This window comes from Micromonospora sp. CA-244673 (assembly GCF_050948395.1).
Taxonomy (GTDB): domain Bacteria; phylum Actinomycetota; class Actinomycetes; order Mycobacteriales; family Micromonosporaceae; genus Micromonospora.
The window spans coordinates 1-110806 of the sequence record NZ_CP192019.1 but is presented as its reverse complement, the minus strand read 5'-3'; the positions used below and the strand labels follow the sequence as shown (position 1 = coordinate 110806).

Genomic DNA, 110806 nt, shown 5'->3' with positions numbered 1-110806 from the left:
GATGCGGGAGCCCACGTTCCTGATCCTCACCGCGCTCGCCGGTGGACCCCGGCACGGCTACGGGATCATCCAGGAGGTCACCACTCTCTCCGCCGCGCGCGTCACCCTGCTGCCCGGCACCCTCTACACCGCGTTGGACCGTCTCACGGCGCAGGGCCTGGTCGAGCCCGACCACGAGGAGGTGGTGGACGGCCGGCTGCGCCGCTACTACCGGCTCACCTCCGTCGGCCTCGACGCCCTGAGCGCCGAGACCGCCCGGCTGCGCCAGCTCACCACGGCCGCCGAGACCCGGCTGCGCGCCCTGCGCCCCCGCACCGCCTGACCCGCGTCCCGGGCCGCCACCGGCCCACCACCCGAACGACCTGAAGGGGACGGCCATGCCACCGACGGGGGACCCCCTCGCCCGCCGCTACCGGCGCCTGCTGCTCGCCTATCCGCGTGCCTACCGGCGGGAGCGCGGCGAGGAGATCCTCGGCCTGCTGCTCGACAGCGCGCCCGCCGGGCGGGCCCGGCCCACCCTGCGCGAGGCGGCCGACCTGGTCCGGGCGGGGCTGCGCTGCCGCCTGGGCCGGCCGGCCAGCCGCACAGTCGGCGTCTGGGCGGTCCTCACGGCGCTGATCTGCGGGCTGTTCACCGGCGCGCTGGCCGCCCGGGTGGCGTGGGAGACCTCCCGGCCGCAACCCGACCGGGCCGAGTTCACCGCGGTCTTCACCGAGGCGTTCCCCGGCCACCGGCTCGGCGAGGACGTGTCGAGCGCCCGCGCGCTGTTCGTCATCTACGGCCAGCCGCTGTCCCGGGCATCCCTGCGCGATCTGCTGTTCGGCGACGGCGGCGAATACCAGGAGGGGGCGGCCGGCGGCTCGGCCACCGGCCCGATGCCGACGTCCGAGGCGCAGACGCTGGCGACGGCGCAGCAGCGCCTCCGGGCCGCCGGCTGGCAGGTGCACGAGCCGACCTCCGAGGTGCTCCAGACCTGCGCCGACCCGCGCTGCGACCCGGCCAGCCAGCCGGTCGAGACCGTCCTGGTGGCCCGGCGGGGCGACACCGTGCTCCGAGCCACCTTCGACGATCCCCGGTCCTTCGGCTCGTACCTCGGGGTGGCGCTGCAGCGGGCCGCGCCGCCGGCCGTACTGCCGGCCGCCGTGCTGGCCGGACTGTCCGGGGGCGCGCTGGCCTGGCTGGTCTTCGCCTGGGCGAGCCGGCGCACCGAGGGCCGGCGGCGGGCACCGCTGCTGCTGGGGGTCACCCTGTTCTTCTGGTGGGTGCCCGTGCCGCTCGCCACCTCGTCGCTGGCCCGGCACCACCTCGACGAGCCGCACCCGAGCTGGCACCCGCTCTGGGAGTGGCTGGGTCAGCCGACCCTCTCGCTGTTCTTCCTGATCGGGCTGGCCACCGCGTTGGTGCTGCTGCTCACCGCACTGACGCCCCGCCGGGACCCGCGCCCGCTGACCGTGCGCCTCGGTTGAGCTTCGCCAGCATCCGGCCGAGGTGCGGCTCCACCGTTCCCGGCGCGGCCCCGGCCACCTCGCCCGGCGTCCACCAGCGGACGCCCCGGAACTCGGCCGGGTCGGGGATCAGCTTCTGGTCGCGGCTGCCGGACAGCACGTACCAGAGGCTGACGTCGGTGTGCCGCTCCTCCGGCGGGCCGACCGTCTCGGTCACCGTGAGGAAGGCCGGACGCTCGCCGAGGGCCGGCGCGAAGACGGCCGGCACTCCCAACTCCTCCACCATCTCCCGGCGTACGGTCTGCGCGGGGTGCTCGCCCGGCTCGACGTGACCGCCGCTGGGCAGCCACATTCCGGCCTTGCGGTGGTCGACCAGCAGCACGGCGCCGTCGGTCTCGTCGTGGAGCAGGAAGTAGGCGACCAGGTGCGGCGAGGGCGTGCGCGGCTTCGCCCGGCGGAAGATGTCCTCCGTCGTGGCCAACCAGGCCAGCGTCGTGGCGCGGTGCCGCGCCTCCTGCTCGTCGCCCGGCGTGAGCGCCTCGACCAGCGCCCGGATCTCGTCCCGCACGCCGTCATGCTGCCAGCCGGGTCCGACAGCCTCAGGCCGCCGGGGCGGGGTTGGCGTCGACCGCGGCGCGGACGAACTCGCGTACCCGGGTGGTGGTGTTGCTGGCCAGCCACACCGGACCGCGCCGGATCGGCGGCGCGTCGTGGATCGGCACGTAGGCCAGGTCCGGCCGCGCGTGGTAGTGCCGGGTTTGCTCGCCCACGGGCAGAACGCCGCGCCCCATGGCGACCAGGGCCAGCATCTCGGAGAAGCTGCCGCCGACCGGCCCGCGCGGCACCGGCCGCCCCGACGGGGTCCGGTCCGGGGTGCGGTCCCGTTTGAACGCGGCCGAGGTGACCGCCGGGTACTGCACCACCGGATGGTCGCCCAGCACCTCCAGCGACACCGACTCCGCACCGGCCAGCGGATGGTTCGCGGCCACCGCGAGCACCCGGGCCTCGTGCAGCAGCGCCGGACCGTTCGCCATGCCGTCGAAGGGGTACGAGGCGATCAGCACGTCGAGCGTGCCGTCCCGCAGGCTCGACCGGGTGGTGGCGAGCGGAGCCTCGTGGACGTGCACGACGCAGTCCGGGTGGCGCTCGCCGAACAGCGTGACGGCCCGCAGCAGCACCGGGGCGGTCGACTCACCGACGTACGCCACCCGCAGTTCGCCGGTGAGCCCGCGCCCGGCGTCGACGGCGCGCTGCACGGCGTCCTCGATGCCGGCCACCAGCGGACGCAGGTCGTCGGCGAGGCGGGCGCCGATCGGGGTGAGCCGGACGACCCGGCTGGTGCGCTCGAAGAGCGGCGCGCCGATCCGGCGTTCCAGCTTCCGCACCACGTGGCTGATCCGCCCGGTGGTCACCCGTAGCCGCTCGGCGGTCCGCCCGAAGTGCAGCTCCTCGGCGAGGGTCAGGAACGTCTCGACCTCGTACCGCTCCAGCACCCGCCGCCCCCATCGTTGAATCCTGGTCAACGATCGTAGCCCGATCGCGTCTTGGTCCGGACGGCGGCGAGGACGAGTGTTGACGGTGTTCCCACCGCACACAGGAGGACCACATGGACCCCGTCACCACCTATCTGACCGGCCTCGACGCACCGTTGCGCGAGACCGCCGGGAAGCTGCGTTCCGTCATCGAGGCCGCACTGCCGGAGGCCACCGGCGCCATGTGGCACGGCCACCCGGTGTGGGGGCTGGGCGACCGGCCCGGCCAGACCCCGGTCTGCCTGGTCAAGGCGTACCCGGCGTACGTCACGTTCGGGCTGTGGCGGGGACAGGACGTGGCGGACGGCTCCGGACGGCTCGCCCCGGGCGCGCGCCGGATGGCCTCGGTGAAGCTGCGTACCGTCGACGAGATCGACCCGGAGCTGTTCGCCGGCTGGCTGCGCGACGCGTACGCGCTGGAGATCCGGTGAGCGCCGTGCGGGTGACCGGCTTCGACCACCTGGTCCTCGCCGTCACCGACGTCGAACGGTCCCTGGCGTTCTACTGCGGCACCCTCGGCCTGGCGCCGGTGCGCGTCGACCGCTGGCGGGCCGGCGAGGTGCCCTTCCCCTCGGTACGCGTCAACGCCGACACCATCATCGACCTGGTCCGCGGCGAGCCGGAGGGGTCGAACGTGGACCACTTCTGCCTGGTGGTCGAGCCGCTCGACTGGACGGAGGTGGTCGAGTCCGGGGTCTTCACGGTGCTGACCGGGCCGGTGCCGCGCTTCGGGGCGCGGGGCACGGCCACCTCCATCTACGTCCGCGACCCGGACGGCAACACCGTCGAGCTGCGCTGGTATCCAGGGTCTTGACTTCGAGCCCGCTCGAAGCCGGAGAGTGGCAACCGGCGGAACCACGACGCGGGACGGGGAGCGGATCATGAAGCGCACGTTGGGGCGGAGCGGCATCGAGGTCAGCGCGCTGGGCATGGGCTGCTGGGCCATCGGCGGCCCGTACGCCGGTGGCGCCAACCAGTACGGCTGGGGCCGGGTCGACGACGCCGAGTCGACCCGGGCCGTCCAGCGGGCCCTCGAACTCGGCGTCACCTTCTTCGACACGGCGAGCAGCTACGGCGCCGGGCACAGCGAGGTGGTGCTCGGCAAGGCGCTCGGCGCCGACCGGGACCGGGTGGTGATCGCCACGAAGTGGGGGTTCACCTTCGACGAGCGGACCAGGGAGGCGCTCGGCACGGACAGCAGCGTCGCGTACCTGCGCAGTTGCCTGGACGGCTCGCTGCGGCGGCTGGGCACCGACCACGTCGACCTCTACCAGCTCCACCTCGGCGACCTACCGGTCGCGGAGGCCCTGGACCTCGTCGCCCCGCTGGAGGACCTGGTCACCGCCGGCAAGATCCGGGCGTACGGCTGGAGCACCGACGACCCGGAACGCGCCGCGGCGTTCGCCGCCGCCGGCCCGCACTGCGCGGCCGTGCAGCACGACATGTCGGTGCTGGCCGACCGGCCGGCGATGATCGAGCTGTGCGAGCGGGCCGGGCTCGCCAGCATCAACCGGGGGCCGCTCGCCATGGGCCTGCTCAGCGGCAAGTACGCCGACGGGCGCACGGTGGCCCGGGACGACGTGCGGTCGCAGAGCTACGAGTGGATGACGTACTTCCGCGGCGGCGCCGGGGCACCCGAGTGGCTGGCCCGGGTGGAGGCCCTGCGGGAGGTGTTCGCCACCGGTGGCCGCACGCCGACGCAGGGCGCGCTGGCCTGGCTCTGGGCGCGCAGCGGAGCCACCGTCCCGATCCCCGGGTTCCGCACCGTCGCCCAGGTCGAGCAGAACGCCGGCGCGCTCGCCCAGGGTCCGCTGCGGCCGGACGAGTTCGCCGCCGTGGAGGATCTGCTGGCCGACCTGCGGGTTGCTAGCGTCGCCTGATGCCCGAACTCGAACGGCTCGCCCTCCGGCACGCTCCGGCGTTGCTCCGCTTCGAGCAGGTGAACCGGGCGTACTTCGCCCGGTTCGTGCCGGACCGGGGCGACGACTACTTCGACAAGTTCGCCGACCGGCTCGCGGGCCTGCTGGCCGAGCAGGACAGCGGACTGTGCCACTTCCACGTCCTCGTCGACGACGAGGACGGCACCGTGCTGGGCCGGTTCAACCTGGTCGACGTCGCCGACGGCAGCGCCGAGCTGGGCTACCGGGTGGCCGAGCTGGCCACCGGGCGCGGCCTGGCCCGCGAGGGTGTCCGCCGGGTCTGCAAGCTGGCCCGCGACGAGTACGGGCTGCGCCAACTGGTCGCCTCGGCCGCGCTGGCGAACCCGGCCTCGCTGGCGGTGCTCCGGCGGACCGGATTCGCGCCGGTCGAGGAGGTGCAGCTCAGCGGCCAGCCCTGCCTGCGCCACGTCCTCGACCTCACCGGGCACTCCTGATTTCCGGTCGACCGATGAAAATCGCCGGCCGGACAGGTCCATACCGGTGACCGACTCGGACGCCGCGAAGGAGACCGCCCCGATGGCAACCCCCACGTTCCGCGCTGCCCTGCCGCCGATCGTCGACCGGGAGACCTGGCTGCGCGAGCGCGACCAGCTGCTGGCCCGGGAGAAGGCGCACACCCGCGAGGGCGACGCGATCGCCGCCGCCCGGCGCCGGCTGCCGATGACGTTGGTGCCGCCCGTCACCGTGCAGGGCCCCGACGGGGAGACGCCGCTGCTGGAGGTCTTCGAGGGCCGCCGCATGCTGATGGCCTACTTCCACATGTGGCACGACGGCAAGCCGTTCGAGGACCAGTGCGAGGGTTGCACCTTCGCGACCTGCCACCTGGAGATGCGGGACTACCTGCACGCCCGCGACGTCACCTACGCCGTGTTCTGCCAGGGCCCCTACGCCGACAGCGCAGCGTTCGCGGAGTTCATGGGCTATTCGTTCCCCTGGTACTCGGCGCGCGACTCCGACCCGGCGCTGGCGGACGGCCGCGACTTCGGGTTCATCGCCTGCTACCTGCGCGACGACGACCGGGTCTACGAGACCTACTGGACCAGAGGGCGCGGCGTGGAGGCGCTGACGACCAGCTACCACGCCCTCGACCTCACGGTCTACGGCCGGCAGGAGAACTGGGAGGACTCACCGGAGGGGTGGCCGACGGTCAGCGGGCACCCGTGGCGTCTCGACGGCCGCCCGGTCGCGCAGTGGAGCCGCCCGGGTGTCACGGTCACGGGGGCGTCCTGCTGCGCGAAGTGATCGCGCCCCGGGTGCTCTGCCGGAGCGGCGGCACAACCTCATGGCGGTCGCCGACGACGCCTGGCGTCGCTTCGGCGGCTGACCCGCCCGCACCGGCCGGGGCACTCCGTCATCGTCCCGCGGGTCAGCGCCGTTGCACGGGCATCCCGTAGATCCCCCCGTCGCCGACCTGTGTGCTGTCGACCAGCATGGGGTTGAGGCTCCACCGGGCCGCCAGCTTGAGCACGTCGTGTTCGTGGGGCGCCGACTCGTACCAGGCGTCCCAGTCCTCCTCCTGCCAGTTCCGCCAGTTGTCCCCCCAGCCCCGGAGGCCCTTGCCGACCTCGCGCTCGGCCGGCGTGACGTCACCGATGAACAGGGGGACGTCGCCGTCGAAGGTGGCGAACGCCCGCACGACGACCCCGTCGATCGCCCGCACCCAGCCGTGGGAGAACCAACCTCGCTCGTTGACGAAGAACTGGACCTCACCCAGGCGCGCGCTCAGGGCTGCGAACCATTCCGGAAAATTCCGATCGGTGGCGCTGTAGTCGAACGTGGCGAGATCGCGCCGGCCATGCGCCAGGGTCCACCCGGCCACGGGACCGGCCACGAACACGCCGGAGACGTACGCCCGGTCGACGCCCTCGTCCCAGGAGAGACGCTCGCGGTCGGTCAACTGCAGCGCGTCGGCGACCTCCTCCGGGCTCCGCTCCCGCACGGCGAGCCAGGTGGTCTTGAAACCAAACCCCATGCGGCTCATCATCGCGTCGACAGCCCACCGGCAACACTCCGCCATCCGGCCGTCTCCGCCGCCATGAACGCGGCCGAGAAGCGCAGCGGCACGCGTCGGCGTGGCGCCCCGGCCACTGCCACTGCGCGAGCTGATCGCCGACACCCTGACCGACGCGCTGCGGTCCTGCCTCGGACGATCGACCTACCGGCAGCGCGCCACCGAACTCGCTCGTCGGGTCCGCGCCGACGACGGCCCCGCCGCTGTGCTCTCGCTCATCACGCGACTCGAAGGGGAGCGCGGACAGCGGTGGTGAGCCGTGCGGTCAACGACGGTTGCGGGACCGGCGAACCGCCCACACCCCGCCCACGACCGCTGCGACCGCCGGCAACAGGCAGCAGATTGACAGGACCGACAGGTGCCACGGCTTGATAGCTCCCATGGCCGAGAGGATAGGCAGCGCCTGCCAACTCCGCTGTCCCCGCTCGAAGGCCGTCAGGGGCGTCGAGGCGCGGGAGTACGGCTGGACGATGCGTCCGTCGGCCAGTTCGCGCGCGGGGCAACCTCCCGAGGCGTCGGTCGGGTAGTAGCCGGTGACCCCGTTCGAAGGAGAGCCGGTGGCACCGAGCGACACGTTCGCTGAGTTCGTGACGGCACGATCACCCCGTCTTCAGCGCACCGCCTATCTGCTCACCCACGACTGGGCGCAGGCAGAGGATCTGCTGCAGACGGCCCTGGTACGCGCATGGAGCGCGTGGGGGCGGATCCACGGGGACCCGGAGCGGTACGTGCGGAGGATCCTCGTGAACGTCTACGCCTCGTGGTGGCGACGCAGATGGCGCCACGTGGAGCAGCCGACGGCGCAGCTGCCGGAGCAGGCGGCCGTCGACCACATGTCTCAGGTGGACAGGCGCGACGAGGTGTGGCAGGCGCTCGGGAGGCTGCCCCGCCGGCAGCGGGCGGTGCTGGTGCTGCGCTACTTCGAAGACATGACCGAGGCGCAGATCGCGGACGCGATGAGCATCTCGGTGGGCACCGTCAAGAGCCAGGCCAAGAAGGCACTGGAGAAGCTGCGGCTCGACAGGTCGCTGACGTTGGAGGCGTTGCACCGGTGATCGACCTCAAGGACCTCATGGATGAGCGCTCCGCTCACGGCATGCCCTCCGATGGACGACTGGTGGAGGTCCAGCGCAAGATCGGCGTACGGCGGCACAGGCGGGTCGTGGCGGGAGCGGTGGCAGCGGCGGCAGCGGTGGTGGCGGTCGGCTCCGCCACCCTCGTTCCCGGTGGGGAGCCGGCTCCGCCCTCGGCCTTCACCGCCGGATCGACGACCCCGTCAGCGGGGCCCGCCAGTGCGTCGGCTTCTCCGAAACCCGTGGCGGGCCGCAAGATCGGGCCCTTCGACGAGTACGCCCGTGGTTATCGGGTGGTCGCCGTCGGCACGGCGCCGGTGAGCGCGAAGAAGGTGCGGCTCAGCTGGACGGTCAACTCGACGGACGTCCAGTTCTTCAGCTACTGCCCCGGCCTGCCCCATCAGCACGCACTCGACGCCGAGATTGCGATCAACGACGAGGCCATCGGGTACTCGGTGAACTGCGATTCGGAGCTGCACCAGGATCCGACGGGATCGGTGCCCCCCGGGTTGGGAGCGAGCGTCGGCGACACGGTGTCGGTGACGTACACGGTCATCGGCGCCCAGGGCGGCGGGCGCCGGTTGTCGACGATCCCGACGCAGGGCACCCTGCACTTCGCCGTGGCCGAGAGGGTGCCCTTCACCCAGTACCCCCTGCCGGCCCGGCCGGCCGCACTGAAGCCGCCGAAGCCGGACGGCATGGCCAGCGAGCCCGGCACCAAGGTCCTCCACAGCGACCCGGCAGATCCCAACCGGCCGGTCAGCACGACGATGGTCTGGCATCGCGGTTACGACTTCACCGTGGTCGCGCAGACGCCGGGCATCTACCGCGTCGCCGTCAACGGCGTGAGTGTGCTCACCGGCGAGGTCTACGACTACGTCGGTAACGGTCCGAACGCCAGCTGCCAGGTCAAGCGGAACGATCAGGGGTGGTGTGTGCCCGAGCTGGCGTCGGTGAAGGACGGCGACATGGTCACGATCACCGTCACGGCACAGCACGCCACCGGCCCCTGGCTGGCCGAGCTCCGCTCGCAGTGGCAGAGCGGATCAGCCGAAGGCTGAGCGCCGCACCGGCGTCTGGGACATCGAAGGCCCTGACCGGGACTCACATCCTGGTCAGGGCCTTCGCGCTGGAGCGGGTGACGGGAATCGAACCCGCACTGTCAGCTTGGGAATCGCACAAGATCGGGCTCTGGTACGGCGATTCTCCTGCTCGGCCTGGTCGCTGGCGGCCTGGTTTGGCCTTCCGTAGCCCGGCCTTGGGGCCCATGGATGGCCCGTCCAACCCGAAGCTGAGGGAGCCAGAAGCGAGCGAGCTAGTCGTCACCGAAGGGCTCGTCGTGCCACCGAAACCCCGCGTGGTCACCTTCGATTCCGAGCATGAACTCGGGGACCTGGCGGCCGTCGGGGTAGGCCATCGTGACTGCGGCGCGGATCGCCTCGTACGCCTGGTCAATCGGCTCCGGACCGCCAGAGTCAACCGCACGGTTCCACTCATCGAAGAGCGGTCGCAACTGCTCGAACGCTGGCTGAGGTCTGAACCTGCCCCGAGTCCACGGCATGTCGTGCTCCTCAACCTCGATCTCGCCGAGCAATTCACCGCCGGCATCGTAGAGCCGCCAGACTTCGCCGAAGTCGCCACCTGCTGCCACAGGGAGGACCCTAACCGGGGCGAGGTGGCCTTGGGATTAGAAGAAGATCGCGGATGGCTGGTCAGGTGGCCTCGTCCCTGGTCAGCCCGTCTGCCGTTGTCGGGCAGCGTCGGCGCCAGCCGGCGGTCTTGGCTGTACGGATGGCTGTACCGGTTGCACGGCGAGCGAGGCCTGTTAGCCGCGGTAGTCCTCAAACTCCCATAAACCAATCCGGCGAGGGCCCTTTTGAGAACGACAGCGCAGCCGACTGGTGCGATGGCCTTCACGATGCCGACCCGTCGGAGCGCCGGGGAATGGTTCGTGGGGCCTTAACAACGGCGGCCCACACCACCGGATACCTCGAATATGACGACGCTGCGGCGGCCATCGCTGCGGCGGCAATCGTTGCGTCTCGGATGCCCGGCGGGTCGCCGATTACCTCCACGTACGCACCCAACTTTTTGCTTGCCGGCGATGCACTTGCGCTGGACGACGACGTGCCAGAACTCGCCGCGGAAGCTCTCGCCCGGGTCCTGGGAGATGACTCAGAGTGGCGGGAGCTACGGAGCGAAGCCGGGACGACGCAGTTCCCGCACCTCGAAGAGCTTGGGCTGTGCTGCCCACGCCAACCGCATTTCCCGGTCAGATCGCCTTGTCCGCACCAGCCGAGCTGCCTGGTCAGATCGGCTTGTTCTAGCTCCTCAGCGTCCTGCAGTCGTCTAGCGGGGTCGCGCTGCCTATGCCGAGCCGCGCCGCTTGGCGGATCTCCTCGTCGGGCAGTCGTAGACCGTCCAGCCTCCCCGGACGGGGACAAGGTGGAGCGCCCTACCGGACGAACGACCTTGGCCCCGTCCGGGGAGGCTGGTAGCCCTTGTGGTGCCCGGCGAGGCGATCCGCCCCCGGCCGACCTCTGAGGAGGGTCGGGGTTCGGGGCGGAGCCCCGAGGTCTTCAATGGTCTGGTAGCCCCGAAGCGTGGCCGGCCGGCCCGGCCGATGCCGGCCGGAGGTCGCCAGCAGGCCGGGGCCGGGCCGGCGGGGCCCGCTTTGCGGGCCGCCTTGATCTAGTACAGGTCAATTCGGCAACAGATCACGGGTAGCGCTCCGAGACGACCATTCCCGGCACGAACACCACACCAGCCCGGCCGTCGCCGTCCGGCTGCGCCTGCCCGAGAACGCCGTGGCTCACCTCCGCGTGACGCTGCTTGCCCCACTGGCTCCCGTGACTGTCCGTCGGGTCCTGCTGGAAGGAAGGGGCCGGCGGTCGCAACTAGCTCGCCCTGGTGTCCCGTCCGATTAAACCTGGCCAATGACCGGGGCGGTGACCAGCGCTAGGACAGGTTGAGGCGGATGCTCGTGGCTCTGATCGTCCGGATCAAGTTGGCCAAATCTCGGAGGTCGCGGTGTCGATGGATTGTCGGTTCTCGCTGAGCTCTTCAGTCACCGGCGCTTGTGATCTGGGCACCACTGTCTCAATCTTCTGTGGTGGGCGCCGGGAGCTGTTCATCTCGGCCCGGTAGTTGCGCCACTGCCGCAGCAGCTCGTCATGGCGTGGCCTGGCCAGCACCCGCGACAGGCCTATCTCCTCACCGGCGCTGAGCTTCAACAGCCACACCCGCGCAGCGGCCTCCGGCGCCACGCCAGGGTCGCTCCTGCAACGGCCAGACCTCGACCACGCCGTGCGCGACGGCGCAGGGCGTACGCGAGACGAGCGGGTACGCGAGTTCGTCCGGGCCGCCGCCGACGCGGCCTAAGCGGGCTGACCGGGGTGCCGTGGGTGCAGGAGCAGATCCGGGCCTACCCGCCGCACCGTAACGCGGCCCGCATCTCCGGCGCTGTCCACAGTGACCCAGTGACGACTTCCCGGGCACAATCCACCAGAAGGGACAGCATGCGTCGCCTGTCTGTCAGTATCGCTGCCGGCGCGTTGGGACTGGGGCTGCTCGCCACCGGTCAACCCGCCGTGGCGGCGACCTCCTACGACCAGCCCCTCGTGACGGTCAACTCCACGCTCGTCAACGTTGGCTTCTCCGACATGGTGAAGAGCGCCGCCACCGGGCGGATCCTCATCTCGAGCGGCAAGGACTACGACGCCCTCCAGGTCGCCGACCTGGACGGCGGGATCGTCGGTACCGTTCCCGGCCAGGCGGGCGCGAGCGGGCTCACGTTGAACAAGGACGGGCGTACGGCGTACGCCGCACTCTTCGACGCCGGTGCCATCAGCGCCATCGACGTGGCCACCGGCACCGAGACGGCGCGATACGTCGTCGGCGCCGACACCTGCCCGTACGACCTCGCCCTGGCCGGCGGCAAGCTCTGGTTCAGCTATGGCTGTTACGGCATCTCACCGGCCCGTCTCGGCTCGGTCGACCTCGGGGATCCGGCCGCCCCGATGACCCTCGACCAGGGTGGCTACCTGACCTTCACCCCCCGGCTGGAGAGCGGGTCGATCGACGACGGGCTGCTCTTCGCCATGGTGGAGGGCGTCTACCCCAACCGTCTGATCAGCTACGACGTGTCGGGCGGAACGGCGGTGCGGCGTACCGCGCTGGAGGACACCCTCCAGAGCGTCTCCGAGTTCGCCGTCACCCCCGACGGCTCCGCAGTCATCGTGGCAACCCCCGGCGAGTACCAGTTCACCACCAAGCTCGCCCGGTACTCCGCCACCGACCTGACCGAGCAGGGCCGGTACGCCGTGCCTGGCTCCGTCGTCTCCCTCGGCGTGGAACCCGACGGGCGGATGGCCACCTACTCCGACGACCTGGGGCTCGCCTACTTCGCCCCAGGGGAGTACGAGCCGCGCTGGATGGTCTACCAGGACTTCGCCCCGGGCCTGGAGCCGGCGCACCGCGGGATCGCGCTCGGCGACCAGAACCGGCTGTACGTGGCCACCCGCTACATCAGCAACTCGACGATGAACCTGACGGCCGTGGACGCGGTGCAGCCGCCGGTCGAGGTCACGCCGCTGGAGACCTCGCTGAGCGTCGACGCTCCCGCCTCGGTGGCCGTACGCAAGCCGGCCACCTTCACCGGACGGCTGGCCACCCTGGGCGACACGGAGGTCGGCGTGCAGACGGTGCACGTGACCCGCGAGGACAAGCGGGGCGCGGTCGCCCTGCCCGACGTGCAGACGGCGGCCGACGGGTCGTTCACCGTCACCGACGTGCCGCGGGTGGCCGGTGAGACCAGCTGGCGATTCGTCTTCGACGGCACCGAGCAGCTGTACGGGTCGAGGTACCTGGTTCAGCTGCGGGCCAGGTAGTCGTCCGGTCGGCGGCGGCCGTCCCCGGACGGCCGCCGCCGACACCACCGAGCCGGTACGCGGGTTCCCCCGCGCGGCCGCACCGACGACATCTTCCGCCGGGTGAAGCCGCGTGCCTCCTCGCCGCAAGCGGAACCCCGGCTCCGTCGTTCGCCCAACCTCCGCGCTCTTGGGCGTTCGTGGCGGGCGGGCCCGCACCCTTCTCCACCGATCAGTGGTCCTGGGGGCCGGCCTCGCCACAATTTGTCTCCCTCCTTCCTCACTTACACCCCGGGGCGCGCCGGCTGGTTGTCCGGATGGGCGAGGAATGCCTCGTACCACTCGTCCTCAATCCGCAACACTTCTGGTGGTGGCGTCCGAGCCTCGGCCATCGGTCCGGCCACCGGCTGCGGTGGACCCCACGCGGCAATGCGCCGCCGCCGGAACTGCTCGTCTACCACCGGCCACGGCACGTGCGGCCCGCTTACTAGTTTTTTTTCGCTCATCGCGATCTCCTCACCTGGGCGCGCTCGTCGCGCCCGCCATTCCATAAATCGGTAGGAGCGCTTGCCAACCCCCGATTGCGCGCACCACGAGATAGCACAGTTGTACGATCACCGGGTGGGCAGGGAGCTGGTGTCGCGCTGGTGGAACGGCACGTGGGGCCGGCTGACCCGGCGTGACGTGTGGATCGCCCGTGAGGTCCGGTGGCACGCCGTCGCCAGGGCAGGCGACTCCGAGACAGGCAAGGTGCTCCGGTGGCAGTTCGACACCGAGGACGAGGCTCGGCAGATGGTTCAGCGCCTCGTGCAAGCGGACGGCGGCAAGTGGCGCGAGATGAATGGCGACGCGGCGACGCAACCGCCGAGATGACCCAGCCTTAACGTCAGTGGCACAGGTCGGCCCGTATATGCACACCGCACCACAGAGGCAGCTCCACGGACCAGACCCGCCAACCGCCGGAGTCCTTCCGTAGCTCCCAGCGCCACGGGTGTTCGGCACTGGCGAGGATCGCGCCGTCGTCCCACCACACCGCCCGGACCTGCTCTACGACCGAGGCCGAGTCGTCGCCCTGATGCTCGATGACCCTCGGTCCCACTGCCTCCAGTTTCGAGGGTGGGTGACCCGAACGCGACATCTCGGCGCGGTACCTGCTCCACTGCTGGCGGAGTTCGTCATGACACGAACGAGCCAGAACCCTCGACAGCTCCAGCTCATCACCAGCGCTGAGCCTCAACAGCCAGACCCTGGCCGCCGCTTCTGGCGTCGCCTCGCCCCGCTCGGCTTCCAACTGCTTCCGCACCGCCCACGAGGCGGGCACCGCAAGTAAGCCGGCGCAGACGACCGCCACGAGTGCGGCGAGCATCCACGGCCATCGCCGCGTCGGCCTATTCGCTTCGCGGGCTCGGTGCGGTCGCCATCCTTAGCATCCGCAAGCGTGACTCTGGCCGGTACCAGGTGCGCTACCCGGGACCGGATGGGCGCCAGCGGACCGCCCCGGACACCTTCACGCGCAAGTCGGACGCGGACCGGTACCTGTCAATGGTGGAAGCGCAGATGACGCGCGGGGAGTGGATCGACCCCGAGCGGGCGCGGACCACCCTCGCTGACTATGCGGAGCGGTGGATCGCGCAACGCCCTGGGCTGCGTCCTCAGACGGTGGCGCTGTACCGGTGGCTGCTCGGCAAGCACATCACGCCGTACCTGGGCGGGGTGGAGCTGAGCCGCTTGGATACGCCGATGATCCGCGAGTGGCGGGCGAGACTGCTCGGCAACGGCGTCTCGGAGACGATGGCCGCCAAGGCGTACCGGCTGCTGCGGGCCGTGCTGATGACGGCGGTCAACGAGGACGAGCTGCTGCGCAAGAACCCGTGCCGGATTCCGGGCGCGGATCAGGAGAAGGCGGCCGAGCGACCCGTTCTCACGCTCGCCCAGGTGCTCAAGCTCGCAAAGCTGATGGACGAGCAGTACCGCGCCCTGGTCCTGGTGACCACGATCGCCTGCCTGCGGTGGGGCGAGGTATCCGCGTTGCAACGGCAGGACGTTGACGCCGACGCCGGGGTGATCCGTGTTCGGCAGACGTTCACAGAGGTGCGCGGCGTCGGGATGGTTCTGGGTCTGCCGAAGTCACGTGCTGGTCGGCGTGGCGTGTCGGTGCCGGCGGCGATCCTGCCAGCCCTGCGTGACCACTTGGCGGCGTTCGTCGACGACAGCCCGGAAGCGCTGGTCTTCACGACGCCTTCCGGCCGGCCGATCTGGCGCGGCAACCTGAACAAGGTCATCGGCTGGTCGACGGCGGTCGGCAAGCTCGGCGTTCCGGGTCTGCACTTCCATGATCTGCGGCATACGGGTAACACGATCGCGGCCAGGCCCGGTGCGAGCACCCGCGACCTGATGGCCCGGATGGGTCACGACTCGGCGCAAGCGGCCATGATCTACCAGCACGCCACCTCGGAGGCGGATCGGGCCATCGCCCAGGCGGTGAGCGACGCGGTGAAGGCCGAGCGCAAGAAAGCCAAGAAGCCGGCGGCCGGCTCCTCCGCCAAGGGCAAGGGCAAGGGCAAAAAGCGTGGCTAGTGGCCCGTGGATGGCCCGCCGGGCGCTGTTGGCCGCAGCAACATCGAAGGCCCTGGCTGGGACTGTCGTCCTGGCCAGGGCCTTTCGTGTGGAGCGGGTGACGGGAATCGAACCCGCACTGTCAGCTTGGGAAGCTGATGTTCTGCCATTGAACTACACCCGCAGGCGGCACCACTGTACAGGAGGTCACCACCTCCGTGCACCCAGGTACCCCGGAGCCGGACCGAGCGCGACGGCCCGCGGACTACCAGCAGAAAGTTTCACCACGGCAACATATGGTTGTTCTCAAATCTTTCGATCGGATGTAACGTCTCGTCCACGTTCTCCGACCGGGCGTGACACACCCCCTGTCACGCCCGCAGAAAGAGGTGGGCCCATGGGACTTCGTCCCAACCTGCTGACCCGGCGTACCGCCGGTGTCGCGTCGACGACCCTCGCGCTGCTGCTCAGCACCGCCGCGGTAGGCGTCGTCCCCGCAGCTTCGGCCTTCTCGGCCGCCCCGTCCGGCTCCTGCGCCGAGCCGGCCGACGTCCACTCGGACGCACGGGTGAAGAAGGGCGGCCACGCCAAGCTCGACCCGAACGAGCTGACGGCCAAGCAGGTCCGCGAGCGTGACGCCGACCTCGCCGCGGCGCTGCGTGAGCGGGCGAGCTTCCGCGCCGGCGCCGGGGCCACCCCGCTGGCCACGGTGACCATCCCCGTCGTCGTCCACGTCATCCAGCGGGACAGCACCCGAGCGGGCGGCAACATCCCGGACTCGATGGTGACCCAGCAGATCTCCGTGCTGAACACGGCGTACAGCGGTGGCACCGGTGGCGCGGCGACCGCCTTCAGCTTCCAGCTGACCAAGGTGCACCACGTCACCAACGCCGCCTGGTACCCGATCGTCCAGGGCTCCTCCGCCGAGCGCTCGATGAAGACCTCGCTGCGCGAGGGCGGCAAGAACACGCTCAACCTCTACCTGGGTGAGTTGAGCGACGACCTGCTCGGCTGGGCCACCTTCCCGCAGCGCAAGCTCAACAGCATGGACGGCGTGGTCGCGCTGAGCGAGTCGCTGCCGGGTGGCACCGCGACGAACTACAACCAGGGCGACACCGGCACCCACGAGGTCGGCCACTGGCTGAACCTCTACCACACCTTCCAGGGTGGCTGCTCGGGCTCGGGTGACAGCGTCTCCGACACCCCGGCCGAGGCCTCGCCGGCCTATCAGTGCCCGACCGGTCGCGACACCTGCACCGCCACCGGCAAGGACCCGATCACCAACTTCATGGACTACACCTACGACTCGTGCATGTACCAGTTCACCGCTGGTCAGGCGAGCCGCATGCTGACCGCGTGGAACGCCTACCGCGCGGCCTGACCGCCACGCACCACACGCCGGCGCCGGTCCCGTCCTCGGACGGGGCCGGCGCCGGCTCTGTTCGGGCCGGAACCCATCGGGTACGGACTCAGGCCGCCGGGCGGCGGGTGTCGAAGCCGTGCCGGCCACGCCGGCCTTCCGCGGCGAGCGGGTCACGCCGGGCCGGGACGCCGGCCCCCGGGTCGAGCCAGACGCGCACCTCCGGCCGGCCGGCGCCGGGGCGGGCCACCTGGTCACGCCGGGTCAGCATCGCCACGTCGACGGTGAACTCGAACAGCCGCCAGTCGCCCTGCGGCGCGGCCCGGCCGATCCGGGCCACCCGGGCGACGGTCGCCGGGTCGGTCACCGGGAGGGCCCGGCCAGCCACGTAGGCCTCGTCGTCGCTCTCCTCCGGCGGGAAGGAGTGCAGCGCGTAGCGGCCGTCGCGTTCGAGGTCGCGACGCTTGGGCGAGTCGATGACGAAGCACCAGAGCCCGTCGTCGGTGATGACCGGGGAGACGGGGTGCACGCGCGGGCCGCCGTCGGCGCGGACCGTGGCGAGGTAGCCGAAACCCGGCCCGTACTGCTGCAACAGGAGGCGGATCTCGTCGGCGAGGCGGGGCTCGTCGGCGGCGAATTCGGACCAGGAAGCCATGCGGACATTCTATCGAACAGGTGTACGAAGATGTAGTCCGACACGCAGGTCACCCGTACCGGTCGCTATGGTGTTCCGATGCTGCTCTCCGACCGGGACCTGGTCTCCGAGATCAAGACGGGCACGCTCGCGCTGGAGCCCTTCGAGCCCACGCTGGTGCAACCGTCCAGCATCGACGTACGTCTGGACCGGTTGTTCCGGGTCTTCAACAACCATCTCTACACGCACATCGACCCGTCCGTGCAGCAGGACGACCTCACCTCGTTGGTGGAGGTGCCCGAGGGCCAGCCGTTCGTGCTGCACCCGGGCGAGTTCGTGCTCGCCTCCACACTGGAGGTGATCTCGCTCGGCGACCAGCTCGCCGGACGACTGGAGGGCAAGAGCTCACTGGGCCGGCTCGGGCTGCTCACCCACTCGACCGCCGGCTTCATCGACCCGGGCTTCTCCGGTCACGTCACGCTGGAGCTGTCCAACGTGGCGAACCTGCCGATCACGCTCTGGCCGGGCATGAAGATCGGCCAGCTCTGCATCTTCCGGCTCTCCTCGCCGGCCGAGCACCCGTACGGCTCTGAGGTGTACGGCTCGCGCTACCAGGGCCAGCGCGGCCCGACCCCGAGCCGCTCCTGGCAGAGCTGGCGCACCTGGCCGACCCGCTGACCGGCCCGCGGCCGGCAAGGGCGCAGGGGCCCCCGCGACGCGGGAGCCCCTGCGGACCGCTCAACCCGTGCGGACCGCTCAGCCCGGGCGGCCGTAGCTGTTGATCTGGCCGTCGTCGACGCGCTTCATCGTGATCGGCTTGCCGGACTGGGAGGCGTGCACCACCCAGCCGTCACCGACGTACATGCCGACGTGGTGCAGGTCGCTGTAGTAGAAGACGAGGTCACCGGCGCGCAACTCGCTCCGGCTCACCCGCCGGGTCACGTCGTGCTGCTGCCGCGCGTTGTGCGGCAGCGAGACGCCGGCCTTGGCCCAGGCAGCCATGGTCAGGCCCGAGCAGTCGTAGTGGTCCGGGCCGGCGGCGCCCCAGACGTAGATCTTGCCGATCTGGGCGCAGGCGAACTTGACCGCGGTGCCGGCCGGGCCGCCGGGGTAGCCGGCGGGGCAGGGCGCCGGGCGCAGCGGGCCGCCGCCGCCGTTGCCGTAGACCTTGAGGCGCAGCTTCTGGAGCTTGACGATCTCGGCGTCGATCTGCTTCTTCTTGGCCGCGAGCTGGGCCTCGGTGCGCGACAGCTCAGTGATCATCTCGTCGAGCGGTTGCTTTTTGGCGGCCAACTGGTCGCGCAGCGCGGCGACGGTCCGCACCTGCTTCTGCTGGCGGTTCGCGAAGCGGTCGAGCAGGGCGAGGCCGTCGACCAGGTCGCTCGGCGACCGGCTGCCCAGCAGCGCGTTGACCGTGGAGAGGTTGTTGTCGCCCTTGTAGGCGTCGGCCGCGAGCCCGCCCACCTGACCGAGGGCGGCGTCCACCCGGGCCTGGAGCGGGGCGATCTGCTTGGCCAGCGCGGCGGCCTGCTTCCGCTTGGCGGCGAGCTGCTCGCGGGTGGCGTTGACCTGTTCGATGATCGGTTCGAGCTTGTTCCAGTCCTGGTCGATCTGGCGCTCGATCTCGGTGACCGACGGTTCGGCGTGAGCCGCCGTGGCGCCGCCGGTCAGGACGACGGCGGTGCCGGCCAGGGCGGCGAGGGCGGTGGTGAAACGGGACCAGCGGGAACGCGGCGCAGCCGTTGACCGGTCGACCGACCGGACCGACGGTGGCCGCGGGGCATGGTGTGCCACCGGGCTTCCGTACTCCTTCTTCCTGGCCGCCTACCGGGTTAGCTGACGGGTTCGGGCGGGAAGGGAGGCGCCCTACCGCAGTGGCTGCGGATTCACCCCAGTTACCTGGGTCCCCGGCTCGCCCGGAGGCGACTCGGCGGTGCCGGACCGTCACCACCCGGGTTGGACGGTGAAACTCGCGGCCGACGATTGACCAGAGTAGAGAGCGTCGTTATCGTTCCGCAACCCGAGACGCCGTGACACTCCGTACCCGAAAGATTCTTTCAGCGGAGATTACCTCTCGGAAAGGTATTGACCCGGGCCGTGCGCGGGGTGAGGGTGAGGCGCAGTGACCCCCATCCCTGTCTGGAGGTTCGATGCACCTCTCACCCCCGCCGTCGGGCAGACGGATGCTGCTGGCAGCAGCCGTCGCAGCCGCCACCGCCCTGGTGGCGACCGGTCCGGTGGCCGCCCAACCGCTCACCACCCAACCCGCCACCGACCGCCAGGACCAGTACGCCGCCGCCGCGGCGGAGTACGGCGTGCCGCAGAGCGTCCTGCTCGGCGTCTCGTACCTGGAGTCGCGCTGGGACACCCACCCGGGCCAGCCGAGCACCAGCGGCGGCTACGGCCCGATGCACCTCACCGACGCCGAACACGTCCTCGCGACCCCGGCCAGTGGCCACGTCAGCGAGGACGAGGACCCGCGGGGCGACGACTCGCGGCCGCTCACCCTCGACCCGGCCACCGCGGCCGCACCGGCGGAGGACGTGCTGCCGCAGGCGTCCCTGCAGACGCTCGACGCCGCCGCGGCGCTCACCGGCCTCGGCGAGGAGACGCTGCGCACCGACGCGGCCGCGAACATCCGGGGCGGTGCGGCGCTGCTCGCCTCGTACCAGAAGCAGTTGGGCTCGCCGGTCGGCTCCACCACCGACCCGGCGGCCTGGTACGGCGCGGTGGCCCGCTACTCGGGCGCGGACACCGAGGACGCGGCGGCGGCCTTCGCCGACGAGGTCTACGACCAGCTCGGCCTCGGCGCGACCCGGACCACCGACGACGGACAGCGGGTGACCCTGGCCGCCACCGCGGTGACGCCGGACCAGTCCGCGCTGCACCGGCTCGGGCTGCGCCGGGCCGAGCGGCCGGACGGCCTGGAGTGCCCGGTCCGGCTGGCCTGCGAGTGGATTCCCGCCCCCTACGAGCAGCTCAGCGCGGACCCGGGCGACTACGGCAACCACGACCTCGGCAACCGGCCGGCCCAGCAGAAGATCGAATACATCGTCATCCACGACACCGAGGGCTACTTCGGCCCGAGCGTCGACCTGGTGAAGCGCGCCGACTACCTGGGCTGGCACTACACGCTGCGCTCGGTGGACGGCTACGTGGCCCAGCACATCAAGGCCAAGGACGTCGGCTGGCACGCCGGCAACTGGTACGTCAACGCCAAGTCCATCGGCCTGGAGCACGAGGGCTTCGCCGGGCACGGCACCTGGTACACCGAGGCGATGTACCGGGCCTCGGCCAAGCTGGTCCGGCACCTGGCGCTGAAGTTCCAGATCCCGCTGGACCGGCAGCACATCATCGGCCACGACAACGTCCCCGGCACCACCGCCTCGACCGTGCGCGGGATGCACTGGGACCCGGGCCCGTACTGGGACTGGTCGCACTACTTCGACCTCATGAAGGCGCCCTTCCGGTCCCTCGGCAACGCGCACACCGGCCTGGTCACCATCGACCCGGACTTCGCCACCAACCAGCCCGCCTTCGTCGGTTGCAACCAGCAGCCGCCGGGCGTCCCAAAGCCCACCCCGCCGGCCGCACCGTGCCCGCTGCGCGGCTCGTCCGCGGTGGTCCTGCACACCGCGCCGAGCGCGACCGCCCCGCTGGTCAACGACCTCGGGCTGCGCCCGGACGGCACGCCGGACACCATGTACATCTCCGACCACGGCGCCCGCGCCTCGGCCGGCCAGACGTACGCCGTGGCCGACGTGCAGGGTGACTGGACGGCGATCTGGTACCTCGGGCAGAAGGCCTGGTTCCTCAACCCGGCCTCGGCGCCGACCGCCAAGTGGTCGACGGGCTTCGTGGTGACGCCCAAGCCCGGCAAGACCACCATCCCGGTGTACGGCCGCGCCTACCCGGAGCAGGCGGCCTACCCGGCCACCATCCCGTTCCAGGGCGTGTCCCCGCTCCAGTACACGTTCGCGGCCGGCCAGCGGTACGCACTCGGCGGCGTCCTGCCGAGCGAGTACTACCGGGCCGTCTCGTTCGACGGCTCGGCACCGGGCGACCGGACCGTGGTCCGGGGTGAGACCAAGTACGCGCAGGTCCAGTTCGGCCACCGGATCATGTTCGTCAACCTCGACGACGTGCTGATCCTGCCGTCCCCGGTCGGCGCACCGAGGTAGCAGCCAGCGCTCGACGGAGAAGGCCCCCGGTCCAGGTGGACCGGGGGCCTTCTCGTCACTTCCGGGGGCGGGTCAGGTGACCCGGACGAAACCGGCGAGCGGCTGTGTGCTGATGCTCGACACCTGGACCGGCTTGCCGGTCCGTGGCGCGTGCACCATCACGCCGTTGCCGAGATAGAGCCCGACGTGGTGCAGGTCGCTGCCGAAGAAGACGAGATCGCCCGGTCTGGCGTCGGAGCGGGAAACCTTGCGGCCCTCGTTCCACTGCGCGCCGGTGAAGTGGGTGAGCGAGATGCCCGCCGACTTGTAGGCGTACTGGGTGAGGCCGGAGCAGTCGAACGAGTTCGGGCCGGTGGCGCCCCACACGTACGGGTCGCCGACCTGCGCGCACGCCGTCTTGATCGCGGTGCGCGCTGCACTGCTGACCACGCCGTCGATCTTCGGGCAGCCCGCCGGTCGGATCGAAGTCACCGGCAGCATCTTGGTGAGCCGCTTGATCTCGGAGTCGATCTGCTTCTTCGTCCCCGCAAGCTGGGCTTCCTGCTTCTGCTCGGTCTCGATCAGCGCGTCCAGCTTCTGCTTCTGCTTGTTGTACTTGTCCCGGACGGCGAGCACGCCGGCGATCTGCTTGCGCTGGTCGTCGGCGAGCCGGTCGAGGATCACCAGCTGCTCGGCGAGGGTGCCGGGCCTGGTGCTCACCAGCAGGGCGCCGAGGTCCTGGGACGGGCCCTGGATGTAGTAGCGGGCGGCGATGTCGCCGACCTTGTTCATCGCGAGCGCCGACTCCAGCTCCAGCGGCACCATCTTCTTCTGCAGGTCCGCGGACTTCTTCTTGTTGACCTTGAGCTGGGAGCGGACCTTGTTGTACTGCTCGATCGTGGGTTCGAGCTTCTCCCACTGCTTGTCGATCTGCGCGTCGATCTCGTCCACCGACGGCGCCGCGTGCGCCGGGGCCGTCAGCATCCCGGCGCCGACCGCGACGGCCGCGACCAGGGTGAGGAGACGGCGTACCACCCGGCGCATCCCGACCGAGCGGACGGGCGGCTGGCTCGGGGCGTGACGTTCAGGGGGCATGGTTGCCACCGGCACGGACTCCTTTGCAACCGACCGCCGGGCGCCTCGCGAGAGGGAAGGTCGAGGCAGACGACCCAGAGGCGGTCGGTGCCCCACATTAGGGAAGGCACGGGGGTGGAATCAAGGCGACGTTTAGTTCAATCACGTCTGCGCAACCGCTTGCACACCAAGGGTATTCGTTTACTTGCCAACGATCGCGGTCAATACGTCGTCGAGCGTCACCACACCCAGCGGTCGACGGCCGTCACTCACCAGCACCATGTGCCGGCGCTCGCGGCGCATCGAGAGCAACAGGTCGGCCAACGTACGGTCCGGCGGCACCACGGCCAGCGGCCGGTAGATGTCGGCCGGCACCGGCGCCCGGCGGGTGGCGCCCGCGTAGCCCAGCACGTCCTTCACGTGGACGAAACCGAGCACCCGGCGGGTGGACCGCTGCACCACCGGGAAGCGGGACCGGCCGGTGCGGGTGGCCAGCACCTCCAGCGACGCCGGTGAGACGTCCTCGGCCACCGTGGTCACCGTCGACCAGGGCTGCAGGGCGTCGGCGGCCGTCCGGCTGTGCAGGGCCAGCGCCCCGGTGATCCGCGCGTGCTCCTCGGCGTCCAGCAACCCCTCGGTGCGCGCCTGCGAGACCAGGCCGGCCAGCTCCTCCGCGGTGAACACCGTCTTCACGGCGTCGGTCGCCTCCACCCGCCACAACCACAGCACCTGCCGGGCCGACCACTTCATGGCCAGCAGCAGCGGCTTGGTGGCCAGGCAGAAGGCGAGCATGGCCGGCCCCAGCCAGAGCGCCGACGGCTCCGGGCCGGCCAGGGTGATGTTCTTCGGCACCATCTCGCCCACCACGGTGTGCAGGAAGACCACCACACCGAGGGCGATCACGAAGGCCACCGGGTGCACCGCCGAGGCGGGCAGGCCGAGCGCCTCGAACGGCGCCTCCAGCAGGTGGGCCAGCGCCGGCTCGGCGATCGCGCCGAGGCCGAGGGAGCAGACCGTGATGCCGAGCTGCGCCCCGGCGATCATCAGCGGGATCTGGTTCATCGCCGACAGCGCCCACCGGGCCCGCTTCGAGGTCGCCGCCAGCGGTTCGAGCACCGTACGGCGGGAGGCGATGAGGGCGAACTCGCTGCCCACGAAGAAGGCGTTGCCGAGCAGCAGCACCAGGGCGATCAGCAGTTCACTCACCGTCGTCGGGCTCCTCGGGCCGGACCACCCGCACCTGCTCGATCCGGTGCCGGTCGACCTCCACCACGGTGAACTCGTACTCGGCCTCCTCGACCGTCTCGCCCGGCACCGGGATGTGCCCGAGCCGGGCCATCAGGAAGCCGGCCAGGGTCTCGTACGGCCCCTCGGGCAGCCGGAAACCGGTCTGCTCGACCAGCTCGTCCTCCCGGAGCACGCCATCCACCAGCACGGTGCGCTCGCCGCCCGGCACGGTCAGCTCGACCGGCCCGGCATCGTCCACCGCGGCCGGGTCGAACTCGTCGGCGATCTCCCCGACCAGCTCCTCGACCAGGTCCTCCACGGTCACCACGCCGTCCGTGCCGCCGTACTCGTCGACGACGATGGCCAGGTCGGCGCCGGCGTCCTTGAGCGCGGCCAGCACCCCGTCGAGGTCGAGGCTCTCCGGGACGTACACCGGTTCGCGGGCGACCGCGCCGACCGTGGTGGCGGCCCGGCTGGCGAGCGGCACGCCGAGCGCGTCCGGCACCCCGGCCACGCCGGTGACCAGGTCCAGCGTCTCCTCGTAGACCGGGAACCGGGTCCGGCCGGTCTGCCGGGACAGGTCCAGCAGCTCGGCGACCGTTGCGGTGGCCCGCAGCGCGATCACGTCGACCCGCGGCGTCATCGCCTCGGCGGCCCGCTTGTCGCCGAACCGGATGGTGCGGCGCAGCAGCATGGCGGTGTCCGGCGGCAGCGCGCCGGCCCGGGCCGAGATGGCGGCGAGCAGTCCCAGCTCCTCCGGGGACCGGGCGCTGGCCAGTTCCTCCTGCGGCTCCACGCCGAGCCGCCTCACCAGCCGGTTGGCCGAGTCGTTGAGCAGCCGGATCAGCCAGCCGAAGGTGCGGGAGAAGGTGCGCATCGGCCCGGCGGTGCCGAGCGCGGTGGGCATCGGGCGGGCCAGCGCGAGGTTCTTGGGCACCAGCTCGCCGAAGAGCATCGAGATGAGGGTGGCCAGCGCCAGGGCGAGCAGCCCGGTGAACCGTTCGGCCCCGCCGACCGGCCGCAGCAGCGGGGCGAAGAGGCGGGACAACGCCGGTTCGGCCAGGTAGCCGGTGAGCAGCGCCGTGATGGTGATGCCGAGCTGGGCGCCGGAGAGCTGGAAGGACAGCTCGCGCAGCGCCCGGCGGACCGTGGTGGCCCGGCCGTCGCCCTCACCGGCCCGCCGGTCGATCTCCGCCCGGTCGACGGTGACCAGGGCGAACTCGGCCGCGACGAAGAACGCGTTGCCGGCGGTCAGCAGCACGAAGCCGACCAGGGGCAACAGCGCGGTAACCAGCAGGCCGTCGATGAGCGAGATTGTTCCACGGGCCGGCAGCGGGCACGAGCCGGCGGCCGGCGGGCTGGCGACCCGGACGTAGCGTGAGTCGCATGAACCGCCTGCTGCTCACCGACGAACTGGTCCTGCTCGCCTACGACGACGGCGGCACCAACCGGCTCGGCCGGCCGCACCTGGACTACGGCCTCGCCGGGGCCGTCCTGCTGGAGCTGGCCCTGGCCGGCCGCGTCGAGGTGACCGGCGGCCGGCTCGCGGTGACCGACCCCGCCCCGACCGGCGTGCCGCTGCTGGACCGGGCGCTCGCCACCGTCGCCGGGGACCGGCCGCGCAAGCCGAAGGACTGGATCGGCAAGCTGGCCAAGGGCCTGCCGGACCGGGTGCTCGACGGTCTGGTCGACGCCGGGGTGCTGCGCCGCGAGTCGGACCGGGTGCTGTGGGTGTTCCCGCGTACCCGGTATCCCTCGCCCACCGGCGCGGAGCCGGCGGTGGAGACGGCGGCCCGGGACCGGATGCTCGCCGCGCTGGCCGCCGCCGGCCCCGTGGACGCGCGGACGGCCGCGCTGCTCACCCTGACCCGGGCGGTCGGCCTGGACCGGAAGCTCTTCCGCGAGCTGCCGAGAGACCGGGTCAAGGCCCGCCTGGCCGAGATCGCCGCAGGCGACTGGGCCTCCGCGGCCACGAAGAAGGCGATCGAGGAGACGCAGGCCGCGGTGCTGGTGGCGACGACCGCTGCCGCCACGGCCGCCATCGCGACCACGACGGTCTCCTGACCGGCGACGGCGGCGGCACCCTCATGGGTGCCGCCGCCGTCGTGGTCCAGCTCGTCCGGGGTACGCCTCAGCCGGCGACCGTTTCGGTCTCCTTCTCGCCCGCCGGGGCGTCCGGCTTGACCGAGCGGAGCAGCACGCTCGCCACGTCGACCACCTCGACCTGCTCGCCGGCGCCCTTGCCGTTGACACCGTCGTTGAGCATCGTCGAGCAGAACGGGCAGCCGACCGCGATGGTCTTCGCCCCGGTGGACATGGCCTCCTCGACCCGGTCCACGTTGATCCGCTTGCCGATCTTCTCCTCCATCCACATCCGGGCGCCGCCGGCGCCGCAGCAGAAGGAGCGCTCGCTGTTGCGCGGCATCTCGGTCAGCTCGCCCTGGATCGAGTCGCCGAGCACCTCACGCGGGGCGGCGAAGATCCGGTTGTGCCGGCCCAGGTAGCAGGGGTCGTGGTAGGTGACGCCGCCGTCGACGGGCTGCACCGGGGTGAGCTTGCCGGCGGCCACCAGGTGGGCCAGCAGCTGGGTGTGGTGCACCACCTCGAACTCGCCACCGAGCTGGCCGTACTCGTTGCCCAGGGTGTTGAAGCAGTGCGGGCAGGTGGCGACGATCTTCCGCTTGCTCTTCTCCCGGCCCTCGAACGCCTCGTTCAGCGTCTCGACGTTCTGCTGGGCGAGCATCTGGAAGACGAACTCGTTGCCGATCCGGCGGGCCGGGTCACCGGAGCAGGTCTCGCCCTCGCCGAGGATGGCGAAGGAGACGCCGGCCTCGTTGAGCAGCGTGGCCACCGCCCGGGTGGTCTTCTTGGCCCGGTCCTCGAACGCGCCGGCGCAACCGACCCAGAACAGGTACTCGAAGTCGTCGACCTCGCCGACCCGCGGCACCTCGAACCCGAGGCCCTTGGTCCAGTCCTCCCGGGTGTTCTGCGGGGCGCCCCACGGGTTGCCCTTGTTCTCCAGGTTGCGGAGCATGACGCCGGCCTCGGACGGGAAGCTCGACTCGATCAGCACCTGGTAGCGGCGCATGTCGACGATGTGGTCGACGTGCTCGATGTCCACCGGGCACTGCTCGACGCAGGCGCCGCAGGTGGTGCACGACCAGAGCACGTCCGGGTCGATGACGCCGCCCTCCTCGGCGGTGCCGATCAGCGGCCGGTCGGCCTCGGCGAGGGCCAGCACGTCCATGTGGGCGAGCTGCGCGGCGGTGGCCTTCTCCTCGCCGGTCAGGTCCTTGCCCCCGCCGGCCAGCAGGTACGGCGCCTTGGCGTACGCGTGGTCGCGCAGGCTCAGCACGAGCAGCTTCGGCGACAGCGGCTTGCCGGTGTTCCAGGCCGGGCACTGCGACTGGCAGCGACCGCACTCGGTGCAGGTGCTGAAGTCCAGCAGGCCCTTCCAGGTGAACTGCTCGACCTGGGCGACACCGAACTGGTCCTTCTCCGGGTCCGCTTCCTCGAAGTCGAGCGGCTTGCCCTCGCTCGTCATGGGGCGCAGCGGGCCGAGGCCGGAGCCGGCCGGCTTCTCCGGGTCGCGCTTGAAGAAGATGTTCGGGAACGCCAGGAACCGGTGCCAGGCGACGCCCATGGTGACGTTCAGCGAGATCACGATGAGCCAGGTCATCGAGATGGCGATCTTGATGAGGGCGGCGACGCTGACGCCGGCCGTCCAGGCCGGGAGCGCGGCGCCGACCGCGTGACTCAGCGGGGTGGCCCAGACCGGGTACTCGAAGTGGTCGGTGGCGACCTTGAAGCCGCGGATCACGAAGCCGAAGATCAGGACCAGCAGCACGACCCACTCGACGAAGTAGCCCTGCCACATGGTCGAGCCGGTGAACCGGGAGCGGCCGCCCGGCCGGGTGGGCCGGTTGCGGAGCCGGATGCCCATCAGCACCAGGATGCCGGCCAGGCCCAGGATCCCGATCCACTCGGTGGCCAGGCCGAAGACCGTCCAGTGCCCGATGATCGGGAGCCCGCCGCCGGGGGTGACCACCTCGAAGTACGCCTCGAGCACCAGCAGCGACAGCACGATGAAGCCGACCATCACGAACCAGTGCGCCGCGCCCACCACGCTCCACTTGAGCATGCGGGTGTGGCCGGCGGTCTCCACCAGCATCTTCTTCGTGCGGGCGCCCTTGTCGTCGAACCGCTCCGGCGCGGGCTGGCCGAGCCGGATGACGGCCGTCATCTTCATGACCGCGCGCACCGCAAGCCACACCGCCACGGCGGTGATGGCGGCCGCGAGGATCGTGGTGACGATCTGGACGCTGCCCATCGAGTTGGCCTCCCGGTCTGCTGCTTGTCAGTGCAGCCTACGCGCAAGGTTACCCAGCAGTAACGTGAGTCATCTCGCATCCGGCCACGCCGCCCTGCCGACACCTTAGGGGCAGCGGGCGCCGGGCGCCGGTCAGGGGCGTCCCGGCGTGACGTACGCCCTCGGTCGCAGGGCGGCGGAGCCGGTCGGGGTTAGCGCCAGCGGGAGAGCAGGATCAGCGAGGAGACCATCGCGCCGAAGCCCACGGCGAGGTTCCAGTAGCCCCACGTCGCGACCGGGTAGGCCTGCTCGGAGAGGTAGTAGATGACCAGCCAGCCGATGCCCACCACGATCAGCGCGACCGCGGTGATCGGCAGCCAGACCGGGCTAGGCTTGCGCGTCGCCGCCGTCGCCGTCGGACGCACGTCCGTCGGCGGGGTGTACACCTTCTTCTTGCGGACCTGAGACTTGGGCACGACGCTCTCCAGAGGGGGGTACGACCTCGTCCGGCCTGACAACCGGGCGCGGGGGCGACGGTCCATGGCCAATAATGTTCGACAGCTAGCGTAGTCCCGACAGACCCTACAGGCCACGAATGGGGTCAGGCCGGTGCACGGAGTGACCGAAAAGAGCGGGACTTTTCGGGTCGAGCAGACCGGTCCGCGCCGTCGCGGGCCGGAACGAGACGACGGGAAAGGGAACGCCCGGTGGAGTACACGTCCGGCGCCGCCTCCTGGCAGAAGGTCCTCCGGCGCGCGGTGGTCGGCCTGCTGCCGCGCCGGCCGCGCCAGCGCCGCCCGGGCTGGTCGATCGGCGTACCCCTGATCGCCGCCGCGGCCGGGCTGCTGTTCACCACGACCGCCACCACCGCCGGCGGCACCGCGCTGCGGGAGGACCGGCGTCCCCAGCTCACCCAATTGATCGAGGACCGGCGCGAGGAGGTCGCGGCGAGCGAGGCGAAGGCCGCCCGGCTGCGCGCCGAGGTCGAGGAACAGACCGGCGCCCTGGCCGGCGCCGACGGCCCGATCAAGGCACAGCGGGACCGGGCCGCCGCCACCCGGCAGGCGGCCGGGTTCACCGCGCTCACCGGCAACGGCATCACCATCGAGCTGAACGACGCGCCCCGGCGCGCCGACCAGACCCTGCCCAAGGGTGCGAGCAACGACGACCTGGTGGTCCACCAGAGCGACGTCCAGGCCGTCGTAAACGCGCTCTGGGCGGGCGGCGCGGAGGCCATGTCAATCATGAATGTCCGCGTGCTCAGCACCAGCGCGGTACGCTGCGTCGGTAACACTCTGCTGCTGCACGGCCGGGTGTACTCCCCTCCTTTCAAGATCGTGGCAATCGGCGACCCCGCCGCGTTCCAGCGGGAACTCGCCGCGTCCAAGGGAGTCCGGTTGTTCAGGGAAGCCGTCGACCACTACCAGCTCGGCTACTCCGAGACCGTCTCCACGGTCACCGTGCCGGCATTCGAGGACTCGACCGCGCTGCAGTCGGCGAAGGTGCCGCGGTGAGCCGGGAGGACCCCCGGGACCGGGACGGGCGCCACCGCGACCAGAGCGACGACGCGACCGCCTTCCTGCCGAAGGTCGACCGGCCGGAAGCCGTGCCGCCCCGTCCCCCGCTCGACCTGCCCTGGCCGGACCACGCGGCGCCGCCCCCGGTGAGCGAACAGCGGCCGGCGCGCCCGCCCGCGTCCCCGCCGCCGGCCTGGCCCGGCGATCGGAACCGCCCGCCGGCACCCGACGGTCAGCCGGCCTGGCCCCAGCGCGCTGGCGGCACCGACGGGCCGACCAGACCCCCCGCCGAGCCCGGGCGCCGGCCCGACGCGGCACGGCCGACGTCTCCCGCGGACGCGCCGACCGCGTTCATCCCCCCGCTCGGCGACCGGCCGGAACGCCGCCCCGCCGCCGGGCCGCTGCGTCCCGGCGCGCCGGGTCCCGGCGTACCCCGGTCGGCCGGCCCGACCGACGGCGGCCCGCCTCGGCCGGCGGCGACCGGCCCGGCGGTCCCGGGAGCGACCGGCCCGGCGGTACCGGGAGCGACCGGCCCAGCGGTCCCGGGAGCGACCGGCCCGGCGGACCCGGGGGCGACCGCGGTGATCCCGGCCGTCAGCCGCCCGCCGGCCCGTCCGGCGGCGCTGGACCACACCGCGCTGATGGGTGCCGTGCCCCCGGTCCCGGACACCGGCGACGGCGACCCGGCCGGCGCCCCGGCCGAGCCGCCGCAGCCCCGCCGCGGCGAGCGCGTGGTGCAGCTCCGGCCCGAGCAGACCGGCGAGGGGTACAAGAGCGTCTACTCCGAGCTGACCCGGCCCACCGTCGGTTCCCGGCTGCGGGGGATCGTGCGCGGCACCGGCGAGGTGCTGATCACCTTCGGCCTGGTGGTGCTGCTCTTCGCCGGCTACGAGATCTGGGGCAAGGCGGTGATCGTCGACGCCCACCAGAACGACCTGAGCAGCCAGCTCGCCCAGGAGTGGGGGGCGGACCCGACGGTCGCGCCGTCGACCGGGCCGAGCGTCAAACCGAAGCCACCCGCCGAGGGCAAGCCGGTCGCCGGGCTCTACCTCCCCAAGTTCGACAAGCACTGGGTGGTGGTCGAGGGCGTCAGCCCGGACGACATCCGGTACGCCCCGGGCCACTACCCGAAGAGCGCCATGCCGGGCCAGGTGGGCAACTTCTCCGTCGCCGGCCACCGCATCCGGGCCACCTTCTGGCGCCTGGACGAGCTGCGCCCCGGCGACGCCGTCGTGGTCGAGACGCAGACCGAGTGGTTCATCTACAAGGTCTACCAGCAGCGGATCGTCAAGCCGTACCAGGTCGAGGTCGTCGCGCCGGTGCCGGGCAAGCCGAGCGAGCGGCCGACCGAGAAGCTGCTCACCCTGACCACCTGCAACCCCAAGTTCGACAACTACCAGCGGCTGATCATCCACGCCCGGCTGGACCACGTCCAGGCCAAGACGGCGGGCCGCCCGGCCGAGCTGGAGGGCTGAGCGTGTACGGATGGATCTGGCGGAAGCTCCCGCTCGGGCTCCCCGGAAAGCTGATCGGCTCGGTGCTGCTGGCCGCCGCGACGGTCGCCCTGCTCTGGTTCGTGGTCTTCCCGTGGGCCGAACCCCTCCTCCCCTTCGACGACGTGCAGGTCACCCAGGACTCCGGCGTACCGGGCGACGACGGCGGCGGGCTCACCGAGCCGACCGAGCGGCCCTCCGAGGAGGAGATCCCGTACAGCACCGAGTCGAACAACGCCCCGCCCTCCACCCCGAGCAGGTGACCCGATGCGCGTCCTCGTGATCGACAACTACGACTCGTTCGTCTTCAACCTCGTGCAGTACCTCGGCCAGCTCGGCGTGGACTGCGAGGTGCGGCGCAACGACGAGATCGAGGTGGCCGAGGTGGGCCGGGCGGGCGCCGACGGCGTGCTGCTCTCGCCGGGGCCGGGCAGCCCCGACCGCGCCGGCATCTGCCTCGACGTGATCAAGGAGTACGCCGGCAAGCTCCCCCTCTTCGGGGTCTGCCTCGGTCACCAGGCCATCGGTGAGGCGTTCGGCGCGACCGTGACACGGGCGCCGGAGCTGCTGCACGGCAAGACGTCCGAGGTGCGGCACAACGGGGTGGGGGTGCTCGCCGGCCTGCCCGACCCGTTCACCGCCACCCGCTACCACTCGCTCGCCGTGCTGCCCGAGACGCTGCCCGACGAGCTGGAGGTCACCGGCCGGACCGGCTCCGGCGTGGTGATGGCCATGCGGCACCGCACCCTGCCCATCGAGGGCGTCCAGTTCCACCCCGAGTCGGTGCTGACCGAGGGCGGTCACCTCATGCTGGCCAACTGGCTGGCCGTCTGCGGCTACCCGGAGGCGCTGGAGCGGGCCCCGGAGCTGGCTGCCGAGGTGGACGCCCGCCGCCGGGCCGCGTTCGCCGCCGCCTGAGGCTTCGTCTTACGGCCGATGCGCGAAGTGGCGGTGTCCGGGCCGACCGGGCACCGCCACTTCGCCTGTCTGAAGCTGTCGGGTCAGGGCTGGCTGAACCGGGTCGGCGGCGTCATGGTCGGGAACGGGAAGCCCCCGCCACCGCCGCTGCCGGGCGTGGTCGGCGTCGTGCCCGGCGACGGGGTGCCCGGGCTGGCGCTGTCGGTCGGCTCGGGCAGCGGCACGTCCACCTCGATGGTCACGGTCCTGCCCCTGGCCAGCTTGGTGCCGGCACGGGGGTTCTGGCTGCTCACCTTGCCCGCCTGGTCGGGCGCGACCTCGTTACCGTCGCGAACCCGAACGTCGTAGCCGGCATCCTTCAGCCGCTTGGTGGCCTGCTCCTTGGTGTAACCCATGACGTCCGGCACCTCGTTCACATTGCCGCGGGAGACCTGCAGGGTCACCTCGCTGCGCTCGGCCACCGAGCTGCCCTCGCTCGGAGTCACCTTGATGACCTGGCCCTCTGGCGCCGCGTCGTCGACCTCCTTGCGGTTCACCACAAGGTTCAGGCCCTCGAGTTGGGCCTTGGCGCTGGTGTAGGTGCTGCCCTCGATGCCGGCTGGGATGGTGACGACCGGCTTGCCGCCGCAGATCTGGATCGTCACCGGGCTGTTCTTGGCCACGGACGCGCCCGACTGCGGGTTCTGGGCGGCCACCGTGTTCCTCGTGCAGTCGCTGCTGAGCACCGGCTCGCCGAGCGTCACCCGCAACCCCGCCCGCTGGAGATCGGCGGTCGCCACCGCCTGGCTCTTGCCCTCCAGCGGCGGCACACTCACCTTCTCCGCGCCGGTCTGGTTGAGCCAGAGCGCGGTGGCCAGGGCGATCACCGCGAGCACGCCCAGCGCCGCGAAGGTGGCGATCACCCAGGCCGAACTCTTCCGCTTGCGCGCGTCACCGACCCGGGCCGGCGGCTGCTGGCGGGTCTGCGGGCCCATCACCTGGGTCTGCTGGTAACCGCCACCGGCCGCGGCCGGCGCCATCGGCATGGTCTCCTCGGCCGGCATGACCGGGGTGGCCAGCACCGGCCGGCCCGCGGCGGCGCGGAGCAGGTCCGCCCGCATCTCGCCGGCGCTCTGGTAGCGGTTCAGCGGGTTCTTGGACAGCGCCTTGAGGACGATGGCATCCACGGCCGGGTTGACGTCCGGGTTGATGGTGCTCGGCGTCGGCGGCGTCTCCCGCACGTGCTGGTAGGCGACGCTGACCGGGCTGTCCCCGACGAACGGCGGGTGCCCGCAGAGCAGCTCGAACAGCACGCAGCCGGCCGCGTAGACGTCGGAGCGGGCGTCGACCGCCTCGCCGCGCGCCTGCTCCGGGGAGAGGTACTGCGCCGTGCCGATGACCGCGCTGGTCTGCGTCATCGTGGTGGCGCCGCTGGCCAGCGCCCGGGCGATGCCGAAGTCCATCACCTTGACCTGGCCGGTCTGGGTGAGCATCACGTTGCCGGGCTTGATGTCCCGGTGGATGATCCCGTGGCGGTGGCTGAACTCCAGCGCCGCGCACATGTCGGCGCAGATCTCCAGCGCCCGGCGCGGCTGGAGCCGGCCCTCGGCGCCGAGCACCTCCTTGAGGGTCCGCCCGTTGACGAACTCCATGACGATGAACGGCAGCGTCTCGCCGGTCGGGGCGGTCTCCTCGCCGGTGTCGTACACGGCGACGATGGCCGGATGGTTCAGCGAGGCGGCGTTCTGCGCCTCCCGGCGGAACCGCATCTGGAAGGTCGCGTCCCGGGCCAGGTCGGCGCGGAGCATCTTGATCGCGACATCCCGACCGAGCCGGAGATCGCGACCGCGGTGCACCTCCGCCATGCCGCCGTAGCCGAGCAGCTCGCCGACCTGGTACCTGCCACCGAGCAGGCGGGCCTGCGCTGTCATCGCGTCTCTCGTCCTTCGCTCGTCGTCGTCTCGCCGCCAGCCGGCTGGAGCCGTACCTCCCGACGGTACGACGTGGAAACCGGATAGTCGCCCCCGTGGGCCCGCACCGCGCCGGAGGTCACGCTCACCGGACCAAGTGCGCCGGGGTCACCGGCCGCCGCGTTGTCCCGGATTTTGTAGGAAATCACCCCGGAACAAACAAGGACCAGCACGGCCAACACGATGGCCAGCAGCCACCGCCCGGCGTGGGACCGGCGCGGGGCGGGCGCGACCGGCGGTTGGGCGTACCCGAGGGGGTTGTGCTGCCGGGGCGGCGGAACGGCCGCCGCCCCGCGCGGCGCCACCGGTGGGCGCTGCTGCGGGGGAGGCGCCACCGCGGTCGGGCGTGGCGCCATCGGCGGGCGGGCGGCCACCGCGGGCGGGCGGGGCTGCGGTCGCGTGGCCGTCGGAACCTGCGCCCGCGCGGCCGGTGCGGCCGGGGAGGCGGGTACGCCGGAGATCGGGTGGCCGCCCCGCGCCTGCTGCGACAGGGCGAGTTTGGCCTGCCGGGCGACGCTGGCCAGAGCGGCGGAGCTGGGCCAGCGGGCCGCCGGGTCCTTCGCGAGGGCCCGCTCGACGATGGCCCGGACCTGCGGCGGGATGTCGGCGGGGAGCGGCCGGGGCGTCTCGCGCACGTGCTTCATGGCGATCTCGAGCGGGTTGTCCCCCTCGAACGGCCGCCGGCCGGCCAGGCACTGGTACGCGACGACGCCGAGCGCGTACACGTCGGAGGCGGGGGTGGCGACGGCGCCGGTGGCCTGCTCGGGCGAGATGTAGGAGGCGGTGCCGAGCACCGAACCGGCGGCGGTGAGCTGGCCGACCAGGTCGGAGCGGGCGATGCCGAAGTCGGTGAGCACCAGCGTGCCGTTGGGCCGGACCAGCAGGTTGCCGGGCTTCACGTCGCGGTGCACGATGCCCTTCTCGTGCGCGGCGTGCAGCGCGTCGGCGGCCTGGGCGAGCAGGGCCATGGTGCGGGCCGGGGTGAGCCGCCCGACCCGGCTGAGCGTCGAGGAGAGCGCGTCGCCCTCCACGTATTCCATGACGAGGAAGGCGATCTGCTGGTCGCTGCCGAAGTCGTAGACGTCGACCACGCCCGGGTGGTTGATGGTGGCCATGGTGCGCGCCTCGCCGCGGAACCGCTCGGCGAAGCCCGGCTCGTCGAGCAGAGCGGGGAGCAGGCTCTTGACGGCGACGGTCCGTCCCAGCACCTGGTCGGTGCCGCGCCAGACGTCGCCCATGCCACCGCTGGCGATCCGCTCGTCGAGGCGGTAGCGGTTGCCGAGCTGCACACCCGGGCTGAGCATGTCAGCGGCCCCCGGAGTCCGCGATGGCCGCCGCCATGATCTTGCCGGCGATCCGGGCCGCCTCGTGGCTGCCGCCGGAGCCAGCCTGTTCCAGCTCCACGCAGACCGCCGAGATCGGGGTGCCGTTCTTGTCCAGGGCGAAGCCGATGAACCAGCCGTGGTCGGGGGTGCCCGGGCCGGACTGGGCGGTGCCGGTCTTGCCGCCGACCGTGTAGCCCTGGATCCGGGCCGACTTGCCGGTGCCGTTCACCACCACGCTGACCATCATGTCGCGCAGGTCGGCGGCGACCTGGCCGCTCACCGGCTGGCGCAGCTCGCGCGGCTTGGCCGTGTAGTAGCTGGTGGTGCGGTCCGGGGCGAGCAGCTGCTTGACCAGGTACGGCCGCATCTGGCTACCGCCGTTGGCGACCGAGGCGGCGATCAGCGCACCCTGCAACGGGGTCATCCGGACATCCCGCTGGCCGATCGAGGACTGGGCCAGTGCGGCGGGGTCGGTCGCGCCGTCCGGGCCGGTGATCTCCCCGGTCTTGCTGGCCGCCACCGGGAGGCCACCCTCGCCCAGCTGGCCGACGGTCAGGTCCTCCTGCTCGAATCCGAACTGCCGGGCCTTCTCCTTGACCTTGTCCGCGCCGAGCTTCACGCCGAGCTGCGCGAAGCCGGTGTTGCAGGACTCGGTGAGCGCCTGGATCAGCGTCACCTGTTCCTGCGGGCAGATCGAGTCGGCCGCGTTCTTGATCGGCGTACCGGACGTCGGCGGGGTCCAGCTCGCCCCGGCGGGGATCTTGGTCTGCTTGGTGTAGCCGCTCTCCAGCGCCGCCGCCGACATGATGACCTTGAAGGTGGAGCCGGGCGGCAGCGTCTCGGAGAGCGCCCGGTTCGCCAGCGGGCGGTTCGGGTCCTTGTCCAGCGCGTTGTACGCCTTCGCCGCCGCACCGGTGTCGTGGCTGACCAGCGGGTTCGGGTCGAAGCTCGGCATGGAGACCAGCGCCTGCACCGCGCCGGTGCGCGGGTCGATCGCGATCGCCGCGCCCCTGGTCGCCCCGACCTCGTTGTTCTGGAGCTGCTTGTACGCGGCGTCCTGGGCCCGCTTGGAGAGGGTCAGCAGCACGTTGCCGCCGCCGGTCTTGTTCCCGGTGAACATGTCCTTCACCCGGTCGCCGATGAGCTGGTCGCTGGTGCCGGCCAGGAACTGGTTCTCGGTCCGCTCGATGCCGGTCGCGGTCCCGTTGACCGGCTGGTAGCCGAGCACGTGCGCGTACTCCTCGCCGGCCGGGTAGGTGCGCAGGAAGCGCAGCCTGCCGCTGGTGTCCTTGCTGAGGGCGTACGCGGTGCCGCCGACCTCGATGTTGCCCCGCTTCCGGTCGTACGCGGCGACCTGGACCCGGCCGTTGTAGTCGCTGTTGCGGTACTCGTCCGCCTTGTAGGCCTGGATCCAGTTCAGGTTGGCGAAGAGCAGCCCGAACAGGATCATGACGACCACGCCGACGCGGCGCAGGGGTGCGTTCACGGCCGGATCACCTCCGTGGGGGCACCGTGCAGCTGCTCGGGCGGGCCGCCCGACGGCCGGGCCGCCGGACCGCCACCCCCGGTCACCGGCCGGCGAGCGCCGTCGGAGACCCGGAGCAGCACCGCGATCAGCAGCCAGTTCGCCATCAGCGAGGAGCCGCCGGCGGAGAGGAACGGGGTGGTCTGCCCGGTCAGCGGGATGAGCTTGCTGATCCCGCCGACGATGACGAAGACCTGCAGACCCAGGGTGAAGGCCAGGCCGCCGGCGAGCAGCTTGCCGAACGAGTCCCGGACCGCGAGCGCGGCCCGCAGCCCCCGCTCGACGATGAGCAGGTAGACCACCAGCAGCGCGGAGAGGCCGAACAGGCCGATCTCCTCACCGATGCCGGCGAAGATGAAGTCGGTCTGCACCTCCGGCAGCAGGGTGGGCTGGCCGCCACCCGGGCCGGCCCCGAACAGGCCGCCGGTGCCGAGCGTGAGCAGGCCCTGGACGAGCTGGTAGCCCCGGTCGTACGGCTCGGCGAAGGGGTCCAGCCAGATCTGGGCCCGGTCGTAGAAGTTGGCGAACGGGCCGCCCACCGTGCTGCCCAGCACGTACGCCAGGTAGGCGCCGCCGAAGAACAGGATCAGACCGATGAGCAGCCAGCTCACCCGTTCGGTGGCGATGTAGAGCGTCACCACGAACATGCCGAAGTAGAGCAGCGACGTGCCCAGGTCCTTCTCGAACACCAGGACCAGGATGCTGATCAGCCAGACCACGAGGACCGGGCCGAGGTCGCGGCCCCGCGGGAAGTCGACGCCGAGCACCCGCCGGCTGGCCAGCGACAGCACCTCCCGCTTACGGACCAGGTAGTACGCGAAGAAGGTGAGCAGGGCGAGCTTGGCGAACTCACCGGGCTGGATCTGGAAGCCGCCGAGGCGGATCCAGAGCTTCGCCCCGTTGACCTCGGAGAACCGGCCCGGCAGCACCGCCGGGATCATCACCAGCACGATGCCGGCCAGACCCAGGGTGTACGCGTACCGCGACAGCGACCGGTGGTCCCGCATGATCGCCAGCAGCCCGGCGGCGAGCACCACCGCGCCGAGCGTCCAGGCGAGCTGGCGCCCACCGGTGCCGGCGAAGATGGCCAGGGTCTCCCGCTGCTCGGGAGGCGACTGGGCCAGGTCGTAGCGGCGCAGGAAACCCACGCCGATGCCGTTGAGCAGGGCCACCGCCGGCAGCAGTGCCGGGTCGGCGAACGGCGCCAGCCAGCGGATCACCAGGTGCAGGCCCAGGAAGACCAGCCCCAGCGCGGCGGCCGGGATCCAGAAGTCCGGGGTGACGGTGTCCAGCACGTTCGCCTCGACCGTCGCCGCGTACGCCGCCACCAGGACCATGGCGAGCAGGAGCAGGGACAGCTCGGCGTTACGCCGGGACCGGGCCAGGCGCACGCCGGGCTGCTCGCCCGTCGAGGCGGGCGAGGCGGCCGGTGCGGCGGCTGCGGTCACGGATGTGTCCTCGGGGTCGAACCGGCGCTCACTCGGGCGACCGGCAGCCGGCCGGGTCCACCGGCGCAACCGTGTCCGAGGGGACGGCGTCGGGCGTGGTGGTCGGCGTCGGCGTCGGCGTCGGCACCACGGTGGCCGTGGCCGTGGCGGTGGCCGGCGGGACGGCGCTGCCGCTGGCCGCCGGGGCCAGCGAGCCGCCGGCCGCGGACGGGGTCGGGCTCACCGGACCGGCCGTCGGGCTGGGCGGGCAGAGCGGCTTGAGGTTCGGGTTGGCCGGGTCGTCGCTGGTCAGCTCGGCCAGCCGGCGCTCGGCGTCCGGCTCGCTCTTCGCCTGGATGCCCTGCTTGACCTGCTCCTGGGCGGCCTGGGTGAGGTCGTCGAGCTTCGCGTCGCTGGTGGCGTGCACGTTCGACAGGTCGAGCCCGGCGACCTGGCCCGGGACCCCGCGGAACACGGCCAGCTGCCCCTCGTCGGTGGCGCCGACGTAGTACTGGCGCTGGGTGTAGCTCCACCCGCCGAAGACGCCGCCGCCGACGATGACCAGCAGCGCCAGCAGCATCGCCGCGGTGCGCAGCGGGTGCCCGCGGCGCCGCTCGGGCTCGTCGTCGCGGTTGTCCGCCGGTTCCTCGGGCGCGGGCGCACGGGGCGCCGACAACGCCGAGGCGCGGGCCGCCGGGGTGGAGACGTCGGCCGAGGTGGCCATGCCGCGGTCGCGGGCGGCGGCGCCGCCGACGATCGGGGACGCCTCGACGATGTCCTGGTCGGTGGCGTCCGCGATGATCACCGTGATGTTGTCCGGGCCGCCGCCGCGCAGGGCGAGCTGCACCAGGCGCTCCACGCACTGCTGCGGGTCGGTGTATTCGCGCATCGTGTCGCCGATGGTGTCCGCGCTGACCACGCCGGACAGGCCGTCCGAGCAGATCAGGTAGCGGTCGCCGGGGAGCACCTGCCGGACGCTGTATTCCGGGTCGATGTCCCGGCCGTCCAGCGCCCGGGTGAGCAGCGAGCGCTGGGGGTGGCTGCTCGCCTCCTCCGCGCTGATCCGGCCCTCGTCGACGAGCATCTGGACGTACGTGTCGTCCTTGGTGATCTGGGCGAACTCGCCGTTGCGCAGGAGGTAGGCCCGCGAGTCACCGATGTGGACCATGCCGAGCTTGCTGCCCGAGAAGAGGGTCGCGGTCAGCGTGGTGCCCATCCCCTCCAGCTGCGGGTTGGCGTCCACGGTGTCGCGGAGTTGTTGGTTGGCGGTGCCGACGGCGGAACGCAGCGCGTCGACGAGGGCGTCACCAGGGACGTCCTCGTCGAGGGGCGCCATGGCACCGATGACGATGTTGCTGGCGACGTCACCGGCGGCCATACCGCCCATGCCGTCGGCAACGGCGAGCAGCCGCGGCCCGGCGTAGACGGAATCCTGATTACCGTCTCGGATCAGACCGCGGTCGCTGTGGGCCGCATAGCGCAGGGTCAGAGTCATGGCCGTAATTCGAGGGAAGTGCGGCCGATCCGGATCGGCACGCCGAGGGGGACGGGGGTTGGTCCGGTGACCTTAGCGCGATCCAGGTAGGTGCCGTTAGTCGATCCGAGGTCCTCGACGAACCACTGCCCATCGCGCGGCACGAGCCGGGCGTGCCGCGCCGAAGCGTAGTCGTCGGTGATCACCAGAGTCGAGTCCTCGGCCCGGCCGATGGTGATCTGGGCCTCGCCGAGGGTGATCCGGGTGCCGGCCAGTTGACCGGCGGTGACCACCAGCTGGTGCGCGGCCCTGCCCCGCTTCACCTTCGCCGGCTTCGCCGCCTGCCCGGTCGACGCCCCGACCGCGCGCGGCGCGGCCACCAGGCGACCCGACCGGGCTCCCGCGAAGAGGTCCCGGCGGATCACCCCGACCACCGTGAACACGAAGATCCACAACAGGATGAGGAACCCGAACCGGGCGACGGTGATGACGAGTTCCGGCAACGCGGATCAGCCGTCCACGCGGAAGGTCAGGGTCGTCGTGCCGAGCTGGATCATGTCGCCCGGGTTGAGGGCGACGGCGGAGACGCGCTGGCCGTTGACCATCGTGCCGTTGGTGGAGCCGAGGTCGGTCAGCACGACCTGGCCGCCGTCGAAGTCCAGCCGGGCGTGGCGCCGGGAGATGCCGACGTCGGGCAGGCGCAGGTTGGCCTGGTCGCCGCGGCCGATCACGGTCGAGCCCATCTGGAGCGGGTAGGTGCGGCCGTCGCCGGAGACCAGGCGGACGTTGCGGCCACCGCCCTGCCCCGGCGGCGGGCCGTAGCCGCCGCCCTGGTCGTAGGCGGGGTAGGCCGGGCCGGCGTCGTAGCCGCCGGGCGCGGAGACCGGGGCGACGTCGCCGCCGGTGTAGACCTCCGCCGTGACCCGGAACATCCCGGTGTCCAGCCCCTCACCACGCTCGACCTCGACGATCACGTCGCCGTAGACCGTCCACGCCTGCTCGCCGATGAACTCCGCCTGCGACTGGGCCAGCTCCTGGGCCAGCGCGGCGGCGTACGGCGCCAGACGACTGTGGTCGTAGGGCGAGAGATCGATCACGTAGCGGTTGGGCACCAACGTGCGCCCACCGGCCAGGATCGCCTTGTGCGCCTCGGCCTCCCGCTGCATGGCGTTGAGGATCTCCACGGGGTGGACCACCCCTTTGAAGACCTTGGCGAAGGCCCCCTCGACCAGGCCTTCCAGACGCTTCTCGAAGCGTTGCAGCACGCTCACCGGCTCCTCCTCGGGTCCCGAGGCAATGATGGTATCCGGACACCGCCTCCGCAGCTCACACGCCGCTCGGCCGGCTGCCGGCGGCCCGTTCGTGACCAGCCCCGCGATCGTGCTAAAGTTTCGTCCGCCACGAACGGTGATCGCTCGTGGCGATGACCGGGAACAGCGTAATATGTCCGGGCACCCGCCGCAGACGGTGGGAGCGGGATGAGATACGGTGTTGCAGGTCAAGCCACGGGGAAGTGGCGGAATGGCAGACGCGCACGGTTCAGGTCCGTGTGCCCGAAAGGGCGTGGGGGTTCAACTCCCCCCTTCCCCACCATCACGAGGGCTCCGCAATCAGCGGGGCCCTCGCGCCATATCGGGGCGTGCCGGACATCACGCTATGCTCCGATGGTTTCCCTGCCTCCGATGGACCAGGAGTGGCGTGTGAGTGTCGCGTTGGTGACCGGTTCGGGCGGTCTGATCGGCTCCGAGGCGGCCCGGCACTTCGCCGGCCTCGGTCTCGACGTGGTCGGCATCGACAACGACATGCGGCGGTACTTCTTCGGCGAGGACGGCTCGACCGCCTGGAGCCTCGACCGTCTCGCCGGCGAGCTGGGTAGCGCCTACACCCACCACGCGGTGGACATCCGCGACCGGGACGGCCTGGAGCAGGTCTTCAAGAAGTACGGGTCGGACATCGCCGTGGTGATCCACAGCGCCGCCCAGCCGAGCCACGACTGGGCCGCCAAGGAGCCGTACACCGACTTCGACGTCAACGCCGGCGGCACCCTCAACGTGCTGGAGAACACCCGGCGGCACGCCATCGACGCGCCGTTCATCCACTGCTCGACCAACAAGGTCTACGGCGACCGGCCGAACACCCTGCCGCTGATCGAGCTGGAGACGCGCTACGAGCTGCCCGAGGACCACCACTGGTACGACGGCATCACCGAGGACATGTCGATCGACGAGTCCCTGCACTCGATCTTCGGCGCCTCCAAGGTCGCCTCGGACGTGATGGTCCAGGAGTACGGCCGCTACTTCGACATGAAGACCGCCTGCTTCCGGGGCGGCACGCTGACCGGCCCGGCGCACTCCGCGGCCGAGCTGCACGGCTTCCTGGCCTACCTCATGCGCTGCGTGATGGAGGGCCGGACGTACAACCTCTTCGGCTACAAGGGGAAGATGGTCCGGGACGCCATCCACTCGCGGGACGTGCTCACCGCGTTCGAGGCGTTCTTCCGCGAGCCGCGCTCGGCCCAGGTCTACAACCTCGGCGGGGGCCGGCACTCGAACACCTCGCACATCGAGGCGTTCCGGATCGCCGAGGAGATCACCGGCCGGGTGGCGAAGATCAACTACGTCGACCAGGCCCGCACCGGCGACCACCAGTGGTACGTCAGCAGCATGGCCCGGTTCGAGGAGCACTACCCGAACTGGAAGATCACCTACGACGTGCCGATGATCCTCCGGGAGATCTACGAGGCGAACGCCGACAAGTGGGTGCCGAAGGCATGACCACCGGCACCAAGCGGAACGTGCTCGGCGTACTCGTCGACGCGACCGACTACGCCCGGGCGACCGAGGCCGTGGTGGCGGCCGCGCACGACCGCCGTCCGCTGGCCCTCACGGCGCTGGCCGTCCACGGCGTGATGACCGGGGTGCTCGACCGGGCGCACAACGCGCGGCTCAACTCCTTCGACGTGGTCACCCCCGACGGGCAGCCGGTACGCTGGGCGCTCAACCTGCTGCACGGCGCCGGCCTCACCGACCGGGTCTACGGGCCGGAGCTCACCCTCCGGGTGCTCGCCCGCTTCGCGGAGGAGGGCCTGCCGGTCTACCTCTACGGCTCCACCGAGGCGACCCTGTCCCGCCTGGTCCCGGCCCTGGAGCGGAAGTTCCCGGCGCTGAAGATCGCCGGTGTCGAGCCGTCCAAGTTCCGGTCGCTCCAGCCGGGCGAGGACACCGAGATCGCCGACCGGATCAAGGCCAGTGGCGCACGGCTCGTGCTGGTCGGGCTGGGCTGCCCCCGGCAGGAGGTCTTCACGTACGCCATGCGGCCGCTGCTGGACATGCCGCTGATGGCCGTCGGCGCGGCGTTCGACTACCACGCGGGGCTGCTGCGCAACCCGCCGCCGTGGATGCAGCGGGCCGGGCTGGAGTGGTTCTGGCGGCTCGGCCTGGAGCCGAAGCGGCTCTGGCGCCGCTACGTCATCCTCAACCCGGCCTACCTGGCCCGGCTGGCCGCGCAGAAGACCGGCGTGTGGAAGGCCACCCCGCCGCCGCCGGCCACGGAACGCCCCGCCACCTTCGACGTCTGAGCCCGCAACGACGCCCGGCGGCCACCCCTGAGGGGGACCGCCGGACGCCAGTGGGAGAGGTTGGCTCAGGGGACTTCACCGCCCTGTCGTCGACGAACGAGATCTGCAGCGGGCGAATGGAAACTGACCGATCGTTAAGAGGCTAGGTCAGCGGTGGAGACGCTGTGAACATGCCGGATCCGCCATAACGCCGACAGGATGACCCCTACGGGAGGCGTACGGGAGGAACCGGGGTGCCGCCCCGGATTCGGTGGACGTCGATCCGGGCCAGGCTGGCAGCATGGACGAGCCTCTCACCGTGCTGCTTCCCGTCGCCGCCGTCTGGCTGGCCGCCGGCGTGGTGGCGGACGGGCTGCCCCGGCTGGACCGCGCCCGCGCGCTGCGACGGCGTACCGGATGGTTGTCCGCCCTGGTCCTCACCGGCCTGGCGCTGACCGCGGCCGTGCTGGCGGTGGGTCTGCAGAGCGCTGGCACGACGGCGCTCGACCGGGCCGCCGCCGGGCTCACCGTCGCGGCCGCCCCGGCGCTGGTCGTCGCGGTCTGCACGGTCCGCCGGGTCCGGTGGCTCCGGGCCGGCGCGGGCGCGTTCGCCGCCGCGCCGGACACCCCGGCCCCGCACGGGCTGCGGGCCGCCGCGGCGCATCCGCTGATCGGGCTGCCGCTCCAGGTGACCGCGCTGGCGGCGCTCGGCGCGGTGCTGCCGGCCGCGGGCGTCGACCTGTTCGCGGGGCCGGCCGTCGCCGGGCCCGCCATCACCGTCGCGGTGCTCGGTGTGATCGCGATCGGGGTACGCCACGCCCTGCGGCACAACCGCCTCGCCGAACGGGCGCTGCCGCCGGCGGCCGCGGCGTCAGCGCGGGCGGGCCGTCCCCTGCACGTATAGCAGCTCCAGGATCGCCCGGGTCGCCTCGAACCAGCGGTCCAGCCAGCCCGGCGGGGGCACGCTGCCCTTCGGCGGCAACTCCATCAGCAGCCCGCGCAGCAGCGGATGGTCCACGAGGGACTCCTGGTGCTCCATCGGCCAGCCGGTCGGCGGGAAGGACGGCTCGGTGAGCGGGTTCGGGTCGAGCGACGGCAGCGAGAGCGGCGGGCCGGACTGTTCCGGTGCGGCGGCTTCCCGGCCGATCTCGGCGTCGCCCGAGCCCACCTCGGTGAGGACGCTGTCCCGGCGCGCCCCGCGGTACTTGCCACCGAACCGCTCGGGCTTGCCCGGGCCGTTGGTCAGATTCTCTGAACCGATCGTCGTCATCCGTCTCGCCTGCCTCGCTCGGTTGCCGATCTGTGCGGTTCAACGAGGCGGAACGGAACTGGCGACGGGTGCCCGCGACCGGCCGGGCGCAGACGAAATGGTCCCGCCCGGCGACGCTGCCGGGCGGGACCAGCTTCTGGGGACGGGTCGCCGGATCAGTGCCCGGTGAACGCACCGCCCCTGGCGCCGGCGACGAAGGCGTGCCAGTCACCCGGGGCGAAGACCAGGGCCGGGCCCGTTCTGTCCTTCGAGTCCCGGACGCCGACCGCCCCGGTCACATACGCGACCTCCACGCAGTTGTCACAGTTCGGCCCGCTCTTCGAGCTCTTGAACCACGTCGCCTGCGTCAGGTCCACGGGGAACTCCTTGGTCGCCATTTCCACAACGGCTCCTCTGCCAGTTTTGCGATGTGTGCGATGGATTCCTCCGGGCGAATGGCCGCTGCTCGAATGTGATCGAAGATGAAGCTGTACTTCTGTAGCTCGTCGCTCTTCTCGAGGAAGAGCCCACCCGTGGCGTTCTCCGCGTACACGACATCGGGATCACTCGGTTCGGGGAAGCTGAGGATCGTGAAGGTCCCGTCCATGCCGGCGTGCGCGCCCACCTCGAAGGGCAGGACCTGCAACGTCACGTTCGGCAGTTCGGCCACCTCCACCAGCCGTTTGAGCTGGCCACGCATCACCGCGTCGCCGCCAACCGGCCGGCTCAGCACCGCCTCATCGAGCACCACCCACAGATCGACCGGATCGTCCTGGGTCAACAACGACTGGCGGCCCAGTCGGACACGCACCCGCTGTTCGACCTGTTCGGCGGTGAAGTCGGGCCGAGCGGCCCGGATCATCGCCCCCGCGTACTCCTCGGTCTCCAACAGGCCCGGCACGACCTGTTGTTCGTACGCCCGGATCGAGCTGGCCGCCGCCTCCAGTCCCACGTACGCCCCGACCAGCACCGTGCTGTACGGATGCCACCAGCCCTTCTGCCGGGCCTCACGGGCGATCTGCACCAGCTCGTCGCTCTCGGCGCCGACCACCCCGTAGATGCGGAGCATGTCCCGCACGTCCCGGGGTGTCGCGGTGGTGTGACCGGTCTCGATACGGGAGATCTTGGAGGCCGAGCACTCCAACTGCTCGGCGACCGTCTCGATGGTGATGCCGGCGGCTTCTCGCTGCCGCCGGAGTTCCGCCCCCAGGCGTCGACGCCGGATGGTCGGACTGCGCCGCTCGCTCACGACGTCACCCCACGGGTCGATGGACGGGGATTCCCACTCCTCGCGCGCACCCGGCTACCTCCGGTCGGTCGCGCCCGGTTTCACACCCGCCGGGGGCGCGACCGGCTTACGGCGGGCGAGCGTTCGCGGCAGGGGTTGGTGCCGGTCGTCGACCGGCCGCGTCGGGCGAAACCGGCGTCCAGTGTGCCGTCCCGAGACCTGAGGCTTCAAGCGTCCCGTTCACGTGTCCTGCTCGCGTATCGGCAAAAGTCGACGTGCAACTTGCATGAAGCACGTCGCTGATGCACTCTGTCGGTATGGCACGGGTTACTCACCGTCTTCGCATGATCTCCGGGCGTGGTCGCACCACGGGCCGCGGGACGGCGGGAGGGGAGCCGTCCCGCGCCCTGCGACCTGCCCCGGGATGAAGACCCCGCCGCTGCACGCCAGTTTGGCTGTGGCGGCGGGAGCGGTAACCGGGAGCAGCCGGGTGATGGTCGGGTGGCGGTCCGCCACCGTGGGTACGGCCCGACCAGCACCGACCCACTGATCAGCCGGTCCACGAGGTAGATCCCCCGTCGCCGGACCGACCCGTCCCCCGATCAGCCTCGCCGGCCCGCCCGCCGGCCGATCCTTTCCCAGGAGCCCATGTGCTTCCCCGCTCCGGTGACGTACTGCACGTGACGCGCGCGGCGAGTGTCCAGTTCCTCCGACCGATCATGTTCCGGGTGATCCGGGTGCTCGACTGGCCGACCTATGACGGTTGGCTCTGGCTCGACGGCTACGAGTTGAACGCGGCGGGGGACGCGGTCAACCGGCGGTCGATCTTCGTACAGCAGGAAGGGCTGGGGCACCTGCAGGCCGCGCCGGCCCCGCGTCCACACACCGTCCGGACGGCCCGCCGTCCGGCGGCCCGGACCCCGGTCCGGGTCGGCTGACCTCACGAATCCCGGTCGGGGGGCGTACCGCCGCCATAGAATCGGTACGCCCACCCCGGCAACGCTCCACCCCGCGCGCTCCAGACCCTGAACCTGGGATGGTCATGGTCAATCTGCCCGCCGCGCGGCGGCACCACCGGTCCCGCATCGGCTACGCCCTCGGGCTCCTCGCCTTCCTCGGCGCCGCGACCGCACTCGCGCTCGTGGTCCGCCACCCCGCCTTCTCCGCGACCCAGGAGTTGACGGAGCCGGTCCCGGCTCCGGAGATCACCGTGGCCGGGGAGGGCAACCGGCCGGCCGCCGACCCGGAGGACGACGAGCCCGACTGGGTCGATCCACCGGTGGCCGGCGCGCGGGGCGGGGACCTCGTCGCGCCGTCCGGCCCCGACCAGGCCGGGGGCGGGGCCGGGGCCGGGGAGGCCGCGCTCGCCGAGCGCCCGTCGGCCGCCACCGAACTCAGCCGGTCGCTGTTCTACTCCGGCCTGCTCGGCCTCGCCATCTCGCTGGCCGGGCTGGGCCTGGTCGGCACCCGGCGCCGACAGTGGTGAACGCTCAGGGCGTGGTGGTGGCCGTGGGCGAGGGCGTCGAGGTGGTCGGGGCCGTCGTCGGGTCCGCGGCGCGGGCCACCACGAGGCTGACCCGGTCCCCCTCGGCGACCGGCTCACCGGCCCCCGGGTTGGTGTCGATCACCGTCCCGGCCGGTCGGTCCGACGTCCGGTACCGCACCCGGTAGTCCACGCCCAGTTGGTCGAGGGCCGCCCGGGCCGCGGACTCCGGCAGCCCCACCAGCGGCGGCATCGGCACCTCGGCGGCCGCCGTGGTGGTCGGCGGGCTGCTCGGCGGTGAGCTGCTCGGATCGGCCGTGCTCGGCGTCGCGCTGGTCTGTGGAGCGGTGGTCGGCACGGCCGACGGCGACAGGCCCGGCTCGGCGTCGCGGTCCGCCGCACGGAGCGCCAGCCAGACGCCCAGGCCGATCAACGCGATCAGCAGCAGCGCGAGGACGCCCAGCAGGATCGGCATCCACCAGCGGCGGCCCGCCTGCTCCTCCGTGTACCACTCGTTGCCGGCCTCCGGGTATCCGGCCGGCCGCGGTGGCGGCACTCCGGCGCGCCCGGACCAGGCGGGGCTGACCGGCTCCTGGCGGGTCGTGGCGTCGACCGGCCGCCGCGCTCCGGCCCCGCCGTCCCCGCGGGGCATCGGGCGGGTCGCGTCCGCGTCCCCGCCGCCGGACGGGCCTCGCGGCATGGCCCGGGTCGCATCCTCACCGCCGGACCCTTCGGGCGGCATCGCGCGGGTCGCGTCGGCATCCCCGCTCCCGGACGGGTTCGACGGCATCGCGCGGGTCGCGTCGGCGTCCTCGCCCCGGGACGGTTCACGCGGCATCGCGCGGGTGGCGTCGGCGTCCTCGCCCGGGGACGGTTCACGCGGCATCGCGCGGGTCGCGTCGGCGTCCTGCGGCGGGGTGGGACGGTCGGGCGGCGTGGCGCGGGTGGCGTCCGGGTCTGGAGGCAGGGCCCTGGTGGCGTCCGGGTCCTCGGCGGGCGGCTCCTGGCGGTCGTCGCTCATCGCACGTCCTTTCCCCACCGGGACAGGGCGGCCTGGCCCTCCGCCGTCCACGGTAGCCGTCCGCCCGACCATCGGCAGGCATCAGCGCGCCGGGCCGCCCGTCACGGCGCGGGAAGCAGGCTGGCGGTCGGCGCGGTGGAGGGCTCCTCGCCGCAGGTGAGGACGACCGGGTCGTTCCACCGGGCCGCGCCGCCGGGGACCGGGTCCTGCGCGGTGACCGGACCCTTGCGTCCGGTGCGGTAGCGGGGGTACAGGCCGGCGGCCACCAGGTCGTCCGCCGCGTCGGCGCAGCCCTGGGCGAGCAGGTCGGGCACGGCGACCGTCGGCGCCGGGCCGGCGACCCAGAGGGTGACGGTGACGCCGCGCTTCACCGGCCTACCGGGTTCGGGCGAGGTGCGCTGGACGGTACGGCCGGAGCCGTTGCCGAACACCAGCCGCCAGCCGAGCCTGCGGTCCCGCAGTTCCTGTCGGGCCTGCTCGAAGTCGGTGCCCACCACCTGCGGCACGGTCAGGCCGGCGGGAGTGGTGGTGCGCGTACCGGTCGGCCGGTCGTCGGTGGGGCTCGGCGGCGCGGCGGTCGGCGTGGTGGTGTCGACCGCGGGTGTGGTGGGGCCGGCGGCCGGCGGTGGGGTCGGCGCGTCCGGCTCGCCGGCCAGGACCCAGCCGCCGCTCGCCCCGATCACCGCCAGCAGGACCGTCGCCAGGCCGCCACCGAGGAGCAGCCGGGTCCGGTCACGCCCCGGTTCGGCGCGCACTCCCGGCTGCCGGTCCGGGTACCCCTCGTCCGTCATTCGCGTCCCTCGCCTCAGTCACCGGCGACCGTATCCGGCGCCGCCAAACCCCTCGCGGCCGATCCGGCCTCCGCCAGCACTCGCCGCGTGGACCTTGGGACGCTACGCTCCCCGGCATGGCCAGACGGGGCTGGGGAGGATCGACCGCCGCCGCACTCGGCGTCGCCGCCGGTGCGGGCGCGGCGCAGCTCGGCTTCGGCTACGGGCTGGGCATCATCAACTGGGCGCCGGACGCCGCGGCCCGGGTCGACGCGGCCTGGGTGGCCAGCCTCGCCTGGGCGACCTGGATCTCCGCGACCTCGGTGATCGCCGGCGCGGTCTGTGCCCAGCGGTTGCGCGGCGCGGACGACGACGAGCCGGCGGGCACCCTGCCGCGCCTCGGCCTGGCGCTCGCCGCCGGGGTGGGCGCGGTGGTCACCGTGCTGCTGGTGGCCGTGCCGGCCCGGGCCGCCCGGGTGCCGGACACGTCCTCGCCGCAGGCCGTGGCCGCCGGGTACGCCGCCGCCGGACTGCTGCTCGGCGTGCTGCTCGCGACATGGGCGCTGCACACCCGCGCCGCCGCCACCAACCTCATCGCCACCACCGGCTGGCTCTGGCTGCTCGCCGTGGTGTCGGTGATCGACGGGGTGCTCTCCGGCCGTGGCCTGACCACCGCCCAGCTCGGCATCTGGCAGATCAGCGCGGACAGCGGCCGGTTCTGGATCCGCGACTACTTCTACTGGCCGGGCGCGCTGCTCTCGCTCGGTTCCGCCCTGGTGATCGGGGTGTTGGCCGCCCGGCGGGCGGTCCGCGCACCGGAGCGACGGGTCGGTGCGGCGGCCTCGGGGGCGGCCGGACCGCTGCTGGTCTCGCTGGCCTACCTGCTCGCCGTGCCGAGGCTCGCCGGGATCGCCGCCGAGCAGGTGTCGGCCCACCTCATCGCTCCGTACGCGGTGATCGCCGGGGTCGGCGGCTCGGCCCTGGTGGCCGCGCTGGCCCAGCGGGCCGCCCGCCGCGCCGCCGAGCACACCGGGCCCGCCGACGTGCGCCTGCCCCGCCAGCGCACCGGGGAGCCGGACGAGCTGACGGCCCCCGACGAGGAGCCGACCAGCGGATCCGCTGAGGACAAGCCCGCCGAGGCGAGGCCGGCACGCCGGCTCTTCGGGCGCCGCCCGGCCGGCACCACGCCGGATGGCGAACGCACGGCCGGCGGGGCGGAGCCGGCACCGGACCGGTCGACGGGCACGCTCAGTGGGCCGGGCACCGCAACGGGCGGGCTCGGCGACGCGACGGCGGTGGGGCAGCGGGATGCGACGGCACCCGCCAGCTCGCAGCGCGGATCCGCGCCGGCCGACGCACCGGACGATCCCACGAGGGGGGTGGCGGGTGGCCGACGTGGCCGGGCCGTGCCGCCCCAGCGGCGACCGGAGTCCGGGATCCGTACCGAGCCGGCCCGGGCCGGGGACGATTCGGCGACGACCGACCCCACGGCGGAGCCGCCGGGCGGAAGCGAGCCGGCCGGCGCACCGGAGGGCGGCGCGAGCGCGCCGACCACCGGACCGAAGGCCCGCCGCCGCAACCGCTGAGGCCGACCCGCCGGACCGGCGGCCGTCAGTCGACCGGCCAGGTGTGCACGGGTTCGTTGCCGCGTTGCAGCTCGGCGTAGCGCTGGACCATGTGGTGCAGCGCGGCCTTCCGGTCCATGCCCCGGTGGCGCTCGGCCGCCCACACCGTCTCGGTCTGCCAGACCGCGCCGTTGCGGCCGGTGCGGCAGCGTCCCTCGATCACCCCGAGGAGGCGGTCGCGCTCGGCCGGGGCGACGCCGAACCGGTCCAGCCCCTCGGCTGCGGTGGGCAGCAGCGTGTCGAGGACGAGCGTGGTGACCGGCACGTCGCCGAGCCCGGGCCAGTGCAGCACGGCGTCGATGCCGCGTCGGGCGGCGGCGTGGAAGTTCTCCTCGGCCGAGCTGAAGGTGAGCTGGCTCCAGATCGGCCGGTCCGCCTCGGCCAGGCCACGGGCCAATCCGAAGTAGAAGGCCGCGTTGGCGAGCATGTCCACCACGGTCGGCCCGGCCGGCAGCACCCGGTTCTCCACGCGCAGGTGTGGGCGGCCGTCCATGATGTCGTAGACCGGGCGGTTCCAGCGGTAGACGGTGCCGTTGTGCAGACGCAGCTCGCCGAGCTGGGGCACGCCGCCGGCGTGCAGCACCTCGACCGGGTCCTCGTCCTCGCAGATGGGCAGCAGCGGCGGGAAGTAGCGGACGTTCTCCTCGAACAGGTCGAAGATCGAGGTGATCCAGCGCTCGCCGAACCACACCCGGGGGCGTACGCCCTGGGCCTTCAGCTCGTCCGGGCGGGTGTCGGTGGCCTGCTCGAACAGGGCGATCCGGGTCTCCGCCCAGAGCTGCCGGCCGTAGAGGAACGGCGAGTTGGCGCCGATCGCCACCTGCACACCGGCGATGGCCTGGGACGCGTTCCAGTAGTCGGCGAAGCTGTCCGGCGCGACCTGGAGGTGGAACTGGAGGCTCGTGCAGGCGGCCTCGGGCGCGATCGAGTCGGTGTGCGTACGCAGCCGCTCGACGCCGCGGATGTCCAGCTCGATGTCCTCGCCGCGGGCACCGACGATCTGGTCGTTGAGCACCCGGTAGCGCTCGTCGGTGGAGAGGTTGTCGGCGACCAGGTGCCGCTCGGTGAGGGTGGGCAGGATGCCGACCATGACGATCTTCGCGTCGGACTTCGCGGCCCGCTCGTCGGCACGGCTCAGGCTGCTGCGCAGGTCGTGCGCGTAGTCGGCGAAGCCGGTCCCCTCGATCAGCCGGGGCGAGGCGTTCAGCTCCAGGTTGAACTGCCCCAGCTCGGTCTGGAAGAGCGGGTCGGCGATGTCGGCCAGGATCTGGTCGTTGCGCATGGCCGGTTCGGCGGCGGCGTCGACCAGGTTGAGCTCGATCTCCAGCCCGGTCATCGGCCGGTCGGCGTCGAAGCCGAAGTCGTCCAGCATAAGCGCGAAGACGTCCAGGCACCGCCGGACCTTCTGCCGGTAGCGGAACCGGTCCTCCCGGGAGAAGGCGCCCTGCTCGACGTCTCTGCCCATCTGTCCTCCCGGCGCCGGCGCCACGGAACCGTACGGTTCCGCAACGCATTGTGAACCATTCACGTTGAGTGCGTAAGTGCGCCCGGGGCCGCCGGATCGGTGGCTGGGCGCAGGTCTGCACTCCTACCCAGCCGGGGGCCGCGGCACCGCGACCAACCTGCGAACAACACGTGACAATTCGCACCCCCGGCGTACGACGAACGGGCCCGCGCCGTCGGGTGACGGCGCGGGCCCGTGGGGTCGTACGCGGAGGATCAGGCCTGGCGGACGGCCTCGCCCTCGATCTCGATCTTGATCTTCTTGCCGACCAGGACGCCGCCCGTCTCCAGGGCGACGTTCCACGTCAGGCCGAACTCCTCACGGTCGATCTCGGTGGACGCCGAGAAGCCGAAGATGTCCTGGCCGAAGGGGCTGCGGCCGACGCCCTCGAACTCGACGTCCAGGTCGACCGGACGGGTCACGCCCTTGATCGTGAGCTCACCGGAGAGGACGAACTCGTTGCCGTCGCGGGACTTCACGCCGGTGCTGCGGAACTCCAGGGTGGGGAACTGCTCGACGTCGAGGAACTCCGGGCTGCGCAGGTGCGCGTCGCGGTCGGCCTGGGCGGTGTTGATGCTGGCCGCCTGGATGGTGGCGGTCACCGACGACTGTGCGGGGTCCTCGGCCACGGTGATGGTGGCGGTGGCGTCGGCGAACTCACCGCGTACCTTGCTGACCATCATGTGCCGCGCGACGAACCCGACGCGCTTGTGAGCCGCGTCCAGCACGTAGGTGCCGGCGGTCGGGATGGTGAGACCCTCCCAGTCGCGGGTAACCGCTTCGGTGCTGCTGGTCATGGTGCTGTCCTCCAGGGGAGATTGTTTAGTAGCCCAACGACTGACTAAGCAACTATAGGCATAGCAATATTCCCCGTGTCAAGGACTGCTAGGATGGCAGCGTGGACCAGAACGTGTTCGACGATCCCCGGATCACCGCCATCGGCCTCCTCTTCGAGGCCAGCGCCGGGCTGTCGGCCCGGTTCGCCGCCCAGTTCGAGGAGCACGGCCTCTCCGCGGTCGAGTTCGAGGTGCTGATGCGGCTCACCCGGTCGCCCGGCCACCAGCTACGGATGACCGACCTCGCGGCGCAGACCTCCCTGTCCACCAGCGGGGTCACCCGCGTGGTCGACCGGATGGAGCGCGACGGCCTCCTCCGCCGCCGGGCCTGCCCGTCCGACCGGCGCAGCTCGTACGCGGTGGTCACCGCGGCCGGCCTGAGCCGACTGGACGACACCCTGCCCGGCCACCTGCGGATCATCGAGGAGTGGTTCACCGGCCAGCTCGCCCCGGCCCAACTGGACGCGCTCCTGGACGGCCTGCGCCGGGTCCGCGACGCGGTGCACCCGGGGGCGACCGCCGGCAGCACCGAGCCGGTGCCCGCCGGGCAGCCCGCCGACTGCTGATCGCCGGACGGCTCGGGCCCTACCCGCGGGTCACCGGCAGAAAGACCGGCAGAACCGCGGGGACACCGGTGCATACCGCCTCAATAACCCCTAAATCACCCACGCTGGCTGGATAGTCTTCCGGGCAGCGGGGGGGCACCGGGGGGTGCCGGCGCGAGCGATGAGCGAGGGGCAGCACCAGGGGGCTTTTTCGCTCGCGCCACCCCCGCGCCTTCTGCTCCCGCCCGGTTCAGTCGCCTCGGCCGGCGCGTTCCCGGCGGGCCACCAGCGCGTAGAGCAGCGCCTCCTCCCGCGGCAGCAGCCTGATCCCGGTCGCCCGGCAGGCCCGGTCCAACCGGTCCAGCACCGCCACCTCCCCGGTGCTCGCCGCCAGCCCCACCAGCGCCTCGACCAGATCGCGCCGCTCCCCGCCACCGCCCGCCGACTCGGCCGCCGCCGAGAACCACTCCACGGCCAGCTCCCGGTCCCCCCGGTGCAGCGCGAGATGACCCTCGATCAGCGCGCAGACCACCTCCTCCGGCGGGACGTCCCGGCGTTCCCCGGGCGGATCGAGGACCTCCAGGCCCGGCGGCCGGCGCTGTCCCGGCACCCGGCGCGCCGGCCGCAGCTCGGCCACCACCTCCAGCGCCTCCGCCGCCCGCCCGTCCAGGGCGAGCGCCAGCCCGACCGTGCCGAACACCTGGCGCCACCGCCCCGGCTCGCCCAACTCGACGAGCGCGCTCGCCACCCGCCGGCCCTGCTCCACCGCGTCGACGTACCGGCCCTCCAGCCGGGTCACCTCGGCCAGGTCGGCCCGGGCCAGCAGGCGGAGTCGCGGCTCGCCGCACTGGGTGGCCAGCCGGTCGACCGTGGCCAGCCGGCGCCGGGCGGCGGCCAGGTCCGCCGCGCGTACGTCGTGCCAGGTGAGGTGCTGGTGGGCGACGGCCGTCTCGCGAACCCGGCCGTGCCGGGTGGCCAGCTCCAGCGCCGCCTCGGCCTGCTCCCGGGCCTGCCCCTGGGTGCCGGCGGCGCTGAGCAGCGTGCAGAGCACCGACCGGGCCGACAGCTCCCCGGTCACGTCCCCGGCCGCCTGGAAGATCGCCAGCGCGTTCCGGGCCGCCGGCAGCTCCACGCCGCCGGCGCCGTGCTCGGCGGCCAGGCGGGCCGACCCGAGCAGCGCCCAGGCCCGCAGCACCGGCGACGCGTCCGCGGTACGCGGATCGGCCAGCAGCCGGCGCAGCCAGCGGCGACCGGAGACGTCCCGCCCGCGCAGCCGCCACCACCGGGGCAGTGCCGCCGCCAGGAGCAGCGCGGTCGCCGGATCGTCCTCGGCCGCGTGCGCCAGGGCGGCCGTGATGTCGCTGGTCGCCTCGTCGAGCAGGTGCACGGCGGCGGGCAGTTCGGCGCCGACCAGGCTCGGGGCGGTACGCCGTACCAGCCCGGCGACGACCACGGCGTGCCGGCGGCGGATCCCGGTCAGTTCCCCCTCGACGGCGGCCTGCTCGGTGGCGAAGTCGCGGACCGCGTCCAGGAGCCGGAACCGGAACCGGCCGGTGCCCCGGACGCTGAGCAGCCCGAGCTCCCGCAGCCGGTCCAGCAGGGGAACGGCGTCCCGCCGCTCCCCGCCGTCGGCCAGCAGGTCCTCGGCCAGCTCCACCGACCAGCGGTTGCGGAAGGCGGAGAGCCGGCGCAGCGCCGCCCGTTCGGCGGGTGCGAGCAGGTGGTAGCTGGTCGCCACCGCCTCGCGCAGGGTCACCGTGCCGGCGGCGGGGTCGGCGGCCTCCCAGCCGGGGCGGACGCCCGCCAGGTCGAGGACCCGGTCACCGTAGCGGTCGAGCAGCTCGGTGACGTCGAGGATCCGGCCGCGCGCGGCCATCAGCTCGATGGCCAGCGGCAGCCCGCCGAGGCGGCGCACCAGCGCGGCGAGCGCCGGCAGCTCGGCCCGGGTGGGCGGCTCCCGGCGCGCCTGGGCGAGCCGGGCGATGAACAGGGTCGCCGCGGGCCAGCGGGCCAGCTCCGCCACATCGGCCGGCTCCTGGCCGAACGGCGGCACGTCGAGCGGCGCGACCGGCCGGACCAGCTCGCCGGGAAGCCCCACCGGACGCCGGCCGGTGACCAGCACCCGCAGCGTCGGCGCCGCCGCGACCAGGGCGCGCAGGGCCTCGGCCACCGGGCCGGGCGCCCGTTCCACCGCGTCCACCAGCAGCAGCGCGGACCGGCCGCCGAGCCGGCAGGGAAGGTCGGCCAACCGGCTGACGCCGAGCACCGCGACCGAGGCGGCGAGCACGTCGGCGGCGTCGGAGCCCTCGCCGACCAGCACCCCGGTCACGCCGGCCGGATGGTCGGCCGCCGCCGCGTACGCGACGCTGAGGGCGAGCGCGGTCTTGCCCACACCGGCCAGCCCGACCAGGCTCACCACCGGATGCTCGGAGAGCAGGGCGGCCACCTCGTCGACGTCCCGGTCCCGGCCGAGCAGCGGGACCGGCTGGGGCAGCGCGATGGGCGTACCCGAATCGGTGGTGGCGGAGCCGGTGACCGGGAGGTGGCGCGCGGCCGGGCGCGGCGCGGTGGTGGCATCGGGCAGGTGGGGCGCCACGGCGTCGGAATCACCGGCCGGCAGGTGGGGCGCGGCGGTCTGCGCCGGGCGCGCGGCGGCGAGGAACGCCTGCCGGGCCGGACCGGTCAGGCCCAGGGCGTCCGCCAGCAGGTCGACGGTGGTGCGCTGGGGCCGGGTGGCCCGGCCCCGCTCCAGGTCACGGACCGTCCGCACGCCGACGCCGGCCCGGGTCGCCAGCTCGGCCTGGGTGAGGCCGGCGGCGAGCCGATGCCCGCGCAACAGGTCGGGCAGCGGGACACGACCGCCCGGGCTCCGCGAACGATCATGATCGGGAGTCATGGGCACGAAGAGTACGGATCGGGTCGGACGCTCCACAGCCCATCGTCGGGCAGCCGACCGTCCACTGCCGATATCCGACAGACGGTGGACCCGCCCGGGCCCGACCGGCCCGGACGGGCGCCGCTCACATGCCGAGATCGCGGGCGATGATCATGCGCTGCACCTCGCTGGTGCCCTCGCCGATCTCCAGGATCTTGGAGTCACGCCAGAAGCGGGCCACCGGGTACTCGTTCATGAAGCCGTAGCCGCCATGGATCTGGGTGGCCTCGCGGGCGTTGTCCACCGCGATGGTGCTGGCGTGCAGCTTGGCGATGGCCGCCTGCCGCTTGAACGGCTCGCCGGCCAGCATCCGGGCGGCCGCGTCGTAGTAGGCGAGCCGCGCGGTGTGCGCCTTCATCTCCATGTCGGCGATCTTGAACTGGATCGCCTGGTACGCGCCGATCGGCTGGCCGAACGCCTCACGCTCCTTCGCGTACCGGATCGACTCGTCGACGCAGCCCTGAGCGAGGCCGACGGCCAGGGCCGCGATGGCGATGCGCCCCTCGTCGAGGATGCGCAGGAACTGGGCGAAGCCCCGGCCGCGCTCACCGAGCAGGTTCGCCGCCGGCACCCGGCAGTCGTCGAAGGTCAGCTCGTGGGTGTCGGAGGCGGTCCAGCCGACCTTGGAGTAGCCGGGCGCCACGGTGAAGCCCGGCGTGCCGGACGGGACGATGATGGTCGACAGCTCCTTCGAGCCGTCCGGCCTGATGCCGGTGACCGCGGTGACCGTGACCAGCGCCGTGATGTCGGTGCCGGAGTTCGTGATGAACGCCTTCGAGCCGTTGATCACCCACTCGTCGCCGTCCAGGACCGCCCTCGTCTGCGTGCCCCCCGCGTCCGAGCCGGTGCCCGGCTCGGTGAGCCCGAAGCCCGCGAGGGCCTCGCCGCTGAGCAGCTTCGGCAGCCACCGGGCCTTCTGCTCGTCGGTGCCGAACCGGTGGATCGGCATCGCGCCGAGCGAGACCGCCGCCTCCAGGGTGATGGCCACGCTGGAGTCGACCCGGGCCAGCTCCTCCAGGGCCAGGCAGAGCGCGAAGTAGTCGCCGCCCATGCCGCCGTGCTCCTCGGGGAAGGGCAGGCCGAACAGGCCCATCTTGCCCATCTGGCGGATGATCTCGTACGGGAAGGTGTGCTGCTCGTAGTGCTCGGCGATGGCCGGGGCGACCACCTCGCGGGCGAAGTCCCGCACGCTCTCCCGCAGCGCCTCTTGTTCCTCGCTGAGCCGGAAGTCCATCTGATCCTCCTGATGGGATGCCTCTGTGGACGGGCCGCCGAGCGCTCGTGGCGCCGGGTCGGGTGGTGCGGGTCCGGGTGGGTCAGACCGGGGTGACGCCGTGCCGGCGCTTCGCGAAGTGCCGCTCCTTGCCGCGCGCGGCGGCGAACCGGCGGACCAGTTCGGCGCGCAGCTCGTGCGGCTCGACGACGGCGTCCACCACCAGCTCACTGGCGAGCCGGACGATGTCGATGTCGCGCTCGTACTCCTCGCGCTTCGCGGCGACGAACGCGGCCCGCTCGGCCTCGTCCTCGATCGCGGCGATCTTGTTGGCGTAGACGGCGTTGACCGCGGCCTCCGCCCCCATCACCGCGATCTTCGCGGTGGGCAGCGCGATCGTCGCGTCCGGCTCGAAACCGGGGCCGGCCATCGCGTAGAGGCCGGCGCCGTAGGCCTTGCGGACCACCACACAGATCTTGGGTACGGTCGCCTCGGAGATCGCGGTGATCATCTTGGCGCCGTGCCGGATGATGCCCTGCTTCTCCACCGCGCTGCCGACCATGAACCCGGGCACGTCGGACAGGAACAGCAGCGGCACGTTGAACGCGTCGCAGAGCTGCACGAACCGGGTCGCCTTGTCGGCCGAGTCGACGAAGAGCACGCCGCCCTTGAACATCGAGTTGTTGCCGACCACGCCGACGACCTCGCCGTTCAGCCGGCCGAAGCCGATGGTCAGCTCCTTGGCCCAGAGCGCCTGGATCTCGAAGAAGCTGCCCTCGTCGAGCAGGCCCTTCACGTACCGGCGCATGTCGAACGCCTGCCGCTCGCTGGCCGGGACCAGCGCGGCCAGGTCGGCCTTCTCCGGCGCGTCCACGGCCTCGGCGGCCGGCGGCTCCTGCTGCCAGTTCGACGGCAGGTAGGAGAGGTAGGTCCGCACCACGTCGAGCGCGTCGTTCTCGGTCTTGCAGAGGAAGTGGCCCACGCCGGACTCGGCGCAGTGCACCTTGGCCCCGCCCATCGCCTCCAGCGTGGTCTTCTCGCCGGTGACCATCTCGACCATCCGGTCCGAGCCGAGGTACATGCTGGCGTTGCCGTCGACCATGGCCACCACGTCGCAGAACGCCGGGATGTAGGCCCCACCCGCCGCGCTCGGGCCGAACAGGGCGCAGACCTGCGGGATGGCGCCGGACGCGCGGACCTGGTTCCAAAAGATCTTGCCGGCACCCCGCCGGCCGGGGAAGAGGTCGACCTGGTCGGTGATCCGGGCGCCGGCCGAGTCGACCAGGTAGACCATCGGGACGCTTGTCGAGTAGGCCCGCTCGATGATCCGGATGATCTTCTCGACGGTCCGGGCGCCCCAGCTGCCGGCCTTCACCGTGGAGTCGTTCGCCATGAGGCAGACCGGCCGGCCGTCGATGGTGGCCGTGCCCGTGACGACGCCGTCGGCGGGCAGGCCCTCGGCCATCGCGTTGGCGTAGAGCCCGTCCTCGACGAAGGACCCCTCGTCGACCAGGTACGCGACCCGCTCGCGGGCGAAGAGCTTGCCCTTCGCGGCGTTCGCCGCGTGGTACTTGTCCGCACCGCCGGCCCGGGCGCGCTTGCGCAGCTGCTCCAGAGCCTCACCGTCGAGCGTCACGCCGACTCCCATTGCCACCGGCCGCCTCGTGAGCGCACCGACCGACCTGAACGATCGTTAGGCTAGCGCATTCCCGCCCCTCCGGCGACCTACCCGCGGCCGCACCCTGCCGCCCTGGTCCACGGCCCCGCCCCGCCGGCCCCGCCCGCCGCCCCGCCCGCCACCCCGGTGATCATGAAGTTATTGCCCTCCGCCGTGGCGTGTCGTGGCAATAACTTCATGATCAACGCTCCTGGCCGGGACGGGTGGCCGGTGGGGGGCGGGGCGGAGGGTCGGGGGGTGATCAGGAGGGGATTGGGGTCAGGCGGGTGCGGGGGCCGGCGCGGAGGACGCCGGACGGGAGCTTCTTGCCGACCAGGTGCTCGGCCAGCTCGGCCGCCTCGATGAGGGCGGCCAGGTCGATGCCGGTGTCGATGCCCATGTCGTGCAGCATGTGCACGGCCTCCTCGGTGGCCAGGTTGCCGCTGGCGCCCGGGGCGTACGGGCAGCCGCCGAGGCCACCCACGCTGGCGTCGAACTCGGTGATGCCCAGCTCCATGGCGGTGAGCATGTTGGCCAGGGCGGTGCCCCGGGTGTTGTGGAAGTGCAGGAGCACCGGCACGTGGGCGTTGCGGTCGCGGACCGCGGTGACCAGTTCGCGGACCCGCCGGGGCGTACCCATGCCGGTCGTGTCGCCGAAGGCAACCCGGTCGGCGCCGTCCCGGACGACCCGGTCGACGATGCCGGCCACCCGCTTCGGGTCGACGTCACCCTCGTACGGGCAGCCGAAGCTCGTCGCCACGATCACCTCGGCGGTCGCGCCCGCGCCGTGCAGCAGGTCGATCAGCTCGGCGATGTCGTCGAGCGACTCCTCGGTGGACCGGTTGACGTTGCGCCGGTTGTGGGTGTCGCTGGCCGAGACCACCACCTCGATCTCGGTGAAGCCGGCGACGAGGGCACGCTGCGCGCCGCGGGTGTTCGGCACGAGCGCGGAATAGCGCACCCCGTCGGCCTTCGCGGCCCGCTGCCACACCTCGTCGGCGTCGGCCATCTGCGGGATCGCCTTCGGGTGCACGAACGAGACGGCCTCGATCCGCCGCACGCCGGTGCCGGAGAGCGCGTCGAGCAGCCGCACCTTGGCGTCGGTGGGGATCGGCTCCTCGTTCTGGAGCCCGTCCCGCGGCCCGACCTCCCGGATGGAGACGAAGTCCGGCAGTTCCGCCATAAGGGGTCACCTCACTGTGACGGTGTTACGTGATGGGTCGAAGTCCAGCATCCCACCCGGCCGGCCCCCGCCGGTGACCATGAAGTTAGCGCCAAATTCTGCCCGATTTGTCGCCGCTAACTTCATGATCAACCCAGCAGGGGTGGGGGGTCAGCGCATGCGGGAGACGATGCCGGTGTCGTAGTCGCCCGACAGGAACTCCGGGTTCTCCAGCAGCTCGGCGAAGAACGGGAGGTTGTTCTTCGGGCCGGCGATCTCGAACTGGGCCACTGCCGCCCTCGCCCGCGCGACCGCCTCGTCCCGGGTCGCGCCACTGACGATCAGCTTGGCCATCAGGCTGTCGTAGAACGGGGTGACCGTGTTGCCGGCGACGTAGCCGGAGTCGACGCGTACGCCCTCGCCGGCGGGCTCGTTCCAGGTGCTGATCGCGCCCGGGCCGGGCAGGAAGCGCTTCGGGTCCTCGGCGTTGATCCGCAGCTCGATGGCGTGCCCGCGCGGCGCGAGCGCGTCCGGGTCGAAGGTCGGTGCCAGGCCGGCCGCCACCCGCAACTGCTCCTCGACCAGGTCGACGCCGTAGACGTACTCGGTGACCGGGTGCTCGACCTGCAGCCGCGTGTTCATCTCCAGGAAGAAGAACTCACCGGTGGCGGGATCGAGGAGGCACTCCACGGTGCCCGCGTTGCGGTAGCTGACCGCCTCGCCCGCCCGCACGGCCGCCGCGAGGATCCGCTCACGCAGCTCGGGCGAGACCGCCGGGGACGGGGACTCCTCGACCAGCTTCTGGTTGCGCCGCTGCACCGAGCACTCGCGCTCGCCGAGGGCCACCACCCGGCCGTCGGCCAGGCCGAGGATCTGCACCTCGACGTGGCGTACCCGGGGGAAGTACCGCTCGATCAGCACCGAGCCGTCGCCGAACATCCGCTCGGCGAACGAGCGGACCTTGTCGTACTCGGTGCGCAGCCCGGCCTCGTCGGTCGCCACGCCCATGCCCATGCCGCCGCCACCGGCCGCGGCCTTGACCATCACCGGGTAGCCGATCTCCGCGGCAGCGCTGACCGCCGCGGCCAGGTCGGCCGCCGGCTCGGTGGTACCCGGCGCGACCGGAACTCCGGCCGCCGCCATCAGGTTCCGGGCGTTGATCTTGTCGCCCATCGCGGTGATCGCGTCCGCGCCGGGCCCGACCCAGATCAGGCCGCCGGCCTCGACGGTACGGGCGAAGTCCGCGTTCTCCGACAGGAAGCCGTAGCCGGGGTGGATGGCCTGGGCGCCGGTGTCCCGCGCGGCGGCGAGGATCGCCTCGACGTTGCGGTAGCTGAGCGCGGGATTGGCCGCGCCGACGCACACCGCCTCGTCGGCCTCGGTCACGAAGGGCAGCCCGGCGTCGGCCTCCGAGTGCACCGCGATCGCGCGGATCCCGAGCTTCCTCGTGGTGCGGATGATCCGGCGCGCGATCTCGCCACGGTTGGCCACCAACAGCGATTCGAACAAGGAAGGGTCCCTTCTTGACGCCTCTTGCATAGCAGGGGCCCCTTCATAACACGCGGACGGCGCGCGTACTTAACGGACGTTAAGGCGCGTCGGGCGTCAGGCCGGGTCCGTGGGGGCGAGGAGCGCGGCCAGCGTCGCACCGCGCAGCAGCTCGGCCCGGCGGCGGCGGTCCACCTCCCCGCCGAGGAACGGGGTGGAGTTCATGAGGCCGAACGCGGCGTGCGCGAGCACCCGCGCCTCGCCGTCCGGCAGCCCCGGGTGCAGGGCGGTCAGCACGACGACCCACTCCTCGACGTACATCCGCTGGAGCCGGCGGATCCGGCGGCGCGGCTCGTCCGGGAGGCGGTCCAGCTCGTGCAGGTGCAGGGCGATCACCGCCGGGTTGGCCAGCGCGAAGTCGACGTGGAAGTCGATCAGCGACTCCAGCGTGCCGCGCGGGTCGTCGGGGTGGTTGGCGGCCCGTTCCTTCCCACCGGCGAGCAGCCCCTCGCTGACCGGGATCAGCGCGGCGACCAGCATCGCCTCCTTGCCGGCGAAGTGGTGGTAGAGCGCCGGGCCGGTGACACCGGCGGCGGCGCCGATGTCGTCCATCGACACACCGTGGTAGCCGCGCGCCGCGAAGAGCCCGACCGCGATCTCCAGGATCTCGTCGCGCCGGGACCGGCGCCGGCCCGCACCCGTCGCGCCGTTCGCCGCGCCCCGCGCCTGCTGTTCCACCGCCACCGGGCCAGCCTAGTCCGCGCGCCCAAGCTGGTGGAGCCTCGGTTACCCGTCGGTCGCCTCACACCCGCCACCGCTTGACCCTCGACCCGGTTCAGGCCGCAGGGTCCCTCGGCATGACCGCTACCGCCACCGCGCTCGGCCGGGACTACCGGCTGCTCTGGTCCGCCGCCGTCTCGTCCCGGTTCGGCGACGCCCTGCGTACGCCGGCTCTGGCCCTGCTGGCTGCCGCGCTCACCCGCGACCCCCGGGCGATCGCCGCGGTGACCGTGGCGGGGCAGCTCCCGCCGCTGCTGTTCGGGCTGCTCGGCGGCGCGTACGCCGACCGGTGGGACCGGCGCCGCACGATGGCGGCGGTGGACGGGGCCCGGGCCGTGGTGGTGGCCGCGCTGGCCGGGCTTGTCGCCTCCGGCCGGGCCGGGGTCGCCGCGCTGGCCGCCGCGGCGTTCCTGCTCGCCACCCTGGGCACGCTCTTCGACGCGTCCGCCTTCGCGCTGCTCCCGTCACTGGTGTCGCCGGCGGCGCTGCCCACCGCCAACGGCCGGCTCCAGGCCGGCACGGCGGTGGCCGGCGGGCTCCTCGGCACCCCGCTGGCCGGCGTCCTCTTCGCCCTGGCCGCGTCGCTCCCGTTCGCCGTGGACGCGCTCACCTTCGCCCTGGCCGCCGCCCTCGCCCTCGCCCTCCGCCCGCTGCCGGCGGCACCGCCCCGGCCGGCCGGGCCCGGCGTGTGGCAGGAGGCGTGGGCCGGCATGCGGTGGGTGCGCCGGGACCGGGTGCTGTGGGGGATCGCCGTCGCCTCGGCCGGGTCGAACCTGGCGATCAGCGGTCTGATGGCGGTCCTGGTGCTCTACGCCCTCGGGGCGCTGCGGGTGCCGGCGCAGGCGTACGGGCTGTTCGCGGCCGGGGTGGTGGTCGGTGGGCTGCTCGGGGCGCTGATCGCCGGGCGGGTGGCGACCCGGTTCGGCACGCTGCCCGCGCTGCGCGCCGTGCTGCTCGGGCAGACCGTGGCGCTGGCCGGGTTCGCCCTGGCCCGCAACCCGCTGACCGGAGGCGTGGCGCTGGCCGCGTTCGCGGCGGGCACCACGATCTGGAACAGCCTGTGGTCCGCGTACGGGCAGGGGCACGTGCCGCAGGACCTGCTCGGGCGGGTCGGCGCGGCGCAGCGCGTGGTCGGCCTGGCCGCCGCGCCGCTCGGAGCGGCGCTGGCCGGGTTCGCCGGCGAGGCGTACGGGGTGGGCCCGGTGGTCGGCGCGGCGGCGGTCGTGTTCGCCCTGGTCACGGCCGGCGCGTGGGGAACGCTGCGCGGGACCGCCTGAGCCGGGTCACCGGCCGGCCGGCTCGAAGCCGGCGAGCCGCACGGCGAGCCGCTGCCGGACCGGGTGCAGCCCGGAGGCGGCCCGGAGCAGCAGGTCGCGCAGCGGGCGGGCGGCCGGCGGGACGGCGGTGAGCCGGGTGAGCCCGGCGGCGAAGCCCAGCACCTCCTCGGCGAGCGGCCGGCGGGCGGCGGCGTACCCGTCGAGGAGCGTGTCGGGGCCCCCGGCGAGCACGGCGGCGAGGGTGTCGCCGAGGGCGATCGCGTCGCGCAGCCCGAGGTTCATCCCCTGCCCGCCGGCCGGGCTGTGCACGTGCGCCGCGTCCCCGGCGAGCAGCACCGGGCCGGACCGGTAGCTGCCGGCGATCCGGTGGTGGATCCGGAACCGGGAACTCCAGCACACGTCGGTGACCCGGTCCGGGCGCCGGGCCGGCCCCCGCTCGTCGAGCAGCGCCTGGAAGTGCCGCGCCCCCGGCTCGGGCGGCGCGTCGGCCACCGCGGCGACCAGCCGGACCAGTCCGCCGGGCAGCGGCGCCCAGACCAGTGGACCCTGCCGGGCCAGGAAGAGGTTGACCTGATCGCGGGGCAGCGTGCTGTCCACCCGGACGTCCGCGAGCAGGAACGACTCGCCGGGGTCGGCCGGCCCGCCGAAGTCGATGCCGGCCAGTTCGCGGACCGGGCTGCGCATGCCGTCGGCGCCGACCACCCACCGGGCCCGGACCGTCTCGCCGCCCGCGAACGTGGCGCCGGCGCCGGCGCCGTCGAGGTCGAGGTCGAGGCCGGTCAGCTCGTACGGCCGGAGCACCCGGCCGCCGAGGGCGGTGAGCCGGTCGGCGAGCACCGCCTCGGTCTCGGCCTGGGAGACGAGCAGCGCGTACGGGTAGCGGGACGGCAACCGGTCGAAGGGGACGGTGAGCAGCACCCGGTCGCGGTCGCGGACGGTGAACCGGGTCGACGGCAGCCCGCGGGCGGCCAGCGGGGCGGCGACGCCGATCCGGTCCAGCACCTCCAGGGTGCCGGCGTGCACCACGGCCGCCCGCGAGGTGACCGGCGGGGTGGCGAGCCGGTCCACCACGGTCGCGGTCACGCCGTGCCCGGCCAGGGTTGCGGCGACGGCCAGGCCGGTCGGCCCGGCCCCCACCACCAGGACGTCGGTGCGCTCGGGCAGCATGGCCCACCTCCAGGGTTGCCAACAACTGTTTGCCAACAGGTGTTGACAACGGTAGGCGCGCGTCGGTTTCGATGTCAACGCTTGTTGGCCTACAGTTGTGGGCATGACCGACACGGCACCCCGCGCCCGCCGCTCGGACGCCACCCGCGCAGCCATCCTGCGCGCGGCCCGCGAACGCTTCGCCGCCGACGGCTACGAGCGCGCCACCATCCGGGCCATCGCCGCCGACGCCCGCATCGACCCGTCGATGGTCATGCGCTACTACGGCAGCAAGGAGGGGCTGTTCGCCGCGGCGGCCGAGTTCGACCTGCGCCTGCCCGACCTGGCCGCCGTGCCGCCGGACCGGCTCGGCGAGACGCTGGTGCGCCACTTCCTCGCCCGGTGGGAGGGGGACGAGACCCTCGCGGCGCTGCTCCGGGCCGCCAGCACCAACCCGGGAGCGGCCGAGCGGATGCGCCTGCTCTTCGCCGACCAGCTCGCCGCGGCGGTGGCCGGGTTCGGCACCGACCCGGCGACCACCGCCCGCCGGGCCGGCCTGGTGGCCAGTCAGACCCTCGGCCTGGCCTTCACCCGCTATATCGTCCGGCTGCCGCCGGTGGTGGAGATGACGCCGGAGGACGTGGTCGCCTGGGTCGCCCCGACCCTCCAGCGCTACCTGACCGGCCGACCGGCCTAACCGGAGAAGCTGCCCGGCTCCTCGCCCTGCACGACGGGGGCCCGGACCAGGTTGCCCCACTCGGTCCACGAGCCGTCGTAGTTGCGGACCCGCGGGAACCCGAGCAGGTGGTGCAGCACGAACCAGGTGTGGCTGGACCGCTCGCCGATCCGGCAGTAGGCCACCACGTCGTCGGACGGGCTCAGCCCGAGCTGGTCGACGTAGATCGCACGCAGCTCGTCCACCGCCTTGAAGGTGCCGTCGTCGTTCGCGGCGGCCTTCCACGGCTTGCTCACCGCGCCCGGGATGTGCCCGCCGCGCAGCGCGCCCTCCTGCGGGTAGGCCGCCATGTGCAGCATCTCGCCGGTGTACTCACCCGGCGACCGCACGTCGACCAGCGGCCGGCCGGCGGTCACGTGCGCCATCACCTCGTCGCGGAACGCCCGGATCGGCGCGTCGTTCCGGTCCGGCACCGGGTAGTCGGCGCGCGGCCGGGTCACCGCGTCCTTCGACATCTCGCGTCCCTCGGCCACCCACTTCTGCCGGCCACCGTCGAGCAGCCGGACGTCGGCGTGGCCGAAGAGCGCGAACACCCAGAGCGCGTACGCGGCCCACCAGTTGAAGTTGTCGCCGTAGAAGACCACCGTGTCGCCGCGGCCGATGCCCTTGGCGGCGCACAGCTCCGCGAAGCTCTTCGCGTCCAGGTAGTCGCGGGTCACCTGGTCGTTCAGCTCGGTGTGCCAGTCGACCTTCACCGCGCCGGGGATGTGACCGGTGTCGTAGAGGAGCACGTCCTCGTCGGACTCGACCACCACGAGGCCCTCGTCGCCCAGGTGCTCGGCCAGCCACTCCGTGGTGACCAGACGCTGCGGGTCGGCGTAGGACTGGAGGTGCGGGTTCGGATCGCTCGGCACAGGCATGAGCCCCAAGGTACGCCGGATCACCGCACCGCGACCGGCCATCCCGTGTGGTGGGGCGAACACCGGTCAGGCGCGGCGGTGCACCAGCCGTCCGGCGACCACCGTGGCCAGGCAGGAGCCGTCCGCGGCGAACACCGCCAGGTCGGCCCGGCCGCCGACCACCAGCGCCGGCGGCCGGGCGGTGGCGAGCACCGCCACCTCGTTGCGCGCGGCGGCGGCCCGCAGCGCCGGATCGGTGACGTGGTCGGCGAGCACCGCGGCGGCTCCCCGCCGGAACAGGGCGTGCACCCGCTCGCGCGGGGTCGGCGCGGGCGGCAGCGGCCCGTCGTGCACCAGCGCCGGCCCGAGCACGCCGGCCCACCGGCGCACCCGCACCCCGGGGTACGCCCCGGTCAGCTCGTCCAGCGGCGCGACGGCCTCGACCCGGTCGCCGCTCACCAGCACGGCGTGATCCGGCCGGGGCTCGTCGTCGAGGGTGAGCCGCAGCAGGTGCGCGGCGTGCAGGGTCCGCACCCGTCAGTCGAGGGTGATCGGCCCGAGCACCGGCCGCTTGGCGGTGACGAGGTCGCCGGAGGAGCGGCCGGTCAGCCGGCGCTTGATCCACGGGGCCAGGTGCCGGCCGGCCCAGCGCAGGTCGGCGGCCCGGGCGGCAAGCCAGGGCGTGGGCGCCGGATGCGGCGGCACCATCAGCCACTCCTCCTCACACGCCACGCCGAGCGCGGCGAGCACCTGCCCGGCCACCCGCCGGTGCCCGGCCGCCGACAGGTGCAGCCGGTCGGTGCTCCAGAGCAGCGGGTTGAGGTAGGTGTCGTCGGCGTACAGGTCGACCAGGATGGCGCCGTGCCGCTCGGCGACCTCGCCGACCACCCGGTTGAGCAGGGTCACCCGGGGGGCCACCAACCGCTGGCCGGGCAGCCGGGCCATCACGTCGGCGAACCGGAACAGCACCACGTCGGCGCCTCCGGCGCGCAGCCGGGTGATCACCTCGTCGAAGCGGGGCACGAAGGCGTCCGGATCGAAGGTACGGCGCAGCACGTCGTTGCCGCCGGCCGCGAAGCTGATCAGGTCGGGCTTCATGGCCAGGGCGGCTGGCACCTGCTCGGCCACGATGTTCGGGAACAGCCGGCCCCGGATGGCCAGGTTGGCATAACCGAAGTCGGGGCCGGCCTCGGCGGCGAGCCGGGTGGCGACCAGGTCGGCCCAGCCCCGGTAGGTGCCGTCCGGATAGGCGTCGTCCATACCCTCGGTGAAGCTGTCGCCCACCGCCACGAAGTTGCGCCAGCGCACCGCGCCTCCCTCTGACAGACCCGGCAGAGCTGCCTGACCCGGCAGAGCTGCGTCGGCCAGTCTCGCACCGAACGGGCTCCCGCTGCCCGCCCCCTGCGGGGACGTGGCGGAGGTCATCGGCGGCGAGCGTGAGCAGAGTCATCAGGACAAATGTCCCGCTTGGTGGGTCCGGGGCAGAATCCGTCCGCCGGACCGGGGATGATGTTGCCCGTCATCCGGTCCGAAGGTGGGAGGCACCCGCCGCTGCGGCTGGTCAGCGACGGCGCGAACGAGGAACGCATGACCCAGGGACACCCGGCCGCCTTCCCGGCCGACGGTCAGCCGCACCCGCCGGGCCAGGCGTACCCGGTCCCACCGCCGGGCCAGGCGTACCCGGTCGCACCGCCGGCCTTCCCCACCGCGCCCGGCTACGGGCCGCCGGGCGGGCCGGGGCAGCCGGGCTTCGGGGCGTACCCCGGTGGGCCGGGGCAGCCGGGCGTCGGGCCGTACCCGCCGGCCCCGCCGCCGCAGCCGAAGTCGCGGCGCGGCCTCTGGATCGGGCTGGGCGTCGGGGCGCTGGTGCTGACCCTCTGCGCCGGCACGGCGATCGGCGTGGGCGTCGGGCTGAGCAAGCGCGGCGAGGACGCGGCCCCGAAGGCCGCCGCCGCGGCCAACGGGGTGACCGTCACCCAGCAGGAGCTGGACGAGCTGCTGGCCCGGCACAGCAAGGCCCTCGCCGACAAGGACCTGAAGGGCTACCTGGCCCCCTTCGACCCGGCCCGCAAGGACCTGGTCGCCGGCCAGACCCGGCTCTTCGCCAACCTGGGCAAGCTGCCGCTGGCGGTCGGCCAGTACCGCACCGTCGCCCAGCAGGGGCGGACCACCGACAGCTTCGGCCGCGGCGTCAGCTTCCAGCTCGACGTCTCCTTCGTGCACCAGTTCGAGGGGTACGACCTCACCCCGGTCGCCGAGTGGTACCGCTGGACCGTCGTCCGGGAGGGCCAGGGCGCCCCGCTCAAGGTCACCGCGGTCACCGGGGCGCCCGCCGCGCTGGGCAGCTCGAAGACGGTCTACTACCCCGGCCCCTGGGACAAGTGGCGCGAGATCCACGTCGAGCGCACCGCGCACACCCTGGTCATCACCGACGCCGCGCTGGCCGCCGAGGCGAAGCGGTACGCACCGGCCGCCGAGGCGGCGGTGGCCGACGACTTCGCCGCGTGGCGGGCCGGCGGGGTCACCGCGGACATCCCGAAGGGCTTCGTCATCAGCCTGGTCAAGGGCAAGCAGGACCTGGGCTCGCTCTATCGGATCAACAAGGAGAAGACCACCGAGGCCGGCGTCTCGATCGGCATGATCTCCGCGGACCGGAAGCAGGACATCGACATCGGCGGCAGCCGCATCGTGATCGACGTGGCCGACCGGTCGTTCTTCGCCGCCGGCAACACCCGGGGGCCCCGGGAGATCTTCCGGCACGAGGTGGGCCACTCCCTGGTCGCCAGCCTGGAGGACGCCGACAAGCAGGACTTCTTCGACGGCATCGAGAACTGGATCGTGGAGGGCTTCGCCGAGTACCTGGCCCACCGGGGTGAGCCGCTGCGGTCCAGCGGCCGCACCCCGCAGGCACGGTCGATCGTCCGCTCCGGCGACTGGGAGGGCACGCTGCCGGGCAACGCCGACTGGGACCTCTCGGGGCGGACCAGCTTCCACTACTGGCTCGGGCACGCGGCCATGACCCACCTCGCGGAGAAGTACGGCGAGCAGAAGCTGTTCCAGTTCGTGACCGCCCGCTACCAGGGCGCCACCGCCGACCAGGCCAGCCGGCAGGTGCTCGGCGTCCCGCTGGCCCAGTTCGAGACGGGTTGGGCGGCGTACGTGCGGGCCCAGGCGCGCTGAGCGGGAACGGAGCGAACGAGATGACGAACCCACAGGTCCCCGCGAACCAGCCCGGGGCATCCGGCGGCTGGCCCGCCGCGCCGCAGCAGCCGTGGCCGCAGCAGCCGGCCGCAGCACCTCAGCCATCGATCCCGCCGCAGCCCGGTGCGCCGTTCGCGCCGCCGGTTGCGCCGGCTCCGCAGTCGGCGGCACCGCAGCCTCCACAGCAGAGCGTGCCGCATCCGGGCCTGCCGCAGGCCGGACCGCCACAGGTCCCGTACCCCGGAATGCCGCAGCCGCCGCACCCGGTGACCGGCCAGCCGGCGTCCTACCCGGTGGGCGGGCAGCCGCCGCACCCGGTGGCCGGGCAGCCGCCGCACCCGGTGGCCGGACAGTCGCCCTACCCGGCGGCTGGGCAGCCGACATACCCGGTGGCGGGGCAGCCGACGTACCCGGTGGCGGGGCAGGGCGCGTACCCGCCGAGCGGCTGGGCCGGGCCGGGCGGTCGCCCCCCGGCGGCGCCCAAGCGGCGCGGACGTCTCGCGCTGCTGCTGGCCGGCGGCCTGGTGGCCGTGCTGGCCGTCGGCGCCGGCACCGCCTACGGCGTCTCCCGGCTGATCGGCGGAAGCTCCGGCGGCGACGGCGATCTGAAGACGGCCTGGGTGCTGGACTTCCCCGAGCGGCAGAGCATGACCGGACTCACCGCGTTCGACCAGGAGGACATGTTCGGCGCCTGGCTGGTCGGCGACAACGTGGTACGGGCGCAGGCGGACGGGGTGCTCGCCTACCGGCTCTCCGACGGCGGGCAGGCCTGGGGTGCCCCCGCGCCCGACGGGACCTCGGTCTGCGTCGCGGCCCAGGCCGTGACCGACGGGCGGGGTGCGGTCGCGGTCGGCTCCGACAAGACCTGCAACACCGTCGCCGGGGTCGACCTGAACAGCGGCAAGGTGACCTGGCAGGCCAGGTTCCCCGCGCCGGTCATCGAGGGGCGCGACACCCTGACCGCGCCCGACCTGTCGGTCGCCGGTCAGCAGGTGATCGTCCGCTCCGAGGACACCATGATCGGGCTGTCGCTCGCCACCGGGAAACAGCTCTGGCGCACCACCGGCAAGAAGCTGCTGCCGGGGCGGGACTGCGGGTTCAAGGACATGCGGGCCGCCGACGAGCTGGTGGTGGTCACCTACGGCTGCCCGCGCGGCGGCGAGGTGGATGCCCTCGACCCGGCCACCGGCAAGGTGCGCTGGCGGCAGCGGCTGCCCGAGTCGAAGCTCATCGACGGCGTGCTGGGCGTGCAGCCGCCGGTGGGCCTGCCGGGGCTCGGGCATGACGCGTACACGATCCGGGACCCGCGGACCGGCAAGGAGGTGGCCTCCTTCACCGACCCGATCGACGGCGTCGAGCTGTGGGACGTGCCGCCGAACCGGTCCAACGCGATCGACGGTCCGGCGATCTACGAGTGCCTCGTCAGCGACGACACCCTCTATTACCCGACCTTCCCCAAGCCGGTGCCGGGCACCGGGCGGTCGGCCAACCAGATCGTCGCGATCGACCTGGCCACCGGCAAGAGGCGCTGGATCTCCTCCGGCCACAGCAGCAGCAAGGTCCAGCTGATCCGCCAGGACGAGCAGGGCGTGCTCGCCTGGGAGTCCGGCGACCGGAAGAAGCTTCCGCCGCGCCTGGTCCGCATCGACCCGGCCACCGGCAAGGTCAGCGTGGTGGCGGAGGGGCCGCTCTCGGCCGGCTTCGAGGGCGAGTCGGCCAAGGTCATGGAGCGGGACGGGGTCGTGGTGATCGTGCCCTGGAAGCACGTCGTCGCGGACCGGGCGATCACCGTGCTGCGCTGACCGGGGTCGCCGGAGGGGCGGACCACCGGCCCGAGCGCGCCGGGACGGGCGATCGTCCGTCGGTGGAGCGCCATGGAGGTCAAAACGCTCCGGTGACCTCCATGGCGTTCCACTCAGCAGCGCCGCACCGTTCGCCGCGGTTCAGAGGTACAGGCAGAACGGGTGGCCGGCCGGGTCGAGGTGCACCCGGACGTCGTCCTGGGGTTGGAAGTCCGCGACCGTGGCGCCCAGGGACACCGCGTACGCCGACGCCGCGTCGAGGTCGTCGACCTTGATGTCGAGGTGCGCCATCATCTGCGGCTCGCCGGGGCCCGCGGGCCAGACCGGGCGCACGTATGCGGGCTCGGTCTGGAACGCCAGCCCGGCGCCGCCCCCGGATGCGGCCAGGACCACCCAGTCCGGCTCGTCCTCTTCCCGTGCCCACCCGAGCAGCCGTTCGTAGAACGCGGCCAGTTCCCGCGCGTCGGGCGCGTCCAGCACGGTCGTCGTCATCGTCAGCCGGGGCCTCTCATCCATACCCCTCTACTACCCACACGGCGGCGAATATGATCGCCTGCCGATCCCCGCCGCCGTACGCTGCCTCAATGCTGCTGCGCATGTCGACCCTGCTGCTCCGGACCCTGCGCGAGGACCCGGCCGACGCGGAGGTGCCGAGCCACCGGCTGCTGCTCCGCGCCGGCTACGTCCGTCGCGCCGCACCGGGCGGCTACACCTGGCTGCCGCTGGGCAAGCTGGTGCTGGACCGGGTCACCGAGATCGTCCGCGCGGAGATGGCGGCGATCGGCGACCAGGAGGTGCACTTCCCGGCGCTGCTCCCGGCCGAGCCGTACCGGACCAGCGGGCGGTGGGCGGAGTACGGCGACGACATCTTCACCCTCGAGGACCGGAAGGGCGCCGAGCACCTGCTCGCCCCGACCCACGAGGAGATGGCCGCGCTGCTGGTGAAGGACCTGTTCAGCTCCTACCGGGATTTCCCGGTGACGCTGTTCCAGATCCAGACCAAGTTCCGCGACGAGGCCCGGCCGCGGGCGGGCCTGCTGCGCGGGCGCGAGTTCCTCATGAAGGACGCCTACTCGTTCGACCTGGACGAGGCCGGGCTCCAGAAGGCGTACGACCGGCACCGCGACGCGTACCAGCGGATCTTCACCCGGCTCGGGCTGGACTTCACCGTGGTGCACGCGATGTCCGGGGCCATGGGGGGCTCGGCGTCGGAGGAGTTCCTGGCCGCCACGCCGGTGGGCGAGGACACCTACGTCGGCTGCACCGCCTGTGACTACGCGGCCAACACGGAGGCCGTGGTGACCCGCGCGCCGGCGGCCGGCGACCCCGAGGCCCACCCGGCCGTGGCGGTGCACGACACCCCGGAGACGCCGACCATCGCATCCCTGGTCGACCTGGCCAACGCCCGCGCGCTCGCTGGCCGGACCGACTGGACCGCCGCCGACACCTTGAAGAACGTCGTGCTGGCCGTGCGCCGGCCCGGCGCCGAGCAGGCGGACCTGCTCGTGATTGGGCTGCCCGGGGACCGCGAGGTGGACCTGAAGCGGGTCGAGGCGGCGCTGCACCCGGCCACCGTGGCGGTCTTCGAGGACTGGGCGGCGCATCCGGAGCTGGTCCGCGGCTACCTCGGGCCGCAGATCCTGGCCAAGCACGGGGTCCGCTACCTGGTCGACCCGCGCGTGGTCACCGGCACCGCGTGGTTGACCGGGGCGAACGAGCCGGGCCGGCACGCCACCGACGTGGTGTGCGGGCGGGACTTCGCGCCGGACGGCACCATCGAGGCGGCCGAGGTGCGCCCGGGCGACCCCTGCCCGGCCTGCGGCGACGGCGAGCTGACCATGCGGCGGGGCATCGAGGTGGGGCACATCTTCCAGCTCGGCCGCCGGTTCACCGACGCCTTCGCGGTCGACGTGCTCGGCCCGGAGGGCAAGCCGGTCCGGCCGACCATGGGCTGCTACGGCATCGGCGTCTCGCGGGCCGTCGCGTCGGTGGCCGAGCAGCACCACGACGACCGGGGGCTGGTGTGGCCGGCCGAGGTCGCGCCGTGCGACGTACACCTCGTGGCGGCCGGAAAGGGTCCGCAGCTCGACGCGGCGCTGGAGCTCGGCGGGCGCCTCTCCGCGGCCGGGCTGCGGGTGCTGGTCGACGACCGCACCCACGTCTCGGCCGGGGTGAAGTTCACCGACGCCGAGCTGATCGGCATCCCGCGCGCCGTCGTGGTCGGCCGCCGGCTGGCCGAGGGGTACGTCGAGCTGCGCGACCGGGCCTCCGGCGAGCGGATCGAGTTGCCGGTGGACGGCCTGGTCGAGCGCCTGCTCGACGAGGCGCGTGGGGCGCGCCGCGACCGGGTGTAGCGGACGCGCCACGGGGTACCGCAGACGGATCGACCAAGGTGTTTCGGAGGCTCTCATGTACCGGGTCAGTGACGTGATGACCAAGCAGGTGGTCTACCTGCCCGCGGAGACTCCCCTGGACGAGGCGGCCAGGGTGATGAAGGAGTCGGACATCGGCGATGTCGTGGTCACCGACGGAGCCACCCTGGCCGGCATGCTGACCGACCGCGACATCGTGGTGCGGGCGGTGGCCGAGCGGGCCGACCCGGGCAGCACCACGATCGGTGCGATCGTCACCCGCGAGGTGGTGATGATCGAGCAGCACTGCACGGCGGGCGAGGCGGCCGCGCTGATGCGCGAGCGCAACATCCGGCGGGTGCTGGTCTGCGACAGCGACCGCAAGCTGGTCGGCATCGTCTCCCTCGGCGACCTGGCCATGCAGCTCGACCCGAACTCCGCCCTGAGCGACATCAGTGAGGCCGCCCCGAACATGTGACCCGCCCGACCCGGTGCCCTCCCCGCCGACCCCGGAGGGCGCCGGGTCCACGGCGGTAGCCTGGCGGTCATGTCCGAGATGCCGAGCAAGCTGGCCGAGATCGTCGACGAGTTCGCGGCCGCCCCACGCGACGTGGTGCTGGAGATGCTGCTGGAGTTCTCCGACGTGATCCCGCCGCTGCCCGAGGGCGTGGACCGGGGCGACCTGGAGCAGGTCCCGGAGTGCCAGACCGCCTTCTTCCTGCGCGCCGAGGTCAACCCGGACAAGACGGTGAGCACCATCTTCGACTGCCCGCCGGAGGCGCCGACCACGCGGGCGTTCGCCGGCATCCTCGCCGAGGGGCTGGCCGGGGCGAGCGCCGAGGACGTGCTGGCCGTGCCGGACGACCTCTACCAACGGATGGGCCTGGCCCAGGCGATCAGCCCTCTGCGGATCCGCGGCGGCACCGCCATCCTGGCCCGGCTGAAGCGCCAGGTGCGGGAACAGATCTCCTGATCGACGGGTTGTCGCTGGTCATGGAGATCGAGATCTACGCCGACGTCGTCTGCCCCTGGTGCTGGATCGGCAAGCGCCGCCTGGAGCAGGCTCTGGAGCGGTACGACGGCGAGGTGAGCATCCGGTTCCGGCCGTTCCAGCTCGACCCGACGCCGGTGACCGAGCCGAAGCCGCTCATCGAGGCGCTGGGCGCGAAGTTCGGCGGCCGGGACAAGGCCGAGGGCATGGCCGCCCACGTCACCCAGGTCGCCAAGGGCGCCGGGATCGACATGCACTTCGACCGCGCGGTGGCCGCGAACACCTTCGAGGCGCACCGGCTGGTCCGGTTCGCCACCGAGCGGGGCCGGGCCGCCGAGGTGGTCGAGCGGCTCTACCGGGCGCACTTCCAGGACGGTGTCGACGTCGGGTCGACCGACGCGCTGGTCAAGCTGGCCGGCGAGGTCGGCCTGGACGAGACCGAGGCGCGCGAGTACCTGGAGTCGAACCTCGGTCGCCGGGAGGTGGCCGCCGACCTGAGCGCCGCGCATCAGCTCGGCGTCTCCAGCGTGCCGACCTTCGTGCTCGCCGGGAAGTACGCCGTGACCGGCGCCCAGGAGCCGGAGACCCTGCTGGCCGCCCTCCACGAGGTGGCGCAGCGCGAGGCGTCAGCGTGATGTTTCACGTGGAACAAGATCGATGCGGGTGACGGCCTAGGCCGGCCGGGCCAGGTCCTCCACCACCGTTGCCCCGGGCAGCGCGCCGAGCGCCGGCCCGGGCAACGCGATCTTGCTGTGCCGTACGCCCGACCCGATGATCACGTGCGGCATGGCGATCACGCGCGAGTCGACCAGGATCGGCCAGTCCTCGGGGAGCCCGATCGGGGTGATCCCGCCGTACTCCATCCCGGTCAGCTCGACCGCCTCGGCCATCGGCGCGAAGCTCGCCTTCCGCACGTCGAGCAGCCGGCGGACCACGCCGTTCACGTCGGCCCGGGTGGTGGCGAGCACGATGCAGGCCGCGTAGCGCGTCTCGCCGCCCCGCTTGCCGGCGACCACCACGCAGTTGGCCGACTCGTCCAACCCCACCTCGTACGCCGCGCAGAACGCCGCCGTGTCGGCCAGCTCGGCGTCGATCGGGGCGACCAGCACGTCGTCCACGTCCACGGGAGCCTCGTCCGGCCACCGCTCGATCGCGGCGGCCACCGGCGCGGCCAGCAGGTCCGGGCGGGTACGGGCGGGCTCGGTCTTCAGCGTCCCCATCACGGGTGCGATCCTCGCACCCGGCGGACGGCTCCGCTGACCGACGTGCCGGCCGGCCCGAATCCTGGACCGGCCGCGGGTCAGCTGCCGGTGAGGAAGGCGTTCTCGCGGGCGAACGTGCGGTCCTGGTGGGCCGCCAGCTCCTCGGCCCGCAACTGGTTGACGCGGTGGGTCTCCACGTCCTCGATGCCGTGCCGGACCCCGAGCCGGATCACGCCGTAGAGGAAGACGAAGCCGAAGACGTACAGGATCACGGTGGTGAGGAAGACCAGCATGCGGCCACGGTAGGGCGGCCCGGAACCGCAAGAGGTTTCATCTCCGGGTGGATCCCCCGTACGTGTCCGCGAGGTGGTCGGCCCAGGTGCGGGTGCCGGTCGGGGTGGCGGTGGTGGTGAGCCCACCGGCGCGCAACTCCCGGCCCAGCCGCCCCGGGATCCGCACCGGCAGCAGCGGGCGGCGGGACCGCCGGGCCGCCTGCCAGGCGCGGACCGCCTCGTCGTAGCGGAGCACCTCCGGGCCGCCGAACTCCTCGATCCGGCCCGACGGACCAGCGGTCAGCATCGCGGCGAGCCGTCCCGCCACCTCGCCGGGGTCGACCGGCTGGGCGAGCACCTTCCGGTCCCCGAGCACCGGGCCGAGCCGGCTCGCGGCCCGCAGCAACTCCTCCAGGAACTCCGGGAACTGGGTCGCCCGCAGGACGCCCCACGGCACCGGTCCGGCGGCCACCACCCGCTCGGCCTCGAGCTTGTGCCGGTAGTAGCCGAGCGGCACCCGGTCGACGCCGACGATCGAGACGTAGACCAGGTGGCCCACCCCGGCGTGTCCGGCGGCCAGCACCAGCCGGCGGGTGCCCAGCACGTCGATCTCGTGCGTGCGCCGGTTCGGTGAGGAGGCCAGGTGCAGCACCGCCTCGACCCCGTCGACCGCCGCGGCCAGCCCTTCACCGGTGGCGAGGTCGGCCGCCACCCACTCCACTCCGGCGTCGCTCCGCGGCTGCCGGCTCACCGCGCGGACGGTGTGCCCCTCGTCGCGCAGCCGGGGCAGCGCCACCCGCCCGAGCCGTCCGCTCGCCCCGGTCACCAGCACCCGCATCTCGTTCTCCCCTCGCCACGCCGCTCGCTCCTTCCTCGACGGCGACGCCCGACCGGAGGTGACCGGCTGTGCGGCAGGTCACCCCGGCGGCAAACCCCGACGGCTCACCCCCGGCGGCTCGACTCCAGCAGGTCGAGCACGGTCACCAGCGCGAAGAACGCGATCACCACCTCGCTGACCACCCAGCCGTGCCGGTCGGTCCAGGCCCGGAGCCGGGGCAGCGCCGTCGCGGCCCGCCCGCGGGCCAGCAGCAGGATGAGCAGGGGCACGGCGAGCAGCCCGAGAGTCAGCAGGACGAACGGCAGCAGGTGCCACCACGCCAGGTCGTGCCGGGCGACGCTGGCGCCGACGGCCGCCATGGTGAGGTCGTCGGTCGGGGCGGTGGCGACGAGCACCACCCCGAGCCGCAGGGCGTATCCGGGCCCGGCCCGCCGGAGCCGGTCCATCCAGCGGGGCGGGCGGGTCTGGTGCCGGCGCAGGTAGACGATCACCGCGAGGACGACCAGCAGCGCCAGCACCACCCAGTCGATCCGGCTCGCGGTCCGTTCGAACCGGACGACGTCGCTCTCCGCCCTCGCCTCCGGACCGCGCAGCAGTCTGGTGAGCAGCCAGCTCAGCGTCACCCCGGTGAGGACCACCGCTCCCGCCCCGGCCAGGTACCCGAGCGAGGCGGCCCGAGGCCGCTCGGCCGACGCGAGGAGCACCGCCGCGACCACCTGCGTCCCGGCCACCATCACCACGGCCAACGGCAGGATGGTCAGGAAGTTCATCGCCCGACCATCCTCCCGGCCCGTCAGCCGGCCCGGGCCGCTTTGCCCGGATCACCGGCGGGCGAGCACCACCCGGCCGGCGAGCAGCACGCCGAGCAGCCCGCAGCCGGCCGCCACGGCCAGCGTCGTCGCGTAGCTCGCCGGGCCCGGCGCCGAGCCGGCGGCCAGCACGGCCCCGGTCAGCGCCAGCACGGTGGCGGCGGCGAGCGAGTCGCCCAGTTGCAGCGCCGAGCTGTTCCGGCCCTGCTCGGCCGGGGCCGACAGGTCCAGGGTGAGCACCGACAGGGACGGGTAGAGCAGTCCCATGCCGAGGCCGGCGACCGCCCAGGCGAGCACCGCGAGCGCCACCGGCACGGCCGGCAGGAGGGCCAGCGTGACGCCGGCCGTGCCGACGGCGATGCAGGCCAGCCCGACCCGGGGCAGGGTGGCGGCGGATCGGGGCGCGGCGATCCGGCCCTGGATCCAGGAGCCCACCGACCAGGAGAGCGCGCCGACGGTCAGCACCAGCCCGGCGGCGGTCGGCGAGAAGCCCCGCTCCCGGGACAGCATCAGCGGGATCACCACCTCCGCCCCGGCGAACGCCGCCGAGGCCAGGCCACGCAGGCCGATCACGGTGGGGAGCCCCCGCGCGGCCCGCAGGAATCCCGCGGGCAGCAGCCGCGGTACGCAGACCAGCAGCCCGACCAGCGCCGCGCCGATCAGCCCGGCGGCGAGCGCGCCGCGCTGCTGCCCCCCGTAGTGCAGCAGTGCGGCGCTCACCCCCGCCCCGCAGGCCCAGCCGATCCGGGCCAGCGCACCGGCCGGCGGCCGGGTCGGCACGGCCGCGCCCAGGGCCCGCAGCCCCGGCTGGACCAGCAGCACCGCCGGCAGCGCCACCGCCGGCACGGCGAGGAACACCCAGCGCCAGCCCAGGTGCTCGACGATCAGCCCGGCCAGCGCCGGGCCGACCAGCGACGGGACGACCCAGGCCGCGGCGAACGCGGCGAACACCCGCCGCCGCAACTCCTCCGGGTACGCCTGCCCCACGATCACGTAGAGCGCGACGGAGAGCAGCCCGGAGCCGAATCCCTGCACGACCCGCCCGACGACCAGTACCTCCATGGTGGGCGCGGCGCCCGCCACCACCAGGCCCGCCACGAACCACGCCACCCCGTGCCACATGGCCGGGCACGGCCCCCGGGCGTCGCACCAGATGCCGGAGGCGACCATGGCGATCACCCCGGAGGCGAACGGGCCGCCGAAGGCGAGCGCGTAGAGGCCGAGCCCGTCCAGGGTGCGGGCGACCGTCGGCATGGCGGTGCCCACCGCGAGCGACTCGAAGGCGAGCAGCGACACCAGGGCGACGCTGCCCACGGTCATCGCCCGCAGCCGCGGCGACCAGAGGTGTGCGGGCGGTGCGGGCGGTGCGGCGGTGGCGGTCGACATGGGCTACAGCTTGGGACCTCAACCGGGATTGAGGTCAACGGTGAGCCCCGTCTCGTCAGGCCGACTCCAGCGCCTCACCCACCCCCTTCACCAGTCCCGAGTAGTGCTGGTCGGCCAGGAGGTGCCCGGCCGTGACGACGATGGCCAGCGGCCACTCGATGACCTGGAGCGCGGCGAGCACGCCCAGCCCCGCGTAGTAGGCCAGTTTGTCGGGCGGCGGCACCGCCACCTCGCCCAGGAGCGGAATCTCCACCCGCCGGCAGTACGTCTTGATCATTTCCCGCGACCCGCTGAGGTTGCGTGTCAGCGTGCTCATCCGCGCCTCCCCGGCTCCGACGACGACATCGATCTTCGAGTGGCATTCCACGGGCCTCCCCGTCCATGCCCCGGGCAGTGCGGAAACTTCCCCCACCGGCGGGGCATAACGGACGCCACGGCGGGAAGTCGGGCTCGCCGGGACGAGGTGCGGGGAGGCGAGATGGCGTACGGCTACCACAGCGGAAGCTCTGGGGAGCGGGGCCGGCAACCCGGCCGTACGCCTCGATGACCTCGCTGGGCCGCGTCGCCGGCCTCCTGCTGTCGCCGGTCGCCGTGCCGGACGCCGTGGCCCGGGTCGCGCGCACCGTCGCCACCGCCGTGCCGGACACCGCCCGTACCGTCGGATCCGCCCTGCCGGGAACCGCCAGGAACGTCGTGCCGGACAGCGTCGTCGACGCGGCGGGAACGGTGGGCGCGGGGATCGCCCGGCTGGCCCGCCTCGCCGGGCTGACCCGGCGCCGGGTCTGGTCGCGCGACGGCCGGCACCACATCGAGGTGCACGGCGTCTGCCAGGACGGCGGGGACCGGCTGGCCCGGCAGGTCGAGGCGGCGCTGGAGGCGCTGCCCGGCGTGGCCTGGGCCCGGGTCAACGCGCCGTCGGGCCGGGTGATCGTGGCGGTCGAGCAGCCGGAACCGAAGCTCCGCGACCTGATCGCCACCGTGGCGCGGACCGAGCGGGTCTGCCCGCACGAGCCGGACCCGGACATCCCGCCGCCGCATCCGCCCGAGGAGGGACCGCGCACGGCCCGCACGATGGGCGCGCTGGCCTCGGACGCGCTGGGCCTGACCATCTCGGCGGCCACCCGGATCCTGCCGTTCACCCCGGTCCCCGGCGAGGCGGCCGGCTTCCTCGCCGCGGTCGACCTGCACCCGAAGCTGCACGCGCTCGCCGACCGGGGCCTGCGCGCCGACCCCCGCGCCGAGGTGCTCTTCCCGCTCGCCGAGGCGGTGGTCCAGGGACTCACGGGCGGCTGGGCCGGGATAGTGCTCGACGGCGCGCAGCGGGTGGTGCAGTGGGGTGAGGCGCGCGCCCAGCTCGCCGTGTGGGCGAAGGCCGAACCGAGGCTGACCGGTGATCCGGACCGCGCGGTCGCCCGGGTACCGGACGGCGAGCGGCCCCGCCCGGTCCCGGACGGCCCGGTCGAGCGGTACGTGAGCCGGATGCTCGCCGGGGGCGCGGCGGCCGGGGCGGCGGCGCTGCCGGTGGCCGGCGGGAAGCGTGCCGCCGCGCTGGCCCTGTCCTCACTGCCCAAGGCGCCGGGCAGCGGCCGCGAGGGGTACGCCGCCCAGCTCGGCCGGATGCTCGCCCGGCGGGGCGTGATCGCCATGGACCGCAGCGTTCTGCGCCAGCTGGACCGGATCGACACGGTGCTGCTGGACGCCGCCGTCCTCGGCTCCGACCGGGGCGTGCTGGCCGACCTGGCGCCGCTGCCCGGCGCGGACACCGGTCAGGTGGCCGGCCGGGCGTTCGCCCTGTTCGACCCGGCCGCCCCGGAGGCCGTGCACAACGCCGACGGCTGGCGGCTCGGCCCGCTGGACCGGCTGGACGCCGACGACCCCGGGGACACCCCGGACAGCGCGCGGCTGCGCGAGGACGGCGGCCGGCTGCTCGGGCTGGCCGAGGGCGGCCGGCTCGCCGCCGTGCTGCGGGTCGAGCCGGAGCCCGTACCCGGGGTGGACGCCCTGGCGACCGCCGCCCGCCAGGCCGGCCTGCGGCTCGTGGTAGCCGGGGAGGACGACGGCCGGTACGACTTCGCCGACGCCCTCGTGCCCGGCGGCACCCAGCTCGCCGACTCGGTCCGCGACCTGCAACGCGAGGGCGCCGTGGTGATGGTGGTTTCCGGCGACCGGGCCGCGCTGGGCGCCGCCGACTGCGGCCTGGGTGTCTCCGCGCCGGAGGACCTGCCGCCCTGGGGCGCTCACCTGCTGGTGGGCGACGACCTGCGGATCCCCGCCCTGCTCATCGACGCGACCGGGGTGGCCCGGCGGATGACCGCACAGAACATCCGGATCGCGATGGCCGGCACCGGGCTTGGTGCGCTCGGCGCGTTCACCGCCGACCGGGAGCGGCTGCCCCGCCCGACCCTCGCCGCGGTGAACGGCGCCGCCGCCCTCGCCTTCGCCCACGGCGTCTGGCGGGCCCAGCGGCTGCCGGACCGGACCCGTACGCCGGCGCCCGCGCTCAGCGCCTGGCACCTGATGCCCGTGGAGACCGTCCTCGACCAGCTCGGCACCCACGCCGAGGGGCTGACCGACGAGGAGGCGGCCCGCCGCCGGCGCGCCGTGACCGGGGACGGGCACGGGCCGGCCGGGCTGCTCCGTGCCTTCGCGGACGAGCTGTCGAACCCGCTCACCCCGGTGCTCGCCGCCGGGGCCGTGCTCTCCGCGACGTTCGGTTCGCTGGTCGACGCCGCCCTGGTCGGCGGCGTGGTGGGCGGCTCCGCGCTGATCGGGGCGGTGCACCAGCGCAACACCGAACGATCCCTGGCCTCGCTGCTGTCCCGCTCGGCGGTGACCGCCCGGGTGCTGCGCGACGGCGCGGAGCGGGTGGTGGCCGCCGAGGAGCTGGTCGCCGGGGACGTGGTCACGCTGGGTTCCGGCGACGCCGTCCCGGCCGACTGCCGGGTGCTGACCAGCGACGGGCTGGAGGCCGACGAGTCGTCCCTGACCGGCGAGTCGCTGCCGGTGGGCAAGAGCGTCGAACCGGTGGTGGCCGCCGCGGTCGCCGAGCGGCACTCGATGCTCTACGAGGGCACCACGGTCGCCGCCGGCCACGGCACCGCCGTGGTGGTGGCCACCGGCGAGGAGACCGAGGCGGGGCGCAGCCTCGCCCTGGCCCGGCAGGCGCCCCCGGCCAGTGGGGTGGAGACCCGGCTCGGGAAGCTGACGAGCGCCGCCCTGCCGCTGGCCGCCGGCTCGGCCGTCGCGGTGGCCGGGGCGGGGCTGCTCCGGGGCGTACCCCTGGTCGAGACGGCGGCGACCGCCGCGAACCTGGCCGTGGCCTCGGTGCCCGAGGGACTGCCGTTCCTGGTCAGCGCCGCGCAGCTCGCGGCGGCGCGGCGGCTGGCCGAGCACGGCGCGTTGGTGCGCAACCCGCGGACCATCGAGGCGTTGGGCCGGGTCGACGTGCTCTGCTTCGACAAGACCGGCACCCTCACCGAGGGGAAGCTGCTGCTGGCCGGAGTGGGCGGCGGAGACGACCGGTACGCCCCGCCGGACCGGCTGGACGGCCCGCTGCGGCTGACCCTGGCCGCGGCGCTGCGGGCCACCCCGGCGGCGGCCGACCCGGACGAGCTGCCCCAGCAGACCGACCGCGCGGTACGCCGCGGCGCGGACACCGCCGACGTCGTGGAGCAGACCGGCGCGCCGGACTGGGCCGCGGTGGGCGGCCTGCCGTTCGAGCCGTCCCGGGGCTACCACGCCACCGTCGGCCGCACCACGGACGGGCTGCTGCTCAGCGTGAAGGGCGCGCCCGAGTCGGTGCTGCCGCGCTGCGCGGCCCGGCGCACCGCCGGGGGTGACATGCCGCTGGACCCGGCCGGCCGGGACGCGCTGCAGGCCATGCTCGCCGAGCGGGCCGGCGCCGGGCACCGGATCCTGGCCGTGGCCGAGTGCCGGGTGGGGGTCGAGTCGGTGACGGACGAGCAGGTCGACGGGCTGGTCTTCGTCGGCTTCCTGGCCATCGCCGACGGGGTGCGGGACAGCGCCGCGCCCGCGGTGCGGCGGATCCGGCAGGCCGGCGTGCACACCGTGATGATCACCGGGGACCACCCGGCCACCGCCGAGGCGATCGCCGCCACCATCAGCCCCGACCACGGCGAGCAGCGGGTCGTCACCGCCACCGAGCTGGACCGGCTCGACGACGAGGCCCTCGCGGAACGGCTCATGGCAACGGACGTGGTGGCCCGCTGCACCCCGGCGCACAAGGTGCGGATCATCCAGGCGTTGCAGCACCGGGGCCGGACGGTGGCGATGACCGGCGACGGCGCCAACGACGCCCCGGCCATCCGCCTCGCCGACGTGGGCATCGCGCTCGGCCAGCGGGGCACCCCGGCGGCCCGCGCCGCCGCCGACCTGGTGGTCACGGACGACCGGCTGGAGACGATCATCGCCACCCTCGTGGAGGGACGGGCCATGTGGTCGTCGGTCCGCCACGCGCTGAGCATCCTGGTCGGCGGCAACCTCGGTGAGATCGCGTTCAGCGTGCTGACCGCCGCCGGCACCGGACGGTCGGCGCTCACCGGCCGGCAACTGCTCCTGGTCAACCTGCTCACCGACCTCGTGCCGGCGCTGGCCATCGCGGTCCGTCCACCCGCCTCCGACGGGGCCGACCACCTGCTGCGGGAGGGGCCCGACACGTCGCTCGGCGAGACGCTGACCCGGGAGATCGCGCTCCGGGCCGGCGCCACCACGCTGGGCGCGACCGCCGGCTGGACGCTCGCCCGGTGGACCGGTCGGGAGCGCCGGGCCGGCACGGTCGCGCTCGCCTCGCTGGTCGGCACCCAGCTCGGCCAGACCGTGCTGGCCGGCGGCACCAGCCCCGCCGTGCTGGCCTCCACCGCCGCCTCGATCGGCGCCCTGGTCGCCGTGGTGCAGACCCCCGGGGTCAGCCAGTTCTTCGGCTGCACCCCGCTCGGCCCGGTGGGCTGGAGCATCGCCGCCGGTTCGGCGCTCGGGGCCACCTTCGCCAACGGCGCCCTGACCCGGCTGGTCGACCGCCTGCCCCAACGCGGCGCCCGCCCGCATGGCGAGGCTGATCAGGGGTACGGCGAAGAGCATGACGCCTGAGGTGACCTTCGTCGGTACGGCGACAACCGTGTTGCGGATCGGCGGGTTCACCCTGCTCACCGACCCGAACTTCCTGCACCGGGGCCAGCGGGCCTACCTGGGCAGGGGGCTGTGGTCGAAGCGGAGCACCGACCCGGCGCTGACGATTCCCGAACTGCCCACGTTGGACGCAGTGGTGCTGTCCCACCTGCACGGTGACCACTTCGACCGGGTGGCCCGGCGCGGGCTGGACCGGGCCCTGCCGATCGTCACCACACCGCAGGCGGAACGGAAGCTGCGCCGCTGGGGGTTCCAGGCGGCGGAGGGGCTGCCCACCTGGCGCTCGCGCGAGCTGCACCGCGGGGACGAGACGTTGCGGCTGACCGCGCTGCCCGGCCAGCACGGGCCCGGGGCGCTGGACCGGCTGCTGCCCGACGTGATGGGCACCCTGCTCGACCTGGAACACGCCGGCGAGCGCCGCTTCCGGCTCTACGTCACCGGGGACACGCTGCGCCGCCCGCAGCTCGCGCAGATTCCCGAACGGTTCCCGGACATCGACGCCATGCTGATCCACCTCGGCGGCACCCGGGTCGCCGGCATCCTGCTCACCATGGACGCACGGCAGGGCGCCGACGTGGTGGAGCTGATCCGTCCCCGGCTCACCGTGCCCATCCACTACGACGACTACCCGGTGTTCCGCTCCCCGCTGCGGCACTTCGTCGAGGAGGCCCGCCGGCGCGGCTTCGTCCGGCAGGTCCGCACCATCCACCGGGGCGAGACCGTGCCGCTGACCCCCTGACACGGTTCGCCGCCCCATCCGGCGCGGGCCGGAGGGGCGGCGGAACGGCGGACCGGTCAGGCGTGCTCGGAGATCGCCTCGATGAGGTCGCCCACCGGGCGGTCCGGCAGCGAGCGGGCCACGTCGGCGACGGCCACGATGCCGACGAGCTCGCGCCCGTCGATGACCGGCAGCCGGCGTACCTTGTGCTCGCCCATGGTCCGCAGGATCTCGGCCGCGTCGTCGTCCGCGCCGATGGTCACGGCCTCGCCCTGGGCCAGCTCGCCCGCGGTCACCGCGGCCGGGTCCTTCCCCTGGGCCAGCACCTTCACCACGATGTCCCGGTCGGTCACCATGCCCTTGAGGCGGTTGTCGTCGCCGCAGATCGGCAGCGAGCCCACCCCGAGCTCGGCCATCCGCCGGGCGGCGGTCCGGAGGTCGTCCTGCTCCCGGACACAGCTCACGTCGTTGGTCATGATTTCGCGTGCGGTCGGCATTGGCATGACACCTCACTTTCGGGGGTTGTTGTCCGTACTCCTACCCCCACCGGAGGCAGCCATGCGGCCTGCGTAAATGGATCGATCGCCGGCCGGGGCGGCGGCTAGGGTGCCGGCGTGCCGTCACCTCGCCTGGAGCAGATCACCCCGGACAACGTCCTGGCCGCCTGCGCGATCGCCGTCCGTCCCGACCAGGAGGGGCTGGTCGCTCCCGTCGCCCGGTCGCTGGCCGAGGCGTACGCCCAGCCGGCGGTCGCCTGGCCCCGGCTCGTCTTGGACGGCGACCGGCCGGTGGGCTTCCTCATGGGCTTCCTCGACGTCGGGTGGCGGGAGGACGATCCCACCGACGTCCGCTCCGGCCTGTGGCGGCTGAACATCGCCGCGGACCAGCAGGGCCGGGGCTACGGGCGGTTCGCCGTTGCGGCGCTCGCCGACGAGCTGCGCGGCCGGGGCACGGACCGGATGTTCGTCACCTGGGCGCCCGGCCCGCACGGCCCGGAACGCTTCTACCAGCGCCTCGGCTTCCGGCTCACCGGCGAGCTGAGCGGTGACCAGGTGGTCGGCGAACTGGCCCTCCGACGGGTCAGTGCCAGGTGGCGGCCGCCCGCCGCAGCCGGTCGTTGATCGCCCGGCCCACACCGACCTCGGGGACCGGCTCGGCGACGATCTCGGTGACCCCGGTGGCGTCGAGCCGGTGCAGGGCGTCGAAGAGCCGCGCGGCCGCCGCGGTCAGGTCACCCTCGGGCGACAGCACCTCCACCGCGGCCCAGTCACCCCGCGCCGGTGGCTCCCGGAAGGCGAGGAACCCGCGCCGCCCGCCGTTCCCCTCGGCCGCCGCGCCCAACCGCAACGGGGTACGCGGGGCGTAGTGCGCGGCCAGCGTCCCGGGCGCCACCGGCTGGCCGGAGCTGCCGGGGCGTACCTCGACCGGCCCAACCGCCTCGACGAGCGCCTCCACCGGCAGCGCGCCCAGCCGGAGCACCACCGGCCGCCCGCCCCGGGCGTCCACGATGGTCGACTCGATCCCGCACCGGGTCGGCCCGCCGTCGAGCACCACGTCCACGGCCGCTCCCAGCCCGGCCACCACGTGCTCGGCGCGGGTGGGGCTGAGCTGCCCGAACCGGTTGGCGCTGGGCGCGGCCACCGGCACCCCGGCGGCGGCGATCAACGCCCGGGCGGACGGCTCGTCGGGCACCCGCACGGCCATGGTGTCCAGGCCCGAGGTGACGATCGGCGGGATCGCCGCCGGCCGGTCCACGATCAGGGTGAGCGGGCCGGGCCAGAAGCGCTCCACCAGCGCGGCCACCGCCGGCGGCACGGCGCCGACCAGACCGGGCAGGTCGGCGGCGTCGGCCAGGTGGCTGATCAGGGGATCGAAGCTGGGCCGGGCCTTCGCCTCGAAGATGCGGGCCGCCGCCCGGGCGTCCAGCGCGTTCGCACCCAGCCCGTAGACCGTCTCGGTGGGGAAGGCGACCAGCCCGCCGGAGCGCAGGACGGCGGCGGCCTCGGCGATGCCGCTCTCGGCCGGCAGGACGCGCGGGGATCCGGTGCTCACGCACCGACGCTAGCCTGCCGCGACGGCCGGCCCGGCACTACCCTGCCCCCATGGGCAGGCGGATCGCGCTGGCGGTGGCCGGTGTCCTCGTGCTGGTCGGCTGTCTCGGCCTGCTGACCGCCGTGCCGGCCGTCCAGCGGGCCGTCTCGCCGCACGCCGAGCCGACGCCCCTCCCGATCCGGCCCGCCGGCCAGCGCTACGACGACCTCGCCGTCGACCTCGACCCCGGCCGGTACGCCATCTGGGCCACCCGGCCGACCAGCGCCCCGGACGCGGGCCGGTGCCGGGTGACCGGGCCCGACGGGCGGGCGGTCCCGGCGGCCGAACCCGGGCACCTGGTGGAGTGGACCGAGGTGGCCACCGACGACACGACCTGGACCTGGACCGCCACCTTCGCCGCCCCGGCCGCCGGTGGCTACCGCCTCACCTGCCGGCTCGACCCCGACGCCCCCGGCCAGCAGTACGCGGTCACCCGGGAACCGGACCGCCGGCTCGCCCTGCGCCTGCGGCTGGCGTTCTGGCGCGGGCTGCTGGTGGCGGCCCTGCCGGCGGGTCTGGTGATCCTCGGCATGACGCTGAGCTGGCGCCGCCGGGCAGACTGAACTCGTTTGCGGCTCTCGCCCGGGCCGATCCAGGATGGTCGCCGTGACCCGCATGAAGATGCACGCCGACGAGGTGCTGACCGACGTCGACCTGGTTCGCCGGCTGCTCGCCGGGCAGTTCCCGCACTGGGCCGACCGGCCGCTGCGCCTCGTCCCCTCGCACGGGACGGACCACGACATCTACCGGCTCGGCGACGACCTGGCGGTGCGGCTGCCCCGGATCGGCTGGGCCACGAAGCAGGCGGCCCGGGAGGCCGAGTGGCTGCCCCGGCTCGCCCCGCACCTGCCGCTCGCCCTGCCCGTGCCGCTGGCCATGGGCCACCCCGCCGAGGGCTACCCGTTCGACTGGTCCGTCTACGAGTGGCTGCCGGGTGAGAGCGCCAGCACCGCCCGATACGACCGGGACGCGGCGGCGGCCGACCTGGCCGCCTTCATCGCCGCCATCCGGCGGATCGACACCACCGGCGCGTACCCCCGGCCACCGCAGGCCCGGGGTGCGGACCTCGCCGAGCTGGACGAGGGGGTCCACGACGCGGTGCGCCGGCTCGGCGACCGTGTCAACGGCGCCGCGGTGCTGCGCGCCTGGCAGGAGTCGCTGGACGCGCCGGCCTGGGGCGGGCCGGGGCTCTGGCTGCACGGGGACCTGCTGCCCGGCAACCTGCTGGTGGTCGACGGCCGGCTCTCCGCGGTCATCGACTTCGGCGGGCTCAACGTCGGCGATCCGGCCTGCGACCTGCAACCGGCGTGGAACCTGTTCACCGGCGGCAGCCGCGACCGGTTCCGCGCCGAACTGGCGGTGGACGACGCCTCCTGGCTGCGCGGCCGGGGCTGGGCGCTGTTCCAGGCGGTGATGGCCCTGCCCTACTACTGGGACACCAACCCGGGGATCGTCCGACAGACCTCCCACGCGCTGCGCGAGGTGCTCGCCGACGCCGCCCGTTGACCTACCCGCCCCGGCCGCCCCGGCAGCTCGTCGCGGCTCAGCGCTGCTGAGCGGCGTCGCCGCCGGGGCGGTCGGCCGGGTCCCGGTCGGTGTCCGGGAGGGTGGGCGCGTCGGTCGGATAGAGGCCGGCGACGAACCCGTACACCTGGTCTCCGGAGCGGGGGATCTGGGCGAAGCGGCGGGCGAGTGCCTGGACCTCCGCCCAGAACGCCCGCACGTCCCCGATCGGGATGCGGGCGTGGACGAGCGTGCACCGCAGTTCGTCGGCGGCGTGGGCCGCGGCGGCCTCGGCGGCCGCTTCGGCGAGGCCGTTGATGCGCGCGACGACCTGCTTGTCCTCGGGCCGGTTGAGCACGCCGACGTAGAACGTGCGGGCGACCCGGCCGTAGAACCGCTCCTCGATCGCCCGGACCCGTCGCGTCCGCACCACCTTGAGCAGGCCGGCGTCGACCAGCAGGTTCACGTGGTAGGCGACGCTGCTCTTCGGACGGTCAACCGCACGGGCCATCTCGTTGACCGTGGCGGCCCGCTCCAGGAGCAGCTCCAGCAGGGTGCTGCGCAGCGGGTCGGCCAGCGCGCGCAGCTGCTCGGGCGCGGTGACCACGAGGAGCTCGTCGAGGTCGTAATCCGGGATCTGCTGATTGACCGACATTTCTCGACCGTTCTAGAATTCTGGATCATTCGATCACTCTGGTTCGATGACAGGAGTCTAGAGATGGCAGACATCGTCCTCTTCCACCACATCCAGGGGCTCACCGACGGCGTACGCGCCTTCGCCGACGAGCTGCGCGCCGGCGGGCACACCGTGCACACACCGGACCTGTTCGACGGCGAGCGCCCGGCGACCATCGAGGAGGGCGCCGCGCTGACGAAGCGCATCGGCGGCGCGGTGCTCGACGAGCGCGCCGACCGCATCGTGGCCGACCTGCCGAAGGACCTCGTTTACGCCGGCTTCTCCTGGGGCGCCGCCACCGCCCAGCGGCTCGCTCAGACCCGCGCCGGCGCCCGCGGCGCCCTGCTCTACGAGGCCTGCCTGCCGGTCACCGGCGAGTGGGCCGTCGGCCCGTGGCCGGACGCCGTCCCCGTGCAGATCCACGGCATGGACAAGGACCCGTTCTTCGCGCTGGAGGGCGACATCGACTCCGCCCGCGAGCTGGTCGGGATCGTCGGACCCGAGCGGGGTGAGCTGTTCGTCTACCCGGGCGACGCGCACCTGTTCACCGACAGCTCGCTGCCGTCCTACGACGCGGACGCCACGGCGCTCGTGGTGCGGCGCTCGCGGGAGTTCCTCGACCGGCTGGGCTGACCGGTCAGTGGCACACCACCGCCACGTTGACGAAGAGACGCACGCGGCGACCGTCGTCACCGCGATCGCGCCGGCCGGGTGATCGGCTGGAGCACCGCCAGCAACGCCACGAAGAAGGCGCCGCCGAGGAGGCAGACCCGGAAGCCGCTGAGACGGGACGGCGGCTTCCGGTCGTCGATCATGGGCTCAGCCTAGGGGCGCACCGGTTGAGGTTCGACGGGTCACCTGGTCTGTTCCCGGCTGCTTGCCTACCGCTGGTGTCTGCGGATGTTCCGCAGGATCTTCAGGGCCTTCTTCGCGGCGGTGCTGACGTGCGCGCCGGTTCGCACCGTGGCGTGGTCCTCCGCCGCGAGGTGCGCCAGCAGTTCCTCGGCTCGTTGGTCGCCGGTCGACCCGAGTGCTCGTGCGGCCCAGAAGCGCACTTCGGGATCGTCGTGTGAGGTCGCCTGGATCAGCCGGTCGAACGTCCTGGTGGCGGGGTGCGCCAGCGCGGCCGACAGGTAGCCGGCACGCACGGGACGGCGTGGCGACTCCAGCGCATTCCACAAGTGCTCGATCGCCTCGTCGTCACCGATGTCGGCCAGGGCATGTGCGGCAGCTGCCCTGACGTGCTCAGCCGGGTCGTCGAGCACCTGCGCGAGAGGCGTGATCGCCGTGCGGTCACCCAACTCCCCCAGGGCTTCGCAGGCCCACTGTCGGGCAAGCGCATCGCCGTGGCCGAGTAGGTCGATCAACAGCGGAACGGCCGCCTGGACACGCAGGGTCGCGCAGCCGGTCGCCCCCCACGCCTGACATCCGTACTCCTCGTCGGCAAGCGCGGCACAGAGCGCTTCGGCCAGCGACTCGTCACCGAACAGCACGAGGAGATTCAACGCGCGGGTGTAGATCTCGGGGTCGAAGTCGCGGTAACCGGTCACGATCTCCCTGAGGACCTGCTTCGCGGCCGCGTCCTCCCTCTCGGCCCCGGCCAGGAGCACACGCAGTGCCTCCAACCGAACCTCGCGGTCACGGTCGGTCAGCTCGCGGAGTCGCTCATGCACAGGAGACAACCTAAGTCCCGGGAGGGAACCGCGGTGGGCGCGCCGGCTCCGCCGAAACCGCCTTGTTGTCGTGCTGGCCCGTCTCTACGGTGCAGTCATGCTCTCGCGAACGCTGACGCTGACCTTCGATGCGCACGATCCGGCTCGCCTCGCGCAGTTCTGGGCCGGAATGCTGGGCCGGGAGGTCGTCGAGGACGCCGCGGCTGTGCTCCTGCCCGGCGATGACACCCAGGTCAGCCTCCGGTTCGTCCCGAGCGACGCGAAGAAGCTGGGGCCGAACCGGATCCACCTTCACCTGACCAGCGCCGGTCCCGACGACCAGCAGCGCACGGTGGCGACGGCGCTCACGCTCGGCGGCGGCCACCTCGACGTCGGGCAACTCCCCGAGGAGGGACACATCGTCCTGGCCGACCCCGAGGGCAACGAGTTCTGCGTGATCGAGGCGGGCAACTCCTTCCTCGCCGGGTGCGGCCTGCTCGGGGAACTCGCCTGCGACGGCACCCGCGAGGTCGGCATCTTCTGGAGCGAGGCGCTGAGCTGGCCGCTGGTGTGGGACCAGGACGAGGAGACCGCGATCCAGTCACCGCACGGCGGCACGAAGGTCGCGTGGGGAGGCCCGCCCGTGGCCCCGAAGCAGGCGAGGAACCGGCAGCGCTTCGACCTCGCCCCGGCCGGTGGCGATCAGCAGGCGGAGGTCGACCGACTGCTCTCCCTCGGGGCCACCCGGCTCGAGGTCGGTGCGGACGGCGCCGTCATGCTGGCCGACCCCGACGGCAACGAGTTCTGCGTGCGAGTGGCCTGACCGCCGGCTGCGCGACCGGCCCTGCCGGGCTGACCCAGGAGATCGCGGAGGTCCCTCGCCAAGCTGGTCATCTCCTCGCCGGCTTCCACCACGAACACCGCACGAAGGGCTCGTCCACGGTCGACATCATGGCTGGGGACGGCTGGTGATGCCGTCCAGGATGGTGACCAGGTTGTGGTGGAAGGTTTCCTCGGCGTTGAGGTGGGCGCCGTCGACGACGAGCCGGGCCACGGTGGGGTAGCGGCCCGTTTCGAGCATGCGTGTCAGGTAGGGCCCGAGGGCGGCCTGCCAGGCGGACACGTCGGTGCCGGTCGAACGGGCGGTGCGCCGCTCGGTGATCTCCCTGCGGAGTGCTCCGACGATGAACGCGTTGAGGGCGCCCAAGGCCCGCTGTAGATCGTCGATGCCGCGTACGCCAGGGGCCTGGCTGAGCGCCGCCGCGGTCGATTCGCCCACGGCGAGCGCGTGTGGTCCCAGGTGTGGCCTTGCGCCGAGCAGGTCGGCGAACCATTCGTGCTCGAGAGCGGCATCGCGGGTCCGGTGGACGATGGCCAGCACCGTGGCGGGCCACTCGGAGTGCTGCCCGGCCTCGGCGATCTGGGCGTAGACGGCGTCGACCATCAGATCAAGCAGCTCGGATCTGTTGGTCACGTAGTCGTAGAGCCGCATGGGACCGACACCGAGCTCTTTGGCGATCTTGCGCACCGACAGCCCGTCGAGGCCGTGTGCGTCGGCGAGCCGGATCGCCGTGGCGGCGATCTTCGCGCGGCTCAGCGCCACCGGCGCCGACCGCGGCTGAGGCTCGGGCCGTTCCCAGACGGGCAGCGGTGCGCTACCGTACGGCGTATCCATGAAATACAGCGTACGGTAAGGAAGACGATGATGCGAATTGCGATCGCCGGTGGCGGCCTCGGCGGCCTGACGCTGGCCCGAATCCTCCACCGGCACGGCATCGACGCGGCGGTGTACGAACGCGAGGCGAGCCGATCCGCGCGATCACAGGGCGGATCACTCGACCTGCACCCGGAGTCCGGGCAACGGGCCCTGGCCGACGCGGGCCTCGCCGGCCGATTCCGGTCCGAGGCACGGCCGGAGGGCGAGGAGCATCGCATCCTCGACCCGGCCGGGCGCACCCTCGCGCACCACAAGCCACCACCCGGCTCGTTCTCCGGACGCCCCGAGATCGACCGCGCCGCGCTGCGTGATCTTCTGCTCGATTCGCTCCCCGGCGACGCGGTCGCCTGGCAGCACCGGCTCGTCGCGGCGACGCCACGCCCCGCCGGAGGGTTCCGGCTGACGTTCGATGGCGGGCACAGCGTCGACTGTGACGTCCTCATCGGCGCGGACGGCGCGCGCTCGGTCGTCCGGTCGCTGCTGACCGACGCGACACTGTCCTCCGTGGCCACCCTGGCCGAGCTCAGCATCAGCGACGCCGACCGGCGCCACCCGGATCTCGCCGAGCTGGTCGGCCCGGGAAACCTCTGGTGCATCGGCGTGAGCCAGATCCTGGCAGCGCAACGCCTCGGCGACGGCAGCATCCGAGTCGGGATCTCCCTGCCGGCGGACGATCGCCACCTGGACAGCTACCGCAGCAAGCGTGCCCTGCTGGACATGTTCGCGGGCTGGGACCCCAGCCTCACCGCACTCATCGAAGCCGGCGACAGCCCGCCGACCCCACGTAGGATCGAGGCGATGCCCACCGGTGCCCGCTGGGCCCACCAGCCGGGCATCACCCTCATCGGTGACGCCGCCCACCTCATGCCGCCGGTCGGCGAGGGTGCGAACCAGGCCATGCTCGACGCCGCCGAACTCGCGGCCGAAGTCGCCAGCAACCCCGCCGACCCCGACTTGGCGATCCGGACGTACGAGGAGGCGATGTTCAGCAGGATCCAACCGATCGCCGAAATGTCCGCACGAGTCCAGGCAATGATGCTGTCCCCCACCGCAGCCGACGACATCATCCGCTTCTTCACGCCACGGCCCACCGAGCCGGCAGCCGTGGACTGACAACGCGCGACGCACGAGGACCCGACAGGCTGCCTCGCCCATCACGTGTCTTGTGCCATACCCGGTCTGTGATCCGGGGGGGGTATCACGATCGCCTCGAACACAGCGCCACGAGATCCTCGGGCGGCCCGAAGCCTGGACCGATCCGAGGTTGGGGTACTCAGCGCCTGGTCTCGTAACTGGTCAGGATCACGCCGCCAGGGAACGTCCGGGTCTCCACCATGGTCAGGTTCACCCAGTTGTCCAGGGCCGCGAAGAACGGCGTGCCGCCACCTACCAGGACCGGATGGGTGACGATCACGTACTCGTCGATCAGCCCGTCCCGCATGGCCACCGCGGCGAGTGTGGCGCCGCCGATGTCCATGGGGCCGCCGTCCTCGGCCTTGAGCCGGGTGATCTCGGTGACCGCGTCGCCGGTGACCCGGCGGGTGTTCCAGTCGACTGTGCCGGTTGTCGAGGAGAACACCACCTTTGGCATGTCCCGCCAGCGGCGGGCGTACTCGATCTCCGCCGGTGTGGCACCCGGCCGCTGGTCGGCGGTCGGCCAGTGGGAGCTCATCGTCTCCCACAGTTTGCGCCCGTACAGCGCCGTGCCTGTCGCCCCCACCCGGTCGGACCACCACTGGAACAGCTCGTCGCTCGGCACACTCCAGCCGAGGTCGTCGCCGGGCGCGGCGATGTAGCCGTCCAGGCTCAGGTTCATGGCGAAGGTCAGTTTTCGCATGGTGTCAGCCTCCCGTGAGTCGGTACTCGAGTACAGACGAGCACGGCGCGGAAGAGTCATCGGTCGGGCCACACCGAGGGCCGGTTCACCATCACGTCAGGGCGGGGGGCGACTCGCGAGCACGCCCGCCCCGCCTCGGCAACCCGGCCGCCGCGGAGTGGCAGGGAGCACGAACCGCCGGCACGACCCGCGACACGACTCCCGACAACGCGAAGACCAGCACCAGGTCGAAGAACAACTCGAGGAAGTTGGCTCGCCGGCTGTCTCGCCCGGCGCTCTCCGTCTTTGCCGCTTCCCGGCCAGGCGGCTCCTGATTCCCACCGTTCCGCCGACCACCGCCCCCCGCCCTCGGTCACCGACCCAGTTTCCAGCCCGCGGAGAAGCAGGACGACAAAAGGCTCGAAATGACGGTCCGCTGGCACGTCGTTGCCAGGGCCCGCGACTCGGAGACAGGTGAGGAGTGGAGATGGAGGAGCCCAGGGGACTCGAACCCCAAAACCCGATCATGGGACGTCGGGGATGTAGGCGGCCTTGACCTGCGGTCAGCTCGGCTTGACCTCCGTTGCCTGACACCTGTCTGCGGCCTCAGGTGGTCCCGATGATCTTGCCCGGCTGCGCCTAGCGGTGCGTTCGCAGCGCCCAACAGACAGCACCACTCAGGTACTGACAGTTGGCATCTGGCGCTCGAAGTACTCCCGAAGCCGAGCGCACAGGGCGGCCACGCGGGCACCATCCCCACGGGGTGCTTCTGCCCAGTCGTCCACGTCCATCCATCCATGTTGGACAGGGGTGCCGGGATGACGGACGAACAGGTGCTGATGGAAATGCGCCACCTGGCGGCCAGCGATCGCGGAGAAGACGAATTCCGGACCCAGCTCGCTCCGAAGCGCTCGTGCACCGACCCATGCCGCCCGCGCCACGGCCATTGCCTCGGACTCGGTCAAGGCATCGAGGGATGCTGCGTGCCGTCGGGTTTCCACGAAGAGATAGCCCAGGAATGTCGGGCTGTCCCTGGCGACCGGCCGATGAGTGACAATCACTTCTCGGCCTTCCCACACAAGGGGACCGACGAGGGCGCCTTCGCCGCGGTGCTTCTGACAGATCAGGCAGTCCTCAGCCATTGGGCAAGACTAGGTGCTGTGATGCTCCCGGGGGTTCAGCGGATCTCCTCGTGGACCTGGACCCGATGGTCGCTTCCGCGCTCATGGTCTGCCGAGTGGGTCAAGTGGCGGGAGAAGGTACGAGATGCGCGACGGGCCACGGGTGGATGTCCGGCGGCATCGCGGCGGTGGACCACTTCTGGCCACGCGAGACCATCGGTAAGTTGGTCCCGATGATCTTGAGAGGCGTCCCGCCGCAGGTCAGAGGCGGTGCTGGTGGAGCCCAGGGGACTTGAACCCCTAACCCCTGCCTTGCAAAGGCAGTGCTCTGCCAGTTGAGCTAGGGCCCCGAGGCGGGCGGATTCGCCCGGTGCTGACGGTGAGGCGGGTCAGCGCAGGTCGGGCGCGGTGGTCGCCTCGTGCCAGAGAGCGCGCTCGTCGTTCGATGCCTTGATCTTCTTGGCCACGACGGCGGCGACACCGACGATGCCGGCCAGGATCAGGAGCTTCTTGAACATGGGCTTGACCCCTCGCGCTCGACTACCGTCGGACGATGTGCGGTGGGGCTAGCTGGAATCGAACCAGCGACCTCAGAGTTATCAGCTCTGCGCTCTAACCGACTGAGCTATAGCCCCGCGTAGCGACGAGCAAGGTTAACCCATCGCCGCCGTGGCCCCCAAATCGGGGGGCCGTGGCGGCGCGCTCACCCGCGACACCCTGAAACCTACCCGGATACGGGACGCCGGGGCGACCGCTTTACGCGGTGCCCCGGCGTCGTCGTCAGGTCAGTCCCGCTCGGCGAGCGTCAGCTCGATCCCGCCGACCAGGTCGGCGCAGACGTTGTAGACGAACGCGCCCAGCGTGGCCAGCGCGGTGAAGAGCACGACGTTGACGAGGCCGATCAGCGCGGAGCTGAGGATCACGCCCTTGGCGGTGATCCGGAAGCCGCCGCCACCCTGGCCGCCGCCGGCGTTCACCAGGTCGGTGAGGCTGTCGTTGACGCTCTTGAACACGCCCATGGCGTCCAAAGCCAGGTAGAGCACCGAGGTGGCGACGACCACCACGATGAAGAGCACCACGGAGACCGCGAACGCGAACTTCATCACGGACCAGGGGTCGATCCGCTTGAGGTTCAGCCGGGCCCGGCGCGGTCCGCGCGACGCGGCCGAGCTGACCGAGGTACGCGCGGCGCGTACCGCCTCACCCACGCGGGCGGCCCCGACGGCGGCCGCACCGCTGATGCCCGGCGGCAGGCCGCCCCCGTTGGCGGGGCGGCCCGTGGCGGCGGGACGGCCCCCGTCCGGCGACGGCTTCGGCGCGGTGCCCAGGCCGGCGCCGACACGCGGCTGGGTGCCGGTGGTGCCGGTGGACGGCCGGGCGGCCGCCGCCGGCTTGGCCGGCTGCGGGGTCGCGCCGGGCTTCGCCGCGGCCGGTGCGGCCAGGCCGTCGGCAGACGTCGGAGCGTCGACCTTCGTCTCGGCCTGGTCGGACGGCCGCGAGTCCTCGTCGGCGTTTTCCGGCGGCGGGGCCATGCCGGGAGCCCGGGTGAATTTCGGGGCAGGCGCGTCGGCGGGGACGGTGGCCCGGCCCACGGCCGCGCGGCCGGTCGCTGGTGTACCGCCCTGTGCGGCCTCCTCGTCGACCGGGTTGGCCGAGGTCCCCGTGTTCCCCGACTTCGCCTGTGTCTCCGTCATCAACTAGTCCTGTTCGTCAGGCTCGTCGGCATTGCGAGCAATCGCCACGATAGTCACGCCGTCCGGGAGGTCCATCAGCTTGACCCCCATTGTGTTCCGGTCACGCGTACGGCGTACAGGCTTCACCGGAGTCCGGATGACGCCACCGTTGCTGGTGATGGCGAACAGCTCGTCGTCCGGGCTGATCACCACCGCGCCGACCAGACCACCGCGTCGTTCGGTGATCTTCGCAGTCAGCACGCCCTTACCTCCCCGGCCCTGGACCGGGTATTCCTCGATCGGGGTTCGTTTCGCGTACCCCCCGTTCGTCGCGACCAGCACGTCCATTTCCATGCCCTCGCGGACGACCTCCATAGCCAGGAGAACATCCTCCTCGCTGAACCGCATGCCGATCACACCGGAGGTGGCCCGGCCCATGGGGCGCAGCGCCTCGTCACTGGCATTGAAGCGGATGGCCTGCGCGTTCTTGGAGACCAGCAGCAGGTCGTCGGTGGGAGCGACGAGGGCAGCACCGACCAGCTCGTCCTCATCGCGCAGGTTGATCGCGATGACTCCGCCGGAACGGTTGGAGTCGAACTCCTCGAGCCGCGTCTTCTTCACCAGGCCGTTCTTCGTGGCCAGTACCAGGTAGGGCGCCACCTGGTAGTTCGGGATTTCGATGATCTGCGCGATCTGCTCGTCCGCTTGGAAGGCGAGCAGGTTGGCCACGTGCTGGCCCCTGGCCACCCTACTGGCTTCGGGAAGCTCGTAGGCCTTGGCCCGGTAGACCCGGCCCTTGTTCGTGAAGAACAGGATCCAGTCGTGGGTGGAGCATACGAAGAAGTGGCTGACGATGTCGTCCTGCCGCAGCGTCGCTCCGCTGACGCCCTTGCCGCCCCGCCGCTGCGAGCGGTAGAGGTCGACCTTGGTGCGCTTGGCGTACCCGGTGCGGGTGATCGTGACGACCACGTCCTCGCGGGCGATGAGGTCCTCCATCGAGACCTCGCCGTCGAACGGCACGATCTTGGTGCGCCGGTCGTCGCCCCACTTGGCGACGATCTCGCCCAGCTCCTCGGAGACGATCCGCCGCTGCCGCTCGGGCTTGGCCAGGATGTCCTTGAGGTCGGCGATCTCCACCTCGAGCTTGGCCAGGTCGTCCAGGATCCGCTGCCGCTCCAGCGCGGCCAGCCGGCGCAGCTGCATGTCCAGGATGGCGGTCGCCTGGACCTCGTCGATCTCCAGCAGCCGGATCAGGCCCTGGCGGGCGTCCTCGACGGTGGGCGAGCGCCGGATCAGGGCGATCACCTCGTCGAGCGCGTCCAGCGCCTTGGCCAGACCGCGCAGGATGTGCGCCCGCTCCTCGGCCTTGCGCAGCCGGAACGCGGTCCGCCGGCGGATGACCTCGATCTGGTGCTCGACGTAGTAGCGGATGAACTGGGCCAGGTTGAGCGTGCGCGGCACGCCGTCGACCAGCGCCAGCATGTTGGCGCCGAAGGTCTCCTGGAGCTGGGTGTGCTTGTAGAGGTTGTTCAGCACCACCTTGGCGACCGCGTCGCGCTTGAGCACGAGCACGATACGCATGCCGGTGCGCCCGGAGGACTCGTCGCGGATGTCGGCGATGCCGGCGAGCTTGCCCTCCTTGATCAGCTCGGCGATCCGCTCGGCCAGGTTGTCCGGGTTGACCTGGTAGGGCAGCTCGCTGACCACCAGCGCCGGCCGGCCGCGCTTGTCCTCCTCGACCTCGACCACGGCCCGCATCCGGATCGAGCCGCGCCCGGTCCGGTACGCGTCCTGGATGGCGGACTGGCCGACGATCAGGCCGTGGGTCGGGAAGTCCGGGCCCTTGACGATCTCCAGCAGCGCCTCGAGGGTGGTGGCCTCGTCGGCCTCCGGGTTCTCCAGGCACCACTGCACTGCCGCGCCGATCTCGCGCAGGTTGTGCGGCGGGATCTTGGTGGCCATGCCGACCGCGATGCCCTCGGAGCCGTTGATCAGCAGGTTGGGGATGCGGGACGGCAGGATGGTGGGCTCCTTGGCCCGCCCGTCGTAGTTGTCCTGGAGGTCGACGGTGTCCTCGTCGATGTCCCGGAGCATCTCCATGGCCAGCGGGTCGAGCTTGCACTCGGTGTACCGCATGGCCGCGGCCGGGTCGTTGCCCGGCGAGCCGAAGTTGCCGTTGCCGTCGACCAGCGGGTAGCGCAGCGACCAGGGCTGCGCCATCCGGACCAGCGCGTCGTAGATGGCGGAGTCGCCGTGCGGGTGGAACTGGCCCATCACGTCACCGACGACGCGGGAGCACTTCACGTAGCCGCGGTCCGGCCGGTAGCCGGAGTCGAACATGGCGTAGAGGATCTTGCGGTGGACCGGCTTGAGCCCGTCCCGGACGTCCGGCAGGGCACGCCCGACGATCACGCTCATCGCGTAGTCGAGGTACGAGCGCTGCATCTCGACCTCGAGCCCGACCGGCTCGATCCGGTCGTGCGCGACGACCGCGGCCAGTGTCTCCGGGGTCTCCGGCTCGTTCGGCGTGGACTCGGGAGTATCGGTCACTGTTAACCCTTATCAGACTCAGAGTCGTTTTCGTGCTGTGGATAACGGCTGTGGATACCGGCCAGACTGTGGATAACTCTGTGGACCGCCGGGCCGGCCGGTGGATCTCCGGCCGGCCCGGCGCGGTCCGTCAGATGTCCAGGAACCGCACGTCCTTGGCGTTGCGCTGGATGAACGAACGGCGTGCCTCGACGTCCTCACCCATCAGGACGCTGAACAGCTCGTCGGCGGTTGCGGCGTCGTCGAGCGTCACCTGGCGCAGGGTGCGGGTGGCCGGGTTCATCGTGGTCTCCCACAGCTCGGGATAGTTCATCTCGCCGAGACCCTTGAACCGCTGGATGTCGTCCGGCCGGGCGTTGGCCTTCTTCTGCTGGCGCAGCGCGATCAGCCCGTCCCGTTCCCGGTCCGAGTACGCGTACTGCGCGTCGTCGCCCTTCTTGTTCCACTTGATCTTGTAGAGCGGCGGGGCGGCCAGGTAGACGTGCCCCAGCTCGACCAGCGGCCGCATGAAGCGGAACAGCAGGGTGAGCAGCAGCGTCTGGATGTGCTGGCCGTCGACGTCGGCGTCGGCCATCAGCACGATCTTGTGGTAGCGCAGCTTCTCGATGTCGAAGTCGTCGTGGATGCCGGTGCCCAGCGCGGTGATGAGCGCCTGGACCTCGTTGTTCTTGAGCACCCGGTCGATCCGGGCCTTCTCCACGTTGAGGATCTTGCCGCGGATCGGCAGGATCGCCTGGGTACGCGGGTCGCGCCCCTGCTTGGCCGAGCCGCCGGCGGAGTCACCCTCGACGATGAACACCTCGGACTCGCGCGGGTCGGTCGACTGGCAGTCGGCCAGCTTGCCCGGCATCGAGCCGGACTCCAGCAGCGACTTGCGCCGGGCCAGCTTGCGCGCCTGCTGGGCGGCGATCCGGGCCCGCGCCGCCTGGGACGCCTTGGTGATGATGGTCTTGGCCTCGGCCGGGTTCCGGTCGAACCAGTCGACCAGCCACTCGTTGCAGACCCGCTGCACGAAGCTCTTCACCGGGGTGTTGCCGAGCTTGGTCTTGGTCTGGCCCTCGAACTGCGGGTTGGCCAGCTTGACCGAGATGATCGCGGCCAGGCCCTCGCGGATGTCCTCGCCGGAGAGCTTCTCGTCGCCCTTGAGCAGCTTCTTGTCCGCGCCGTAGCGGTTGACCACGCTGGTCAGCGCGGCCCGGAAGCCCTCCTCGTGGGTGCCGCCCTCGTGGGTGTTGATCGTGTTGGCGAAGGTGTAGACCGACTCGCCGTACGACTCGTTCCACTGCATGGCGATCTCGACCGACATGCCCTCCTCCTCGGCGCCGAACTCGACCACCGTCTTGTGGATCGGGTTCTTGGAGGCGTTGAGGTGCCGGACGAAGTCGGCGATGCCGCCCTTGTAGAGGAAGGTGACCTCGCGCTGCTTGCCCTCCTCACCATCGGAGACCCGCTCGTCGAGCAGGTGGATGGTGAGGCCCCGGTTGAGGAAGGCCATCTCCTGCAGGCGCCGGTAGATGGTCTGGAAGTCGAGGTCGACCGTCTCGAACACGTCGGGGTCGGGCCAGAAGGAGACCGCCGAGCCGCTCCGGTCGGTCGTCTCGCCCTTCTCCAGCGGGGTGGGCTTGGAGTTGTGGTACTGCTGCCGCCAGACGAAGCCGTCCTTGTGGATCTCCACGGCCATCCGGGTGGAGAGCGCGTTCACCACCGAGACGCCGACGCCGTGCAGGCCGCCGGAGACCGCGTACGCCTTCCCGTCGAACTTGCCGCCCGCGTGCAGCACGGTCAGCGCGACCTCGACACCCGGCTTCTTGAGCTTCGGGTGGAGGTCGACCGGGAAGCCACGACCGTTGTCGGTGACCCGGACGCCGCCGTCGGCCAGCAGCACCACGTCGATGGTGTCGCAGTAGCCGGCCAGCGCCTCGTCCACGGCGTTGTCGACGACCTCCCACACGAGGTGGTGCAGACCGCGTTCACCGGTGGACCCGATGTACATACCGGGCCGCTTCCGGACCGCCTCCAGGCCCTCGAGAACGGTGATCGACTCGGCGCCGTACTTCTTGTTGTCCTCCGCTGCCACCCTCGGCCACTTTCTCGCACCGGCCGCGCCAGGGCGCGGGGCGCGGGTTCGGCGGACAGGACGCGACGTCGGCGCGCACAAACCGGTCCCCGGATCTCCAGGTCACGGATCGCGTACGCCGGTCGCCGCGGATGCCCGCGGATCGCGATCGGCTCGACCCGATGCGGGACAATGATCAAGGGCCCTGGGGCCCCTGTCCGTCGCTCCGTGTCGGGTCTTTCGTCTCGTCGTCAATCTTACTCTGCGCAGCCGACCAAACCGCCACTCGGCACCCCCTCCGGGGCGGCTGAGATTGCCGTAGGGGGCCGAACCGCGCTATCCGCGACTCCCCCTACACGGCTCCGACGGGTTCCGGTCGCGGCACGGCGTCAGACGTGCCGGGCTGAAGTGGCCGTCGCCCTGATCGAGGGCGCGGCCGGCACCGGATCGGTGGCCGCGGGTGACCGACCGGGGGTCGCGGCGGGACCGGACGTGCCGTACCTTTTGCGGCGCCGCCACCTGCGGTCTTGATCTTTCGCGGCCGCAACCGGGACGATCGACCCGATCGGTCGGACAACGTGCTTGCTGAGAGGTGACGCCAGATGGGGCTGGACAACGTCGCGGTGCACTGGCCGCGGACCGGCCGCTTCTACGATCCGGTCGCGCCGGCCGAGTTCGTCGACTTCAGCGAGATCGTGGACATGCCACGCATCTCGGCGCCGACCGCCGCGCTCGCCGAGCTGATCGCGAAGACCGGCACGGTGCGGGCGACGGCGTACACCGAACTCGTCGACCTCATCCTCGGCCTGGAAAATGTGCTGTACGCCACGGAGAACTCCGCCGAGGACGAGGACCCGGTGATCGACCCGGACGGCTGCTCCTGGATCGCCGAGGGCGTGGAGAAGTTCGTGGCCCGGCACCGCCCCTTCGGCGAGGCGGTCACCTTCGAGTCGGTGAGCGAGGTGCTGCGCTCGCTGCTCGGCGACGGGCGCCTGGCCGAGCAGCAGCTCCGCTGGCTGGACAGCCGGCTGGACAAGCTGCGCGACGAGAGCGGCGAGCCGCCGCAGTGGAACTTCACCTGCGCCGAGCTGAGCGTGCTCGCCGCCTTCTACCGGCGCTGCGCCGAGCGCGGCTTCGCGGTCTACGCCGACGCCTGACCCGGCTGCCCGGCCTCGCCGGGCCCGGCCGTCGTGGCCCGGTTGGCCGCCGCGATCACCTCGGTGAGCACCGTGTGCAGGTGCCGCAGGTCCGCCAGCGGCAGGCCGAGCCGCTGCACGATCGCCGGCGGGATCCGCTCGGCCTGCGCCCGGAGCGCCCGCCCGCTGGCGGTGAGCGAGACGGCCAGACTGCGCTCGTCCGACGCGTCGCGCTCCCGCCGCACGTAGCCGGCGGCTTCGAGCCGCTTGAGCAGCGGTGACAGGGTGCCCGGGTCGAGCTGGAGCAGCCGGCTCAGCTCCCGGACCGACAGCGGCGCGTGCTGCCAGAGCGCCAGCATGACCAGGTACTGCGGGTGGGTGAGCCCCATGGGCTCCAACAGCGGGCGGTAGACCGCGACGACGCCGCGCGCGGCGACGGAGAGCGCGAAGCACACCTGCTGCTCCAGCGCCAGGGGATCGCCTTCGAGCCGGTCGGCCACCCTCGTCCTCCTCGTCCGGTCGTTGCGATGGTAGCAACGATTGGTGTACCAATTATTGGTACACCAATCGTACGTGGTCGGCGAGGAGAGGTCGGGCGGATGAGCGGCGACGAGCAGCAGGTGGGCGACGCTTCCGGCAAGGGCGGTCGCCTGCTGGGCTGGGTGTTCCAGAACCTGGCCGGCCCGTCCCAGGTGCAGGGCGCCGTGCAGGGCGGTTCCCGGCTGGCCCGCGAGGCCTGGAAGCAGGACCTGGAGCGGCGCAAGCAGTGGAGCCGCGAACAGCGGGAGCTCAAGCGCGCCCAGCGGGAGGCACGCCGCGGCGACCGGTGACGGTCAGCCGTAGGTGTCGCGCGGTCCCCGCCCCCGCACGCGGCGCGGGCCGCGCGACCAGGACGGCGCCGCCGGGCCGTGGATGTGCAGCTTGCGCACCACGTTGTGGCCCACCTCGCTGGCGATCTGCTTGAGCAGCGAGCCGGCGAGCAGCCGCAGCTGGGTGGCCCAGGCCGTCGAGCGGGCCTCCACGGTCAGCTCGCCGTTCTCCAGCTTCACCGGGCGGCTGTGCTGCGCCACCTCCGGCCCGACCACCCGCTCCCAGGCGCCGAAGACCGTCGCCTCCGCCGCCGGCTGCTGCCAGCCGCGCGCCTTGACCAGCTTGTCCAGCACCGCGCCGAGCGGCTGCGGGTCCCGCGGGTCCGGCCCCGGGCCGGAATAGCCGCGCAGCCGCTTCTCGCCGTCGCCACGAACCGCGCCGCGCCGCCGCGTACCGCCCGCCGCCTGCCGGCGGGCCTTCGCCGCGTCCAGCACCGCCCGGGCCAGCTCCGGCCCGGACGTCCCCTCCGGCAGGTCCGCGCCGGCCTCACCGCCCGACTTCGCTTCCGGCCCCTCCGGCGTACGCCCACCGCGTCCCGGCCCCAGCCGTGCGGGCGGGAGTTCCACCTCATCCGACACGGCGTACCGTCCCTTCGCCCACCGCGTACCGGGTGCCCCGCAGGGTCGCCGGCACGTCGTCGTCGACCGCGCAGGTCACCAGGAGCTGGCTCGCCCCGCCGACCAGCTCGGCCAGCCGCTCCCGCCGGCCGGCGTCCAGCTCGGCGAAGACGTCATCCAGCACCAGCACCGGCTCGATCCCGTCCGCGCGCAGCAGGTCGTAGCCGGCCAGCCGCAGCGCCAGCGCGTAGGACCAGGACTCGCCGTGGCTGGCATAGCCCTTGGCGGGCAGCGGGCCGAGGGTCAGCGCCAAATCGTCCCGGTGCGGGCCGACCAGCGTGGTGCCCCGCTCGATCTCCGCCGACCGGCTCGCGGTCAGCGCGGCGCCGAGCGCCTCGACCAGGGCCGCCCGGTCGGTGGTCGACTCGGGCAGCTCCACCGACGGCCGGTACGCGATCCCCGCCGCACCCCGGCCCGCCGCCACCGCGTCGTACGCCTTCGCCACATGCGGGGTCAGGGCGGCGACCAGCTCCAGCCGGCCGGCGAGCAGCTCCGCGCCGTGGTGCGCCAGGTGCGTGTCCCAGACCGCGAGGGTGGACAGGTCCCCGCCCCGCGAGCCGCCCGTCTTGCGGGCCAGGTACGCCGTCCGCAGCAGCGCGTTGCGCTGCTTGACCACCCGCTCGTAGTCGGCGCGGACCCCGGCGTAGCGGGGCTGGCGGGTGACCAGCAGGTCGTCCAGGTAACGGCGGCGCTCGGCCGGATCCCCGCGGACGAGTTCCAGGTCCTCCGGGGCGAAGAGCACCAGCCGCAGCGCGCCCAGCACGTCCCGGGCGCGGCGGGCCGGGGAGCGACCCAGCCGGGCCCGGTTGGCCTTGCCCGGGACGATCTCCAGCTCGATCAGGAGCTCCCGGCCCTCGTGCACCACCGCGCAGCGGATCACCGCCGAGCTGGCGCCCATCCGGACCAGCGGGGCGTCCGTGGCGACCCGGTGCGAGTCCAGGGTCGCCACGTAGCCCAACGCCTCGACCAGGTTGGTCTTGCCGACGCCGTTCGCGCCGACCAGCACGTTCGGCCCCGGCTCCAGGTCGACGCCGACCCGCTCGTACGAGCGGAAGTCGACAAGTTCGAGCCGGCGGACGTACACAGGCTGTGGACGCCGGTCAGCGCTTGCGGACGGCGTGCCCACCGAACTGCTGGCGCAGCGCGGCGACGGCCTTCATGGCGGGCGAGTCGTCCTGCCGGGAGGCGAACCGGGCGAACAGCGAGGCGGTGATGACGTTCAGCGGCACGGCGAGCCGCACCGCCTCGTCGACCGTCCAGCGACCCTCGCCGGTGTCCTCGGTGTAGCCGCTCAGCTCGGTGAGCTCCGGGTCCTCGTCGAGCGCCCGGTCGAGCAGGTCGAGCAGCCAGGACCGGACCACGGTGCCCTCGCGCCAGGACTTGAAGACTCCCGGCACGTTGGTCACCAGCTCGGAGGCGGCCAGCAGCTCGTAGCCCTCGGCGTAGGCGTGCATGAGGCCGTACTCGATGCCGTTGTGCACCATCTTGGCGTAGTGGCCGGCGCCGACCGGGCCGGCGTGCACGAAGCCGAACTCGCCCTCGGGCTTGAGCGCCTCGAAGATCGGCATGAGCCGCCCGACGTGCTCCTGGGCGCCGCCGACCATCAGGGCGTACCCGTTCTGCTTGCCCCAGACGCCGCCGGAGACGCCCACGTCGATGTAGCCGATGCCCTGCTCGTTGAGGCGCTCGGCGCGCGGGGCGTCGTCGCTGAACCGGGAGTTGCCGCCGTCGATGATGATGTCGCCCTCGCCGAGGACGCCGGCGAGCTCGTCGATGGTGGCGTCGGTGACGCCGGCCGGGACCATCACCCAGACCGCGCGGGGCGATTCCAGCTTCTCGGCCAGCTCCGCGAGGCTCGCGACGTCGCTCAGCTCCGCGTTGCGGTCGTAACCGACCACCTCGTGACCGGCGGCGCGCAACCGCTCGCGCATGTTGCCGCCCATCCGGCCGAGTCCTACCAGGCCGAGCTGCATCTGCTCCTACCTCCGTACGTCTGGATCGTGCTGCCGGCGATCAGCGGGACACGCGGATCGGCATGATGAGGTACCGGTACCCGGGGATGACCTCGCCATCCTCGCCGGCGGGGGAAATCACCGCGGGCTTGAAGGCGTCGACGAACGCCAGCTGGGCGTGCTGGGCGCCCAGGTTGGTCAGGCCGTCGATCAGGTACTGCGGGTTGAAGCCGATGGTGAGCGGGTCGCCCGTGAAGGTCGCCTCCATGGCCTCGCTGGCCCGGGCCTCCTCGGTGCCGCCGGCCTCGACCACCAGGCCGTCGGAGCTGAAGCTGAGCAGCACCGGGGTGGTGCGCTCGGCGACCAGCGCCACGCGCTTGACCACCTCGATGAGCGTGGCGACCGGGACGCGGGCCTCGGCGTTGTGGCTCGCCGGGAAGAGCGAGCGCACCGGCGGGTAGTTGGCCCCGTCGAGCAGCCGGCTGGTGGTCCGGCGGGTGCCGCCCGAGAAACCGATCATGCCCTCGCCGGCACCGCCCTGGGAGAGCGCCATGGTGACGTGGCCGCCGAGCGGGCCGAGGGCCTTGGCGGTGTCGTGCAGCGTCCGGGCGGGTACCAGCGCGTTGAGGCTGATCTCCGGGTCGTCCGGGTTCCACTCCATCTCGCGCAGGGCCAGGCGGTAGCGGTCGGTGGCGAGCATCGCCAGCGTGCTGCCGGAGAGCTCGATCCGGACGCCGGTCATCATCGGCAGCGTCTCGTCCCGCCCGGCGGCCACGGCCACCTGGGCGACGGCGGCGGCGAAGGCGGCCGCGTCGACGGTGCCGGCGCTCTCCGGCATCTCCGGCAGGGTCGGGTAGTCCTCGACCGGCATGGTCGGCAGGGTGAACCGGGCGCTGCCGCACACCAGCTCCAGGTGCGCGCCGACGGCGGCGATGTCCACCGGCTTGGCCGGGAGCGCCTTGGTGATCTCGGCGAGCAGCCGGCCGGAGACCAGGGCGGCCCCGTCGGCGTCACCCTGCACCTCGACGGTGACCTGGCTGGAGACCTCGTAGTCGAAGCCGGAGACCTGCAGGTTGCCGTCGGTGACGCGGAGCATCACCCCGGCCAGCACCGGCACGGAAGGTCGGTTGGGCAGGCTCTTGGCGGTCCACGCGACCGCCTCGGCGAGCGCGTCGCGCTCCACTCGGAACTTCATCAATGCCTCCGCGTCGACGTCAGCGACAACTCTCTCATGCCGACCGCTGCCACCCGTCCCGCCCGACCGTGCGGGTTCCCCTCGCACCTTAGGGCGCGTGGGCATCGGCTGTGCGCCCGACCCCGTGGATCCAGGTGCCCGGGCGACTGCCGGCGGCAGTGCTCCGGCCCGATCCACAGGAAGTCCAACGGTGATGATTGGTTTTTGTTGTTTAGAAGAGATAACTCATCGTCTTCATCGCACCTGTGCAAACTGTGGAGAACCGGCGTCCGCCCAGGTCAGACAGGTTATCCACCGGTGGTTTCGCTGTGGAGAACCAGGGGTACAACCCGTGTCTGAGTCCACAGCCGCCGCCAGCCGCCGGGTTATCCACGGCTGTCCACCGGTTGTCCACCGCTAATCCACCGGGTTTCTCCCCAGTGTTGTGGACAGCGCCGGCGGCGTCGACGGCCGTCATCCCCAGAACCTTCAACAGGCCGCCCACAGGCGGACCGTCGTCGGTGGACAACGTGACCGTCGTCCCCAGGCGTCCACAGCCTCGTCCCCAGGGGTTGTCCACAGTCTGTGGGTAACCGGGCGGAGACCGAGCGTGGTTTTCCACCGTCTGTGGAACAGGGGGTGTGGACAACCGGGTCGGGGTGTGGATGAACACGACACCGATCGTGGGCCCTGAACCGGGTCGAGGGTCAAGCTCCGGATCTCCACAGGCACGAAAAAGCCCGGCCGGTGAGCCCGGCCGGGCGTCGCGTCGGCGTACGGATCAGGTGGTCTGCTTGATCCGGTTGGTCAGCTCGGCGATCTGGTTGTAGAGCGAGCGCCGCTCGGCCATCTGCTGGCGGATCTTCCGGTCGGCGTGCATGACGGTGGTGTGGTCCCGGCCGCCGAACGCCTGCCCGATCCGGGGCAGCGACAGGTCGGTCAGCTCGCGGCACAGGTACATGGCCACCTGGCGGGCGTTGACCAGCACCCGGGACCGGGAGTGGCCGCGCAGATCCTCCAGGCTCACGCCGAAGTAGTCCGCGGTCGAGACCATGATCTGGTCGGCGGTGATCTCCGGGCCGGCGCCGTCCGGGATGAAGTCCCGCAGTACCTCCTCGGCCAGCGACAGCTCCACCGACGAGCGGGTGAGGCTGGCGAACGCGGTGACCCGGATCAGCGCCCCCTCGAGTTCCCGGATCGAGTTCGACACCCGGGAGGCGATGAACTCCAGCACGTCCGGCGGGGCGTACAGCCGCTCCTGCGCCGCCTTCTTCTGCAGGATCGCGATCCGGGTCTCCAGGTCCGGCGGCTGGATGTCGGCGAGCAGCCCCCACTCGAACCGGGTCCGCAGCCGGTCCTCCAGCGTCGCCAGCTGCTTCGGCGAGCGGTCGGAGGTGATCACGATCTGCTTGTTGGCGTTGTGCAGCGTGTTGAAGGTGTGGAAGAACTCCTCCTGGGTCCGCTCCCGGTTCTCCAGGAACTGGATGTCGTCGATCAGGAGGATGTCCACGTCCCGGTAGCGGCGCTGGAACGCGCTCGTCTTGTCGTCGCGCAGCGAGTTGATGAAGTCGTTGGTGAACTCCTCGGTCGAGACGTACCGGACCGAGCGGGCGTTGCCCAGCGTCGTGGCGTAGTGCCCGATGGCGTGCAGCAGGTGGGTCTTGCCCAGCCCGGAGCTGCCGTAGATGAAGAGCGGGTTGTACGCCTTCGCCGGCGACTCGGCCACCGCGACGCTCGCCGCGTGGGCGAAGCGGTTCGACGAGCCGATGACGAACGTCTCGAACATGTACTTCGGGTTGAGCCGGTTCCCGCCGCTCTCCGCCCCGCCGGGCATCCGCCGGTCGGCCTGGCCGCCCGGGCGGTGGTGGTCCGGGCCGCCGCGGCCGGGGCCGCTGTCCGTGGCGCCGTCGCGGGGCAGGCCGCGCAGCGGCGGGGCGTCGGCCGGGCCGGGCGCCTCCCGGTAGCGGGGCTCGTAGCCCCCGGCGTCGGGGGCGGCCGGTTCGACCCGGGGCCGCTCGTCGAAGCCCCGGTGCTCGGGGGTGGCACGCAGCGGCTCGGCGAAGGCGGCGCTGAACAGCGTGTCCTGCCCGTCGCGGCTGGCCGGGATGTGTTGCGGCCGGACACCGTCGGCGGTGCGTTGCCGCGGGGCCGGCTCGTCGGCGGGCGGCTCCGGGCGCGGATCGGCGTACGCCGGGGCCTCCGGCCGGGCCGGGGGGAAACCCAGCTCGGGGAAGCCGGGCGCGGCGTCGGCGGGGCCGGGCTGGTCGAAACCGGTGAGCAGATCCGGTGGGCCGTCGGGCCCGGCGGCCGGCTCCGGGTTGCTGCGGTAGACGGTGCCGGCCGGGCGGCCACCCGGGTCCTCCGCGACGCGCACCGTGACGGCCACCTGGATGGGCCGGCCGAGCCGGCGGCTCAACGCCTCGGTGATGGCCGGGCGGAGACGGGACTCGATCACGTCCCGGGTGAAGGCGTCGGGCACGGAGAGCAGTGCGGTGTCCTCGACGATCGCCCGCAGCCGGGTCAGCCGGAGGTACGCCCGCTGCTGCGCGGAGATGATCTCGTCGGCGAGTTCGTCGGTCGTCGCCGCCCACACCGCGGCAAGGTCGGTCGCTCCGGTCAC

At 72.7% G+C, this 110806-nt stretch carries 110 protein-coding genes, 4 tRNA genes and 1 riboswitch; of the genes, 48 read left to right on the top strand and 66 right to left on the bottom strand.

Annotated features, from left to right (window positions below):
• The first annotated feature begins 1 nt into the window (after position 1).
• A complete protein-coding gene (locus tag ACQP12_RS00570) occupies positions 2 to 322 on the top strand; it encodes a PadR family transcriptional regulator (protein WP_433289048.1) in 321 nt (106 codons plus the stop codon).
• A gap of 55 nt (positions 323 to 377) precedes the next feature.
• Entirely contained in the window at positions 378 to 1466 is a 1089-nt protein-coding gene (locus tag ACQP12_RS00565) for a hypothetical protein (protein WP_433284199.1), read from the top strand.
• Here ACQP12_RS00565 and ACQP12_RS00560 read toward each other — a convergent pair.
• The gene (locus ACQP12_RS00560) at positions 1411 to 2013 is read right to left on the bottom strand and encodes an NUDIX hydrolase (RefSeq protein WP_433284197.1); all 603 of its coding nucleotides are present in this window, start codon (positions 2011 to 2013) and stop codon (positions 1411 to 1413) included. The two genes, ACQP12_RS00565 and ACQP12_RS00560, sit on opposite strands and share 56 nt — an antisense overlap.
• Before the next feature lie 31 nt (positions 2014 to 2044).
• On the bottom strand, positions 2045 to 2938 hold the full coding sequence (locus ACQP12_RS00555) for a LysR family transcriptional regulator (protein ID WP_433284195.1): 894 nt from the start codon (positions 2936 to 2938) through the stop codon (positions 2045 to 2047).
• 113 nt (positions 2939 to 3051) lie between these two features.
• Between ACQP12_RS00555 and ACQP12_RS00550 the strand changes: the two genes are divergently transcribed.
• The 5 genes from ACQP12_RS00550 (at position 3052) to ACQP12_RS00530 (ending at position 6159) form a co-directional block, all read left to right on the top strand.
• Positions 3052 to 3408, top strand: a complete 357-nt coding sequence (locus tag ACQP12_RS00550; RefSeq protein WP_433284193.1) for a DUF1801 domain-containing protein — start codon at positions 3052 to 3054, stop codon at positions 3406 to 3408.
• Positions 3405 to 3791, top strand: coding sequence for a VOC family protein (locus tag ACQP12_RS00545; protein WP_433284191.1), 387 nt, complete (start codon positions 3405 to 3407; stop codon positions 3789 to 3791). Before ACQP12_RS00550 ends, ACQP12_RS00545 begins: the two co-directional genes overlap by 4 nt.
• Positions 3792 to 3858: 67 nt before the next feature.
• Positions 3859 to 4857 carry an aldo/keto reductase gene (locus tag ACQP12_RS00540; RefSeq protein WP_433284189.1) on the top strand — a complete coding sequence of 333 codons (999 nt, stop codon included), beginning with the start codon at positions 3859 to 3861 and terminating at the stop codon, positions 4855 to 4857.
• Positions 4857 to 5351, top strand: coding sequence for a GNAT family N-acetyltransferase (locus ACQP12_RS00535; RefSeq protein ID WP_433284187.1), 495 nt, complete (start codon positions 4857 to 4859; stop codon positions 5349 to 5351). The genes ACQP12_RS00540 and ACQP12_RS00535 overlap by 1 nt, the downstream gene beginning before the upstream one ends.
• Positions 5352 to 5433: 82 nt before the next feature.
• Positions 5434 to 6159, top strand: a complete 726-nt coding sequence (locus ACQP12_RS00530) for a DUF899 family protein (RefSeq protein ID WP_433284185.1) — start codon at positions 5434 to 5436, stop codon at positions 6157 to 6159.
• 124 nt (positions 6160 to 6283) lie between these two features.
• Here ACQP12_RS00530 and ACQP12_RS00525 read toward each other — a convergent pair whose 3' ends face one another.
• Positions 6284 to 6889 (bottom strand): hypothetical protein, encoded by a 606-nt coding sequence (locus ACQP12_RS00525; protein WP_433284183.1) that lies wholly within the window; start codon positions 6887 to 6889, stop codon positions 6284 to 6286.
• Positions 6890 to 6989: 100 nt separating this feature from the next.
• Between ACQP12_RS00525 and ACQP12_RS00520 the strand changes: the two genes are divergently transcribed.
• From ACQP12_RS00520 to ACQP12_RS00510, 3 genes are all read left to right on the top strand, one after another.
• Positions 6990 to 7184: a hypothetical protein gene (locus ACQP12_RS00520; RefSeq protein ID WP_433284181.1), complete on the top strand. Its 195-nt coding sequence runs from the start codon at positions 6990 to 6992 to the stop codon at positions 7182 to 7184.
• A gap of 301 nt (positions 7185 to 7485) precedes the next feature.
• Entirely contained in the window at positions 7486 to 7983 is a 498-nt protein-coding gene (locus ACQP12_RS00515; RefSeq protein ID WP_433284179.1) for a SigE family RNA polymerase sigma factor, read from the top strand.
• Positions 7980 to 9062, top strand: coding sequence for a hypothetical protein (locus ACQP12_RS00510; protein ID WP_433284177.1), 1083 nt, complete (start codon positions 7980 to 7982; stop codon positions 9060 to 9062). Before ACQP12_RS00515 ends, ACQP12_RS00510 begins: the two co-directional genes overlap by 4 nt.
• A gap of 254 nt (positions 9063 to 9316) precedes the next feature.
• Here ACQP12_RS00510 and ACQP12_RS00505 read toward each other — a convergent pair whose 3' ends face one another.
• Positions 9317 to 9652 (bottom strand): hypothetical protein, encoded by a 336-nt coding sequence (locus tag ACQP12_RS00505; protein WP_433284175.1) that lies wholly within the window; start codon positions 9650 to 9652, stop codon positions 9317 to 9319.
• Between the two features lie 53 nt (positions 9653 to 9705).
• Between ACQP12_RS00505 and ACQP12_RS00500 the strand changes: the two genes are divergently transcribed.
• Positions 9706 to 10545: a DUF4259 domain-containing protein gene (locus ACQP12_RS00500; protein WP_433284173.1), complete on the top strand. Its 840-nt coding sequence runs from the start codon at positions 9706 to 9708 to the stop codon at positions 10543 to 10545.
• A gap of 458 nt (positions 10546 to 11003) precedes the next feature.
• Here ACQP12_RS00500 and ACQP12_RS00495 read toward each other — a convergent pair whose 3' ends face one another.
• Positions 11004 to 11267: a hypothetical protein gene (locus ACQP12_RS00495; RefSeq protein ID WP_433284171.1), complete on the bottom strand. Its 264-nt coding sequence runs from the start codon at positions 11265 to 11267 to the stop codon at positions 11004 to 11006.
• Positions 11268 to 11519: 252 nt separating this feature from the next.
• On the opposite strand from ACQP12_RS00495, the gene ACQP12_RS00490 reads away from it, so the two are divergent.
• Positions 11520 to 12890, top strand: coding sequence for a YncE family protein (locus ACQP12_RS00490; protein ID WP_433284169.1), 1371 nt, complete (start codon positions 11520 to 11522; stop codon positions 12888 to 12890).
• Between the two features lie 263 nt (positions 12891 to 13153).
• On the opposite strand, the gene ACQP12_RS00485 is transcribed toward ACQP12_RS00490, so the two are convergent.
• Positions 13154 to 13375 carry a hypothetical protein gene (locus ACQP12_RS00485; RefSeq protein ID WP_433284167.1) on the bottom strand — a complete coding sequence of 74 codons (222 nt, stop codon included), beginning with the start codon at positions 13373 to 13375 and terminating at the stop codon, positions 13154 to 13156.
• Between the two features lie 115 nt (positions 13376 to 13490).
• On the opposite strand from ACQP12_RS00485, the gene ACQP12_RS00480 reads away from it, so the two are divergent.
• Complete coding sequence (locus ACQP12_RS00480; protein ID WP_433284165.1) at positions 13491 to 13742, top strand: hypothetical protein; 252 nt, start codon at positions 13491 to 13493, stop codon at positions 13740 to 13742.
• 13 nt (positions 13743 to 13755) lie between these two features.
• On the opposite strand, the gene ACQP12_RS00475 is transcribed toward ACQP12_RS00480, so the two are convergent.
• On the bottom strand, positions 13756 to 14235 hold the full coding sequence (locus ACQP12_RS00475) for a hypothetical protein (protein WP_433284163.1): 480 nt from the start codon (positions 14233 to 14235) through the stop codon (positions 13756 to 13758).
• A gap of 53 nt (positions 14236 to 14288) precedes the next feature.
• Here ACQP12_RS00475 and ACQP12_RS00470 point away from each other — a divergent pair, with 53 nt between their 5' ends.
• On the top strand, positions 14289 to 15446 hold the full coding sequence (locus ACQP12_RS00470) for a tyrosine-type recombinase/integrase (RefSeq protein ID WP_433289046.1): 1158 nt from the start codon (positions 14289 to 14291) through the stop codon (positions 15444 to 15446).
• An 89-nt stretch (positions 15447 to 15535) separates the two neighbouring features.
• On the opposite strand, the gene ACQP12_RS00465 is transcribed toward ACQP12_RS00470, so the two are convergent.
• Positions 15536 to 15609: transfer RNA gene (locus tag ACQP12_RS00465), tRNA-Gly, on the bottom strand.
• A gap of 213 nt (positions 15610 to 15822) precedes the next feature.
• Between ACQP12_RS00465 and ACQP12_RS00460 the strand changes: the two genes are divergently transcribed.
• Positions 15823 to 16806 (top strand): zinc metalloprotease, encoded by a 984-nt coding sequence (locus tag ACQP12_RS00460; RefSeq protein ID WP_357943981.1) that lies wholly within the window; start codon positions 15823 to 15825, stop codon positions 16804 to 16806.
• A gap of 88 nt (positions 16807 to 16894) precedes the next feature.
• Here ACQP12_RS00460 and ACQP12_RS00455 read toward each other — a convergent pair whose 3' ends face one another.
• On the bottom strand, positions 16895 to 17440 hold the full coding sequence (locus ACQP12_RS00455; protein ID WP_433284161.1) for a pyridoxamine 5'-phosphate oxidase family protein: 546 nt from the start codon (positions 17438 to 17440) through the stop codon (positions 16895 to 16897).
• Positions 17441 to 17518: 78 nt separating this feature from the next.
• On the opposite strand from ACQP12_RS00455, the gene dcd reads away from it, so the two are divergent.
• A complete protein-coding gene (gene dcd / locus ACQP12_RS00450; protein WP_433284159.1) occupies positions 17519 to 18097 on the top strand; it encodes a dCTP deaminase in 579 nt (192 codons plus the stop codon).
• Positions 18098 to 18175: 78 nt separating this feature from the next.
• Here dcd and ACQP12_RS00445 read toward each other — a convergent pair whose 3' ends face one another.
• A complete protein-coding gene (locus ACQP12_RS00445; protein WP_433284157.1) occupies positions 18176 to 19213 on the bottom strand; it encodes an NlpC/P60 family protein in 1038 nt (345 codons plus the stop codon).
• A 13-nt stretch (positions 19214 to 19226) separates the two neighbouring features.
• A riboswitch (cyclic di-AMP (ydaO/yuaA leader) is annotated at positions 19227 to 19362 on the bottom strand.
• A 240-nt stretch (positions 19363 to 19602) separates the two neighbouring features.
• Here ACQP12_RS00445 and ACQP12_RS00440 point away from each other — a divergent pair.
• Complete coding sequence (locus ACQP12_RS00440; RefSeq protein WP_433284155.1) at positions 19603 to 21600, top strand: N-acetylmuramoyl-L-alanine amidase; 1998 nt, start codon at positions 19603 to 19605, stop codon at positions 21598 to 21600.
• Positions 21601 to 21672: 72 nt separating this feature from the next.
• Here the strand turns inward: ACQP12_RS00440 and ACQP12_RS00435 are convergent, their stop codons facing one another.
• The 3 genes from ACQP12_RS00435 to ACQP12_RS00425 form a co-directional block, all read right to left on the bottom strand.
• On the bottom strand, positions 21673 to 22674 hold the full coding sequence (locus ACQP12_RS00435; protein ID WP_433284153.1) for a C40 family peptidase: 1002 nt from the start codon (positions 22672 to 22674) through the stop codon (positions 21673 to 21675).
• A gap of 180 nt (positions 22675 to 22854) precedes the next feature.
• Complete coding sequence (locus ACQP12_RS00430; protein ID WP_357943993.1) at positions 22855 to 23859, bottom strand: hemolysin family protein; 1005 nt, start codon at positions 23857 to 23859, stop codon at positions 22855 to 22857.
• Complete coding sequence (locus ACQP12_RS00425; protein WP_433284151.1) at positions 23852 to 25159, bottom strand: hemolysin family protein; 1308 nt, start codon at positions 25157 to 25159, stop codon at positions 23852 to 23854. Before ACQP12_RS00425 ends, ACQP12_RS00430 begins: the two co-directional genes overlap by 8 nt.
• Before the next feature lie 107 nt (positions 25160 to 25266).
• Between ACQP12_RS00425 and ACQP12_RS00420 the strand changes: the two genes are divergently transcribed.
• Positions 25267 to 25944 (top strand): GOLPH3/VPS74 family protein, encoded by a 678-nt coding sequence (locus ACQP12_RS00420; protein ID WP_433284149.1) that lies wholly within the window; start codon positions 25267 to 25269, stop codon positions 25942 to 25944.
• Between the two features lie 67 nt (positions 25945 to 26011).
• Here ACQP12_RS00420 and ACQP12_RS00415 read toward each other — a convergent pair whose 3' ends face one another.
• Both ACQP12_RS00415 and ACQP12_RS00410 read right to left on the bottom strand, forming a co-directional pair.
• The gene (locus ACQP12_RS00415) at positions 26012 to 28210 is read right to left on the bottom strand and encodes a (Fe-S)-binding protein (protein ID WP_357943999.1); all 2199 of its coding nucleotides are present in this window, start codon (positions 28208 to 28210) and stop codon (positions 26012 to 26014) included.
• A 191-nt stretch (positions 28211 to 28401) separates the two neighbouring features.
• Positions 28402 to 28665, bottom strand: coding sequence for a cell division protein CrgA (locus tag ACQP12_RS00410; RefSeq protein WP_151462593.1), 264 nt, complete (start codon positions 28663 to 28665; stop codon positions 28402 to 28404).
• Between the two features lie 231 nt (positions 28666 to 28896).
• On the opposite strand from ACQP12_RS00410, the gene ACQP12_RS00405 reads away from it, so the two are divergent.
• From ACQP12_RS00405 to ACQP12_RS00390, 4 genes are read left to right on the top strand one after another with little or no spacing between them, the layout of a single operon-like run.
• On the top strand, positions 28897 to 29703 hold the full coding sequence (locus ACQP12_RS00405; protein ID WP_433284146.1) for a DUF881 domain-containing protein: 807 nt from the start codon (positions 28897 to 28899) through the stop codon (positions 29701 to 29703).
• Positions 29700 to 31181, top strand: coding sequence for a class E sortase (locus tag ACQP12_RS00400; RefSeq protein ID WP_433284144.1), 1482 nt, complete (start codon positions 29700 to 29702; stop codon positions 31179 to 31181). The genes ACQP12_RS00405 and ACQP12_RS00400 overlap by 4 nt, the downstream gene beginning before the upstream one ends.
• 2 nt (positions 31182 to 31183) lie before the next feature.
• On the top strand, positions 31184 to 31462 hold the full coding sequence (locus tag ACQP12_RS00395) for a hypothetical protein (protein WP_357944006.1): 279 nt from the start codon (positions 31184 to 31186) through the stop codon (positions 31460 to 31462).
• Between the two features lie 4 nt (positions 31463 to 31466).
• Positions 31467 to 32117 (top strand): aminodeoxychorismate/anthranilate synthase component II, encoded by a 651-nt coding sequence (locus ACQP12_RS00390; protein ID WP_357944008.1) that lies wholly within the window; start codon positions 31467 to 31469, stop codon positions 32115 to 32117.
• A gap of 83 nt (positions 32118 to 32200) precedes the next feature.
• On the opposite strand, the gene pknB is transcribed toward ACQP12_RS00390, so the two are convergent.
• The 7 genes from pknB to ACQP12_RS00355 form a co-directional block, all read right to left on the bottom strand.
• Complete coding sequence (gene pknB, locus ACQP12_RS00385; protein ID WP_433284141.1) at positions 32201 to 34027, bottom strand: Stk1 family PASTA domain-containing Ser/Thr kinase; 1827 nt, start codon at positions 34025 to 34027, stop codon at positions 32201 to 32203.
• Positions 34024 to 35370 carry a protein kinase domain-containing protein gene (locus ACQP12_RS00380; protein WP_433284139.1) on the bottom strand — a complete coding sequence of 449 codons (1347 nt, stop codon included), beginning with the start codon at positions 35368 to 35370 and terminating at the stop codon, positions 34024 to 34026. Before ACQP12_RS00380 ends, pknB begins: the two co-directional genes overlap by 4 nt.
• A gap of 1 nt (position 35371) precedes the next feature.
• Positions 35372 to 36877, bottom strand: coding sequence for a peptidoglycan D,D-transpeptidase FtsI family protein (locus ACQP12_RS00375; protein WP_433284137.1), 1506 nt, complete (start codon positions 36875 to 36877; stop codon positions 35372 to 35374).
• Positions 36874 to 38307 carry an FtsW/RodA/SpoVE family cell cycle protein gene (locus tag ACQP12_RS00370; RefSeq protein WP_433289575.1) on the bottom strand — a complete coding sequence of 478 codons (1434 nt, stop codon included), beginning with the start codon at positions 38305 to 38307 and terminating at the stop codon, positions 36874 to 36876. The genes ACQP12_RS00375 and ACQP12_RS00370 overlap by 4 nt, the downstream gene beginning before the upstream one ends.
• Before the next feature lie 85 nt (positions 38308 to 38392).
• Positions 38393 to 39838, bottom strand: a complete 1446-nt coding sequence (locus ACQP12_RS00365) for a PP2C family protein-serine/threonine phosphatase (protein ID WP_433284135.1) — start codon at positions 39836 to 39838, stop codon at positions 38393 to 38395.
• A complete protein-coding gene (locus ACQP12_RS00360) occupies positions 39835 to 40320 on the bottom strand; it encodes an FHA domain-containing protein FhaB/FipA (RefSeq protein ID WP_074315675.1) in 486 nt (161 codons plus the stop codon). The genes ACQP12_RS00365 and ACQP12_RS00360 overlap by 4 nt, the downstream gene beginning before the upstream one ends.
• A 6-nt stretch (positions 40321 to 40326) precedes the next feature.
• On the bottom strand, positions 40327 to 41115 hold the full coding sequence (locus ACQP12_RS00355) for an FhaA domain-containing protein (protein ID WP_151464078.1): 789 nt from the start codon (positions 41113 to 41115) through the stop codon (positions 40327 to 40329).
• Between the two features lie 209 nt (positions 41116 to 41324).
• Between ACQP12_RS00355 and ACQP12_RS00350 the strand changes: the two genes are divergently transcribed.
• The 4 genes from ACQP12_RS00350 to ACQP12_RS00335 all read left to right on the top strand — a co-directional run bounded on the left by ACQP12_RS00350 (position 41325) and on the right by ACQP12_RS00335 (position 44277).
• Positions 41325 to 41410: transfer RNA gene (locus tag ACQP12_RS00350), tRNA-Leu, on the top strand.
• Between the two features lie 71 nt (positions 41411 to 41481).
• The gene (locus ACQP12_RS00345) at positions 41482 to 42591 is read left to right on the top strand and encodes an NAD-dependent epimerase/dehydratase family protein (protein ID WP_357944018.1); all 1110 of its coding nucleotides are present in this window, start codon (positions 41482 to 41484) and stop codon (positions 42589 to 42591) included.
• Entirely contained in the window at positions 42588 to 43394 is an 807-nt protein-coding gene (locus ACQP12_RS00340) for a WecB/TagA/CpsF family glycosyltransferase (protein WP_357944020.1), read from the top strand. Before ACQP12_RS00345 ends, ACQP12_RS00340 begins: the two co-directional genes overlap by 4 nt.
• Positions 43395 to 43674: 280 nt before the next feature.
• Complete coding sequence (locus ACQP12_RS00335; protein ID WP_433284132.1) at positions 43675 to 44277, top strand: hypothetical protein; 603 nt, start codon at positions 43675 to 43677, stop codon at positions 44275 to 44277.
• Here the strand turns inward: ACQP12_RS00335 and ACQP12_RS00330 are convergent.
• From ACQP12_RS00330 to ACQP12_RS00320, 3 genes are all read right to left on the bottom strand, one after another.
• Positions 44245 to 44643, bottom strand: a complete 399-nt coding sequence (locus ACQP12_RS00330) for a hypothetical protein (RefSeq protein WP_433284130.1) — start codon at positions 44641 to 44643, stop codon at positions 44245 to 44247. The genes ACQP12_RS00335 and ACQP12_RS00330 overlap by 33 nt on opposite strands.
• 155 nt (positions 44644 to 44798) lie before the next feature.
• Positions 44799 to 45020 (bottom strand): DUF397 domain-containing protein, encoded by a 222-nt coding sequence (locus tag ACQP12_RS00325; protein ID WP_357944026.1) that lies wholly within the window; start codon positions 45018 to 45020, stop codon positions 44799 to 44801.
• A complete protein-coding gene (locus ACQP12_RS00320; protein ID WP_189197556.1) occupies positions 44990 to 45871 on the bottom strand; it encodes a helix-turn-helix domain-containing protein in 882 nt (293 codons plus the stop codon). Before ACQP12_RS00320 ends, ACQP12_RS00325 begins: the two co-directional genes overlap by 31 nt.
• Positions 45872 to 46500: 629 nt before the next feature.
• On the opposite strand from ACQP12_RS00320, the gene ACQP12_RS00315 reads away from it, so the two are divergent.
• Together ACQP12_RS00315 and ACQP12_RS00310 are read left to right on the top strand one after the other, a co-directional pair.
• Entirely contained in the window at positions 46501 to 46788 is a 288-nt protein-coding gene (locus ACQP12_RS00315) for a hypothetical protein (RefSeq protein WP_433284127.1), read from the top strand.
• Between the two features lie 98 nt (positions 46789 to 46886).
• The gene (locus tag ACQP12_RS00310; RefSeq protein WP_433284125.1) at positions 46887 to 47336 is read left to right on the top strand and encodes a hypothetical protein; all 450 of its coding nucleotides are present in this window, start codon (positions 46887 to 46889) and stop codon (positions 47334 to 47336) included.
• A gap of 4 nt (positions 47337 to 47340) precedes the next feature.
• Here ACQP12_RS00310 and ACQP12_RS00305 read toward each other — a convergent pair whose 3' ends face one another.
• Positions 47341 to 48354: a PASTA domain-containing protein gene (locus tag ACQP12_RS00305; RefSeq protein WP_433284123.1), complete on the bottom strand. Its 1014-nt coding sequence runs from the start codon at positions 48352 to 48354 to the stop codon at positions 47341 to 47343.
• 101 nt (positions 48355 to 48455) lie between these two features.
• Entirely contained in the window at positions 48456 to 49145 is a 690-nt protein-coding gene (locus ACQP12_RS00300) for a PASTA domain-containing protein (protein WP_433284121.1), read from the bottom strand.
• 116 nt (positions 49146 to 49261) lie between these two features.
• Between ACQP12_RS00300 and ACQP12_RS00295 the strand changes: the two genes are divergently transcribed.
• A complete protein-coding gene (locus tag ACQP12_RS00295; protein ID WP_433284119.1) occupies positions 49262 to 50710 on the top strand; it encodes a hypothetical protein in 1449 nt (482 codons plus the stop codon).
• Positions 50711 to 50735: 25 nt separating this feature from the next.
• Here ACQP12_RS00295 and ACQP12_RS00290 read toward each other — a convergent pair whose 3' ends face one another.
• Together ACQP12_RS00290 and ACQP12_RS00285 are read right to left on the bottom strand one after the other, a co-directional pair.
• A complete protein-coding gene (locus ACQP12_RS00290) occupies positions 50736 to 52214 on the bottom strand; it encodes a glutamate--cysteine ligase (RefSeq protein ID WP_357944037.1) in 1479 nt (492 codons plus the stop codon).
• 254 nt (positions 52215 to 52468) lie between these two features.
• The gene (locus tag ACQP12_RS00285) at positions 52469 to 53050 is read right to left on the bottom strand and encodes a YceI family protein (protein ID WP_357944039.1); all 582 of its coding nucleotides are present in this window, start codon (positions 53048 to 53050) and stop codon (positions 52469 to 52471) included.
• Positions 53051 to 53151: 101 nt separating this feature from the next.
• On the opposite strand from ACQP12_RS00285, the gene ACQP12_RS00280 reads away from it, so the two are divergent.
• Entirely contained in the window at positions 53152 to 53655 is a 504-nt protein-coding gene (locus ACQP12_RS00280; protein ID WP_357944041.1) for a MarR family winged helix-turn-helix transcriptional regulator, read from the top strand.
• A 229-nt stretch (positions 53656 to 53884) separates the two neighbouring features.
• Here the strand turns inward: ACQP12_RS00280 and ACQP12_RS00275 are convergent, their stop codons facing one another.
• The 6 genes from ACQP12_RS00275 to ACQP12_RS00250 form a co-directional block, all read right to left on the bottom strand.
• Positions 53885 to 56530: an ATP-binding protein gene (locus tag ACQP12_RS00275; protein ID WP_433284116.1), complete on the bottom strand. Its 2646-nt coding sequence runs from the start codon at positions 56528 to 56530 to the stop codon at positions 53885 to 53887.
• A gap of 124 nt (positions 56531 to 56654) precedes the next feature.
• Positions 56655 to 57803 carry an acyl-CoA dehydrogenase family protein gene (locus ACQP12_RS00270; RefSeq protein ID WP_357944045.1) on the bottom strand — a complete coding sequence of 383 codons (1149 nt, stop codon included), beginning with the start codon at positions 57801 to 57803 and terminating at the stop codon, positions 56655 to 56657.
• Positions 57804 to 57885: 82 nt separating this feature from the next.
• Complete coding sequence (locus tag ACQP12_RS00265) at positions 57886 to 59418, bottom strand: acyl-CoA carboxylase subunit beta (protein WP_357944047.1); 1533 nt, start codon at positions 59416 to 59418, stop codon at positions 57886 to 57888.
• Positions 59419 to 59701: 283 nt separating this feature from the next.
• A complete protein-coding gene (locus ACQP12_RS00260) occupies positions 59702 to 60622 on the bottom strand; it encodes a hydroxymethylglutaryl-CoA lyase (RefSeq protein WP_433284114.1) in 921 nt (306 codons plus the stop codon).
• Positions 60623 to 60772: 150 nt separating this feature from the next.
• Positions 60773 to 62110 carry an acetyl-CoA carboxylase biotin carboxylase subunit gene (locus ACQP12_RS00255; RefSeq protein WP_433284112.1) on the bottom strand — a complete coding sequence of 446 codons (1338 nt, stop codon included), beginning with the start codon at positions 62108 to 62110 and terminating at the stop codon, positions 60773 to 60775.
• 96 nt (positions 62111 to 62206) lie between these two features.
• Positions 62207 to 62833 carry a TetR/AcrR family transcriptional regulator gene (locus ACQP12_RS00250; protein ID WP_357944053.1) on the bottom strand — a complete coding sequence of 209 codons (627 nt, stop codon included), beginning with the start codon at positions 62831 to 62833 and terminating at the stop codon, positions 62207 to 62209.
• A 113-nt stretch (positions 62834 to 62946) separates the two neighbouring features.
• On the opposite strand from ACQP12_RS00250, the gene ACQP12_RS00245 reads away from it, so the two are divergent.
• Complete coding sequence (locus ACQP12_RS00245) at positions 62947 to 64146, top strand: MFS transporter (protein WP_433284110.1); 1200 nt, start codon at positions 62947 to 62949, stop codon at positions 64144 to 64146.
• 6 nt (positions 64147 to 64152) lie between these two features.
• Here the strand turns inward: ACQP12_RS00245 and ACQP12_RS00240 are convergent, their stop codons facing one another.
• Positions 64153 to 65313 carry an FAD-dependent monooxygenase gene (locus ACQP12_RS00240; RefSeq protein ID WP_433284108.1) on the bottom strand — a complete coding sequence of 387 codons (1161 nt, stop codon included), beginning with the start codon at positions 65311 to 65313 and terminating at the stop codon, positions 64153 to 64155.
• Between the two features lie 103 nt (positions 65314 to 65416).
• Here ACQP12_RS00240 and ACQP12_RS00235 point away from each other — a divergent pair, with 103 nt between their 5' ends.
• Complete coding sequence (locus tag ACQP12_RS00235; RefSeq protein WP_433284106.1) at positions 65417 to 65989, top strand: TetR family transcriptional regulator; 573 nt, start codon at positions 65417 to 65419, stop codon at positions 65987 to 65989.
• On the opposite strand, the gene ACQP12_RS00230 is transcribed toward ACQP12_RS00235, so the two are convergent.
• The 3 genes from ACQP12_RS00230 to ACQP12_RS00220 all read right to left on the bottom strand — a co-directional run bounded on the left by ACQP12_RS00230 (position 65986) and on the right by ACQP12_RS00220 (position 68127).
• A complete protein-coding gene (locus ACQP12_RS00230; protein WP_357944061.1) occupies positions 65986 to 66888 on the bottom strand; it encodes a sulfurtransferase in 903 nt (300 codons plus the stop codon). The two genes, ACQP12_RS00235 and ACQP12_RS00230, sit on opposite strands and share 4 nt — an antisense overlap.
• Before the next feature lie 66 nt (positions 66889 to 66954).
• Complete coding sequence (locus ACQP12_RS00225) at positions 66955 to 67401, bottom strand: imidazolonepropionase-like domain-containing protein (RefSeq protein WP_433284104.1); 447 nt, start codon at positions 67399 to 67401, stop codon at positions 66955 to 66957.
• Between the two features lie 3 nt (positions 67402 to 67404).
• On the bottom strand, positions 67405 to 68127 hold the full coding sequence (locus ACQP12_RS00220; protein ID WP_433289572.1) for an SGNH/GDSL hydrolase family protein: 723 nt from the start codon (positions 68125 to 68127) through the stop codon (positions 67405 to 67407).
• Between the two features lie 327 nt (positions 68128 to 68454).
• On the opposite strand from ACQP12_RS00220, the gene ACQP12_RS00215 reads away from it, so the two are divergent.
• Entirely contained in the window at positions 68455 to 70047 is a 1593-nt protein-coding gene (locus tag ACQP12_RS00215) for a hypothetical protein (RefSeq protein ID WP_433284102.1), read from the top strand.
• A 266-nt stretch (positions 70048 to 70313) separates the two neighbouring features.
• Positions 70314 to 71870 carry a PQQ-binding-like beta-propeller repeat protein gene (locus ACQP12_RS00210; RefSeq protein WP_433284100.1) on the top strand — a complete coding sequence of 519 codons (1557 nt, stop codon included), beginning with the start codon at positions 70314 to 70316 and terminating at the stop codon, positions 71868 to 71870.
• A gap of 141 nt (positions 71871 to 72011) precedes the next feature.
• Here the strand turns inward: ACQP12_RS00210 and ACQP12_RS00205 are convergent, their stop codons facing one another.
• Entirely contained in the window at positions 72012 to 72386 is a 375-nt protein-coding gene (locus ACQP12_RS00205) for a VOC family protein (protein WP_433284098.1), read from the bottom strand.
• 68 nt (positions 72387 to 72454) lie between these two features.
• Between ACQP12_RS00205 and ACQP12_RS00200 the strand changes: the two genes are divergently transcribed.
• From ACQP12_RS00200 to ACQP12_RS00185, 4 genes are all read left to right on the top strand, one after another.
• Positions 72455 to 74224 (top strand): proline--tRNA ligase, encoded by a 1770-nt coding sequence (locus ACQP12_RS00200; RefSeq protein WP_433284096.1) that lies wholly within the window; start codon positions 72455 to 72457, stop codon positions 74222 to 74224.
• Positions 74225 to 74279: 55 nt separating this feature from the next.
• Entirely contained in the window at positions 74280 to 74699 is a 420-nt protein-coding gene (locus ACQP12_RS00195) for a CBS domain-containing protein (protein WP_357944076.1), read from the top strand.
• Positions 74700 to 74768: 69 nt separating this feature from the next.
• Positions 74769 to 75194, top strand: a complete 426-nt coding sequence (locus ACQP12_RS00190) for a SufE family protein (protein ID WP_357944078.1) — start codon at positions 74769 to 74771, stop codon at positions 75192 to 75194.
• A 20-nt stretch (positions 75195 to 75214) separates the two neighbouring features.
• Positions 75215 to 75847: a DsbA family oxidoreductase gene (locus ACQP12_RS00185; RefSeq protein WP_433284093.1), complete on the top strand. Its 633-nt coding sequence runs from the start codon at positions 75215 to 75217 to the stop codon at positions 75845 to 75847.
• 36 nt (positions 75848 to 75883) lie between these two features.
• On the opposite strand, the gene ACQP12_RS00180 is transcribed toward ACQP12_RS00185, so the two are convergent.
• The 6 genes from ACQP12_RS00180 to ACQP12_RS00155 all read right to left on the bottom strand — a co-directional run bounded on the left by ACQP12_RS00180 (position 75884) and on the right by ACQP12_RS00155 (position 80035).
• On the bottom strand, positions 75884 to 76432 hold the full coding sequence (locus tag ACQP12_RS00180; protein WP_357944082.1) for a YbaK/EbsC family protein: 549 nt from the start codon (positions 76430 to 76432) through the stop codon (positions 75884 to 75886).
• A gap of 80 nt (positions 76433 to 76512) precedes the next feature.
• Entirely contained in the window at positions 76513 to 76707 is a 195-nt protein-coding gene (locus ACQP12_RS00175; protein ID WP_357944084.1) for a hypothetical protein, read from the bottom strand.
• A 37-nt stretch (positions 76708 to 76744) separates the two neighbouring features.
• Positions 76745 to 77524, bottom strand: coding sequence for an SDR family oxidoreductase (locus ACQP12_RS00170; protein ID WP_433284091.1), 780 nt, complete (start codon positions 77522 to 77524; stop codon positions 76745 to 76747).
• 104 nt (positions 77525 to 77628) lie between these two features.
• Entirely contained in the window at positions 77629 to 78294 is a 666-nt protein-coding gene (locus ACQP12_RS00165) for a GAP family protein (protein WP_357944088.1), read from the bottom strand.
• A 51-nt stretch (positions 78295 to 78345) separates the two neighbouring features.
• Complete coding sequence (locus ACQP12_RS00160) at positions 78346 to 79719, bottom strand: MFS transporter (RefSeq protein ID WP_433284089.1); 1374 nt, start codon at positions 79717 to 79719, stop codon at positions 78346 to 78348.
• 55 nt (positions 79720 to 79774) lie between these two features.
• Positions 79775 to 80035: a hypothetical protein gene (locus ACQP12_RS00155; RefSeq protein ID WP_357944092.1), complete on the bottom strand. Its 261-nt coding sequence runs from the start codon at positions 80033 to 80035 to the stop codon at positions 79775 to 79777.
• A gap of 227 nt (positions 80036 to 80262) precedes the next feature.
• On the opposite strand from ACQP12_RS00155, the gene ACQP12_RS00150 reads away from it, so the two are divergent.
• Positions 80263 to 84825, top strand: coding sequence for an HAD-IC family P-type ATPase (locus tag ACQP12_RS00150; protein ID WP_433284087.1), 4563 nt, complete (start codon positions 80263 to 80265; stop codon positions 84823 to 84825).
• The gene (locus ACQP12_RS00145) at positions 84815 to 85603 is read left to right on the top strand and encodes an MBL fold metallo-hydrolase (RefSeq protein WP_433284085.1); all 789 of its coding nucleotides are present in this window, start codon (positions 84815 to 84817) and stop codon (positions 85601 to 85603) included. Before ACQP12_RS00150 ends, ACQP12_RS00145 begins: the two co-directional genes overlap by 11 nt.
• 56 nt (positions 85604 to 85659) lie before the next feature.
• On the opposite strand, the gene ACQP12_RS00140 is transcribed toward ACQP12_RS00145, so the two are convergent.
• Positions 85660 to 86079 carry a CBS domain-containing protein gene (locus ACQP12_RS00140; RefSeq protein WP_357944098.1) on the bottom strand — a complete coding sequence of 140 codons (420 nt, stop codon included), beginning with the start codon at positions 86077 to 86079 and terminating at the stop codon, positions 85660 to 85662.
• Between the two features lie 117 nt (positions 86080 to 86196).
• On the opposite strand from ACQP12_RS00140, the gene ACQP12_RS00135 reads away from it, so the two are divergent.
• Positions 86197 to 86703, top strand: a complete 507-nt coding sequence (locus ACQP12_RS00135; protein ID WP_433284082.1) for a GNAT family N-acetyltransferase — start codon at positions 86197 to 86199, stop codon at positions 86701 to 86703.
• Here the strand turns inward: ACQP12_RS00135 and ACQP12_RS00130 are convergent.
• Positions 86663 to 87610 (bottom strand): L-threonylcarbamoyladenylate synthase, encoded by a 948-nt coding sequence (locus ACQP12_RS00130; protein WP_433289570.1) that lies wholly within the window; start codon positions 87608 to 87610, stop codon positions 86663 to 86665. The genes ACQP12_RS00135 and ACQP12_RS00130 overlap by 41 nt on opposite strands.
• Before the next feature lie 74 nt (positions 87611 to 87684).
• Between ACQP12_RS00130 and ACQP12_RS00125 the strand changes: the two genes are divergently transcribed.
• Positions 87685 to 88236 (top strand): hypothetical protein, encoded by a 552-nt coding sequence (locus ACQP12_RS00125; protein WP_433284080.1) that lies wholly within the window; start codon positions 87685 to 87687, stop codon positions 88234 to 88236.
• Between the two features lie 52 nt (positions 88237 to 88288).
• Positions 88289 to 89179 carry an aminoglycoside phosphotransferase family protein gene (locus ACQP12_RS00120; RefSeq protein WP_433289568.1) on the top strand — a complete coding sequence of 297 codons (891 nt, stop codon included), beginning with the start codon at positions 88289 to 88291 and terminating at the stop codon, positions 89177 to 89179.
• Between the two features lie 37 nt (positions 89180 to 89216).
• Here ACQP12_RS00120 and ACQP12_RS00115 read toward each other — a convergent pair whose 3' ends face one another.
• Positions 89217 to 89831: an ArsR/SmtB family transcription factor gene (locus ACQP12_RS00115; protein ID WP_433284078.1), complete on the bottom strand. Its 615-nt coding sequence runs from the start codon at positions 89829 to 89831 to the stop codon at positions 89217 to 89219.
• Between the two features lie 63 nt (positions 89832 to 89894).
• Here ACQP12_RS00115 and ACQP12_RS00110 point away from each other — a divergent pair, with 63 nt between their 5' ends.
• Positions 89895 to 90485: a dienelactone hydrolase family protein gene (locus tag ACQP12_RS00110; protein ID WP_433284076.1), complete on the top strand. Its 591-nt coding sequence runs from the start codon at positions 89895 to 89897 to the stop codon at positions 90483 to 90485.
• A 56-nt stretch (positions 90486 to 90541) separates the two neighbouring features.
• Here ACQP12_RS00110 and ACQP12_RS00105 read toward each other — a convergent pair whose 3' ends face one another.
• On the bottom strand, positions 90542 to 90667 hold the full coding sequence (locus ACQP12_RS00105) for a hypothetical protein (protein ID WP_433284074.1): 126 nt from the start codon (positions 90665 to 90667) through the stop codon (positions 90542 to 90544).
• Positions 90668 to 90733: 66 nt separating this feature from the next.
• A complete protein-coding gene (locus ACQP12_RS00100; protein ID WP_433284072.1) occupies positions 90734 to 91525 on the bottom strand; it encodes a HEAT repeat domain-containing protein in 792 nt (263 codons plus the stop codon).
• Positions 91526 to 91622: 97 nt separating this feature from the next.
• Here ACQP12_RS00100 and ACQP12_RS00095 point away from each other — a divergent pair, with 97 nt between their 5' ends.
• Positions 91623 to 92327 (top strand): VOC family protein, encoded by a 705-nt coding sequence (locus tag ACQP12_RS00095; RefSeq protein WP_433284070.1) that lies wholly within the window; start codon positions 91623 to 91625, stop codon positions 92325 to 92327.
• Between the two features lie 126 nt (positions 92328 to 92453).
• Here ACQP12_RS00095 and ACQP12_RS00090 read toward each other — a convergent pair whose 3' ends face one another.
• A complete protein-coding gene (locus tag ACQP12_RS00090; RefSeq protein WP_433284068.1) occupies positions 92454 to 93179 on the bottom strand; it encodes a TetR/AcrR family transcriptional regulator in 726 nt (241 codons plus the stop codon).
• A 30-nt stretch (positions 93180 to 93209) separates the two neighbouring features.
• Here ACQP12_RS00090 and ACQP12_RS00085 point away from each other — a divergent pair, with 30 nt between their 5' ends.
• The gene (locus ACQP12_RS00085) at positions 93210 to 94334 is read left to right on the top strand and encodes an FAD-dependent oxidoreductase (RefSeq protein ID WP_433284066.1); all 1125 of its coding nucleotides are present in this window, start codon (positions 93210 to 93212) and stop codon (positions 94332 to 94334) included.
• Between the two features lie 160 nt (positions 94335 to 94494).
• On the opposite strand, the gene ACQP12_RS00080 is transcribed toward ACQP12_RS00085, so the two are convergent.
• From ACQP12_RS00080 to gyrB, 8 genes are all read right to left on the bottom strand, one after another.
• On the bottom strand, positions 94495 to 95058 hold the full coding sequence (locus ACQP12_RS00080) for a dihydrofolate reductase family protein (protein ID WP_433284064.1): 564 nt from the start codon (positions 95056 to 95058) through the stop codon (positions 94495 to 94497).
• Positions 95059 to 95714: 656 nt separating this feature from the next.
• The gene (locus ACQP12_RS00075; RefSeq protein WP_433284062.1) at positions 95715 to 96179 is read right to left on the bottom strand and encodes an HIT family protein; all 465 of its coding nucleotides are present in this window, start codon (positions 96177 to 96179) and stop codon (positions 95715 to 95717) included.
• A 253-nt stretch (positions 96180 to 96432) separates the two neighbouring features.
• A tRNA-Ala gene (locus ACQP12_RS00070) sits at positions 96433 to 96508 on the bottom strand.
• 39 nt (positions 96509 to 96547) lie between these two features.
• The gene (locus tag ACQP12_RS00065) at positions 96548 to 96676 is read right to left on the bottom strand and encodes a DLW-39 family protein (protein WP_396829209.1); all 129 of its coding nucleotides are present in this window, start codon (positions 96674 to 96676) and stop codon (positions 96548 to 96550) included.
• A 43-nt stretch (positions 96677 to 96719) separates the two neighbouring features.
• Positions 96720 to 96793, bottom strand: a tRNA-Ile gene (locus ACQP12_RS00060).
• A gap of 150 nt (positions 96794 to 96943) precedes the next feature.
• Positions 96944 to 97852 carry a DUF3566 domain-containing protein gene (locus ACQP12_RS00055; protein WP_433284060.1) on the bottom strand — a complete coding sequence of 303 codons (909 nt, stop codon included), beginning with the start codon at positions 97850 to 97852 and terminating at the stop codon, positions 96944 to 96946.
• Between the two features lie 3 nt (positions 97853 to 97855).
• Positions 97856 to 100381, bottom strand: coding sequence for a DNA gyrase subunit A (gene gyrA / locus ACQP12_RS00050; RefSeq protein WP_433284058.1), 2526 nt, complete (start codon positions 100379 to 100381; stop codon positions 97856 to 97858).
• A gap of 130 nt (positions 100382 to 100511) precedes the next feature.
• A complete protein-coding gene (gene gyrB, locus ACQP12_RS00045) occupies positions 100512 to 102458 on the bottom strand; it encodes a DNA topoisomerase (ATP-hydrolyzing) subunit B (RefSeq protein WP_357944132.1) in 1947 nt (648 codons plus the stop codon).
• Between the two features lie 581 nt (positions 102459 to 103039).
• Between gyrB and ACQP12_RS00040 the strand changes: the two genes are divergently transcribed.
• Positions 103040 to 103594 (top strand): hypothetical protein, encoded by a 555-nt coding sequence (locus ACQP12_RS00040; RefSeq protein ID WP_357944134.1) that lies wholly within the window; start codon positions 103040 to 103042, stop codon positions 103592 to 103594.
• Here the strand turns inward: ACQP12_RS00040 and ACQP12_RS00035 are convergent.
• The gene (locus ACQP12_RS00035; RefSeq protein WP_357944136.1) at positions 103579 to 104073 is read right to left on the bottom strand and encodes a MarR family winged helix-turn-helix transcriptional regulator; all 495 of its coding nucleotides are present in this window, start codon (positions 104071 to 104073) and stop codon (positions 103579 to 103581) included. The two genes, ACQP12_RS00040 and ACQP12_RS00035, sit on opposite strands and share 16 nt — an antisense overlap.
• A 99-nt stretch (positions 104074 to 104172) precedes the next feature.
• On the opposite strand from ACQP12_RS00035, the gene ACQP12_RS00030 reads away from it, so the two are divergent.
• Positions 104173 to 104403, top strand: a complete 231-nt coding sequence (locus tag ACQP12_RS00030; protein WP_357944139.1) for a hypothetical protein — start codon at positions 104173 to 104175, stop codon at positions 104401 to 104403.
• Between the two features lie 3 nt (positions 104404 to 104406).
• Here the strand turns inward: ACQP12_RS00030 and ACQP12_RS00025 are convergent, their stop codons facing one another.
• The 5 genes from ACQP12_RS00025 to dnaA all read right to left on the bottom strand — a co-directional run bounded on the left by ACQP12_RS00025 (position 104407) and on the right by dnaA (position 110806).
• Entirely contained in the window at positions 104407 to 105021 is a 615-nt protein-coding gene (locus tag ACQP12_RS00025) for a DUF721 domain-containing protein (RefSeq protein ID WP_433284055.1), read from the bottom strand.
• Complete coding sequence (gene recF, locus ACQP12_RS00020; RefSeq protein ID WP_357944141.1) at positions 105011 to 106144, bottom strand: DNA replication/repair protein RecF; 1134 nt, start codon at positions 106142 to 106144, stop codon at positions 105011 to 105013. Before recF ends, ACQP12_RS00025 begins: the two co-directional genes overlap by 11 nt.
• Positions 106145 to 106160: 16 nt before the next feature.
• On the bottom strand, positions 106161 to 107033 hold the full coding sequence (gene gnd / locus ACQP12_RS00015; protein ID WP_357944143.1) for a phosphogluconate dehydrogenase (NAD(+)-dependent, decarboxylating): 873 nt from the start codon (positions 107031 to 107033) through the stop codon (positions 106161 to 106163).
• Positions 107034 to 107073: 40 nt separating this feature from the next.
• Positions 107074 to 108207, bottom strand: a complete 1134-nt coding sequence (gene dnaN / locus ACQP12_RS00010; protein ID WP_148429202.1) for a DNA polymerase III subunit beta — start codon at positions 108205 to 108207, stop codon at positions 107074 to 107076.
• 760 nt (positions 108208 to 108967) lie between these two features.
• Complete coding sequence (gene dnaA / locus ACQP12_RS00005) at positions 108968 to 110806, bottom strand: chromosomal replication initiator protein DnaA (RefSeq protein WP_433284051.1); 1839 nt, start codon at positions 110804 to 110806, stop codon at positions 108968 to 108970.

Coding starts and splice junctions, on each gene's coding strand:
- ACQP12_RS00485 (WP_433284167.1), bottom strand. CDS start 13,375: ATGAGCGAAAAAAAACTAGTAAGCGGGCCGCACGTGCCGTGGCCGGTG.
- ACQP12_RS00475 (WP_433284163.1), bottom strand. CDS start 14,235: ATGCTCGCCGCACTCGTGGCGGTCGTCTGCGCCGGCTTACTTGCGGTG.
- ACQP12_RS00205 (WP_433284098.1), bottom strand. CDS start 72,386: ATGGATGAGAGGCCCCGGCTGACGATGACGACGACCGTGCTGGACGCG.
- ACQP12_RS00270 (WP_357944045.1), bottom strand. CDS start 57,803: ATGGACTTCCGGCTCAGCGAGGAACAAGAGGCGCTGCGGGAGAGCGTG.
- ACQP12_RS00365 (WP_433284135.1), bottom strand. CDS start 39,838: ATGACTCTGACCCTGCGCTATGCGGCCCACAGCGACCGCGGTCTGATC.
- ACQP12_RS00095 (WP_433284070.1), top strand. CDS start 91,623: ATGCTCTCGCGAACGCTGACGCTGACCTTCGATGCGCACGATCCGGCT.
- ACQP12_RS00530 (WP_433284185.1), top strand. CDS start 5,434: ATGGCAACCCCCACGTTCCGCGCTGCCCTGCCGCCGATCGTCGACCGG.
- ACQP12_RS00335 (WP_433284132.1), top strand. CDS start 43,675: ATGGACGAGCCTCTCACCGTGCTGCTTCCCGTCGCCGCCGTCTGGCTG.
- ACQP12_RS00200 (WP_433284096.1), top strand. CDS start 72,455: ATGCTGCTGCGCATGTCGACCCTGCTGCTCCGGACCCTGCGCGAGGAC.
- ACQP12_RS00525 (WP_433284183.1), bottom strand. CDS start 6,889: ATGGGGTTTGGTTTCAAGACCACCTGGCTCGCCGTGCGGGAGCGGAGC.
- ACQP12_RS00220 (WP_433289572.1), bottom strand. CDS start 68,127: ATGGACGACGCCTATCCGGACGGCACCTACCGGGGCTGGGCCGACCTG.
- ACQP12_RS00500 (WP_433284173.1), top strand. CDS start 9,706: ATGGCTGGTCAGGTGGCCTCGTCCCTGGTCAGCCCGTCTGCCGTTGTC.
- ACQP12_RS00285 (WP_357944039.1), bottom strand. CDS start 53,050: ATGACCAGCAGCACCGAAGCGGTTACCCGCGACTGGGAGGGTCTCACC.
- pknB (WP_433284141.1), bottom strand. CDS start 34,027: ATGACAGCGCAGGCCCGCCTGCTCGGTGGCAGGTACCAGGTCGGCGAG.
- ACQP12_RS00140 (WP_357944098.1), bottom strand. CDS start 86,079: ATGCCGACCGCACGCGAAATCATGACCAACGACGTGAGCTGTGTCCGG.
- ACQP12_RS00230 (WP_357944061.1), bottom strand. CDS start 66,888: ATGCCTGTGCCGAGCGATCCGAACCCGCACCTCCAGTCCTACGCCGAC.
- ACQP12_RS00415 (WP_357943999.1), bottom strand. CDS start 28,210: ATGGGCAGCGTCCAGATCGTCACCACGATCCTCGCGGCCGCCATCACC.
- ACQP12_RS00170 (WP_433284091.1), bottom strand. CDS start 77,524: ATGCGGGTGCTGGTGACCGGGGCGAGCGGACGGCTCGGGCGGGTGGCG.
- ACQP12_RS00440 (WP_433284155.1), top strand. CDS start 19,603: ATGCTGCTGGCAGCAGCCGTCGCAGCCGCCACCGCCCTGGTGGCGACC.
- ACQP12_RS00160 (WP_433284089.1), bottom strand. CDS start 79,719: ATGTCGACCGCCACCGCCGCACCGCCCGCACCGCCCGCACACCTCTGG.
- ACQP12_RS00075 (WP_433284062.1), bottom strand. CDS start 96,179: ATGGCTGAGGACTGCCTGATCTGTCAGAAGCACCGCGGCGAAGGCGCC.
- ACQP12_RS00435 (WP_433284153.1), bottom strand. CDS start 22,674: ATGCCCCCTGAACGTCACGCCCCGAGCCAGCCGCCCGTCCGCTCGGTC.
- ACQP12_RS00165 (WP_357944088.1), bottom strand. CDS start 78,294: ATGAACTTCCTGACCATCCTGCCGTTGGCCGTGGTGATGGTGGCCGGG.
- ACQP12_RS00380 (WP_433284139.1), bottom strand. CDS start 35,370: ATGCTCAGCCCGGGTGTGCAGCTCGGCAACCGCTACCGCCTCGACGAG.
- ACQP12_RS00055 (WP_433284060.1), bottom strand. CDS start 97,852: ATGACGGAGACACAGGCGAAGTCGGGGAACACGGGGACCTCGGCCAAC.
- ACQP12_RS00540 (WP_433284189.1), top strand. CDS start 3,859: ATGAAGCGCACGTTGGGGCGGAGCGGCATCGAGGTCAGCGCGCTGGGC.
- ACQP12_RS00295 (WP_433284119.1), top strand. CDS start 49,262: ATGGCCAGACGGGGCTGGGGAGGATCGACCGCCGCCGCACTCGGCGTC.
- ACQP12_RS00570 (WP_433289048.1), top strand. CDS start 2: ATGCGGGAGCCCACGTTCCTGATCCTCACCGCGCTCGCCGGTGGACCC.
- ACQP12_RS00535 (WP_433284187.1), top strand. CDS start 4,857: ATGCCCGAACTCGAACGGCTCGCCCTCCGGCACGCTCCGGCGTTGCTC.
- ACQP12_RS00330 (WP_433284130.1), bottom strand. CDS start 44,643: ATGACGACGATCGGTTCAGAGAATCTGACCAACGGCCCGGGCAAGCCC.
- ACQP12_RS00235 (WP_433284106.1), top strand. CDS start 65,417: ATGACCGACACGGCACCCCGCGCCCGCCGCTCGGACGCCACCCGCGCA.
- ACQP12_RS00260 (WP_433284114.1), bottom strand. CDS start 60,622: ATGGCGGAACTGCCGGACTTCGTCTCCATCCGGGAGGTCGGGCCGCGG.
- ACQP12_RS00215 (WP_433284102.1), top strand. CDS start 68,455: ATGACCCAGGGACACCCGGCCGCCTTCCCGGCCGACGGTCAGCCGCAC.
- ACQP12_RS00390 (WP_357944008.1), top strand. CDS start 31,467: ATGCGCGTCCTCGTGATCGACAACTACGACTCGTTCGTCTTCAACCTC.
- ACQP12_RS00420 (WP_433284149.1), top strand. CDS start 25,267: ATGAACCGCCTGCTGCTCACCGACGAACTGGTCCTGCTCGCCTACGAC.
- ACQP12_RS00180 (WP_357944082.1), bottom strand. CDS start 76,432: ATGGGGACGCTGAAGACCGAGCCCGCCCGTACCCGCCCGGACCTGCTG.
- ACQP12_RS00245 (WP_433284110.1), top strand. CDS start 62,947: ATGACCGCTACCGCCACCGCGCTCGGCCGGGACTACCGGCTGCTCTGG.
- ACQP12_RS00080 (WP_433284064.1), bottom strand. CDS start 95,058: ATGCGAAAACTGACCTTCGCCATGAACCTGAGCCTGGACGGCTACATC.
- ACQP12_RS00550 (WP_433284193.1), top strand. CDS start 3,052: ATGGACCCCGTCACCACCTATCTGACCGGCCTCGACGCACCGTTGCGC.
- ACQP12_RS00345 (WP_357944018.1), top strand. CDS start 41,482: ATGGTTTCCCTGCCTCCGATGGACCAGGAGTGGCGTGTGAGTGTCGCG.
- ACQP12_RS00085 (WP_433284066.1), top strand. CDS start 93,210: ATGCGAATTGCGATCGCCGGTGGCGGCCTCGGCGGCCTGACGCTGGCC.
- ACQP12_RS00110 (WP_433284076.1), top strand. CDS start 89,895: ATGGCAGACATCGTCCTCTTCCACCACATCCAGGGGCTCACCGACGGC.
- ACQP12_RS00040 (WP_357944134.1), top strand. CDS start 103,040: ATGGGGCTGGACAACGTCGCGGTGCACTGGCCGCGGACCGGCCGCTTC.
- ACQP12_RS00175 (WP_357944084.1), bottom strand. CDS start 76,707: ATGCTGGTCTTCCTCACCACCGTGATCCTGTACGTCTTCGGCTTCGTC.
- ACQP12_RS00150 (WP_433284087.1), top strand. CDS start 80,263: ATGACCTCGCTGGGCCGCGTCGCCGGCCTCCTGCTGTCGCCGGTCGCC.
- ACQP12_RS00305 (WP_433284123.1), bottom strand. CDS start 48,354: ATGAGCGACGACCGCCAGGAGCCGCCCGCCGAGGACCCGGACGCCACC.
- ACQP12_RS00125 (WP_433284080.1), top strand. CDS start 87,685: ATGGGCAGGCGGATCGCGCTGGCGGTGGCCGGTGTCCTCGTGCTGGTC.
- ACQP12_RS00195 (WP_357944076.1), top strand. CDS start 74,280: ATGTACCGGGTCAGTGACGTGATGACCAAGCAGGTGGTCTACCTGCCC.
- ACQP12_RS00565 (WP_433284199.1), top strand. CDS start 378: ATGCCACCGACGGGGGACCCCCTCGCCCGCCGCTACCGGCGCCTGCTG.
- gnd (WP_357944143.1), bottom strand. CDS start 107,033: ATGCAGCTCGGCCTGGTAGGACTCGGCCGGATGGGCGGCAACATGCGC.
- ACQP12_RS00460 (WP_357943981.1), top strand. CDS start 15,823: ATGGGACTTCGTCCCAACCTGCTGACCCGGCGTACCGCCGGTGTCGCG.
- ACQP12_RS00240 (WP_433284108.1), bottom strand. CDS start 65,313: ATGCTGCCCGAGCGCACCGACGTCCTGGTGGTGGGGGCCGGGCCGACC.
- ACQP12_RS00185 (WP_433284093.1), top strand. CDS start 75,215: ATGGAGATCGAGATCTACGCCGACGTCGTCTGCCCCTGGTGCTGGATC.
- ACQP12_RS00190 (WP_357944078.1), top strand. CDS start 74,769: ATGTCCGAGATGCCGAGCAAGCTGGCCGAGATCGTCGACGAGTTCGCG.
- ACQP12_RS00310 (WP_433284125.1), top strand. CDS start 46,887: ATGGTCATGGTCAATCTGCCCGCCGCGCGGCGGCACCACCGGTCCCGC.
- ACQP12_RS00030 (WP_357944139.1), top strand. CDS start 104,173: ATGAGCGGCGACGAGCAGCAGGTGGGCGACGCTTCCGGCAAGGGCGGT.
- ACQP12_RS00155 (WP_357944092.1), bottom strand. CDS start 80,035: ATGAGCACGCTGACACGCAACCTCAGCGGGTCGCGGGAAATGATCAAG.
- ACQP12_RS00490 (WP_433284169.1), top strand. CDS start 11,520: ATGCGTCGCCTGTCTGTCAGTATCGCTGCCGGCGCGTTGGGACTGGGG.
- ACQP12_RS00300 (WP_433284121.1), bottom strand. CDS start 49,145: ATGACGGACGAGGGGTACCCGGACCGGCAGCCGGGAGTGCGCGCCGAA.
- ACQP12_RS00120 (WP_433289568.1), top strand. CDS start 88,289: ATGAAGATGCACGCCGACGAGGTGCTGACCGACGTCGACCTGGTTCGC.
- ACQP12_RS00325 (WP_357944026.1), bottom strand. CDS start 45,020: ATGGCGACCAAGGAGTTCCCCGTGGACCTGACGCAGGCGACGTGGTTC.
- ACQP12_RS00455 (WP_433284161.1), bottom strand. CDS start 17,440: ATGGCTTCCTGGTCCGAATTCGCCGCCGACGAGCCCCGCCTCGCCGAC.
- ACQP12_RS00090 (WP_433284068.1), bottom strand. CDS start 93,179: ATGGATACGCCGTACGGTAGCGCACCGCTGCCCGTCTGGGAACGGCCC.
- ACQP12_RS00290 (WP_357944037.1), bottom strand. CDS start 52,214: ATGGGCAGAGACGTCGAGCAGGGCGCCTTCTCCCGGGAGGACCGGTTC.
- ACQP12_RS00210 (WP_433284100.1), top strand. CDS start 70,314: ATGCCGCAGCCGCCGCACCCGGTGACCGGCCAGCCGGCGTCCTACCCG.
- ACQP12_RS00275 (WP_433284116.1), bottom strand. CDS start 56,530: ATGACTCCCGATCATGATCGTTCGCGGAGCCCGGGCGGTCGTGTCCCG.
- ACQP12_RS00115 (WP_433284078.1), bottom strand. CDS start 89,831: ATGTCGGTCAATCAGCAGATCCCGGATTACGACCTCGACGAGCTCCTC.
- ACQP12_RS00145 (WP_433284085.1), top strand. CDS start 84,815: ATGACGCCTGAGGTGACCTTCGTCGGTACGGCGACAACCGTGTTGCGG.
- ACQP12_RS00105 (WP_433284074.1), bottom strand. CDS start 90,667: ATGATCGACGACCGGAAGCCGCCGTCCCGTCTCAGCGGCTTCCGGGTC.
- dnaN (WP_148429202.1), bottom strand. CDS start 108,207: ATGAAGTTCCGAGTGGAGCGCGACGCGCTCGCCGAGGCGGTCGCGTGG.
- ACQP12_RS00065 (WP_396829209.1), bottom strand. CDS start 96,676: ATGTTCAAGAAGCTCCTGATCCTGGCCGGCATCGTCGGTGTCGCCGCC.
- ACQP12_RS00340 (WP_357944020.1), top strand. CDS start 42,588: ATGACCACCGGCACCAAGCGGAACGTGCTCGGCGTACTCGTCGACGCG.
- dcd (WP_433284159.1), top strand. CDS start 17,519: ATGCTGCTCTCCGACCGGGACCTGGTCTCCGAGATCAAGACGGGCACG.